We start from the raw sequence: 115,343 nt of genomic DNA on the forward strand, positions 1-115,343 counted from the left end.
TTTCCTCTTTTTATGTGATATACTGTGATAAGCTTTTAAAAACTGGAGGATCGAATGTCAGAAAATTTGGGGAATCAAACAAATCAATTTCATAATGTCGTTTCGTTCTCGTTACCGAAAGATTATTTCTATGAAAAAGGGATGAAAGCTTATAATAGTAACGATTCTGAGCAAGCGATTTATTATTTAAAAAAAGCTGCTGAAAATGAAGAAAATCAAACAGTTCTTATTGATATTTCTAGAAAGCTTTTATCATTACATCAATATCAAACTACAATTACAATTTTAGAATATATTTTAGATAAATATCCAACAAATGAGGATGTATACTATTTATTAGCATTTGCATTTTTTGAATTAGGATTGTTCCAAAAAGCGAATTTGTATGCTCAAAAGTATTTAGAAATTGGTACGGATGAAGAGCAAATAGAAGAACTAGAAGACTATTTAGATATTATCCATAGTGAAGAAGATGATGATTTAAGTATTAATGATGATTTATTAGTGCTTCAAGAGCGTGTTACAAGCTATTTGGCAAATCATGATTGGAAATCAGCTAAAACAACTTTACTTACTATTGTTGATAAGTATCAAGAATTTTGGCCAGCTTATAATAACCTAGCTTTAGTAGAGCTTCATTTAGGTAATCCTGAAGAAGCTGAGAGAATATTACAATATGTTTTAGAGGAAAACCCAGGTAATTTATCGGCTCTCATTCATTTAACAATGTTAAAAAGAATATTAAATGAACAAGAAGTTGCTCTACAATATCTAGAGGGCTTATCAAATATTATTCCAATCTCTGAAGAACACCGCCACAAGCTTGGTGTACTTTTCTACCAATTTAAAAAGTATGATGAAGCTTATAAGTTATTTAATTTACTTTACATGGAACGACCAGACCGTGAAATACAGTTTTATTATATGTTCTGTGATGCAGCTTATCAATCTGGAAGAATTGAAACGGCAGAGCGTATTTGGAATTTTGAAATGACTAGTGAATTTGATGATCATGAAGAATTGGCTCCTTGGGCTGAAAAAAAACATTCATCAAATGAAATCGAACAATTAATGGCTGAAACAGAGTACCAAGCGAAATACTCCAATTCGAATAGTGAGAGATGGGGATTAATCTTTTTCATGAAGGAATATTATTATGAACAAAAGTTTAGTTCAATCCTTCAAGATTTAAATCCGCTAGAAAATATTGGTCTCGATGAACAATTAGAACAAGTTCTTCTAAATAATATGTGTTATCTAGAGCCTCATCCATCATTAAATATTGCGATTAACGGGGCAAAGAAAGTACAGACAACTTGGGAAGAAGATTATATTATACTACGAAATCATCTTCAATTATGGTTCTTCGCTGTTTGTGAACTAACATTAAAATATAAAGAATTACCTGTAGACGAAGATGTTTTATTAGCTGCTACACATTATCTTGTTGAAAATGAAGCAAAACGTGTATCACAAAAGAAAATTGCAGCAAACTATAATATCTCTACCTATTTATTAAATAAAGGCATTAACGCCATTCGAAGCTTGTTTTAATACCAGATGGTGTTAATGCAAGCTTTCTTTATTTTACATTAAGGTGAGTACAGATCGGCAGCAAGGATTCGTAATCGACGTGGGGTATTATAGGAATTAAGTAAAGAGAAACTATACCTCTGACTTTTCCTAAAAGGCTCGTTTTGTCGACGAGTTTTCTTTATCATGAGCATATGATTTGTTGTTTTATGTCGTCACGTATTAGGATAGTGATAGATAATGAAGTTGGGCAAATTAGCCATTTAAGTACAAGGAGTGATTAAGTAATGGAAGAAAAAATTTATGATGTTATTATCATTGGAGCAGGTCCTGCAGGAATGACTGCAGCTGTATATACATCTCGTGCAAACCTTTCTACATTAATGATGGAACGTGGTATTCCAGGTGGACAGATGGCAAATACTGAAGAAATTGAAAACTACCCAGGTTTTGATAGTATTTTAGGTCCAGATTTATCAAATAAAATGTTTGATCATGCGAAAAAATTTGGTGCTGAATACGCTTATGGGGACATTAAAGAAATTATCGACGGTAAAGAATATAAAACAATTATTGCTGGTAAAAAAGAATACAAAGCACGTGCAATTATTATCGCAACAGGTGCAGAATACAAAAAAATTGGTGTTCCAGGTGAGCAAGAGCTTGGAGGACGTGGTGTTTCTTACTGTGCAGTTTGTGATGGAGCATTCTTTAAAGATAAAGAATTAGTAGTAGTAGGTGGCGGAGATTCAGCAGTAGAAGAAGGCGTATATTTAACTCGATATGCTTCTAAAGTTACAATCGTTCACCGTAGAGATCAATTACGTGCTCAAAAAATTCTTCAAGACCGTGCATTTGCAAATGAAAAGATTTCATTTATTTGGAATTCAACAATTAAAGAAATAAACGGTACTGATGGTAAAGTAAGTAGTGTAACACTTGTAGATACTCAAAATGGTGAAGAATCTGATTTTAAAACGGATGGCGTATTTATCTATATTGGAATGCTGCCATTAACGAAACCATTCGTAAGTTTAGGGATTACAAATGAAAATGGATATATCGAAACAAATGATGTAATGGAAACAAAAGTACCAGGTATTTTTGCTGCTGGTGACGTTCGTGAAAAAACTTTACGTCAAGTTGTAACAGCTACTGGAGACGGAAGTATTGCTGCTCAAGCAGTACAACATTATATCGAAGAATTAAAAGAAGAATTATCTAAAACTAACTAATCTATATAAAAGTAAACTGACAGATCACAGTAAGTTTTAGAATTGTGAACGAAATTGTAATATTCTGAAACTTATATGTAATTAGGATGTAACTCTCCTGAAATATAGTTGCTGTAATATAGACAATAACCAGAGAGCCCCCTAATATATAGGAACATGGATATGCGCTTGTCCATGTTCCCTTTTTTTGTGCATTGAATGATTGAAGTGCATCGACGAAGAATTAATAAAATGTACACTACGCCTTAAGTCTTCGCTAAAAAAGCTCGTCAATCATCGGTGAGTTTTCTTTATTTATCTTCGAATGTAATCGATTTTCTTCTTAAAACCATAGTTGCAATCCACAAAATCTTTTCCTATTGCCTAGACCTTTCTAACCTAATTCCTACTCTTAACAAGTTGTTGTCTGACTAGTTTAACGGTATAATATAGATTGGGCAGTTTCAACCAACTGCAAGTCCAAATTGTAAGTGAGGTATAAGAAATGCAAAGAGTTACACATTGTGTTTTGGCAAATGAAAATAATATCCTCCTGCTACAAAAACCTAGAAGAAACTGGTGGGTTGCACCCGGCGGTAAGATGGAGCCAGGTGAAAACATTAGGGAAGCAGTTGTTCGTGAATATCGTGAAGAAACAGGTGTTTACTTAAAAAACCCAAAATTAAAAGGTGTTTTTACGATTATTATAGAAGAAGATGCTAAGGTAGTGAATGAATGGATGATGTTTTCATTTTTGGCTACCGAGTTTGACGGAGAAAATCAAGATGAGTGTGAAGAAGGAATTCTTCGCTGGCATGCAATAGATGATGTGAAAAATCTTCCTATGGCAGCAGGTGACTATCATATTATCGATTATTTATTAAAAGGTACAGAAATTTTACATGGTACCTTTGTCTATACTCCAGATTTTGAATTATTAAGATATCGGTTGAATCCATCCTAATTAACCTAATTTATAGAAAGGGTTGAATTAAATGCCTACAAGATCACATGTAAAAATGGTTATTATAACTGGAATGTCAGGTGCTGGAAAGACTGTTGTTGTTCAAGCATTAGAGGATATCGGTTATTTCTGTGTTGACAATCTTCCTCCTGCTCTACTTCCAAAATTTGTAGAGCTATTAAAGGACCCGGATCACAATACAACAGATAAAGTTGCTCTAGTTATGGATTTACGAGGAAGAGAATTTTTTGATCAGTTAGGAAGTTCGTTAGATCAATTAATGTCTACTCCTTCAATCATCCCTCAAATTTTATTTTTAGATGCAACGAATGCCGCACTTGTCACTCGCTACAAAGAAACTCGTCGTTCACATCCACTTTCTCCAACGGGATCGCCATTAAAAGGAATTGAGATCGAACGTGCACTTTTAGCTGATGTAAAAGGTCGTGCGCAATTAATTTATGATACTTCAGATTTAAAGCCTAAAATTTTACGAGAAAAAATAATTGAACAATTTAGAGATAATGAACAAGAAGGTTTTTCAGTAAATATTATGTCATTCGGTTTTAAGTACGGAATACCAATTGATGCTGATTTAGTATTTGACGTACGATTTTTACCAAACCCATTTTATATAGAATCAATGCGTCCTTTAACTGGCTTAGATGAAGAAGTTTCTACTTATGTTCTTAAATTTAATGAGACAACCGAATTTATGTTGAAATTAATTGATTTAATTAGTTTTATGTTACCTCAATATAAAAGAGAGGGTAAAAGACAACTAATCATAGCGATTGGATGTACGGGTGGACAGCATCGTTCTGTTACCTTAGCAGAGTATTTAGCTAATTACTATAAGGATCAATATGATACGAATATTAGCCATAGGGACGTTGAAAAAAGGAGTCATAAGTAATGGTCAGTCAGCGTTCGAAAATCGTAATAATTGGAGGCGGAACGGGACTATCTGTTTTAGTCCGTGGGTTGAAAAAACATCCCGTTGATATAACCGCTATCGTTACAGTCGCAGATGATGGTGGTAGCTCTGGACGATTACGTGATGAGTTGAAAATTCCACCGCCTGGTGATGTACGAAATGTACTGGCCGCGTTATCAGATGTAGAACCGATGTTGGAAGAATTATTCCAGCATCGATTCGCAACAACTGGGGACCTTTCTGGACATTCTCTAGGTAATTTAATGCTAAGTGCAATGACTGCGATTACAGGTGATTTTTATCGTGCAATCATTGAAATGAGAAGAGTATTAAATGTTAGAGGGAAAGTTATACCAGCGGCTAATCAAAGTGTCGTCTTAAAAGCTGAATTAGAAGACGGTACAATTGTTTCAGGGGAATCGAAAATTCCTTATTCTGGTAAGAAGATTAAAAGAGTATTTTTAGCACCAGGAAATGTGGAACCTTTAAAAGAGGCGCTTGATGAAATTAAACGAGCTGACTTAATTGTAATTGGACCGGGTAGCCTATATACGAGTATCCTTCCTAATCTATTAGTAACTAAAATTGGGAATGCTGTTGTCGATTCAAAAGCTAAAAAAGTATATGTATGTAATGTAATGACCCAAGCTGGAGAAACTTTACATTATACAGCTAGTGATCATGTAAAAGCTCTATACAAACATTTAGACTCAAGTTTTATCGATACAATTATTGTTAATGAAGGCACAATGCCTAAAAATATTTTAGAACTTTATAAGGAAGAACATGCTCAACAAGTAATACTAGATCTAGATGAGCTTGAATCTTTAAATCTAGAAATTGTTCATAAATCGATCGTTAAATATGATGATAATGTGATTAGGCATGATACAGTAAAATTAGCTGAAATCTTGTGTGATCTAATCCCGACAAAAATAAAAGAATAGTGAAAAAATCTATAGAGCTAGAAGGAGGGGGTGATTCAAATGTCCTTTGCATCAGAAACGAAAAAAGAATTAACAACGATTGAGATCAAAGATTGTTGTTCAAAATCTGAGCTATCCTCTTTAATTCGAATGAATGGTTCATTATCAATTGCGAATCGCCAAATTATTGTAGATATAGTAACTGAAAATGCAGCTATTGCTAGAAGAATATATGTATTAATTAAACGTGTTTATGATGTGGACGTTGAATTGCTCGTTCGTAAAAAAATGCGTCTTAAAAAGAACAATGTATATATTGTTCGAATAAAAGAAGAAGCAAAACATATTTTAAATGATCTTTATATAACTGGTGAAGGATTTACCTTCACGAATGAAATAGCGAAAGAGCTAATTGCTAAGAAATGTTGTAAACGCTCCTATTTAAGAGGTGCTTTTCTAGCTGGTGGTTCGGTAAATAATCCAGAGACATCTTCATATCATTTAGAAATTTTTTCACTATATAAAGAGCATACAGAAGAGATTTGTCGATTAATGAATGAATTCGGTTTAAATGCTAAAACACTTGAGAGACGTAAGGGCTATATTACGTACTTAAAAGAAGCAGAAAAAATTACAGAGTTTTTAAACGTTGTTGGTGCACACTCAGCCCTTTTAAGGTTTGAAGATATCCGCATTGTAAGAGATATGAGAAACAGTGTTAATCGTCTAGTAAATTGTGAAACTGCGAACTTAAATAAAACAATCAGTGCAGCCTTCAGACAAATTGAAAATATACGTTATATTCAAAACTCAGTTGGTTTAGATATATTACCGCCAAAGCTACGTGAAATTGCAGAACTTCGAGTAGCGTACGAGGATGTAACATTAAAAGAGTTAGGTGAAATGGTATCTAGCGGTGCAATTAGTAAATCAGGAATCAATCATCGATTACGTAAAATTGATGAAATAGCTGATAAACTTAGAGCAGGAGAACCAATTAAAATAAAATAAAAGTTAAGAGGGAAGAAAAAAATGATTGAGAAAAAAGGGAGAGTACTATTAGAAACTGGAATACAGGCTCGTCCAGCAGCACAATTTGTTCAAGTTGCTACGAGGTTTCGTTCAGAAGTATTATTAGCTTACAAAGGTAAACAAGTAAACGTTAAGAGTATTATGGGTGTTATGAGTCTTGCAGTACCACACGGGGAAGAGGTTGTAATTACTGTAACTGGCGACGATGAGGTTGAAGCAATGGAAGCAGTAATGGCCTTTATTGGAGAAGAAATAATATAATTCCAATTTTTTTCTAAAAAAAAACTAGCCGAAAAATTACGGCTAGTTTTTTATTATTATTTAATAGCTGCAGTATTAGAAATTACTTTATCAATTAATCCGTATTCTAATGCACGGTCTGCAGTCATAAAGTTATCACGCTCTGTATCACGCTCGATCGTATCTAATGGTTGACCAGTACGTTCTGCAAGAATTTTGTTTAATTTATCGCGTAAGAACAAGATTCGCTTAGCTGCAATTTCAATTTCGGTAGCTTGACCTTGAGCACCACCTAATGGTTGGTGAATCATAACTTCTGCATTTGGAAGAGCATATCTCTTACCTTTTTCCCCAGCAGCTAATAAGAAAGCACCCATTGAAGCCGCCATACCAATACAAATTGTAGATACTTGAGGCTTAATAAAGTTCATCGTATCATAAATAGCCATACCAGCAGTAATACTTCCTCCTGGACTATTAATGTATAATGAAATATCCTTATCTGGATCTTCTGCTGCTAAAAATAAAAGTTGTGAAACAATTGAGTTAGCTACATTATCATCGATTGCGCTACCTAACATGATGATGCGGTCTTTTAATAGACGCGAATAGATATCATACGCACGCTCACCACGACTTGTTTGTTCAATAACTGTAGGAATTAAATTCATTTTTTCTCCTCCTTGTTTAAAACAAATGAATGATTAATACAATAATACCTTTAAGGTCAGAAAAGGTCAAATAAAAGAGATGCTATTTTAATGTTTATTTTAACGAATAAATATTGACCTTTAATAACATATTTATTTATCTAATACTTCAACATCATTAACGACTTTTCCTATTATTAAACGTAACTTTATGTAGTTTTTCTTTTGATCAGATAAAAAGCTAAGAACTAAATGATTGCAGCTTATTTTATATGGTCAGAAAGTAGAGCTTACTTATAAGATGAGAACGATAGAAAGATAGAAGTAATCAATAAAAAAGTCCTCATAAAAAGAGGACGTCATGAATTTATATTTTCTTGTTTAGATTAAGTTTTTGCTTAATTTTTCTTATTAATAACACACAAAAATAAACTATACCACTTAAAATACCAAGTATTATTAGTAAATTTAATAAATTTATAGATCCCAATTTTTTTCTCCTTTAGTTTTTTCAGAAAATTTCCTATTCAATTATTTTGGAAAAGCTCCCTAATATAACTTTAGCAAAATTTAATAAATAAAATGGAGATCATTGTGACAATAAATCAAATACTAAACTATTCGTTATTAATGAATAAGCTAGTGGTAATGAAAAAGTGATTCTAAAATATTTACTAGACAACGATAACGAAGGAAAAGGCAGACTAAAAAGCCTCAAGAAAAAAGCTTTTACTGGTACCAACAAGTCACTCAAAAAAGGAAAAAAACTATAAAATCATGATCATAAAAGAATATTTTCCTACTCAAAAAGAAACCTAAATCATTGCGGTCAGAACATTCTAACGATATAATAAAACATAAGACCTATATGCATTCGTAGCCCAGGGGATAAAGCACGAATGAATAAGCACCCATGCAACAACATCGAGCGCACTTGCCGAGCCACACCTTGCATAAGCTTACTGAGATTGGGGCGACAGAAAGAAAATCCTTATTTTAAACCACATATTAAAAAATATGCGTTCGTAGCTCAGGGGATAGAGCACGACCGAATAAGCATCGTAGCGAAACATCAGCACACCAATCGAGCTGCTCCTTGAGGTTAACATGCTGAGATTGGGGTGACAAAAAGAAGATCCTTATTTATCCCACATATTAAAAAATGCGTTCGTAGCTCAGGGGATAGAGCAACGGTTTCCGGTACCGTGTGTCGCAGGTTCGAATCCTGTCGAGCGCGCTAAAAGAATAAACCGAGTGATTAGATCTGTAAAATAACAGACCGATCACTCGGTTTTTACTTTCTTAAAATTAGAATCTCAGTCTTAAACCCTACCAATGCTCTACAACTAAAGATGTAATAAAACTCCATCCAATGAAGAATGGGTTCCTTTAACTTAAAGTCATATATTTAAAGTAAATAAGGGAGGGCATTTAAATGGATATGAATTCTTGGTTTCTTGAAGAAATGGCACAAATCAATAAGGATGAAATAGGAAGAGAATTAAAATTTATAGAGACTTATAAACTGTACGCAACATCTAAAAAGAAGAAACACTGCATCGACTTAATAATCATTAAATTCTGTTTCTAAAGTCATGTTTAAAATCATTTTAAATTTATTAAAAAAAGAGCCGAGTAATTTTATATTTATAAAAATTATTCGGTTCTTTTCGTACCTTCTATTTTTTACCTCTATCCTTTTCCCTAACTATATGTTATATTATTCTTTGCGATGAGCTTATTTGAGTAAGACGAGAGATATGCGCAAGCTAAACGCGCGGATGTGGCCGCCCGGTTTCTCGCCTCAAACGCATCAAGACGTCTGCTGCGGCAGGCGTCTTTCTTTTTGTCCATTCATTTGTGTATAATAGTACATATTAATATTGAAGGGAATGTTTTTGTGTTAACGATTGCAGAATACACTGTAGAAGAAATAAAGGATCCTTTTGGTATCATTGAAGGTGATCGATATGAGTTCATTCTTTATATTGATGTACCAGAGGATGATGAATTATTTAATGAAAAAGGTATATACATAAAAGTGTTGTTTGGAGTAAATGGTGATGAGTCAAAATTAATTAAATATGACTTGTATGAAGCTGAGTCGAATCAATATTTAGACTTTGATTTAGAAGAGGATGAAGAAAAAGAAGTATTCGAATTTTGTAAAACTCATTTAACAGTTGAAGATTAATTTTAATGTGTTATCGAATGACACACTTCAGCTTAGAGAATCGTTTAGATTGTGTAATTTGATAACACACTATTGTGTCGTTGTAAACACAGTACTAATTGTACCTACACACTTATAAAACACTAATATTTTAACTAAATATTACGTTTTGAAAACCTTGAATTATCAAGGTTTTTTTGTTGTTATTGCAAATAGATAGATTTTTTAGAAAATTGGCACAGAATTTGCAATAGTTAAATTGATTAACTAACTTGTCTTTGAAACGCGTAATTCTTTTGTCATTATTTGTAAAAATGTAAGCGTTTCAACGACAGGGAAAAATTGAGGAGGTGTAGGATGAATATCTTATTGGTATGTTCTGCGGGAATGTCGACTAGTCTACTAGTTACAAAGATGGAACAAGCAGCTAAGGAAAAAGGAATTCAGGCAAGAATATGGGCTGTTGCTGGTGATGAGGCAAAAGAAAATCTAGACAAAGCGGATGTATTACTACTTGGTCCGCAAGTTCGTTATCTAGTTTCAGAAATGAAGAAGCTAGCTGAGCCTAAAGGGATACCAGTAGATACGATTAATCCAGTGCATTATGGATTGATGAATGGTGAGGCTGTATTAGAAATGGCTTTAAAGTTAAAAAAATAAAACGGGGAATTAAAAATCTAGAGAGAAAAGAAGGTGTATTAGAATGATGCGTTTTGCTGAGAAGTATATAATGCCTGCCGCAGCGAAGTTTGGGAATCAACGTCATTTGTTAGCGATCCGTGATGCGCTAATTGGAATGATTGCCATTACGATGATTGGAGCTTTTGCTGTCCTTATTAATAACTTAGGTGGCGCAATCCATGGCTACGATAAAATGATGGAAACAGTCTTTGGTGCAAACTGGAAAACACTAGGTGGAGATATTTGGTGGGGAACATTTGCATTTATGACAGTATTTGCCGTAGTAGGAATCGCGCATAGATTAGCACGTTCTTACGGTGATGAAGGTTTTGAAGCAATGCTTGTTGCATTAGCATGTTATTTTGTACTTGTTCCTCAATCATTGGCTGCAGTATCTGTTACATTACAAGATGGTAAGACAGCTACGGGTGGAACATGGGGGTTTATTAGTTGGAATTCATTAAACTCAACGGCTTTATTCACAGGTATTATCGTTGCGATTATTGCGACTGAAATTTTTGTACGCTTAGCTAGAGTGAAACAATTGGTCATTAAATTACCAGATGGTGTTCCTCCTGCAGTATCAAAAGCATTTGCTAAGTTATTACCAGGTATGTTAACAATTTTTATCGTTGCATTAGTTGGCTTATTGTTCAGATTATATATTTCAGATGGCGTATTCTTTAATGATTGGTTAAATTCAGTTCTTGTAAAACCATTAACTGATGCAGCAGATTCATTAGGGTTTGCAGTTGCGATTGCATTTTTTGTACATTTCTTCTGGGCGCTTGGTCTACACGGTCCAAATATTTTAGGTGGTATTACAACACCATTATTAACAAGTTTAGGTAACCAAAACGTTGATTTATATGCAAAAGGTGTGACAGATTTAGATAAGTATGCAGTATTAGCTGGTCCATTCTTAGATGCTTTCGTATATATGGGTGGATCTGGTACTACAATCGGTTTAATCATTGCAATGTTCTTGGTCAATCGAAGACGTCATAAGCAAATGATTGCTTTAGGGACGCCTCCAAGTTTATTTAATATTAACGAACCAATTATATTCGGTTTACCAATCGTATTAAACCCAGTTTGGTTAGTACCATTTATCTGTACGCCAATTGTTTTAACCATAATTTCTTATTTAGCTGTTAAATCGCATCTTGTTTTCCCTGTTGTCTCTACAATCCCTTGGGTAACACCACCGGTTATAGGTGGCTATTTAGCAACTGGTGGTCACTGGAGCGGTGCAGTATTATCGCTTATTAACGTAGTGATTTCAATCGTTATTTACTTACCATTCGTTGTAGTAGCAGAAAGAATGGAAGCTAGAAAGACAACAGAAACGACTAGTAGTAATTCATTAAATGTATAAATGTGAAGGAGAAGAGTGCAAATGCCTACCGACACAAATAATGAACAAATTGCATTTATGCTTATTTTACATTCCGGTAATGCTAAGAGTTTATTAATGGAAGCAATGTATAAGGCTCGTGATGGAGAGTTGGAGGAAGCTCGTAGGAAAGTAGACGAGGCGAATGTGGAACTAAGGCTGGCACATCATTCACAAACTTCACTGATACAAAGTGAAGCAGGCGGACAACAATACAAAATTAATATTCTATTAGTACATGCACAGGATCATTTAATGAACACACTTACAACAAGAGATTTAGTAGAGGAAATAATTTACTTGCATGAACAAATTTCGCTTAAATAATTGGTAAAAAAAGTGGTGTAGACTAAGTCTACATCACTTTTTTTATGGTTCACATAGAACAAAATGTATAATTTAAGGTAGAGTCGTAAAAGTGTTTTAAAACACAATAATAAATTGTATGTAATTTACAACACACTAACAAGATAACAACACACTAAGGTGCTATAAGAAGATTAACAAACTAGATTTAACACACTAGCATTTTTATGTCCTATCCCTTTTAAGCAAAGAAAAAAGATTTTATAACGATGATACCTTATGGGACAAGGTTTCAATGAGTAAATTAATTGTTTTTCAAGATGTTAGAAAAAGTTGGCACGCCATTTGCTATATAAAGAGTGTAAAAATAAATTAATCTGTAGTTGCCTTATAACAAACTTTCAACCAAAACTGTAAGCGCTACACTAATTCTAAAACTGGAGGAATAAAAATGAATATTTTATTAGCATGTTCAGCAGGAATGTCTACTAGTTTACTAGTAACTAAAATGGAGGATGCAGCAAAAGCAAAAGGGATTGATGTTAAGATTTGGGCAGTTTCAGGTGATGCTGCAAAAGAAAATTTAGATAAAGCAGATGTTCTTTTATTAGGACCACAAGTACGTTATTTAGCTTCTGAAATGAAAAAAGTTGCCGAACCAAAAGGGATACCAGTTGATGTCATCAATCCAGTACATTATGGACTTATGAATGGTGAAGCGGTATTAGAATTAGCACTTAGTTTAAAAAAGTAGTCACGTACGTTGCATAAATTTTAAACAAAAGGGAGTCTTAAAAAAATGATGAATTTTGTAGATCGATATATAATGCCTGCTGCAGCAAAGTTCGGAAACCAACGTCATTTACTTGCAATACGCGATGCGTTAATCGGGATGATTGCCATTACAATGGTCGGTTCATTTGCAGTTTTATTTAATAATTTAGGTGGAGCAATCAAAGGTTACGACAAAATGATGGAAGCTCTTTTTGGAGTAAACTGGAAGACTTTAGGTGGAGACATTTGGTGGGGAACATTCGCATTTATGACTGTTTTTGCAGTTGTTGGGATTGCGTACAAATTGGCTCGTTCATATGGTGATGAAGGATTTGAAGCAATGCTTGTCGCATTAGCATCATATTTTGTATTAGTGCCACAATCATTAAATACTGTAACGGTTACATTAGAAAATGGAAAACCAGCAACTGGTAGTGTTTGGGGGCTAGTGAATTCTACTTATACTAATTCAACTGCCCTTTTTACCGGTATAATCGTTGCCATCATTGCAACTGAAATTTTTGTTCGTTTATCAAGAGTAAAGCAACTAGTTATTAAATTACCAGATGGTGTACCACCGGCAGTTTCAAAAGCATTTGCGAAGCTATTACCAGGTATGCTAACAATCTTTGTGATTGCGATTGTCGGATTGCTATTCAGATTATATTTATCGGATGGAGTCTATTTTAATGATTGGTTAAGCTCAGTACTTGTTAAGCCATTGACGAATGCTGCAGACTCATTACCGTTTGCCATTGGTATAGCATTCTTTATTCATTTCTTCTGGATGCTTGGTTTACATGGACCAAATATACTAGGTGGAATTACGACTCCTTTATTTACAGCTTTAGGAAATGAGAATATTGATTTAGCTGCAAAAGGTGTTAAAAAGTGGAGCGAATACAATGTAATGGCAGGACAGTTCTTTGATGCATTTGTATTCTTAGGTGGATCGGGTGCTACATTAGGGTTAATTATTTCAATGATATTAATTAATCGAAAACGTAATAAACAAATGATTGGATTAGGTGGAGCACCAGGTTTATTCCAAATTAATGAACCAGTACTTTTCGGTTTACCAATCGTGTTAAATCCGATGTGGTTAATTCCATTCATTGGTACACCGATTATCTTAACAGTTATTTCATATTTAGCGATCTCTTTAGGTATGGTTCACCCAGTAACGACAAATATTCCATGGGTAACACCACCAATTTTAGGTGGGTGGTTAATCACAGGGGGACATTGGACAGGTGCAGCCTTAGCAGCATTTAACTTAGTGATCTCAGTGGTCATCTATTTACCTTTCGTTGCATTACAAAGACGAATGGAATCTAAAAAAATGAGAGAAGCAGCAAGTAATCAAAGCGCTGCTATGTAATGCAGTTTGAGGAGGATACGAAATGAGTACATTAATGACAATCGAGCAAACGGCATTCCAATTAATCTTACACGCAGGAAACGCAAAAAGCTCTTTAATGGAAGGGATGCAGGCTGCTCGAGCGGGGAATATAGAAGAGGCAAATAGTAAGATAGAAGAAGCGAAGAAAGAATTAAATCTTGCACACCATGCACAAACTTCATTAATTCAAGGTGAAGCACGTGGAGAAAATGTTGAATTAAGCATCTTATTAATTCATGCTCAAGATCATTTAATGAATGCATTAACGATGAGGGATTTAGTAACAGAAATAATTTTCCTACATGAAAAATTAAATAAATAAGAGAAAATAGAAAAGTAGTTTCCTAGATGGACCGAGCTACTTTTCTCCTATCATATAAAAGGAGTGAAGAAAATGAGAAACGGTATTAAAATAGCAACTATTGGTGGCGGTTCTAGTTATACTCCAGAATTAGTAGAAGGGTTTATAAAACGTTATGATGAACTACCTGTAAGAGAGTTATGGCTAGTGGACATTGAAGAAGGTAGAGAAAAACTTGAAATCGTTGGAAATCTTGCGAAAAGAATGGTGGAAAAAGCAGGTGTTCCAATGGAAATTCATTTAACACTGGATCGACGTGCTGCTCTTAAAGATGCTGATTTTGTTACAACGCAATTTCGTGTAGGTCTACTTGAAGCTCGTATGAAGGATGAACGAATTCCTTTAAAATATGGCGTAATTGGTCAAGAAACTAATGGTCCTGGTGGACTGTTTAAAGCACTTCGTACGATTCCAGTTATTTTAGAAATCGTTAAGGATATTGAAGAGCTTTGTCCAAATGCTTGGCTAGTAAACTTTACGAATCCTACAGGTATTTTAACAGAAGCAATTTTAAGATACACAAATTTCCGTAAAGTAGTTGGGTTATGTAATGTACCAATTCATATCCACATGAACATTGCAAAAGGCCTAGGAGTAGAAGCTGAGCGTGTGCATATTGATTTTATGGGATTAAATCATATGGTTTACGGAACGAAAGTATTATTAGATGGTGAAGACGTAACAAGTCGTGTTGTAAGTGAGTTTGCCCGTCCTGCTGAAAGTATGACGATGCAAAATATTAAGGCGATGGATTGGAATCCTGATTTTATTGAAGCACTTGGAGCAATTCCATGTCCGTATCATCGCTACTACTATCAAACGAAAGTAATGCTAGAGGAAGAGCTTGAAGCAGCGAAAAATGATGGTACGCGTGCTGAGGTTGTGAAAAAATTAGAAGAATCATTATTCGAATTATATAAAGATCCTAATTTAAATATTAAGCCACCACAATTAGAAAAACGCGGTGGAGCTTATTATAGTGATGCTGCATGCCGACTAATTTCATCTTTATATAATAATAAAGGTGATATCCAACCTGTGAACACGATGAATAATGGTGCTATTGCATCAATTCCAGATGATTGTGCTGTTGAAGTAAGTGCCGTTATTACAAAAGATGGTCCAAAACCACTTACAATGGGTGACTTGCCGGTTGCAGTACGTGGTCTAGTTCAACAAATTAAATCATTCGAACGCGTTGCTGCGGAAGCTGGAGTAACTGGTGATTATAAAACAGCATTGCTTGCTATGTGTATTAATCCACTAGTTGGATCGGATAATTTAGCAAAACAAATACTAGATGAAATGCTAGAGGCTCACAAAGAGCATTTACCTCAATTCTTCAAAAACGAAAAAGTAGCAGCAAATTAACGACTTAAAAGAGGGATGTAGCTCGAATGAAAGAGTGCATCCCTTTTTATCATACGAAAAAGGGGAATGAAAAATGACGAAGCTTATTGTAAATGCAGATGATTTCGGCTACTCAAAAGGTGTAAACTATGGCATTATCGAAGCACACTTGAATGGAATAGTGAACTCCGCAACTATGATGATGAATATGTATGCAGTAGAGCATGGAGTAGAATTAGCAAAATTACATCCTACATTAGGATTAGGGGTACATCTTGTATTAACTGCGGGCAAACCTTTATTAACGAATCTACAAACAATCGTAGATCAAAGTGGGGATTTCCTTAAAAATAGTTATTGGTATAATAATCCAGTTATTAAAGTTGAAGAAGTTGAAAAGGAATGGGATGCTCAAATTCAAAAGTTTCTTTCCTATGGCTTGAATCCTTCACATCTAGATAGTCATCACCATGTACACATGATCCCAATTCTGCACCCAGTAATTGCAAAATTATCCCAAAAGTATGATCTTCCAGTCCGAATTTCTCCAAAAAATCGAATAAACGGAATCACACCTTTTACAGATCAATTGTTAACCGATTTTTATGGTAGTGACATACCAATAAACTATTTTGAGACAATAGAAAACAGAATAAGTAATGGCGCAAAGTCTGTAGAGGTTATGGTTCATCCTGCATTAATCGATAATCATTTAAAAAATGGTACTTCTTATTGCTTTGAGAGATTAACAGAACTAGATATCTTAACGAATTCAAAACTTCCTGATGTAGTAGAGTTAGTAAAATATTAATATAGATTTCAATGTGTAGACAAAGTCCAAAATTTGATTTTCAGTCAAAAAGCCAGTTTCTTCATGGAAACTGGCTTTCACGTTGTTGAAAAAAGAATTTGTCAATTGAATTCTTGGAAGATCATTGATAGGTAAGATGTATCCTATTGATTTCCACTACAGTGTGCTCGCTTTCCATGGGGCGAGACCTGAGCCTCCTCGGCACCGCCTGTGGGGTCTCAGCCTTCCCGCATCTCCCATAGGAGCCCGGCACCCTTTCGTTCCAATCATTTTCTTTATGAAAAAGAATAATCATAAAATAGTCAATTAAAGAATGAATTACCATTATTCATTAATATCAAAATGAAACTAATGATGATCCTTACACATCTTTAAAATCTTGATTGTTAAAAAGAAGATATTTTAATTTTTAGAGGTTAGTTAAACATTTTTATTTCAAACAATAAACGTACTCATCAAAAAAACAATAATAAATAGATATACTATTTTTCAATTCAAATACGTTTAATGTTCTTATTTTTCAATATTGACTATATTATATTTCAACACGCTAAAAGCCAGTTTCTTCATGGAAACTGGCTTTTTCTAATTAAATTATTTAATATAAATTTCTTCATCTAACTTATTTAATTCATTTCTAGAATAAAATTCCATTAGGTAACATATTTCATCATCAGGTATGATAATGTCACATGCCTCCTCAATTTGTTGCAAGATTTTTTTTATTTTTAAATACAGCATATAGTCACTATTAATTTTATCTTCTTTATCTTTAAATGGGATTAAGGGCTGAGAGTTTTGAAGTCGATCAATCATGCAACTCATATGAATAACAATTCCCATTAGATCCTCATTTTTGAAAAATTTATCTGTTTGGATTTGTATATCATTCAAAGCACGCCTAATTACACTAATTACTTTTTTAGCATCTTTTAAAGAAATAGTCTCTTGCAATGTTTCGGCCATCTTTAAATACGTTTCTTCATAAGTTATCAATTCTTGTATTGTCTTTGTAGCCTTCATATTTAATACATCCTGTAAATGAAACGTATTGAATGGAACATTTATATCAAAATTTGAAACTATACAAACAATACTTCGTTCTTTAGATATATCGTTTAACATTTTTTGTAATTCGTCTTTATTTAAAAGGCTAATTGGCACGATTTCTAGCATCTCTTTATCATAGACCAAGTTATTCGCTAGTATATTTTTAATGGCTATTGCACTTCCCTGACCAGTCAGACATGCAGTTAAAATGACAGAACGATTAAATTCAAGTTGTTTCGTTTTATTCGAATGAGAATTGATGAAGAAAGTAGTTAAGTTTCGCACGTCCTGATAAAGCTCGTCTAAATTATATCCTAATGTTGCTTTTCTAGAAGCTTCGATTACATGTGCAGTACTTACCATTTGAATCACACGTACTGGAATTGAAAATTCTGCTTCAATTATGTCACCGATATAAGACAGCGACCCCATATCGATACAAAGTAGAATTCCATTTAATTTACCTAAAGATTTAATATAATCCTTTACTCGAATTAGAAATTCCTGTGGTGGTTCACTTAATGGCATATCGATTCCGATTACTTCCTCATTTTCCAACAATTCATTTGTTACATTTGCCATCTCTCTAGCAATGCCATTACCATGAGCTAACACAATTACTTTTACATTGGAGCTAGTCACCTTAAAATCTTCGTTTCCATATACAAAAAACATCGTTATAAATGCTACTTCATCAAAAGGGATTGAAACATTTGAAAAATCTTCAATCATTTTTACACATTCAATTGAAACGGAAAACTCTTTCTTATATTGATCTCGGATTTGCGTTATATTTGGATGATAAATTTTTTTGTTTGACTGTATACGTTGTAATAGCGTTTGTATGTGTAGGCTGAGTGCAACAAGTATTTTTTCATTAAAACTTTTACTTAATTTTTCTTCTGCTAGTTTTAGTACCTTTTCACTAAGTGTAACGATTTCAGGCTTGATTATTTTTTGGACATTTTCTTTACTAGATAGTTTGCGATTAATAGAAGTTAAATAATGTGTAAAATAACTTTCAATATCGTTTTCCATTAGTAGGGATAACTCGTCCTGAGCAACGCCACGTTGTTTTAGTTCTTCGTATTTGGTGTCAATTCGGTCATAAATTGTATCTGCTGTATGATCCAATTGTTGGTTACTCGTTATACCTTTTGTTGGTGAAAATTCAAATTGCTCGTTTAACAGAGTGACGGCATGCTTTACTTTTTTTTCAATAAATAAACCTTCCTTAACATACCAGTTCAAATCAGTACTATAAATTCGTATCTTGTCATGTTTGTGGGTAATAAAATCTGCGTAAGCCTTTGCGCAAGCTAATTGAATGTCAGCTTTAAGTTGTCCGATATTGTTTTGACATGGATAAAATAGAAAAGAACGAATCGTATTTGCACTTACTACGATCTCTTTTCCTAGGCGAACACTTTCTTCTGTGAAAAAGCGTTTGATAAGTGTCAATCTTTCTTCGTATGTACGATCACGAAGAGCTGGTAAAGTAATGACCATAGGAATTCGACGCGTAAATGTAGATAATAATGTGGACCCAGGATCCTCTGTTGTTGCGGAAATGATTAAAACATTCGATGTTCGTTCGTTTTCTGTCTCTCCTAGTCTTCTATACAACTTATAATCAATGAATGTAAATAACATTTCTTGACCTTCAGGGGTAAGACGATGAACCTCATCTAAAAATAATATTCCATTATTAGCTTTCTCAAGTAGACCCTTTTGTTCCGTTGCACCTGTATAAGCACCTTTTCTAACACCGAAAAGCTGGCCTAATAATAGTTGTGGATTATTTGCATAGTCTGCGCAATTAAAAATAATGAATGGAGAATCCTTTTCTAAAACATTCGAACGAATTGCGTAATCATGCATTCTTTTAGCAAAGGCAGATTTACCAACACCAGTCTCACCGAGTATTAAAGTATGCATACCATTTGGTGGATAGAGAATAGCTGATCTTGCTTTTTCGATAGCAGGTCTTAAGCTAATATTTTCTTCATAAAAATATTCATGTTTATTATCTAAACTTGTTATCTTAATTTGAGATTTATTCGCTTGTTGTAAAGTATGAGATAGAAGTTTAAATACGACCGGTCTAGAATTTGTTTTAATTAATAATTCTTCTTTAACTAATTTATTTAAATCACTGCTAACGTTTGCTCGATCTAAACCGAGCTTTTGAGCAATCTCATTAGCTGTAAAACCTTGCTCTTTATTTTGAAGAAAAACTTTATAAATTTGATTTTTTCTGTTCATAATGGCCCACCCATCATAAAGAGTTGTATACTTTTACTATACAGTAAAAAGTAAACGTTTTCACTATATTTAAATTAGTGTAACAATTCGTCAAGTACTATGAAAAAGTTAAATATCGAGTAAAATAGTAATAAGGGAGTGAAGTAGTATGGAAATGAATTTAATGCAAAAACAATCATTGAAACTTGCGATGACTCAGGAACTACGACAAGCCATTACAATGCTTCAATTTAATGCCCAAGAACTTACTGATTTTTTATTTGAGCAATCATTAGAAAATCCTTTAATTGAAGTTGAAACTCCTTATAACGATTACACTTCTTCAAAAATCAAACAACAAACAACTCCAGGCGGACAAGGAATGGAGTTATATACTCGAAGAACAGAAACATTACAAGAAGAACTTGTTAGTCAGTTAAATGAGTTGAAAATTGATAATGAGGAATATAAAATTATTAAATATTTAATTTATAACTTAGATAAAAATGGATTTTTGATGGAATCCGATGAAGAGCTTATACGTGAATTAAATATTTCTTTCGTTCAATTACAAATCTGCATTGATACACTTCAACGTTTTGAACCCTCTGGAGTTGGAGCAAGATCGGTTAAAGAGTGCTTATTGATTCAACTAAATAGCCTTGAAGTTGATACGGCAATTGCAAAACAGGTTATTAATGATTATTTTGAACTATTTGTTAATAAAAACTGGAAAGAAATAGCAAAGAAACTTAAGATTAGCTTACCTGATTTACAAAAAGAAATTGATTTAATTTTAACTCTTCAACCAAGGCCAGGTTTAAATTATTTCCAAGACCAAGTAAATTATGTGGCCCCTGATTTAACAGTTGAAAAAATAGGCGGGGAATTTGTTGTGCTAATTAATGATAAAATTATGCCGCGTTTAAAAGTACTTAATGAATATTCTTCTATTTTAAATGGTCAACATGAGAAAGAAGTTTCAACTTATTTAAAGGATAAAAATACACAAGTTAATTGGTTAATGAAAAGCTTGGAAGAACGAAAGTCAACGATGTTAGCAGTAATGAATTGTATTCTCCGAAAACAAATTGCCTTTTTTGAAAAAGGTCCTGCAAATTTAAAAACGCTTACTTTAAAAGAGATAGCGGAAGAACTTTCATTACATGAATCGACAATTAGCCGTACTTGTAAAAACAAATATGTACAGACACCGTTTGGTTTATATGAAATGAAAAAATTCTTCCACCAAGGTGTAAGTGTGGACGGCGAGGAGCTAGCATCAACGAGTGTTCAAGTATTCATCAAGCAGCTGGTAGATGGAGAAAACAAAGAAAAGCCATTATCGGATCAAAAACTAGTTGAATTATTAGCTGAGAAACATGGTGTGGAAATCTCTAGAAGAACTGTAGCTAAATATAGAGATATACTTAGAATTCCCGGTTCATCAAAACGAAAGCGCTTTAGTTAAAAAGGAGAATTAGATGTCGATTAAGTTAACTTTATTTACAAAAGAGAATTGTGGATTATGCAAAGAAGCAAAAGATGCAATACGTTTGGTACAATCTGAATATGAAATCGAAGTAGATGAAATTGATATTTATTCTGATGATGCATTATTAGAGCAATATCAAATAATGATCCCGGTTATTCAAATTAATGGGGAAACAGTTGCATACGGGAAAATTCATAAGATTGACATATTAAATGCCATAAATGGGTAGTTAATAGTTGAAAGAAATGAATGACCCTGTTACAATAATAAATGTAGCAGGGTTATTTCACTTCTGGAGTAAATCTTGTTCAAAAAAACAACGTTGCAAAACGCTGTAATTTTTTTAAAACAAGCGGGACATAATATGTCATAGTGGGACACATTTAGACCCAAGTGAATACTCTGTGAAAGAGGAGATGAAAATGAACCATATTTTAAAGCTACAACAAAAATTATTACCTGATCTAATACCTGTTATCCAAAAAAGATTTCAAATCCTACAATATATACGAATTATGCAGCCTATCGGTCGAAGGAACTTGTCTGCTAGCGTAGGATTAACAGAAAGAGTACTTAGATCAGAAGTTGCACTTTTAAAAGAGCAAAGATTGATTAATGTCGCATCTTCTGGAATGACATTAACAGATGAAGGACTAAACTTACTTCTAGATCTAGAAGAGCCAATGCGTGAACTATTCGGTTTGAAAAATATCGAAGACTTGCTTAAGGAAACATTCAACCTTAAAGAAGTAATCGTTGTTTCAGGCGATAGCGACGAGTTGGACTGGGTAAAAAAGGAGATGGGTCGAGCAGCAGTAGGTTGTATAAACCAAAGGCTAGAGACAAATAATATTGTTGCTGTTACTGGTGGTTCCACTTTAGCTGCCGTAGCTGAAATGATGAATGATGACTCTAAAGATCTTAATACCTTATTTGTACCAGCAAGAGGCGGTTTAGGCGAAGAAGTAAGAAATCAAGCAAATACGATTTGTGCAAAAATGGCTGAAATGGCAAAAGGTAATTATCGATTACTTCACTTGCCAGATGAACTTAGTGAAGAAGCCTATGTAACTATGATGGAAGAACCAAGAGTAAAAGAGGTTTTAAATTTAATTCGATCTTCTTCAATTGTCGTACACGGCATTGGAGATGCATTTACGATGGCTAAACGAAGACAATCTTCATCAGAGCAGTTAAAAATCTTAACTGAATCTGAGGCAGTAGGAGAGGCATTTGGATATTATTTTAATGAAAATGGTGAAGTTGTTTACAGAGTAAGAACAATCGGTTTACAACTGAATGAATTAGAAAATATACCTTATGTACTCGGAGTAGCAGGAGGATCTTCTAAAGCAAAAGCAATGGCTTCTTTCTTAAAGAAAGGTCATGTAAACATCCTCGTCACAGACGAAGGAGCAGCAAGAGAGTTAATTAAAGGATGTACCCTTTAAAATAAAAAAGCTTCTACCTATTAAAAGGAGGAAATTAAAAATGGCAACTAAAATTGGTATTAATGGATTTGGACGTATCGGACGTATGGTTTTCCGCGCAGCTTTAAACAACCCAAACGTAGAGGTTGTTGCAATTAATGACTTAACTGATGCTAAAACTTTAGCTCACTTATTAAAATATGATTCAGTACACGGTTCAGTAAACGCTGAAGTAGCAGTTAACGGTGATTCAATCGTTGTTAACGGTAGTGAAATTAAAGTAATTGCTGAGCGTGACCCAGCAGTTTTACCTTGGAGCGATTACGGAGTAGAAGTTGTAGTAGAATCTACTGGTCGTTTCACAGATAAAAAAGATGCTGAAAAACACTTAGGTGGATCAGTTAAAAAAGTAATCATCTCTGCACCAGCTTCTAATGAAGATATCACGATCGTAATGGGTGTAAATGATGACAAATACGATGCAGCTAGCCACAATGTAATTTCTAATGCTTCTTGTACAACTAACTGTTTAGCTCCATTTGCTAAAGTATTAGACGAAAAATTCGGTATCAAACGTGGTATGATGACAACTGTTCACTCATACACTAATGACCAACAAATTCTAGATTTACCACACAAAGATTTACGTCGTGCACGTGCTGCTGCAATGAGCATGATTCCAACAACTACTGGTGCTGCTAAAGCCGTTTCATTAGTATTACCTCAATTAAAAGGTAAATTAAACGGTGGTGCTGTTCGTGTACCAACTGCTAACGTATCTTTAGTTGACTTAGTAGTAGAATTAAATACTGAAGTTACTGCTGAAGAAGTAAATGCTGCATTTAAAGCTGCTTCTGAAGGCGAATTAAAAGGTATCTTAGGTTATTCTGAAGAGCCATTAGTATCAATCGATTATAACGGTTGCACAAACTCTTCTACAATCGATGCATTATCTACAATGACTATGGAAGGCAACATGGTTAAAATCCTTTCTTGGTACGATAATGAAACTGGTTACTCAACTCGTGTAGTTGACTTAGTAGCTCACATCGCTTCAAAAGGTCTATAATTTTAATAAAAATAAATATGAGGGCGAGGGGATTTTCCTCCCCTCTTTTGTTTGAAAAAATCCTCTTTTGTCACTAATCCAACACAATTATAAAAAATACTCTAGAAATAAATTCCAAATGATGTACATAATCTGTTAAAATTGCGGTGACAATATCACAGAATAGATACGACTTTGTATGAGACGGATCAATCGGTGGAATTGAACATGGATGAATTAAAACAGTATTGGAGGCACCTACTATGAACAAAAAGTCATTACATGACATTGATGTAAAAGGGAAACGCGTATTTTGCCGTGTAGATTTTAACGTACCAATGGCAAATGGTGAAGTAACAGATGATACTCGTATTCGTGCTGCTCTTCCTACGATTCAGTATTTAATTGAAAATGGAGCAAAAGTTATTTTAGCATCTCACTTAGGACGTCCAAAAGGACAAGTAAATGAAGACTTGCGTTTAAATGCTGTTGCTACACGTTTAAGTGAAAAATTAGGTAAAAACGTTATTAAATCTGATGAAGCATACGGTCCTAAAGTTCAAGAAGAAATTAGCAAAATGAACGAAGGCGATGTTTTATTATTAGAAAACGTTCGTTTCTACCCAGGCGAAGAGAAAAATGATGAAGCTTTAGCTAAAGAATTTGCTACATTAGCAGATGTTTATGTAAATGATGCTTTTGGTGCAGCACACCGTGCGCATGCTACAACTGCGGGTATTGCTAAACATATCCCAGCTGTTGCAGGCTTCTTAATGGAAAAAGAAATAAATGTTTTAGGTAAAGCACTTTCTAATCCAGAGCGTCCATTTACAGCTATTATCGGTGGAGCGAAAGTTCGAGATAAAATTGGTGTAATTGAAAACTTATTAGAAAAAGTAGACAATTTAATTATTGGTGGCGGACTAGCTTATACTTTCTTAAAAGCTAAAGGCTATGAAATCGGTAAATCTCTTTTAGAAGAAGATAAAATCGATTTAGCAAATGAATTTATGCAAAAAGCTGAAGCTAAAGGTGTTAAATTCTATATGCCGATTGATGCAATTGTTGCTGACAAATTCGGAGAAGATGCTAATACTCAAGAAGTAGATATCGATAGCATTCCTTCTGATTGGGAAGCTCTTGATATTGGGCCAAAAACAACTGCTCTTTATGCAGATGTAATTAAGAGTTCTAAATTAGTTATTTGGAATGGACCTATGGGTGTATTTGAAATCGATAAATTTGCACAAGGCACTAAAGGAGTAGCACAAGCATTAGCAGATTCTGATGCATACTCAATTATCGGTGGTGGAGATTCAGCTGCTGCTGCTGAAAAATTCGGCCTAGCAGAAAAAATGAGCCATATTTCTACTGGTGGTGGCGCTTCATTAGAATTTATGGAAGGTAAAGAACTTCCTGGTGTTGCATTATTAAACGATAAATAAGTCTAATAGCTTTACAATATTTAGTAATTGAAATAGAGTAAGATGTTATGTCTTACCAATTGTTAGGAAGGTGTTTCTCATGCGTAAACCAATTATCGCAGGTAACTGGAAAATGAATAAAACGCTTAACGAAGCGATGACATTCGTTGAAGAAGTAAAAAATAGCATTCCATCATCTGATAAAGTAGATTCAGCAATTTGTGCTCCTGCATTATTTATTGCACCTATGCTTTACGGTGTAAAAGGAACCGAATTAAAAATTGGTTCTCAAAATGTAAGTAATCAAGATAGTGGAGCTTATACTGGAGAAATTAGCCCAGTAGCACTTAAAGATTTAGGTGTAACTTATGCGATTATCGGACACTCAGAACGCCGTGAATATTATGGCGAAACAGATGAGTTCATTAATAGCAAAACAAAAAAAGCTTTCGAACATGGACTTACACCAATTCTTTGCTGTGGTGAAACACTTGAAGAACGTGAAGGTGGTAAATTTGAGGAAGTTATTCGTACTCAATTAACAGCTGATCTTGCAGGTCTTACTGATGAGCAAGTGAAGAATTTAGTAATTGCTTATGAACCGATTTGGGCAATTGGAACAGGAAAATCTGCTACAGAAAAAGATGCACAAGATTCATGTAAATTTGTTCGTGATGTAGTAGCAAGTCTTTATGATGAAACTGTTGCAGAATCTGTACGTGTACAATATGGCGGCAGTGTAAAACCTGAAAACATTAAAGAATATATGGCTCAACCTGATATTGACGGTGCGTTAGTAGGTGGAGCAAGTTTAGAACCAGCTTCGTTCCTTGCATTATTGGAGGCTGTTAAGTAATGAGTAAACAACCAGTAGCGTTAATTATCCTAGATGGATTTGGTTTGCGCGACGAAACATTTGGAAATGCTGTTGCACAAGCGAAGAAACCAAATTATGATAGATATTGGAATAAATATCCTCACGCGCAATTAACTGCTTGCGGTGAAGCAGTAGGTTTACCAGAAGGACAAATGGGTAATTCTGAAGTTGGTCATTTAAATATCGGCGCAGGACGAATTGTTTATCAAAGTTTAACGCGTGTAAATAAGGCAATTCGTGAAGGTGAATTCGAAAAAAATGACACGTTCATCGATGCAATTAAAAGTGCAAAAGAAAAAGATAAAGCATTACATATTTTCGGATTACTGTCTGATGGTGGTATTCACAGCCATATTAATCACATGTTTGCTTTATTAAAATTAGCTGCTGAAGAAGGCATGAAAAAGGTATATGTACATGCATTCCTAGATGGACGAGATGTTGGTCCAACTACTGCTAAAAAATATATTGATCAAACAGAAGCAAAGTTTAAAGAATATGGTGTCGGAGAATTTGCAACAATTTCTGGCCGTTATTATTCTATGGACCGTGACAAACGCTGGGATCGTGTAGAAAAATGCTATTGTGCAATGGTATATGGAGAAGGACCAACTTATACAAGTCCGAATGAATTGATTGAAGATTCGTATGCGAACGGTATCCATGATGAATTCGTTTTACCTTCTGTAATGGTAAAAGAAGATGGTACTCCAGTTGCAACAATAAGTGATGATGATTCAATCATCTTCTACAACTTCCGACCTGACCGTGCAATTCAAATTTCAAATGTATTTACAAACGATGATTTCCGTGACTTTGATCGTGGAAGTAAGTTCCCGAAAAATGTTCATTTCGTTTGCTTAACACATTTTAGTGAAACAGTACAAGGTTATGTTGCATTTAAACCAACAAACCTGGATAACACTTTAGGTGAAGTTCTGTCTCAAAATAACTTAAAACAATTACGAATTGCTGAAACGGAAAAGTATCCACATGTTACATTTTTCTTTAGTGGAGGCCGTGAAGCAGAGTTCCCAGGCGAAGAACGTATTTTAATTAACTCGCCAAAAGTTGCGACTTATGATTTGAAACCTGAAATGAGTGCTTATGAAGTAAAAGATGCATTACTTAAAGAAATTGCTGCAGACAAGCATGATGTAATCATTTTAAACTTTGCAAACCCAGATATGGTAGGACATTCAGGGAAACTTGAGCCGACAATTAAAGCGATTGAAGCAGTTGATGAATGTTTAGGTGAAGTAGTTGATGCAATTTTAGCTAAAGGCGGTAAAGCAATCATTACAGCTGACCATGGAAACGCTGATGAGGAAATTACCCCTGAAGGTGAACCTATGACAGCTCACACGACTAACCCTGTACCAGTTATAGTGACAAAAGAAGGTATTACGTTGCGTGAAGATGGTATTTTAGGTGATTTAGCTCCAACTGTTCTTGATTTATTAAAAGTAAATCAGCCAAAAGAAATGACTGGTAAATCACTTATTAAATAAGTGAACAGTTAATATAAAAAGTTAATAAATATGCGTAAAACGCAACAAAAGGAGAGATTTTATTATGTCAATGATTATTGATGTTTATGCTCGCGAAGTATTAGATTCTCGTGGTAACCCTACTGTTGAAGTAGAAGTTTATACAGAAGATGGTGGCTTTGGCCGTGCACTAGTACCAAGTGGAGCTTCAACTGGTGAATATGAAGCTGTTGAATTACGTGATGGAGACAAATCTCGTTACCTTGGTAAAGGTGTTGAGAAAGCAGTAGCTAACGTTAATGATATTTTAGCTGAAGAAATCGTTGGATTCGAAGTAACTGATCAAGTTTCAATCGACCGTCGTATGATTGAGCTAGATGGTACTGAAAATAAAGGTAAATTAGGTGCTAACGCAATCCTAGGTGTATCTATGGCAGTAGCTCGTGCAGCAGCTGATGAATTAGGTTTACCATTATACCAATACCTTGGTGGATTTAATGCAAAACAATTACCAGTTCCAATGATGAACATCATCAACGGTGGTTCTCATGCTGATAATAACGTAGACTTCCAAGAATTCATGATCTTACCAGTTGGTGCTGATAGCTTTAAAGAAGCAATTCGTATGGGTACTGAAATTTTCCATAACCTTAAAGCTGTATTACATGACAAAGGTTTAAACACAGCTGTAGGTGACGAAGGTGGATTCGCTCCAAACCTTGGTTCAAACCGTGAAGCTTTAGAAGTAATCATGGAAGCAATTGATAAAGCTGGTTACAAAGCTGGAGAGCAAGTATTCTTAGGAATGGACGTTGCTTCTTCTGAATTCTTTAACAAAGAAACTGGTAAATATGATCTTGCAGGTGAAGGACGCACTGGTGTATCTTCAGCTGAAATGGTTGATTTTTATGAGCAACTTTGCAATGATTTCCCAATCCTATCAATTGAAGATGGTTTAGATGAAAATGACTGGGATGGTCACAAATTATTAACAGAGCGTTTAGGTAGCCGAGTACAATTAGTAGGTGACGATTTATTCGTTACAAACACTAAAAAATTAGCTGAAGGAATTGAAAAAGGTATTTCAAATTCAATTCTTATCAAAGTTAACCAAATCGGTACATTAACTGAAACTTTCGATGCAATCGAAATGGCTAAACGTGCTGGTTACACAGCAGTAGTTTCTCACCGTTCTGGTGAAACTGAAGATAGCACAATCGCTGATATCGCAGTTGCTACAAATGCTGGTCAAATTAAAACAGGTTCTGCTTCTCGTACAGACCGTATTGCTAAATACAACCAATTATTACGTATTCAAGACGAGTTAGGCGAAAGCGCAGTATACCAAGGTTTAAAATCTTTCTACAACTTAAGAAAATAATTGAATCAAAACTAAGTGCATTAACAAAAAACATAATCCATTATAGACACGTTAAAAAGAGAAGGATCGTCACCTTCTCTTTTTTTATTGCTTTTAAAATTTTTTATAATCCTTGATTAATGAGTTGTATATATTGTTTCTATGAAATCTATTAAATCTTACTTAATAATTGTTTATGTAAGTGTTCATCAGCTATTTAATTGATCCGTTAGATATTTTTTGCATTTGTAACAAATAGGATTGATTATTAAATAATCCTAATGTTAATATAAAAATGAACGAACATTAGTTCTTATGTTAAATTGAGATGATTTCGGAATTATTTAAAATAAGAAAGGGGAAAAAATGACTAAAACTATTCCAACAGCTTCAAATCCTTCAATGGCTTCTTTGTTAAAAAATCCTTTTATCCAGACGATTCTTTCAGCAGGTTTATTTATTCAAGTAGGTATTTGGATTCGCAATTTTGCAATCTTATTATTTGTTGTGGAGAAGACAAATGGTGATGCAACAGCAGTATCATTGATTTCAGTAGCTGAATTTGCTCCAATTTTTATATTTTCTTTTATCGGTGGAACTTTTGCCGATCGTTGGAAACCAAAGCGTACAATGATTTGGTGTGATCTTTTAAGTGCTATATCGATTTTTGTTATTCTATTAGCACTATTATATGGAACTTGGAAATTTGTGTTTTTTGCTACATTAGTTTCAGCTATTTTGTCTCAGTTTTCTCAGCCTTCCAATATGAAATTATTTAAAGTTCATGTACCAGGTGAGCAAATGCAAGCAGGTATGTCTTTATTTCAAACAATGATGGCTGTGTTTATGATTTTAGGTCCAGTATTAGGTACATTCGTATTCCAACAAGCTGGAATGTATGTTTCGATGGGAATTGTAGGCATTGCATTTCTTATGTCAGCTTTAGTATTAACAAGGTTACCTAAAGATCAAGAAGAAGAAAAAGCAGAACATACAACATCAATATTGGAAGAAATGAAGTTAGGATTCCAATACGTTTGGTCTCGAAAAATTCTTGTCTATTTAGGTGGTCTATTTGCAGCAGCAGGATTAGGTATTGGCCTAATTCATCCTCTAGCTATCTTTTTAGTCACTGAACGTTTAGGATTAGATAAGGAATATTTGCAATGGATATTCGCTGCAAATGGAGCCGCTATGATTATTGGTGGTGGCCTAATAATGGTCATATCAAATAAGTTGGCACCGCATGTTTTATTATTGATCGGTATGGCAGTTAATGCGATCGGAATATTTGTAATAGGTTGGTCTCAGATGTTCTGGCTAACGCTTGTTGCTGAATTCTTTATCGGACTATTTATGCCTGCATTGCATATTGGTATTAATACAATCATCTTAAAAAATACTGATGAAAAGTTTGTAGGCAGGGTAAACGGTATATTAACACCATTATTTATGGGAGCTATGGTCATTACAATGAGCTTGGCAGGAGTTTTAAAGGAACATTTTTCTTTAATCTCTATTTATCAAGCTTCAGCATTTTTATTCGTTATTGGAATCCTCATTATGGTACCAATGTTCAAAATTATGAAGAATGTCGTAGTTGAGGCAAAATCATAATGCTACATTTAAAAAACCTGATTCTATATACAATCAGGTTTTTTTGTATGTAAAAGTCCATTTAACATTTTGTGTTTGTTTTCTATTTTATAAGGATTTTAGAAATTTGTACGACTTTCTCATGATGTTCCAACTTTGAATAGTGATCATATAATTCCTTAGCGTATTTGTTTATATAATACGTATGTTCATTTAATTGGAAGTATGGTAGCACATCCTTTTCTATGAAGCTAAAATACTGTTCGGATTTATTCTCTAAACGAAGGATCAGAAGTTTGAAAACTAGTTGATAAAAGCGATTTCTCAATTGTTTTGCTAATAAAACTCCTTCTTGTGCCTTTTTCAGCAATCCTTTTTTTGGCCGTAGCTTTCCTTCAAAGCTACTTTCCACGCAATTAAATAGGCGATTAAGATAGGAAAGTGAAGCCTTTTCTGACATTCGAAATGCTTCTTTATAGTATTTATACGCACTTGCGTAATTTTTTCTTTTAAAATGTTCAAAGCCTAAGTTGTTTAAAAGCATTCCTTTTTCTTCATGAGCATGAAGTAATTCACTTTGAAAAATTAGATTTTGGTAGGAATCCGTCAACTCTTCTAAATCTAAGTGCAGATCGTTTCCAATTTGTAAAAGTAATAGTGCTTCAGTTTTGATTGCCATTAACGAGTTATTCGTTTCCCTAAAATACCGAAGTGCTTTCTCTGCATACGCATAGGCCATTACTTTAGAATCGATACAGTAATATGCTAAAGCCAAGTCATAATGATATTCTAGATTACCATACTCATCCTTATTGATTTTACGCAAGATTTTAATAGCTTTTTGATGATTTTCATTCTTTAAGGTAATGCAATTGCATAAATAATAAATGCCCCATACATGATACAGTAAGTTTTTTTCGTAAGGACTAAGAATAGGATATTCTTTTTGAACTTGCTGTAAAATGGTAAATGTTTTTTCAAAATCTTCCTTTATAATAAAGTATCTTGCTTGAAGTAGCTTATAAAAGACAGCGTATTTAGAAAAGACAATCGTCGGGATTTTTTCCAGATCGTAATAAGTTTCCTCCATTTCTTTTATCTTTCTCATAATAATCGCCTTATGCCAACGGTGAAGGTGATTTTCCATATTCTCAAGGCGGCCGATTTCTTCTTTTATATTTATGTTCAAACGTTCTGATAATAATTCGATAATCTCCGAAGAGCAGGCCGTTTGACCTCGTTCAATTTTACTTACGTAAGAGAGGGTGCAAATGCCTTTGCCTAATTGTTCTTGCGTAAGGCCGATTTTTTGCCGATAAAATTTAATGATTTCTCCCTCTAACATTTAACTCGCTCCTTCTTCTCTAATAAAACTGATGATAAAGTTTAAAAATATAACAATGAAGTAAAGGTGAGTGGAAATAGTGCGTTCTATACTTCTGATTATTACGAATTTTTAATTATAATACAATTGGGTTAATTAATACCAATAAATTAAGGGTTTTCCTTTCTTGGATTAAAAATATATGATTTTTTATTACAAAATGTCCCAATTTTTTTGGAGAAAATGATAATTTCTGTAACTATATTGCTAGTCGGAAGTAAAAAGAGAGGGGAAATAGGTGATTAGATGAATCAAAAGTAGGATAAAAAATATTCTTATGAAATGCAAATAGGTTGTATTGGTGTTAAATGTATTTTGTAATGGTTCTCCTTTTGCAAAATGGAATAGCCATGAATGAATAGAATACACTCATGGCTTTAAAAAATTTAGAAGATTAGTAGACTCCTACAGAAGAGTATGCGTCCATGATCGCCTTTGTTTCCGCAGATGGTGAACCATTTTTATCTGGATACAAGTCACGGGACGCTTGGATTGCAGCCTCTCTCATATCTTTGAATCCAGAAGATGATGTTAAGTAAAATGTTAAAGCACGGTAATAGATTTTTTCTGCTTTACTTCTACCAATGGAGTTGATCGTATATCCGTTATTTGTGCCACCATTTGTAATTAAGTAAGCTGCTTTGTTATTAATGCCGCTGTTTATATGAACTCCACCATTATCTAAAGTACCCATGTAGCGGTCTTGATATGTATCAGGGTAATAACCTGATGGCATATATTTTGTACTAACTTTCTTAGAAGCCGGGTCACTCATCGAACGAAGACCACCATCATTTGGAATGTTAGGGGTAGTTATATCTTCACCTAGATCCCACTCATTTACACCAGTAGTGTATTGTTGCGTGAATTCGCCAAAGATGTCAGCTAATGACTCATTAATTGCACCGGATTCATCTTGATAATTTAAGTCCGCCGTATTTGTAATGATACCATGAGTCATCTCGTGACCAGTAACATCTAGCCCACCAGACATTGAACCATATTGAATACCATCGCCATCTCCGTATAGCATTTGAACTCCATTCCAAGCAGCATTATTCCACTTTTGTCCAACGTGAACAGAACTGATTAAAGTCATCCCTTTATTATCTAAACTATTGCGTTTATGAATATTTTGATAGTATTTGTTAACTTTATCAGAGTTTACGTGAGCTGAGACAGCTGCAGGATTAAGGAACATGTTATCTGTTCTGGTTGTTGTCACTTCCCAACCTGTAAATCCAAAAAGAGCTGAGAAGATATTGAAAAGAGTTTCATCTGTTCGATGAGCGTCAAAAGTAGCAATCGGTACAGCAGTAGGTGCAGCACTAGATCCAGTGACAGAAGCACCGTATAAATAGCTTGTTCCAGTTGAAAGGTCCTTTCCAACAGGGAAAGATTGCATTTTTCCATGTGCATCTAAGCCTCTTGCCATTACTGGTGAAAGCGAAGCTGGATCCACTAAATTATCAATCGCATCAAAGCTATTAATTACTTCTCCATTTGTAGCATCTACGAAATAAAAGAAGTAGCCAGGTGCAGGTTTGGAAGTGGATGCTTTTACTAAATAAGTTAAGTAATTTTTTCCTTCATAAGGATAAATCGTTAATTGCGTATTGATGCCGTCATAGTTTTTGACAGTGCCAATTTGTGATTCAATACTTTCTTTAGCAGTTGCTACAGCATCTTCTTCGGAAATAGTCGCTTCAGTCGGGATAATTGAGCGGGATAATTTTTGTGTAACGTTACCAAAAGAAGCATACACATTATTGTTTGCATCTAAAGCCACAGTTTGTCCTGATCCATAAATAGGAATACCCTTATACTGTTCTATGGTTCTTACATGATAAGTATTTGCCTCTCTGTCAGCTTCTGAACTAATAATTTTAAATTGTTCCCATGCAGACCCAGATCTAGCGAGACCGTCTACTTTCGAATTTAAATAAGCTTTTACAATTTCTTCCTTACTCAAAGATTGATTAACTGTTGCAGCGCTTGCTTTTACATTTACAAATGAAGGTAAAGTTGTTAACCCTCCACCAAAAGCCACCGTTAAAGCCATTACAGCAGGAATTGATGCTTTTTTACTTATTCTTTTCTGTTGCTTCTTTTTCAATAAACTCACTCCTTATGCGAAAGTAATGTTGAAACAATTTAAATTATTGGGAAAATTTTATGTAAAATCAATCGTTTTCAAGAAACTTCGGTTTGAGATAATTTTTGCCTGTTTTTTAAGGTTTTTTTTAAGTTTCGATTAAATTCACCAAATTTCTACACCGTTTTTAATTAAAAATTTCTCGATTTCAATTTTCTGATTATTCGGTAATAATGAATGCAAATAGATTTGTTTTGAAGAGGGGATTAAAAGTGAGGCGAACATTCCATAAAACCATCTTGTTTTCTAGTTTATGCTGCCTGTCATTTTACACAGGATCTCAAATAGTAGGTGAAACGAAAGCTTCATTTTCAAGTCAAATTTCTACAAAACCTATTACAGTAGCCGCAGCATTTGTTTTTCCAGCAACGATCGAAAAGTTGAATAAGCAAGCAGAGATTCTGGAAAAACAGATGTTTGGAAATTATGAATTGATTGTTGTAAGTGCACCAAAACAATCATTACAAAAATTGCATGACAGACTTACTGAAATGACTGAGATTGAACAAAGATTACACCAACAATTGAATAGTTTACAGCTTGTGTATGATGAATTGTCATCTTATCACAATAGGTTGCAGGATCAAAAAACTACTGGAAATCAAACGTTCAGTTACGTGCGTGAAGGATTTCAAAATGTAGAACGTATTAAAAAAAAGGTGCATGAAGAAATTGACTTTCAAAAAATATCTGTGATGCATTCTTCTGTTATGTTGCAAATAAAGGAGCTAGAAGAAAAGGAAAAAGGCTCTGGAGATGATCTACAAGGACATGGTGTAGCTGAGAATCCAGTAAGCAACAAAGAAACAGAAAAGAACTCAAATATGGACAAGCAGGTGAAAGAAATTGATAAAGAAAACATTGCGAATAGTAAATAGTCTAGTAGGAAGTATTTTCATCGTTTTTGTATGTATATTAGCATTTGTTGTTATTTCTTCTAGAATTGCTGGAGGAGAACCTACAATTTTAGGTTATCAAGTCAAAGTCGTTTTATCCGGATCAATGGAACCAACATTCCAAACAGGATCTATTATCTCTATTAAAGTACGAAATAACCATTCTACTTATCAAAAAGGAGATGTGATTACATTTCGCAAAGATAAGGAGTTAATTACTCATAGAATTATTGACATACAAAAGAAGAGTGGAAAAGTCCTATATAAAACAAAAGGGGATCATAATAACGCTCCTGATTTATGGGAGATTTCCACAGAGGATATAGTTGGTCAGTATACGGGCTTTACAATGCCATATATTGGCTATGCATTGGATTTTACTAAATCCAAAGAGGCAGGTGCTCTTTTATTGATTGTACCTGGCATACTCATGCTCATATCTGCAACTCGTTCAATTATTAGTGCAAAAAAAGAGTTGGAGATAAAAGAAGCGTAATAATCCTGGTTAAATCTCGTGCGTCACCTTACGAAACACGCACGAGTTTAATATATTTTTTACATAATAGAGGAGGATTTTATAATGGGTTTTACACAAAAGATTACTAAAGGTGTTATGACTGCAGCGCTAGGGATGTCATTAATCGGTGGAGGAACATTTGCATATTTTAATGACTCAGTTGATACACAAAATACATTTGCAGCAGGTACATTAGATTTAGGAATGAATCCAAATGCTGTTGTTAACATTAGTAATATCAAGCCAGGAGATGAAATTTATCGTGAATTTACATTAGAAAACAATGGAACATTACAAATAAGTAAAGTATTATTAGATACAAAATACAATGTTGAAGACGTCAAATCTGATAACACGGAAGATTTTGCAAAAAATATTAAAGTGACAATTATGTACAACACAAGTAGTGCGACTAACACTGTAGTTGAAACAACTTTATACGACCTTCAAAGCCAACAACCAGATATTACAGCAATAGATACTAGTATTGGAACAAAGCCAGACGGCATTGTACCTGGCGATAAGGAAAAAATCTTCGTATTATTCGAGTTCATTGATAATGGGAAAAATCAAAACCAGTTCCAAGGTGATAAGCTGCAAGTAAATTGGACATTTAATGCACAGACAGAAGGTTCAACTTATCATGATGACACGGATCCAGATAGCAACTAATAGGTAGAAAAAGCAGGGAATAAGATAATGAAAAGACCCACAAGGATACTTGTGGGTTCTTTAATGCTCTAAGATTTGAGTTATTGGTAGCCTGACCTAGCTTATCTATTCCTTTTCGTCCTTCTTGCATACCCAAACGCGATAATGAGTGCTCCAATTGAGTCTGCAATTAGATCTGTCATTGTATCAAAATTCCCTCCACCTTGAGTCCTAGTTCCAAAGAATTGATCCATACTAAATTCCCAAATTTCCCATATTGCTCCGCAAAATACACCAAAACAAAATACAAATAGGAAAACGAATCCGGTGGACATTTCACTCCGAGACTGATTGGTTGTCAATTTTCCCATCAAATCAATTGCTAAGAATGCGACTAGCGTGCCACTTAGAAAATGTAAAAACGTATCCCACCAGCCAAAACTATAAAATCTAAGCATTGAACCAAGACATAGGGACCCAATTAAAAAAGCAAAATAAGAAAAAATAAACATAAATGCAAATCGAATTTTTAAAAACTTATCTAATATGAGCGGCACAAGTGCACAAAAAAAGCCACCTAGTGCGATTGGATACCGATAAGAATCATCTTTCAAGAAGAAAATGACAAACAAGACAAGCATTACAATAGCAAAAACAACGCTTAAAATTGTTTGTATGCCTCTTTTCATTTCGAATCCCCCATTCATTCTGTTTTATCTTAATTCAAACATCAATATGAAACGTGTGAAGTTAAAAATCCCATTATCATAACTTTGACAAAAAAAGTTCATCGAATTGATGAAAAATTGTAAAAAATCAACCTATAGAATATGGAAATTTGAATTAGTATTGAATTAAGGATATAAGTAGCAATTAGTTGGGAGGATAATTATGAAATTTTTCGCATACTTAAAAGATTATATTTGGTATACTATTAAAACATATTTACTTCCATTTATTATTGTTATTCTTTCAATAGTAATTGTTTTTTGGAGATTATTAGGTGATGAATTTTCTTTTAAATACATACGATTAGAAATAATCTATTTCTCTTGTTTTTTCTTATTAGTATCTTTTACAACATATGAGATGAAGGGGCATAAAAATGAATAATTGGGAAGGATTAATTTCGGCGGAGGATCGAACAAAAATCTATTTGCGAAAATATATTCCTGCAAAACCAATTGCTGTGATTCAAATTGTTCATGGAATGGCAGAGCATGGTGGAGCTTACGATAAGTTTATAGAATATTTAGTTGATAATCAGTTTGCAGTCTTTATTCATGATCAAAGAGGTCACGGGAAAACAGCAGCGATTGAAGATGATCTAGGTTTTTTTGGTGAAGAAATTGGCTGGGATGAAGTTGCTAAAGATATCATATTTATCAGTAAGATGATCAGAAAAGAAATAAAAGATATCCCTTTAATTCTATTTGGACATAGTATGGGATCTTATTTAAGTAGACGAGTAGTTCAATTAAATGGAGAACTATATGATGGGCTAATAATTTCTGGTACCGGATGTGATCCAGGAATACTAAGAAAATTAGGGGTTTTTATTTCAAGTGCAGAGGCATTCTTGATTGGTGCCAATAAGAGAAGTAAAATTTTAGACTTTTTAACATTTGGAAACTTTAATAACCATTTTAAGTTTCCTAAAACAAAATATGATTGGTTAACAAGAGATGAAGCTGAGATTAATCGCTATATAAAAGATCCATATTGTGGTTTTATTTGTTCTTCAAGTTATTATCGTGAATTGTTGAAAGGGATCGGGATTATCCATCGTAAAGAGGAAATAAAGAAGACACCAACTTCTTTGCCAATTTATATTTTTTCTGGAGACAAAGATCCAGTTGGTCAAAAGGGTGAGGGTGTAAAGAAGGTTTTTGAGCGATACAAAGAGATTGGCTGTACAAATATAAAGTTGAAATTGTATGAAGAAGGTCGCCATGAGATGCTTCATGAAATCAATAAAGACGAAGTTCATAACGATATAAAAAATTGGATAGAAGAAACAATCTTAAATCATTAAATAAGTGTTGTACTCTCATATTGAAGTATAGTACTCTTCATAGTAGAATAGGAAGTAACAGTATTTTACTGTGGAGGTGAAGAAATGCATACGTTTTTATCTGTACTTTTAATAATTGTTTCAGTACTTATGATTGTTTTAGTTCTACTTCAATCTAGTAAAAGTAACGGCCTATCAGGTGCGATATCTGGTGGTGCTGAGCAACTGTTTGGTAAGCAAAAAGCTCGTGGTTTTGAATTAGTTTTACAAAGAATAACAGTTGTTGTAGCAGTTTTATTCTTCATTCTAACAATTGCTGTAACATATTTTAAACTGTAATAAACAAGCTGCCGAAATGGGTGGCTTTTTTATTTTGGTTAAGTAAAATCATTAGGATAAAAAAATACAGCCAGGTTTTTGGCTGTATTTTAGTATGTAGAGATCTAAATATTAACCTTTCATTGCAGCCCATTCTTCTTTACTTGGACCGTACATTCCTGGTATAACTAGTCCAGCTTGACGCATTAATACAGTCATTTGCCCACGGTGATGCGTTTGATGTGAAATTGCCATGCGAAGTAATGCATGGATCGGCATTTCAAGGAATCCAAATGCGTTAATGATTTGATTTAAATCTTTTTCTTTCCATTCTTTTTGTGCTGCTTCAGTCATAGCTTTACTAGCTTCTGCGTATTTTTCAGTAATTTCCTTTGCAGTTGCAGGCATTTCTTCTTTACTCATCGATGCCTCAAATTGTAGTCCTGATTGTGAAATGATCGCTTTAATTGCTGTAGTTATATGCCAAGCTAATTCACCTAAAGAGCTAAAATCCTCACCAATTGATTGATCAAGTGATTCATCTGTCATAGCATTTAGTAATTTGATTGTGCTAGCTTCTTCCATTTTCCATTCAGTAATAAATTCTTCAACATTATTAAACATAATGTATCCTCCTTTTATTGGTTAAATTACCAACATTATTATTACCACACCTTTCATTAAATCATAACTAGTTAATTAAAAAAACTGTTTATTGGTAAATTCTTCAATTGGAAGGTAAAATAAAAGGACAATTTCTTTACGTAAAATTAGGTAAATATGATGATTCAATATTTATACCAATTATTAATTTAAATAAACAAAGTATTTAAAGATAAGATAAGAGTAACGAAAGAAAAATGGATAGAAAAGTTTTGGAGTGAGTATATATGAGAGTAACAATGCCGAAGCCATTTACGTTTGAAGGTGGAGATCGAGCAGTTTTATTATTACATGGATTTACAGGACATTCTGCGGATGTTCGAATGCTTGGCCGTTTTTTAGAAAAGCAAGGTTATACTTGTCATGCACCGCACTATAAAGGACATGGTGTACCACCAGAAGAACTTGTTCATACTGGACCAGAGGACTGGTGGAAAGATGTAATGGAAGCTTATCAATTTCTAAAGGATAAAGGACATCAAAAAATCGCAGCGGTAGGTCTTTCTTTAGGAGGAGTATTTGCACTAAAGCTAGGTTACACTGTTCCATTGAATGGTATTGTCACGATGTGTTCGCCAATGTACATAAAAAGTGAAGAAATTATGTATGAAGGTGTCTTAGCTTACACAAGAGAGTTTAAAAAACGTGAAGGGAAATCACCTGAACAAATTGAAGTAGAAATGGAAGAGTTTAAAAAAACGCCAATGAATACATTAAAAGCTCTTCAAGGTTTAATTAAAGAAGTGCGTGAAAATGTAGATACAGTTTATGCACCAACGTTTGTCGTACAATCTACTGTAGACGAGATGATTAATACTGACAGCGCAAATATTATTTATAATGAAGTGCAATCTGATCAGAAAAAAATAAAGTGGTACGAAAATTCAACACATGTTATTACTCTTGGACAAGAAAAAGACTTACTACATGAAGATGTACTAGCATTTCTTAATGAATTGGAATGGTAGAATGAAATCTTTCTGGACAAACTTAAATTATATACCCTTAACAGTTAGAAAAAGGAGGGAAAAATATGAATCAACAATGGAAAGAAAAATTATTAGAATTGATGAAAAGTGAAGATTATAAGCCTTTAAATATACAAGGAATAGAAGAGGCTTTGGAGTTGACAGATGCAAGTGACTTTCGAGAAGTAGTAAAAACGCTCGTTATTTTAGAAGATGAGGGTTATATTGTACGTTCTCGAAATAATAAATATAGTTTACCTGATCAATCTAATTTAGTTAGAGGTAAATTAACTGGACATGCGAAAGGCTTTGCGTTTGTCATTCCAGAAGAAACAGGTGCAGAAGATGTATTTATTTCACCATCAGATTTAAATGGTGCCCTGCATGGCGACATCGTTTTAGCCCGTATTACAAAAGAAAAAAGTGATGCACGTAGAGAAGGGACAATTGTAAAAATTGTTGAACGTGGTCAAACGAAAATGGTAGGTACATACCAGGCTCAGAAAAGTTTCGGTTTCGTTATTCCGGATGATAAACGATTCGGAAGTGATATTTTTATAACAAAGAGTAATTCTCAAGGGGCAGTGGAAGGTCACAAAGTTGTTGTAGAGCTTACTCAGTTTCCTGAGAATGGGAAAAATGCAGAGGGTATAGTAGTCCAAGTACTTGGACATAAAAATGATCCTGGTGTAGATATTCTATCGGTTATTCATAAGTTTGATTTGCCTCAAGAATTCCCTAAGGAAGTAATGGATCAAGCGAATGCTGTACCGGATGAGATTGATGAATCAGCTATTGGCACTCGTCGCGATCTTCGTGATGAACAAATTGTAACGATAGATGGTGCAGATGCAAAGGATTTAGATGATGCCGTTACAGTAACAGCGCTTGAAAATGGCCATTACAAGTTAGGGGTACATATTGCAGACGTATCATACTACGTGACAGATAACTCACCGATAGATCAAGAAGCACATGATCGTGGAACAAGTATTTACTTAGTTGACCGAGTTATACCGATGATTCCACATCGTTTATCTAATGGAATTTGTTCATTAAACCCAAAAGTAAATCGATTTACACTTTCATGTGAGATGGAAATTGACCATAAAGGTGATGTTGTTAAGCATGAAATTTTTGAGAGTATCATTAAAACAACTGAACGAATGACATATAGCGATGTAAATAAAATACTAGATGAGCAAGATACCGAATTACGTGAACGGTACGAACCGTTAGTTCCAATGTTCGAGGAAATGGCTAAGTTAGCGAAAATTTTACGTAATAGACGGATGAATCGTGGAGCAATCGATTTTGATTTTAAAGAATCAAAAGTATTAGTTGATGAAGATGGACACCCAACTGATGTCGTCATTCGTGAGCGCTCAACTGCTGAAAAACTAATTGAAGAATTTATGCTAGTTGCGAATGAAACAGTTGCCGAGCATTTTCACTGGCTAAATGTACCATTCATGTATCGTGTACATGAAGATCCAAAAGAAGAAAAATTACAACGATTCTTTGAATTTATTGCATCATTTGGATACACAGTAAAAGGTGCTGGAAATGAAATTCACCCGAGAGCGTTGCAACAAGTTCTAGAAATGGTTCATGGGCAACCAGAAGAAACGGTCATTTCAACAGTAATGCTTCGTTCAATGAAACAAGCGAAATACGAGGCTGATAATCTTGGTCATTTTGGATTAGCAGCGGAGTATTATACTCATTTCACATCACCGATTCGACGATATCCGGATTTAATTGTCCACCGATTAATTCGTAAATATTTAATCGAAGGAAAAATGGATAATGAAACAAAACGTGAGTGGGATGATAAATTACCTGCTATCGCTGAACATGCATCCAATATGGAGCGTCGATCAGTTGAAGCAGAAAGAGAAACGGATGATTTGAAAAAAGCAGAGTACATGCTTGATAAAATTGGTGAAGAGTATGATGGTATTATTAGCTCTGTAACAAATTTCGGTATGTTTATTGAACTGCCAAATACAATTGAAGGATTGGTTCGAGTTGCTGATTTATCAGATGACTACTATAACTATGATGAGCGTTCTTACGCAATGATTGGTGAAAGAACAGGGAAAATCTTCAGAATTGGTGATGAAGTATCTGTTCGAGTAGTTAATGTTAATAAAGAAGAACGAGCAATCGATTTTGAAATTGTCGGTATGAAATCAAACAAACCTCGGAGAAGCGGCGGTAGAGGACCGGTTAATCTTGGTGGTGGCTCTGGTTCCGGTGGCGGTAGAGGCCGAGGAGGACGCGGCAGAGGTTCTTCAGATCGGAATGGAGAAAGCTCTCGCAGTGGCCGTTCTCGTGGAAGACGTGGTGGTGATAGTTCACCTCGAAATGATGAGAGAGAAAGCGGACGTGGTGGTAAATCATCAAGAAATAAACGCGATGATCGTTTTAATCCAACCAAAAGCAAAAGTAAGAGCAAAAAGAACAAACCTTTTTACGAAAAAGTAGCAAAAGGCAATAAGAAACGATAGTAAGTAACAAGCAGTGGACAAAATTGTCCACTGCTTTATGTATACAGGCATAATTTATGGTAAAATAAGTAAAGATAGAGAGGTGTTATTTATGCCAAAAGGTGAAGGGAAAGTAATTGCTCAAAATAAAAAAGCGTATCATGATTATTTTATCGAAGAAACGTATGAAACAGGTATCGTATTACAAGGTACTGAAATAAAATCATTACGTGCTGGAAAAGCTAATTTAAAGGATTCCTTTGCACGAGTTCAAGGTGGAGAAGTTTGGCTTCATAATATGCATATTAGTCCATATGAGCAAGGAAATCGATACAATCACGAGCCATTACGTACTAGAAAATTACTACTACATAATAGAGAAATCGTGAAATTAATTGGTTATACAAAGGAAACGGGTTATACATTAGTACCTTTAAAAATCTATTTAAAAAACGGCTACGCTAAGCTATTACTTGGATTAGGTAAAGGTAAGAAACAATACGATAAGCGTGATGATTTAAAGAAAAAAGAAGCAAAACGTGAAGTAGAGCGTGCATTCCGAGATCGTCAAAGAATCTAATTGGATAAATGTTGAAGGATTGGAATTCTGTTTTTCTTTTAGAAACAATTGTTAATTGCAACTTATGATGGATATGCTATAATAAGTTTGTAAGTTAATCAGCAACACCAATTGCACGATGTGCAGTTTTTATAAATTATGAAGCCTTTGCTTTATGCTTCGTAAGTCACTCATAGCGAACAGAACTGAAATATGTTTTGTGAGCATTTTATATGGGGACGTTACGGATTCGACAGGGGTAGTTCGAGCTTAAGTTGCGAGTCGAGGGGTCGGCCTCGTTAAAACGCAAAAGCCAATAACTGGCAAAAACAACAATTTCTCTTTAGCTGCTTAATTGCACTAAAGGCTCCTCCTATGTATCGCCCATGTGCATAGCTTAGAGGGGTTCACTCATTAGTGGGCTACGCCGGACCTCGCCGTCTGAGGGGAATGGAAGAGATTAATCAGACTAGCTATCAGGAAGCCTGTCATTGGGCCGAATGGTATGCGAAATTCTAATACAGTGACTACGCTCGTAGAAGCTTAAGTGCCGATATTCTTGGACGTGGGTTCGACTCCCACCGTCTCCACCAATACATATTGTTTGGTGGTTTTTTTATGCTTAAAATTATGAATTAGGAAAACAAACAGCGGGAACAAACCTTGCAGTAGCTTCAAAAGACAATACTGGAAATGAAAGTAAGGTTTTTCATACTGTATTATTGGACAAAACAGCTCCTAATGTCCTTTGATTAATCCAATTAGCGTTAAAGTAGCATTAACCGGTAAAACAGAAGTAAATGTAACAATTACAGTTAAGATTTGTACAAATGTAATTTGCTCAAGTAAGGCAGATTCAGCTGGAACATAAAAGACAAGAATACAAATCACGTATTCTTGTCTTCTTTTTTAGTACATATGAAAAAATAAAAGCTGGCTCCTATGATCGAACCAGCGACTAACTGTAATAGTAGTATAAATATGAAATATACAAGTTCTTATGCATTTAATATTAATTGCGCAATCTCCATTGCCTGTTCATTTAAATTCATCTTTTTATAATATTTAAATAATTCCTTTTTCGAGCGTTCTACTAAAAAGGTAAATCCGTTTTTTTCAAACATAGGTAGAGCTTTGCTGTTTAAATAATGATGGTATTCTTTCTCTTTTGATTTTAATAAATAAAGTAAAAGTTTAAATAGATGGATATATAAACTGTAATTATTCTTTTTCGCTATGAAAAGGCCGGCTTCAGCGTCATGCACAAGTTCCTCTACGTTAGAAGATCCACCATCAAAATTACTACGAAGAAAGCCTTCTAATGAAAGTAAATACGTTGAACACTCTGGATCTTTCAGCTTCATGGACTGTTTATAAAATTTACTTGCTTCCTTATAATTTTTACCTCTATAAAACGCATAGGCTAAATTATGCAAAGCTTTAGCTTTTCGTTCAGGTGCATTACACAACTCACAGCTTCTAATCAGATTTTTGAAACGATTAATAATTTCTTGATCTAAAGTGTCACCTTGAATTTGAATAATCATCAACATTTCAGCATCAATAACTCTAAGATAGTTATTAATTTGTTTGAAAAATTGATGAGATTTTTCGGCATAATAATAGGCCAACACAGGAGCATTTAAAGTATGGTAAGCACATGCCAGGTGGTAATAATATTCCGGATTTTTATAGACCGTATTATCGATCGACTTTAAAATTTCGATTACTTTACCATATTCTTGCTTCGCTAAAGAATAAATCCCTAAAATATGCTTTAATAAATTTCTTTCATAAGGTGCTAATTTGTCCTCTTTTTTTTGAAGCTTTTTAATGATTTTAAAAGCTTCATTGCCTTTGCTATGCGTAAGAAAATATTTCGCTCTTAGCAACTGGTACAGATCATTATATTCAGAGATTTGGATGAGTTCTTCCATTTCAAACTCATAGTAAATTTGATCCATCTCTTCAAATAACTGCATAATGATTACGTCATGCCAGTGGAGTAATCGTTGTTTAATATTCATAAAATTAGCTACTTCTAATTCCATATTAATTCCAAGTCTTTTGGATAATAAATTAATAATTTCAGGTGCATACTTTGTTTGTCCACATTCTATTTTACTGATATGGGTAACGGAGCATATGTTTTTTCCTAATTGTTCTTGTGTTAGTTTGTATTTTTCTCGATAAAATTTAATAATTTTTCCTTCATACATAACTAAGTCCTCCTCCCATTCCAGGATGTTAAAAATAGTACCTAATACTAAAATTCTACATTTAACAACAAAATTAGTATATTTAGAAAACCCGTGTAGTATGTGAAGTAACACTTAAAGATATGTTAAGGGTAAGTGAAATTAGGAAAATCAGGAAAATTAGAAGGGCATGGAATTCACTTCTATAATGAGGATGTTATTAGTCCAAAATACGAAAAAATACCATAACTTATGGTATTGAATACTACAAAATAGAGTAGCTTTTAAGAATATTGTAAAAGCATGGTATTAGAAGTACGGGAATTACTTCTTCATTGTGACAGAATTATGAAAAATGTGGAATATACTTAAAGTTTTCAAAATATTTGGGGAGAATGTGATGTTTGAAATGATACATTAAAAATATATTAATCTAGTAATCGTTTTGGACATTATATTGATACTAATACTAAATTAATATATCAAAAAAATGAAAAAGGAGTGTTAGATGAAAATCAAACTAAATAATCTATTTACATTTTTACTATCTTCACTATTTGTATTTTTTGTAATGAGAGCATTTCTAGGAGAATTTCTTTCAAGACTTATACCATATGCAAATGTGATATTTGGATATAGTCTATTTGTATGTTTAATATTTATTGTTAATACAATAGTTAATATGATTTTCTACTATGTAAAGTATAGGGAAATCCATATCAGTAAATCTGGTTTCGGAGTATTTACACTTACTTATTTAGTTATGTTGGTCTCAATACTATTTTCAAGAAACTCATTAGGAAATCATTATAGCAACAATTACATCCCATTTAAAACAATATGGGGTTATATAAGTGGTAAAGCGGATTTAATCTATATCATTTCGAATTTAGTTGGAAATATTATTATTTTTATTCCTCTTGGATGTATCGTTTATTATTACTTCCATAGAAAGATGAAAGTGTCTATTTGTATTTTAGTTTCAATCTTATTAATAGTACTTATAGAATTTTTACAAAAAAAGTATGTTGTAGGAAGTTTCGATATTGATGATATATTCTTAAATTCACTTGGGGTTTTATTAGGCATAAAAATATTAGTAGGAGAGGGTAACGAAATAGCTAAAAATCTTCTTGAGAAATCAGATTAGAACAGTTTATAAATTTAAGTGTAGATGAACCTACTCCACCAATAATACGTTGGTGTTTTTTTTTATAAAAAATAACCCTTCATCAAAGAATGAAGGGTAGTATTAAATCAGAATTTATTATCCAACGTTTTTCTTAACGTCTTTCTCATCAATCCAAGCCTCTAAATGCTCTCGACCTGGTAAGTTATCGATTTTATCTGCATTGAAAACAGGATCTAAACCTTGTTTCTTTTGAGCAATGTAATCTTTCAATAATGCTCTTGCTACTTTTGCTAAGCGCGTAATTGCGTAAAGGTTAACGATTACCATTAATCCCATGAAGATATCTGCTAAAGACCAAATTAATTCAGCGCTATATAATGCTCCGAATAATACCATTCCAATTACGGCAAAACGGTATAAGTAAATTGTTTTTTTCGAATGCTTCATGAAGCTAATATTTGATTCACCGTAGTAATAGTTCCCCATAATTGTACTTAAGGCAAATAAGAATACTGAAATTGAAACGAATGTTGCAGCAAAATCACCAACGCTTACACGTAAAGATTCTTGTGTTAGTGGAATACCTGATAGCTCAGATGTTTTGTAAACGCCAGAAACTAATACAATCATAGCTGTAGATGAACAGATGATAAATGTATCAACAATTACACCTAATGCTTGAATGAAACCTTGTTTTACTGGGTGAGTTACGTCAGCTGTTGCAGCTGCGTTTGGAGCAGAACCCATACCAGCTTCGTTTGAGAATAATCCACGACGAATACCATGAAGAACTGCAGCACCCATAACACCGCCAAACATTTGTTTAAATGTAAAAATACCCTCTGAGAAAATTGCACCAAAAACATCTGGTAAAATATCGAAATTTGCAATCATAACCCATAAAGCTAAAATAATATAAAAACCAGCTTTGATAGGTACTAAAACAGTTGAGAATTTAGCAACTGAATGTACGCCACCAAAAATAATTAGTGCCGTAATAATAGCTAGTACAATTGCAGATGTCTTTGTATTTACACCAAATTCATTATTAATAGAAGCAGCAATCGTGTTTGCTTGTACTGCATTAAATATAAGACCAAAAGATAAAGTAATTAAAATACTAAAAATTACACCAAGCTTTCGATTACCTAGAGCTTTTTCCATATAGTAAGCAGGTCCGCCACGCCATGAAGAACCGTCTTTCACTTTATAAAGCTGAGCTAACGTACTTTCTACAAATGCTGAAGCTGAACCAATTAATGCCATTAACCACATCCAAAATACTGCTCCTGGTCCCCCTAATGCCACTGCTGTTGCAACGCCGGCAATATTCCCGGTACCAATACGAGCAGCCATTCCGATCATAAATGCTTGTAATGAAGATACAGTTTTCTTGCTTTTGTCTCTGTTTCGACCATCACCTAATAATCGAACCATTTCAGGGAAGAATTTAAACTGAATAAATCCTAAATAAACTGTTAAAAATAGGCCGATTGCAACTAATAAGATAACAAGTAATTTAGCCCAAAGGTAGTCGTTGAGTACTGTAACCAATTCTGTCATGATTCCCTCTCCTTTTTAAGAATATTCGCAAAATTATCCGATAATTTTGACTACAAAATGTAATAATAATTTATTTTTTTATCAATGGCAACGTTTTTTTTATGATTAACCAATAAAAAGGATAATATTAAAAAAAGATTAAAAAAGTAAGTGTTCACTTACTTTTTGTTGACGAAATCCATTTCGGTTAATATACTAGAAAAGTGAATAAATACTTACTTTTTTGTACTAACTGCCTTTTTAACATCATTTTTTAAGGAGGTAAAAAATGAATAAAGGAGAAAGAACAAAACATCATATTCTAGAAAAGTCTATCCAACTATTTGCGAAAAATGGATATGATGGTACGACAATTAATCAAATTGCAAAGGATTGTAAAATTTCTGAAGCGACGATTTATAAGTATTTTAAAAGCAAACTGGATGTATTGATTAATTGTGTAAAACCAGATATTCATGACGTATGGACGGAAGAGGACTTTAGTAAACTTTCAATTGAAGAATTGCTTAGGTTATATGTTGAGAAAAGAATTAAATGGGTGGAAAAGAATCGAAATCAAATTGAGATCTTGATAAGTGAAACTTTACGACACCCTGAGTTATCAGAAATTTTCTTCCAACAGATCTATCGTAAAACACCAATTGAAGAAGAAATAGAAGCAAGAATGCTTGCAAAAGAAACCAATTTCCATTTAGAAATTCCTATACTGAGTTTAAGTATGATTACGACAATTATATCGATTCTTAATCTACAAAAAAGTATTCTGGAAAAAGATCCAATGCATATAACGGATGATGCTATAAATAAAATGGTGCAATTAATTTTATTTGGATTAATAGGAAATAAAAGTCCTGAATAAACATGAAAGTGTGTTTATTTGGAGAAAAGTTTAGTATTACCTTTTATTTTTTTTAAAGGAAGTATTAAACTATTTAATTGCAATAAAATGACCGGAATACGAATTTGGTCAATCGGTCTAAAAAGAGGAGTGAAAATGTGTTTAAACAAGAATGGAAAAATATTTTAAAGAAACCAATGACAATTGCAACAATCATTGCGATTGGTCTTGTACCTATGCTTTATTCATTAATTTTCTTATCAGCGTATTGGAATCCATATAATAAAACAGAAAAACTATCTGTCGCAATTGTAAACAATGACAAGGGTACGGAGTTTAATGATAAAAAGCTTAATGTAGGGAAAGATTTTGTAGAAGGACTGGAAGATAATAAGTCATTTAAATGGAAAGTTACAAGTAAAAAACAAGCTATGGAAGGATTAAATGATGAAAAATATTATTTAGTCATCGAATTGCCTTCTGATTTTTCAAAAAATGCGGCTACTTTATTGGATGAAAAACCAAAAAAAATGAAATTAAATTATTACACGAATGCAGGGAAGAACTATGTAGGCGCACAAATTGGTACAACTGCGATCAAAGAAGTAAATGCTAATATCTCAAAAGAAATTACTGAGCAATATGCTAAAACAGTTTTTGATAATTTCAAGGAAATTGGAGATGGCATGACAAAAGCATCTGATGGTGCAGGTAAAGTGAATGATGGTGCAGCAAAAATCACTGATGGAACAGATGTTTTAAATAAAAATTTAAAAAAATTAAATGACAGCATGATCACATTTGAAAGTGGAAGTACAAAACTGAAAAGTGGAGCAGAAAAATTATCAGATGGTATTAAAAAATCAAATGATGGTGCAAATCAATTAAATACTGGTTTAAATGCTCTATTAGAAGGAACTGGTACATTAAAAGCTGGTTCTAGTGATTTAAATAATGGACTATCGCAACTAGTTGAAGGCGGTAATAAAATCGAATCTGGTTCTTCTAAGCTAGAAGCTGGAAGTAATCAATTAAATGCTGGACTGAAACAATCTTATGCTGGTGCAACCGAACTGCAAAAAAATGAAGCAGGATTAAATGAAAATCTTGGCGCTACTAATGATGCTCTTAAATCAATTGTTAATGGATTGCAAGATGGTTCAATAAGTAAAGAAGATTTGCTGAAATTACAAGCAATCTCAAATAACTTAGATCAACTTTCAAAAGGAAGTAATCAAATTAAAAATGGAGTTGATCAAATTGCTGCAGCACAAGGTCAATTATATGAAGGTTCAAATAATCTCCTTGCTGGGCAAAAAGAATTAAATACAAATTTAAATTTATTTAATAGTAAATTGCAAGAAGCGTCGAATGGAGCAAATCAATTAGCTCAAGGAAGTAATGATTTATACATTGGTACAAAAAAATTAAGTGAAGGTAGTTCGCTACTTTCAATAGGCCTAGGAAAATTAAATACAGGTGGGGACGAATTAGTTCAAGGGATTAATCAATTAAATGCTGGTTCTAAACAACTATCTGATGGAACGAATAAGTTATATAGTGGGTCTGGAGATTTATTAAAGGGTGCAACTGATTTAACAAAAGGAACAACTGAACTTCATAAATCCCTTAAAGAAGGTGGAGATGAAGTAAACAAAGTTAAAACAAGTGATGAAACGGATCAGTTCTTTGCAGAACCAACAGAACTAGTTTCTCATAAATTAAATAATGTCAAAGAATATGGTGTAGGATTAACACCTTATATACTATCTATTGGACTATTTGCAGGTGGGTTAATGTTTACCTCAGTTTATCCAATGAGAAAGAACTCTATTGCTCCAACTACTGGTTTAGCTTGGTTCTTTAGTAAATATAGTGTTCTAATTTTCGTGGGAATCATGCAATCAATCGTAGCAGATATGGTATTAATTCACGGTATGGGTCTTGATGTGAAAAACGTGTGGTTATTCGTAGTGTTTACAATCATTACTAGCTTGACCTTCTATTCATTAATACAATTCTTAACTGTTACATTAGGAAATGTAGGACAATATTTAGTGTTTATCATTATGCTATTACAAATTGGTGGAACTTCAGGTACGTTCCCAATTTCATTAACACCAACATTTTTCCAAACGATTCATCCTTATTTACCGATGACATATGCTATAAAAGGATTCAGAGAATTAATTTCTAGTTCTGTAAATAAAGGACTTGTATGGGATCAAGTGTACTATCTATGTGGATTTGCAGTTTTATTCATCGTTTTAACAAATGTTACTTTTGCAGTTCGTGTTAAATTATCTAAGAAAAATCAATTAAGCGAAATCGAGGCTTAAAACGATAAAATAATAAAAAGGATTGAAATCAAATAAAAAAAGATTTCAATCCTTTTTACTATTAGTGAAATAAAAATCCAGTATCTTTAGAGCAATCTTTTATTGTAAAATTAGTAATGGAATATGGTAATAATGAAGGAAATTGTATAGAATCCCTTTACATTGTAAGGGAGTTATCGTTAAAATTTGAACGTAGTTAATCTGCTATTTGTACGTCAAAGCACTTAATTACTTTCTTTTAGAACATTAGATATAAAAAAATAAGAAAGCGTTTTCATTTAATAGAAAAGTGGTGAATAAATGAAACTAACTGAAATCGATAAAAAAATTCTAGAGATGCTCACTAAAAATGGACGGATGTCATACTCCGATATTGGAAAAGAACTTAATTTATCAAGAGTTTCAATCCGTGAACGTGTGAATCAATTAATAAAAAACGGGGTAATTGAGAGGTTCTCAGTCGTCATTAATTCAGAAAAAGTAGGAAAAGGAGTATCTGCATTCTTTGAAGTGGATTGTGAACCAGCTTATTTAGTAGTCGTAGCGGAAGCACTTGCAGATAATCCTGTTGTAGCGAGTTGTTATCAAATGACGGGTCCAAGCACTTTACATATGCATGTATTAGTAGATGATTTTGTCAGCTTAGAACAATTTATAAATAATGAATTATATGCTTTAGAAGGAATAACAAGAGTAGAAAGTCATATTTTATTACGAAGATTTAAGAGTAGAAATGGCTTAAAATTATAGTTGTCATGGCGAGAGATTGGAAAATCCTCGTCTTTTTTTACTGTTTTTTGTAAAAATACATAAAATTATAGAATATTCTGTCTACCAGAGGTATAATCGAGAATAATTAAATTTACATTGTTAGGTTATGTAGTGATTATGATTAACAAACGTATGTAATTTTAGTTAATATACTTACAAATGGAGTAGGTGGAAAGATGGCGTCACTCATATTAAGAAGGTTGTTTCAATTGTTTTTATTATTGCTAGGTATCTCCTTTTTAGTCTTTGCTTCTATGCATTTAGCACCTGGTGACCCAGCTGCAATAATTGGTGGACCTACAGCAACAAAAGCTGATTTAAATGCTATTCGAGAAAGTTTAGGATTGAACGACTCGTTTTTTGTCCAATATTGGCATTATTTATCAGGCGTATTTCATGGGGATTTAGGATATTCGTTTCAAACGAAACAGTCGGTTGCAGAGGCAATTTCAATCCGTTTTCCTAATACTTTAAGTTTAGCAATCGCGAGTATGATTGTTGCAGTAATAATCGGGGTAATAACAGGGATTGTTTCTGCACTTAAGCAAAACTCGTGGATGGATGTATCAAGTACAATAATTGCCCTTGCAGGTATTTCAGTACCGAATTTTTGGCTTGGTGCCATCCTTATTCTTATTTTTGGAGTTAATCTACAAATTCTGCCCGTTGGAGGACTCGACTCACCAATTTGGACGATTGAAGGATTTAAACAAATCATTTTACCTGCCATTGCATTGGGAACAGCCTCAGCTGCAATGATTGCCAGAATGAGCCGTTCATCTATGTTAGAGGTAATTCGAGCTGATTACATACGAACTGCAAGAGCGAAAGGTGTAAAAGAAAAATCGATTGTTTGGATTCATGCTTTAAAAAACTCGATGATTCCAGTCATAACTGTTATTGGTTTAAACTTTGGATTTCTTCTTGGAGGAACAATCATTACAGAACAAGTATTTGCGATTAACGGTGTCGGTAGATTAATGATCGATGCAATTGCAGCTAGAGATTTTCCGATGGTTCAAGGGGCAGTATTACTTGTAGCATCAATGTTTGTAATCGTGAATTTACTTGTTGATATTTTATACGTATTTATCGATCCAAGAATTAGCTACGATTAATTAGCTAGAAGGGAGGAAGGATTTTGTCTACAGAAGTAGTCCTTAATAACATAAGTGCAAAGCAAGCTAGTACAAAAAAGAAGGAAAAATTTATCGTTCAAACATTCAAACGTTTAATCAAAAATAGATTAGCAGTTTTTGGATTAATCATTATTGTTTTACAAGTTTTAATGGCAATATTTGCACCTCTTATTACGATACATGATCCGATTAAACAAAATTTAGCTTCAACAGAACTACCAATATTCTCAAGCGGACATTGGTTAGGTACAGATAATTATGGTCGGGATATGTGGAGCCGAATTGTATTCGGATCTAGAGTATCACTCGTTGTTGGATTCAGTGCAGTGATTCTTGGTTTAATTGGTGGTATTACAATAGGTATGCTAGCTGGTTATTTTTCTAAACTAGATGGCTTGCTTATGAGAATAGTAGATTTATTATTTGCTTTTCCAGGAATTCTCTTAGCCATGCTAATTATCGCAATTCTTGGGACAAGTTTAGTGAATGTAGCAGTTGCGATTAGTATTTGGTCCATTCCTTCATGTGCAAGAATTGTTCGAGGTTCGGTTTTATCGATTAAGAAGCAAGAATACATACATGCAATGAGGACTTTAGGTGCGAGTAATTTACGAATTATGGTGAAGCACATTTTACCAAACTGTATGGCACCAATCATTGTTTTTGCCACAATGAGAATGGCGACTGCTATTTTATCAACTGCATCACTAAGTTATTTAGGTCTTGGTGCACAACCTCCAACAGCCGAATGGGGGTCAATGATTTCTCAAGGGCAAGATTATATGTTTTCTTCCCCACATATGACAATCGTACCAGGGATCGCAATTATGCTGATTGTTTTCTCTTTTAATGTCGTAGGTGATGGATTAAGAGATGCTTTAGATCCAAATATGAATATTAATGATTGAGGAGATGGGTAAATGAAAAAATGGATGGTTATCGTACTTAGTGCAATTCTTCTTCTTGCTGGATGTTCTAGTAAAACAACTGGATCAAATAGCGCTAATGTTTCGCAAGAACTTACATATGCTTCAACATCAGATGCAGTAGGTTTATCACCAATCTTAACGAATGATTCTGTATCAGCTAATGTCATCATGCAAGTTTATGAAACTTTATTTAAAAGAAATCCTAAAACAATGAAAATCGAACCTTTATTAGCCGAATCTTATACGAATCCAGATAATAAGACTTGGGAAATTACATTAAAAAAAGGGGTTAAATTTCAAGACGGAACAGATTTTAACGCAGAAGCAGTAAAATACACATTTGATAAATTCCGTGATCCAAAAACTGCCGCTCCACGTGCTTCATTATTAGAACCAATTGAATCAGTTAATGTAATTGATGATTATAAAGTAGAAATTAAAACGAAATATCCATATGGACCACTTTTAGCTGCACTTGCTCATACCGCTGCTTCAATTGTAAGCCCTGAAGCAGATAAAAATAGTGATTTAATGAAAACGCCTGTAGGAACTGGGCCATTTAAGTTTGTTAGCTGGACACCTGGTGACCAAATCGTTCTTGAAGCAAACAAAGATTATTGGAATAGTGCACCTAAATTGAAAAAAGTTACTTTTAAAGTAGTACCTGAAGTTTCAACAGCTATTTCAATGTTACAAACAGGAAAAGTACAATTTATTGATGCTCTTCCAGCTGAACAAGTGAAACGTCTAGAAGCAATTAAAAATGTGAAAGTAACAAAGGAAGAGGGAACACCTGTTTATTATTTAGGATTTAACATGAAAAAGGCTCCAATGAATAAATTAGCATTCCGTCAAGCAGTTGCTTATGGATTAGATCGTAAAGCATATATTAATCAGTTAAACGGATTAGGTATTGAAGGTAATAGTGTAATTGGACCAAAAGTTTTCGGATATGATCAATCTGAAGAAAAGGCTGGTTATTCTTATGATTTGGAAAAAGCTAAAAAACTGATTAAAGATAACGGCTTTGAAGGAAAAGAAGTAAAAATGCTAGTACCAAATCGAGATATGTACATGAAAATGGCTGAAATTGCTCAATCTCAAATGACGGAAATTGGCCTAAAAGTTAAGCTTGAAACGATGGAATGGGGAACTTTCTTAGATGCAGCAACAAAAGGTCAATACGATGTAACATTCCTAGGATGGGCAAACAGTACAGCTGATGGTAGTGAATTATTGTATCCAAACTTCCACTCTGACAATGTTGGGTCGTCAAACCGAATTTCATATAGTAATAAGCAATTTGATCAGTTAGTTAATGAATCTCGTCAAACAATTGACCAAAATGCCCGAAAAGAAAAACTAAAACAAGCAAATGAATTATTAGTAAAAGATGCTCCTGTAATCGTTATGAATCAAGGTGTAGTAACATCTGCAGTTGATCAATCGGTGAAAGGCATTGAAATTGATCCTACTGGCCAATGGTCATTATACAACGTACACAGAGAGTAGGTAATAGTATGTCAACAGAGCTTCTATCTGTAAATAATTTAGTAACAACGTTTCAAACAGCTGATGGAGAAATCCCAGCTGTTCGAAACGTATCCTTTTCAGTTAATAAAAGTGAAACTTTATGTATAGTTGGCGAATCGGGTTGCGGAAAAAGTATTACTTCATTATCTATTATGGGATTATTGCCAAGTAATGGTTCAATAAAAAGCGGTTCAATTCAATTAGAAGGAACTGATTTAACTAAGTTAACAACTGATGAATTAAGAAAAATAAGAGGCAATAAAATATCGATGATTTTTCAAGAGCCGATGACTGCGTTAAACCCTGTAATCACAATTGGTTATCAGCTACGTGAGCCACTTATGATCCACCAGAAGCTTTCTAAACAAGAGGCAAATCAAAAGGGAATTGAACTCTTAAAACAAGTAGGAATACCATATCCAGAAAAAAGAATGACTCAATATCCCCATGAGTTAAGTGGTGGAATGAGGCAAAGGGTTATGATTGCTATTTCATTAGCCTGTACACCTGGACTCTTAATTGCAGATGAGCCGACGACCGCACTTGATGTTACGATACAATCTCAAATATTAGATTTAATCCATGATTTACAAGAACAGCTTGGAATGGGTGTCATTATGGTTACGCATGATATGGGGGTTGTAGCTGAAATTGCCGATAAAGTAATGGTCATGTATGCAGGAGAAAAAATTGAGGAAGGTCCAGTTGAAGAGATTTTCAATCGTCCAAGTCATCCATATACTAGAGGATTATTAAGCTCTGTACCAAATGTAGATGATACTGATTTTGAATTAGAAGCAATCCCAGGCTCGACACCGAGCTTAAACGAACAAATAACTGGCTGCCGTTTCCATCCACGTTGTCAACATGCATTAGCACGTTGCAAAGTGGAAGTTCCAAAGGAATTTACAATAATGGACGGTCACACAGTTAAATGTTGGCTGAGTGAGGAGGATTCTATATGACTCTAACAAAAAGTAAAACTTTATTAGAGCTTCGAAATGTTAAAAAATATTATCCGATTCGTGGAGGCTTACTAAAAAAAGTTCAAGGCCATGTAAAAGCAGTTGAAGAAGTAAGTTTAACATTATTAGAAGGTGAAAGCTTAGGAGTTGTAGGTGAATCAGGTTGCGGTAAATCTACATTGGGAAAAACGATTTTAGGTCTTGAAGATATTACTGACGGAAAAGTATTTTTTAAAGAGACAGAAATCCAACATTTATCGAATAAGAATCGAAATGATTTTAAGAAACAAATGCAAATGATTTTCCAGGACCCGTATGCATCATTAAATCCGAGACAACGAATTGGAGATGCGTTGGAAGAGGTATTTGTTATCCATACGAATCTATCAAAACAAGAGCGAAAAGAAAAGGTAATCGGCTTGCTTCGTGAGGTAGGCTTAAACGAAGATCACTATGATCGATATCCCCATGAATTTAGTGGTGGACAACGTCAACGGATCGGAATTGCACGAGCGATAGCCCTTAACCCATCGTTAATTATATGTGACGAGGCAGTGTCAGCACTAGATGTATCTGTACAAGCACAAGTACTTAAACTATTAAAATCATTACAAGCAAAATATAACTTAACTTATTTATTTATCTCTCATGATTTAGGAGTCGTACGATATTTCTGTGATCGAGTTTTAGTAATGTATTTAGGTAATACAGTTGAGTTAGCTCCTGCTGACAAGCTATATAATAACCCACTACATCCTTATACTAAGGCGCTACTATCTGCGATTCCTCGCCCAAAGGTAGGAAAGAGACCTGAGAAAATTCGTTTGACAGGTGAAATTCCAAATCCAGCTAACCCACCATCAGGTTGTACATTCCGTACACGTTGTCCACTAGCAACTGAACTTTGTGGACAAGTAAAACCTGAGTGGAAAGAAATTGAAGAAAATCATTTTGTTGCATGTCACCATGTAGATGCTTAAAGGAGAGGAAACAGATGCAGTTTGATCATTTAAATAATCCATATTCAGCACAACGCCATACGACATTTGGTAAAAATGGTATGGTAGCTACTTCACAACCTTTAGCGGCACAAGCGGGGTTAGATATATTAAAAAAAGGTGGTAACGCAATCGATGCTGCAATTGCCACAGCGGCTGCATTAACAGTAGTCGAACCTACTTCAAACGGTATTGGTGGAGACGCCTTTGCACTAGTTTGGGTAAATGGGGAACTACATGGTTTAAACGGTAGTGGTCCTGCTCCAAAATCAATATCGATTGAAAAGTTAAAGGAACAAGGACTAGAGAAAATGCCGACGCATGGGGTTATTCCAGTTACAGTGCCTGGAGTGCCTGCTGCATGGGCTGCATTATCAAAACGTTTTGGTAAATTACCATTACAAGAGGTTTTACAACCAGCTATTACGCTTGCAGAAGATGGCTTCCCACTCTCGCCAATTTTAGGGAAGTTTTGGAATATAGCATATGAAAAGTTTAAAAAACAATTTACATCACCAGAATTTGATGAGTGGTTTAAAACATTCGCTCCAAATGATCGTGCACCTGAGATTGGCGAATTATGGTCATCTAAAGCACATGCAGAAACGTTACGTGAAATCGGTGCAACAAATGCTGAGAGTTTTTATCGTGGTAGATTAGCAGAAAAAATTGTTTCCTTTATGAAAGAACATAACGGATACCTTAGTTCAGAGGACTTAAGTGAATATAAAGTAGAATGGGTTAACCCAATCTCGACAAATTATCGTGGATACGATGTTTGGGAAATTCCACCTAATGGGCAAGGTTTGGTAGCATTAATGGCATTAAACATTGCTAAAGGTTTTAATTTTTCTACAAAAGATGATGTCGATACATATCATAAGCAAATAGAGGCTATGAAACTAGCATTTACTGATGGAAAAGCTTTTATTACGGATTCTGAGCATATGGATATGAATGTAGATGAGCTACTATCAGAAGAATATGCCGCGTCACGTCGAGAATTAATTTGTGAAAAAGCAATAGAACCAGAAAACTATACACCTCCAAAAGGTGGCACAGTTTATTTAGCGACTGCTGATGGTGAAGGGAATATGGTTTCCTTTATTCAAAGTAACTATATGGGATTTGGTTCTGGGATTGTCATTCCTGATACAGGAATAGCTCTTCAAAATAGAGGACATGACTTTACTTTAAATCCGGAGCATCCTAATGCACTTAAGCCTGGTAAAAGAACATATCACACAATAATCCCAGGGTTTTTAACAAAAGATGGTGAAGCAGTAGGTCCATTTGGCGTAATGGGAGGATATATGCAGCCACAAGGTCATGCACAAGTTGTCATGAATACAGTGGATTTTCACTTAAATCCTCAAAGTGCATTAGATGCACCTAGATGGCAGTGGATGGAAGGTAAAAAAGTGGTCGTGGAACCTCATTTTCCAAATCACCTTGCCCAAGCACTTGCGAGAAAAGGCCATCAAATTCAAGTGGCTACAGATTGTGGCAGTTTCGGAAGGGGCCAAATTATATGGCGTGATCCTAGAACCGGAGTACTAATGGGAGGAACTGAATCTAGAACAGATGGCGCAATTGCAGTTTGGTAAAGGGATGATTCGATGATAAATCAATGGAAACTTTTTTTAGCTTTTTTTAGAGTAGGAATGCTAGGATACGGAGGAGGTCCTTCTTCTATACCACTAATCCATACAGAAGTTGTGGACAAGTATAAATGGTTAAGTAAAGATGACTTTTCAGATGTACTAGCAATCGCAAATGCTCTTCCAGGACCAATTGCAACAAAGCTTGCAGGATATGTAGGATGGAGAACAGGTGGCGTAGTAGGTATGCTAAATGCCATTATCGCAACAACACTACCGACTGTATTCCTACTTTTACTTCTATTATCAACACTAAATCACTTTAAAGGTGTTGCTTGGGTACAAGGCATGTCGAATGCAGTTGTGCCAGTAGTAGGAGTAATGTTAGCAACTTTAACATGGGAGTTTATTGAGAAATCGAAGGAATCTCTTGGCTGGAAAATCACTAGCTTGATCGTGGTTGCTAGTTTTATCCTTTTATATTTATTAAATATACATCCTGCTATCTTAATTGGATGCTTAGTCGGATATGCCTTTTTCTCAAAAAGTAAAAACGAAAAGAAGAAGAAGGTGAAGGCTTCATGATTTATTGGAAAATATTTTTAGCATTTTTCTTACCAGGCATTTTCGGATACGGAGGAGGACCAGCTTCGATTCCTCTTATTGAGAATGAAGTCGTTGATAAATACGGATGGTTAACTTCAGTTGAATTTAGTAACGTACTTGCATTAGGAAATGCGCTTCCGGGTCCGATTGCAACAAAGATGGCCGGATATATCGGATATGTTGAGGGAGGTGTATTTGGTTCCTTTGTAGGACTATTCGCTTCAATCGCACCCTCTCTAATCTTGATGATTGCTTTATTAAGTATATTAATGAAGCATAAAAATTCACCAAAAGTCAAAAAGATGACATCATTAGTTAGGCCTTTAATCGCCGTTTTACTCGGCATTATGGCCTTTGACTTTTTTAACGATTCATATAATGGGGTAGGTGTAACGCAAACAATTATTATTAGCGTCCTTTCTTTATTATTTCTAGAACGTTGGAAAATTCATCCCGCATATGTAATTGGTGGGGCTCTTGTTTACGGTGCAGTATTTTTATCTTAAATAATGAACAACTGATTGTTTTATTCGAACATTATTGAAGCAATGCCAATATAGGGTTGCTTCAATAATGTTTTTTTAAAGCTCAAAGTTAAGGAGTAAAAAAGTGGCGGCTTTTTTATCATAAAAAAGCACTTTTAACAGTGAATGTGAATTCTGTCACAAAATAGACAATTTATAGACACGATTTAGACAAAAAAGATGAAGTCAAAAACCCCTTTGGAAAAGTAAACTAGAAGTAACAAGAGATACCACTGAATGGTTCTCTGAAATTTACTTAATGAATTATTTGTGAAAAAATATTCAAAGTTTTGCTCGAGCTTAATGGAATTTTTTTTGAAATGATTTTTATCCTAAGGGGGATGTACTGTGAGTGTGTTAGAGCTTGCAAGAATACAGTTTGGTTCTACTACAATTTTCCATTTTTTATTTGTTCCACTTTCAATAGGTTTAGTATTTATGGTAGCAATGATGGAAACGTTGTATGTTTTTCGAAACAAAGAGGAATATAAAAAGTTAACAAAATTCTTTGGGCACTTATTTTTAATTAATTTTGCAGTTGGTGTTGTGACAGGTATTATTCAAGAGTTTCAATTTGGGATGAACTGGTCTGAATATTCCCGTTTTGTAGGGGATGTATTTGGTGCGCCGCTTGCAATTGAGGCACTTTTAGCATTTTTTATGGAATCTACATTTTTAGGAATTTGGATATTTGGTTGGGAAAGACTTAATAAAAAAATTCATTTAATGTGTATTTGGTTAGTTGCTTTCGGTACGTTAATGTCTGCGTTTTGGATTTTAGCAGCGAATTCTTTTATGCAGGAGCCAGTAGGATTTGCGATTAAAAATGGTCGTGCAGAAATGACCGACTTCTTAGCAATCATAACAAATCCACAACTTAAAGTTGAGTTTCCTCACACAATTGCTGGAGCATTAGCAACAGGAGCATTATTTGTTGCTGGTGTAAGTGCGTATAAAATCTTAAAAAAACAAGAAATAGAATTATTTAAAAAAGCATTTAATCTCGCAATGGTGTTCGCGCTAATTGCAGGAATTGGTATTGCATTTAGCGGACATTCTCAAGCGAAGCATTTAATGAAAACACAGCCTATGAAAATGGCTGCAAGTGAAGGGTTATGGGATGATAGCGGAGACCCTGCAAGCTGGATGGTCTTTGGTCTGATTGATTCGAAAAAGAAAGAAAATAAATACGAGGTAGAAGTACCATATTTATTAAGTTATCTAGCTTATGAGAAGTTTGAAGGTAAAGTACCAGGAATGAATACATTACAAAAACAATATGAAAAATTATATGGTCCCGGAAATTATATTCCACCAGTTAATACAACGTTCTGGAGCTTTAGAATTATGGCAGGAGCAGGAATGGTTATGATTTTAATGTCGATGCTAGGTTTATATTTTAGTTATCGAAAAAAATTAGAATCAAAAAACCTATTCTTAAAGGCATCAATTTTACTAATTTCTTTACCATTTATTGCAAATACAGCTGGATGGGTTATGACGGAAATAGGTCGCCAACCATGGACAGTATTCGGTTTAATGACTACTGCTGCATCTGTATCACCAAATGTTTCAAAAGGATCACTCATTTTTTCAATCACAACTTTTACAACAATGTATGCCATTTTAGCAGTTGTTTTAGTTTACTTGTTTGTGAAAGAAATTAAAAAAGGAACACACCATGTTGAGACAAAAGAAGTTCCTACGGTCGATCCGTTTGAAAGGGAGGCTACTATCGTATGATTGAGTTAAATGAATTATGGTTTTTACTTGTAGCAGTTTTATTTATCGGATTCTTCTTCTTAGAAGGCTTTGACTTTGGTGTAGGTATATCTACAAAGCTACTAGCTAAGAATGATACCGAAAGAAGAATTTTAATAAACACAATTGGACCGTTTTGGGATGCTAATGAAGTGTGGTTATTAACAGCAGGTGGTGCAATTTTTGCAGCCTTTCCAAATTGGTATGCAACGATGTTTAGCGGATACTATATTCCATTTGTATTTGTATTAATGGCTTTAATCGGCCGTGGTGTAGCTTTTGAGTTTAGAGGAAAAGTTGAAAAAGCTAAATGGGCAAAAGCTTGGGATTGGGTCATTTTCTTCGGAAGTTTATTACCACCATTTTTATTCGGTGTACTATTCTCAAGTATTCTTAGAGGAATGCCAATTGATCAAAATATGAATATTTCTGCTGGTTTTACAGATTACGTCAATTTGTTTACAGTAGTTGGGGGCGTAACAGTGACATTACTGTGTCTCTTACACGGATTAATGTTTTTAACATTAAAAACGGTTGGAGAATTAAGAAACCGTGCACGTTCTCTAGCACGTATGGTAATCATGCCAGTATTCTTATTCTTAGTGGCCTTCACTGGTATGGCTTATTTTGAAACAGATATGTTTAAAGTAAAAGCACAAATAACAATTCCACTAATTTTATTAATCGTAGTAAGTTATGTTCTCGCTACAATATTCATTTTTAAGAAAAAAGATGGCTGGTCATTTACTATGACAGGCCTAGGTATTGTACTAACAGTCGGGACAATGTTTACTTCACTGTTCCCAAGAGTCATGATTAGTTCAATCAAAAGTACGTATGACCTAACTGTTTATAATGCTTCATCTGGTCCTTATTCGTTAAAAATAATGACAATCGTTGCATGTACATTATTACCATTCGTACTAGGTTACCAAATTTGGAGTTATTATGTATTTAGAAAAAGAGTGGATGAGAAGGATTTGACTTATTAATGGGAAAAGATCTTATTAAATATAAAGGGATAAATCGTTTATTAATGATCCTATCTTTTTTAACAATTATACAAGTAACGGCAATTATTATTCAGGCATATATGCTTTCACAAGCTATTGTCAGATTGTTCAATGGAAAAAATAGTAGCGATATTTTATACGCTACTATTTTCTTCATCACAGCGTTTATTTGTCGTTATCTTATATCAACTATAAAGCAGAAATGTTCAGAGCATTTTGCAGACATTGCTTCATCCGAAATGAAAATGAAAGTTTTAGAAAAGCTTTTTAAACTAGGACCTAGATTTGCGAGGAAATCAGGAACAGGAAATATTGTAACGCTTATTATGGAAGGAACTACACAACTAAGAAATTATTTAGAAATCGTTCCATTGAAAATGATTAACTTAGCAATTGTCTCACCAGTAATCGTGATTTATCTATTCTTTATTGATAAAGTTTCTGCACTTATACTAATCGTAACATTTCCAATCATTATTATTTTTATGATTTTACTAGGTTTGGCAGCTAAAAAGAAATCAAATAAACAATGGAAGGTTTACCGTATATTATCGAACCATTTTACTGATTCATTACGGGGTCTAGAAACATTAAAATTCCTTGGGTTAAGTAGAAAACATATAAAAAAAATAGAAAGTGTAAGTGAAAGATACAGAGAAGCAACGATGGGCACATTAAAAGTAGCTTTTTTATCATCATTTGCACTCGATTTATTCACAATGCTATCAATCGCTACAGTTGCCGTCTTTTTAGGACTTCGTTTGATTGATGGAGTAATTTTATTAGGCCCAGCATTAACAATTTTAATTTTAGCTCCTGAATATTTTTTACCAGTTCGTGAAGTTGGAGCTGATTATCATGCTACATTAAACGGTCAAGAAGCCGGAAAAGCAATGCAAGATATTTTAGATCAGCAAGAATTTAAGGTTCAAAGTGCTCCTATATCAGATTGGAATCATGATAGCGAAATTCATTTAAAAAATGTATCAGTAAAACCCGAAAAAGACGGTCAAATGATACTAAAAAATATAAATATGAATATAAAAGGGTTTCAAAAAATTGGGATTGTTGGAGAAAGTGGATCTGGTAAGTCGACGCTTATTGATTTATTAGGTGGATTTTTAGAGCCAGCAAATGGTACTATTCAAATTTCTGGTGAAGAGATATCACATTTGCAAATAGAAGATTGGCATAAACAGTTAATCTATATTCCACAAAGTCCTTATATTTTCTCAAAATCATTAAACGATAATATAAGCTTCTATAAACCGAATGCTACTACAGAAGAAATTGAAAATGCAGCTGTTAAAGCTGGGTTAACTTCTTTGATCGAAGAATTACCAAAAGGATTAAATGAAAAAATAGGTGAAGGTGGCAGGGCTTTAAGTGGCGGGCAAAGTCAACGTGTCGCTCTTGCTAGAGCATATCTTGAAAATCGTCCGATTCTTTTGTTAGACGAACCTACTAGTCATCTTGATATTGAAACTGAGTTTGAATTAAAACAAACAATGCTTCAGCTATTTTCTGGTAAATTAGTATTTTTGGCTACTCATCGCTTACATTGGATGAAAGAAATGGACCAGATTATTGTAATGAATGAAGGTAGCATCATTGAAGTTGGTACCCATGAAGAATTATTAATGAAAAAAGGTCATTATTATCGATTAATTCACAGTTAGAAGGTTAATATATGTTGAATAAAAATGGATGGATTTTACCATATATAAAAGAAAATCGTCGTTTGTTTCTAGTCGTGATTTTTTTAAGTTCATTGACTATATTTGCAGCGGCTTCTCTTATGTACACTTCCGGCTACTTAATCTCTAAAGCAGCAACAAGACCTGAAAATATTTTAATGATTTATGTACCAATCGTTGCTGTACGTACTTTTGGTATTTTAAGGTCAGCTTCTAAGTATGTTGAAAGATTAGTCGGTCACAACACAATATTAAAAATCTTATCTAAAATGAGAACCAGATTATTTAGTAATCTAGAACCGTATGCACTTACGATCAATTCGAAATTTAAAACAGGAGATATTCTAGGTCTTTTAGCAAATGACATTGAATATTTACAGGATATTTATTTAAAAACTATTTTCCCTGGAATTGCGGCATTGTTTATCTATTTTATATCAGTAGTAGCACTTGGATTCTTTTCCATTCCATTTGCAATACTAACAGCAGTCATTTCCTTTGTTTTAATAGGCGTTCTACCGTATGTTTCATTATTAGTTGAAAAAGCGCGTACTTACCAAATAAAAAAGGAAAAAAGTCATTTATATGAAAATTTAACTGATGCTGTTATGGGTATTAGTGATTGGCTGTTTAGTGGTAAACAAAATAGTTTTATTGAAAATTACCGAGAAATGGATGAATCGCTAAGAAACATACAAAACAAGGAAAAAAGATTTAGAAGACGTCGTGATTTAATTGCTCAATGTATTGTAGCAATTTTAGTTTTAATGATGCTATATTGGACAGGGAATGAAAGTATAGCTGGAGAAATTCCAAGAACATTTATCGCAGCATTTGTTTTAGTTTTATTTCCTTTAACTGAAGCTTTCATTCCACTTTCAAATTCACTTGGAAGTGTTCCTTTATATACTGATTCAATCAATCGTTTAGAAGGAATTAAAGAAGTGAGTCGTGATCAGCAAACACCTATTATTGAAGGAGATATTGAAGATTATCGACAAATCGAGTTTGAAAATGTATCTTTCCATTACTCGGAAAACGAAACGATCTTAAATAATGTTTCTTTTACAATTAAAGAAAACAAAAAAACTGCTTTATTAGGACCGAGTGGATCAGGAAAATCGACTATTCTTAAGCTAATTGAAGGTGTAGAAACTCCTACAAATGGAAATGTTAAAATAAATAAAATTGAGAGTATTGCTTTTGGGGACAATATTTCGAAAGTTGTATCAGTCCTAAATCAAAAGCCATATTTATTTGATACAACGGTTATAAATAATATTCGTTTAGGAAATCCAAAAGCAAGTGATGAAGAGGTAATAGAGGTTACAAAGATGGTAGAAATGCATGACTATATCTCCTCACTTCCAGAAGGCTATCATACACCTATGCAAGAAACCGGTGTAAGATTCTCTGGTGGTGAACGACAAAGAATTGCTTTAGCTAGAATACTTCTTCAAAACACACCAATTGTTATACTAGATGAACCCACTGTCGGATTAGACTCAATAACAGAACGAAAACTACTTCATACGATCTTTAAAGTATTAGAAGGAAAGACAGTATTATGGATCACACACCATTTAATTGGCGCTGAAATGGCGGATCAAATTCTCTTCTTAGACAAAGGAAAAATTGCTATGAAAGGCACACATGAAGAACTGTTCAAAAACGAGGGCAGATATCGCAATCTTTTTGAATTAGATCGACCATTTAGAGTAAATGAATAGATGTTAAACAGAAAGACTCTGGCTAATTTGCTAGAGTCTTTTTACTTATAAAATTCAATTTGACGGAATATGATTTACATGATATATTTATCTCGAATTCGAGATATATTGAATTCAAAATAAATTTTTTCAGTATTCTTAAGCAAAAGATTCACAAAATATAAAAGCGTATATAGATAAATAAATGATATGGAGGAATTAATATGAACGGCTTAAAGGGGATCCATCATGTAACAGCAATAACTAGTAGTGCAGAAAAAAACTATGAATTTTTCACATATGTTTTAGGGATGCGTTTAGTAAAGAAAACGGTCAATCAAGATGATATTCAAACTTACCATTTATTCTTTGCGGACGATAAGGGAAGTGCCGGAACGGACATGACATTTTTCGATTTCCCTGGAATTCCAAAAGGAGTACATGGAACAAATGAAATTTCAAAAACATCCTTCCGTGTACCAACTGATGCAGCATTAGACTATTGGGTGAAGCGTTTTGACAGATTAGAAGTAAAGCACACAGGAATAAAAACACAATTTGGTAAAAAAACATTATCATTTGTTGATTTCGACGACCAGCAATATCAATTAATTTCAGATGAGCATAATAAAGGAATTGCTTCAGGTACACCATGGCAAAAAGGACCAATCCCATTAGAATACGCAATTACAGGATTAGGACCAATATTTATTCGCGTAGCTAATTTCGAATTTTTTAAAGAAGTAATTGAAAAAGTACTTTTATTTAAAGAGATTGATAAAGAAGGTTCATTCCACTTATTCGAAGTCGGCGAAGGTGGAAACGGAGCTCAAATCATTGCGGAGCATAATGAAATATTACCTCAAAGCTTCCAAGGATTTGGTACAGTTCACCACGTTGCTTTCCGAGTAGAAGATACTTCTGTATTAAAAGAATGGATTAAACGACTAGACTCGTTCCGTTTACCAAACTCTGGCTATGTAGATCGTCATTTCTTTGAATCGTTATATGCAAGAGTTGCTCCACAAATCTTATTCGAATTTGCGACTGATGGACCTGGATTTATGGGTGACGAACCTTATGAAACACTTGGTGAAAAACTATCATTACCACCGTTCTTAGAACCAAAACGTGATGAAATTGAAGGCATGGTTCGTCACATTGATACTGTTAGAAGTACGAAGGAATTTATAAAAGAATAGAACTTTATTGAAAGACAACACTCACGATTTTAGTGAGTGTTGTTTTGTTTCTTCCTCGCCTACTGGAAGCTCTAAAAAAGAAGTGAATTCACCACTTACTGGTAGTGAGTTTTATTAACTAATCATTAAACAAACTGATAAAAATTACCTAAAAAATTTAATGCATAAAACAATTTGTTATTCTAATGAAATATTTCACTGAATAAAAATCTTATGAACTAAAATAACTTTTTAGGAGAGAGAGCATGAGTAGTACATCTAGTAGGCATTTATCGAAGGATGAAATGGTTACTTTAATACAAAATGGACTAGAGAGGACAAATAATTCGAAAAAGATTGTTATAGTAGGAGCGGGAATTTCGGGATTAGTGGCAGGTTCTTTATTAAAGGAAGCTGGACATGAGGTGACGATTTTAGAAGCAAATGGTCGTGTAGGTGGACGAATTTTTACGAAAAGAGCACCTTTTATTAATGAACAATACTTGGAATTGGGAGCAATGCGTATTGCTTCTGATCACAAGCTGGTACTTGAATATATTCGAAAATTTAATTTAAAGATCAACGAATTTATAAATGGGAAGTCAGAGGATCTTATTTTTGTTAACGGGGTAAAGACAACACAAAAGCAATATGAACAAAACCCTGATATATTAGGTTATCGTGTAGCAGAAAATGAAAAAGGGGTGAATGTCGATCAGTTAATTGAAAGGTCGCTAAAGTCCACAATGGATTTTATTAAACAAGACCCTTATGAAAATTGGAAAACCGTTATTAAAAATTATGATCATCATTCAATGGATTCATTCTTAAGATACAACCCAATCGGTACACCTTTATCACCTGGTGCGATAGAGGAAGTAAAAGTACTTCAAGGGATGGAAGGATTTCCTGAACTTGCCTTTACTGCAATATTAAGAGAGTTCATTGTGTTATTTTCAAAAGAAATTAAGTTTTATGAGATTACCGGTGGGAATGATCAACTACCTAAAAAGTTTTTGGCACAATTGAAGGATAATTTATTCTTTGGACAAAAAATGAATAAAATCGTCCAAGAAAATAATCAAGTAACGATTCACTCAGATCATTATACAAGCCATCTGCCTTATCAAACGACTGCAGACTATGCCATTATTACTATCCCGTTTTCGTTATTAAACTTCATAGAAGTGGTTCCACGAAATTCATTTTCTTATGATAAATGGAAAGCTATACGAGAATTACACTATGTTCCTTCTACTAAAATTGGACTTCAGTTTAAAACTAGATTTTGGGAGAAAGATGGTACATTAGGTGGGAAATTAACCACAGATTTACCAATCCGGTTTGCATATTATCCTAGTAATCATAATGGTAAAAATGGATCGGGAATTGTTTTAGCTAGTTATACTTGGGAAGATGATGCATTGATTTGGGATAGTATGTCTGAAAATGATCGGATAATGAATGCATTAAGTAATTTGGCCATAATCCATGGTAATCAAGTTTATACAGAATTTATTACTGGTTACACACATAGTTGGGCTCTTTATCCATACTCTGGAGGTGCATTTTCTATGTTCAAACCAGAACAAAATAGAGAGTTGACACCTTATATTTCCACTCCTGAGGGGCGAGTGCATTTTGCCGGTGAACATACATCAACTGCACCTGCATGGATTGAAGGCGCAATCGAATCTGGCATTCGATCAGCATTTGAAGTAAATAACCGAACCATCGTAGAACGATAAAAATTCATTTTTTAAATTTCCGTTGAATATAGTGAAAATAGTGGATGTCTTTTTATTTGAGGGAGTGATCAGTTTGAACGAAAATAATCAAGGACTACAATTTACCCCTGTGAAAACATGGAATGTTTTTCATGGCCCAAATGACCCTTGTCCACCAATTGGTACAAAATATTACTCTACACCACCACATTTGTATTTAGGATTTCAGCCACCAGGACTAGAGCAATTTTCTTACAAAGAGGCATTGAAAAAAGGTACTTTATGGAAAGTGTTTTATGACTATTACGAGAATCCATATAAACCAAGGAGGGATTAAAAATGCCTGAGCAACTTCCTCCAGAATATTATCAAGATTTAGAGGAACTGCAAGCTGTTGATTTTGTACTAGTAGAACTAACTTTATATTTAGATACTCATCCAAGTGATCAAAATGCAATTCACCAATTTAATCAATACGCCCAATATAAAAAACAAATCGAAGCTAATTTTGAATCAAAATATGGACCATTATATCAATTTGGTGGCAGTTATTCAGATCAAAACTGGAACTGGCATAAAGGCCCATGGCCATGGCAGGTTTAGAAGGAGGGAATATTCATGTGGGTTTATCAAAAAAAACTACAATATCCAGTTAAAGTGAGTACCTGTAACCCTATGCTTGCCAAATTTTTAGTTGAACAATATGGGGGAGCAGACGGAGAGTTGGCTGCTGCTTTAAGATACTTAAATCAGCGATATTCTATTCCGGATAAAGTTATTGGACTTTTAACGGATATTGGAACAGAAGAATTTGCTCATTTAGAAATGATTGCTACGATGATCTATAAGCTAACAAAAGACGCGACTCCAGACCAAATGAAAGCTGCCGGACTAGATGCTCATTATGCCTCTCATGATAGTGCATTGTTCTACCATAATGCAGACGGTGTGCCGTTTACTGCTGCCTATATTCAAGCAAAAGGTGATCCAATTGCCGATTTATATGAAGATATTGCAGCTGAAGAAAAGGCTAGGGCAACGTATCAATGGATCATTGATCTATCTGATGACCCTGATTTAAATGATAGTTTAAGATTTTTAAGAGAGCGTGAAATTGTTCATTCACAGAGATTTAGAGAAGCTGTAGAAATTCTGAAAGAGGATCGACAACAGCGGAAGATTTTTTAAGTTGGTTTAACTTGAATGATAATTTTTTAAAACCTGTTCCTTCTATAGTATAGGGAACAGGTTTTTATTTTAGTAACAGCTAATTAATTGGAAAAATTATTATTATATTAGAAGTTGATTTTTGTGAAGTAAATATTCAAAAGCCTACATTAGAAGAAATATTTATGGATAAAAGTATTCATATGAATCAACAGGAGGTAATTTACTTGAAATTTTTTATTACATTACTTGAAATAATATTTGTAGCAAGTGTAGTTGGTATTGTTGCAAGTAATTTTGGAGTGGAATGGTTAAAAGAACTAAAAGTGTTTCTATATATATTAGTTGGATTAAGTTTGGTACTTAGTTATCTCCTAAAAAACAATATAAAAAGTAACACAAAAAGTACACTATAGCGATGGGCACATAAGTGTCTACCGCTATAGTGTACTTTTATTTCTATATAAAAACTGATACAGGTAAGTTTTTTCCGGTGTTGTCGATCTTCTTTCCAGAGTTTGCGGCTTTCAGAATTTATATGCAGGTCACTCAAAACAAGCTCGCCAAATTTTGTTATGACATGAAATTGTAACAAATTTCACAAAACTCTATGATGTTAATAGTATTTCCAAAATTTATATGATAATATTAAACTATAAGTCACGCAAACGTGATTAATACATGGTAAGGAGTGTTAAAAGCATATGGCAATTTCTTTACAAAAAGGTCAAAAAGTCGACCTTACAAAAGGAAGAGCGGGACTTTCCTCTTTAATTGTAGGTTTAGGTTGGGATCCGGTTAAAAAAAGTGGCGGATTTTTCGGATTTGGTAAACAAGAAAACATTGATTGTGACGCTTCTGTTTTAATGTTAGATGAAAATGATAAGTTAAGAAGTGCAAGTGATGTAATCTATTTTGGAAACAAAAAAAGTTTATGCGGTAGCGTAGTTCATTCTGGAGATAATCTAACGGGTGATGGAAACGGTGACGATGAGCAAATATTTGTTAATTTAAATAAGGTTCCATCTTATGTACATAAACTTGTATTTGTTGTAAATATCTATGCTTGTGTTCAACGTAAGCAAGATTTCGGTATGATTAAAAACGCATTTATTCGTGTAGTAGATAAGTCGGCAAACTCTGAGTTAGTAAACTACAATATTACTGAAAATTATTTAGGTTTAACTGCGTTATTCCCTGGTGAGATTTATCGCCATAATGGGGAGTGGAAGTTCTCTGCGGTTGGAGAGGGAACAAAAGATATAGCTTTAGATAAAATAGTTCAACGTTTTCAATAAATAATTTACATAAAGGACAAGGAGTGTATTTAAAATGACAGTAAATTTATTAAAAGGACAAAAAGTAGATTTAACGAAAACAAATCCTGGTTTAACGAATATTGTTGTTGGATTAGGTTGGGATACTAACAAGTACAGTGGCGGTAATGACTTTGACTTAGACTCATCAGTATTCTTATTAAATGGAGCTAGCAAATGTGCTTCTGAAAAAGATTTCGTATTTTATAACAATACAGTAGGTGGAAATGGATCAGTTAAACATCACGGTGATAACAGAACTGGCGCTGGTGATGGTGACGATGAGCAAATTACAGTTAACCTAACAAACGTTCCTGCTTCAGTAGAAAGAATCGCATTTGCTATTACGATTCATGAAGCTGATGCACGTAACCAAAATTTCGGACAAGTTAGCAACTCTTATGTTCGTATTTTAAATGAAACGAATGGTGAAGAATTAATTCGCTATGATTTAGGTGAAGATTTCTCAATTGAAACTTCAGTAGTAGTTGGTGAGTTATATCGTCATAATGGCGAATGGAAATTCAATGCAATTGGTAGCGGCTACCAAGGTGGTTTAATCTCACTAGTTAGAGATTACGGCTTAGACGCTTAATTTTATTTTAAAAAAAGTTTGTGGATAGTCAAAAGGGGAAAGCTTATGTATTTCCCCTTTCTATTTGGATATAGTCCGAAAAGTTGATTTGGCGGGCGGTCTAAACCTACTTTATTATCGTTTAGTACATCTTTAGAAAATGGTTTCTAAGTATGTACTAGATGATAATTTTAGTTTAAGATGTTTTCCTAATGTAATGTTGCATTATTTAGAAGTTCGGGGTGGGATTTTGGATAAACAAAGTAATACGATAAATTTAAATGATCCAAGTTTACTTAGTTCTCGTCAAGCATGTGAAGAGTGGGGGATCAATGATTCAACATTACGGAAACGAATAAATGATTTTCCAGACGGTTCGATACGTAAATTTGGTTCCTCTTGGGTAGTAACTCGTGAAGGTATGTTAGCAGTTTTTGGACAACCAAAAATGAAATAATCACATCAGAAAGGAGTATCTATTATGTCTGCGATCAACCCAGTAGCCATGGATATTAATCAACATGAGTGGTTGAGTATTTTGAAACAACCTTCTAAATTAAGACAATCTTATCAAGTAGAAGGGGAAACTATACAGTTTAATCAAATTGCATGGCGAATTTTAGGAACAAGCTTCGATGAAGACGAGTATTTTGAAAATTTATATGAACTAGTACATGACGAGGCTTTAAATGTCATTCTACTAAGCGAAGATTTAGACAAGACAATTTCGAATGATATGTTACAAGCAGTTCAAAGAGTAGTCACAATTAACAATGCTGAAAACGGATTATCAGTGAACAGACTAATTGCATTCCTTGAAGGTGAGCGATTAATTCCGAAGCACGAAAATCAGAGCATCCACAGACATATTCGGGAACAAATTAAATCTGTTTTATCTACTTTTAAAGATTCACATAAAAATGGATTCCTAGATAGTAATTTTAGAAGGATCTTAGTTGATCTCGTTAAATGGTTACATAACCATGTAAATAAATGGATTGAGACATTTCCTACTAGTTCTCCACTTATTTTGTGGTATGGTGATGCAACGATAAGTGAAAGTTATTTTCTTTACTTACTAATCCTTTTAGGTTTTGATGTTGCTATATTTCATCCTGAAGGAAAAGATTCATTATCTCATTTAGTAGGTACAAAGAACGAAGGAATTAAGCGATTACCTTCAAAGACATCTTTAGTACCTTTTCCAACAGAAAAACCAGTTAGGAAAAGTACAGTTGCCCATCGAGCGACGAAGGAAATTGAGCAATTATTGCATACTGAGGATTCATTATTATTTAAACCATGGCAATTTAGAAATTATATTCCTCGATCAATTACGTTAAAAACAACCTTTGATGAATTATTCATTTTACATAAAGAAAGAGCAATGTTACGTCCTAATTTTCAAGTAAAGGACAATAGTGTTGAAATACCTGTTTTCTTTATGAAGGTTCTAGGTGTGACGAAAAATCACCGTGACTATTGGGAAAAAATTGGCCAACTAACTGAAAGTAATTTGACACTTAAAATAGATAAATTTCCATTTACACAATTAGTTAAAGGAAACCAACAATATCATTACCAAAATGCTTTAGGGCGTGACGGGCTACTAGACCCAGAAAAGATGGTGGAAAGTAACTGGTGGAGATATAAAGAACTTCCAAGTGGATTACAGTTTGGTTTAGCCTCTGCTATATCTAGATATGTTGACCGAGCAAATATTAAACCGTTACCAAATGAAACAAAAGATCAGACCCAGTTATTTTTATTTAGCCAATCGATGAATATACCAAATGAAATATTAAGATTACTACAACAGTTTGATTACACACAGCAAGTTCCGAAATTAATTATTTATAATACAGAAAGAGATGGTGAACTAAATAGAAATGACGCAGCACTGCTTCTATTATTAAATGAGTTTGGCGTGGATTTAATTTTACTTAATCCAACGGGTCAGAATGATATCGAATTATTCGTAGATGAAAAATTTTTCGATTCTCATTGGTTAGATGAGGTTACTTTCGATACTGAATTTCAAGTGTTGCGACCATCAGGACAGTCACTAATTAAAAATCTATTTAGAAAAATAGTTAAATAAAAGGGGAACTAAAAATGTCTATAAATACACTGACTAGTTTAGAAAAGCAAGATGAAATTTTGAATGCAAATGATATGAAATTGCAATTAAGAAATGAACCTGAGGTACATCGTTTAGCAAGTTCAATTGACCATAAAAATCAAATCGCATTATTGGAGTATGGGAAAGAACCTGCAACTGAAATTTCTACCTTTTCAGGTAAAATTTTAAATACAATTAAGGCTTCAAGTATGGAAGAATCTAGTGTTTTATTAAAACAATTAGGTAAAATTATGGACCGCTTTGATGCAAAAGATTTTGCTGAAGAAAAAGGTTTTCTTTCTAAAATTTTTAATCGTGGTCAAAAGTTAATTGATAAATTATTTGATAAATATCAGTCAATGGGTACTGAAATTGATAAAGTGTATGTAGAAATTACAAAATATGAACACGAAATGAAAACATCTACAAATACATTAGAACAACTTTATGAGCAAAACGTAGCCTATTATCTGGAGTTAGAAAAATATATTGTAGCTGCAGAAATGAAAGTAGAAGAGTTGAAAACACAGCTTCCTGCTTTAACTGAAAGAGCTGGATCAGGTAATCAACTTGCCATGATGGAGTTAGATTCCTTAAAAAATGCAATCGAGTTACTTGAGCAACGTACTTATGATTTAGAAATGGCAAAACAAGTTGCTTATCAATCAGCTCCGCAAATTCGTTTATTACAACGTGGTAATACGAAATTAATTGGTAAAATTAACTCTGCATTTGTAACAACTATTCCAATTTTTAAAACTGCATTAATTAATGCGATAGCAGCTAAAAGACAAAATTTAGTAGCTCAATCAATGAATGAATTAGATAAGAGAACAAACGAATTATTATTACGTAATGCCAATACCATTTCACAGCAAAGTGTGGATATTGCTAGATTATCAGGATCACCTAGTATTAAGATTGAGACGATGGAAGAAACTTGGAATATCATTATGAAGGGTATGCAAGAAACGAAAGCGATTGAAGAAGAAAATAAAATTCAACGTGAACAAGGTAAACTTCGTTTAGAGCAGCTGCAAGAAAACTTCATTAAACTTAAGCAAGGGAAGTAATGATATAGGTTAAAGTCAGTGGCTTAAACAATGCTACTGACTTTTGTTTATATTTAATGATAGTTTAGATAATCGGGGAGTAGTTTTAGCAAATTTTGATTCTTTTATTTTCAAAAAATGTTATTATAATATAATGAGATAAATTAAAAAGTTAATGCTATAGTACATAGTGTTGTAAAGAATTGGAAGATTCGATTTGCGACACTATTTAAGCTGATAAGTGAATAATTCTGAAAGTTCTGTAACAATGATGGAATTCTATTGAACATTAAATGTCGCTTTAGTATAATTAATGATTGAAAATGATTATCAACTTCAGTGTTAATTAAGGAGAGAACGAAATGATTAAAAATATCAAAATACCCAAATTACTTGGGATTATCATGTCTTTATTTTTATTGATTGGTCTAGTTGGCTGTTCATCAGATTCAGGTAAAAAGTCTGGTGAAAAGTCTTCAAGTGAATCTGGTGTAACAGTTGATACTAAATTCGGAAAAGTGGAGATCATAGGGCATCCGAAACGTGTTGTTGCTCTAGGTTGGGGCGATGCAGAGACGGCCCTAAGTCTTGGGGTTGAACCAATTGGTGCAAGTGATTGGCTTGCTTTTGGTGGTGACGGTGTAGGACCTTGGTTAAAAGGTGCATATAAAAAATCACCAACTATTCTAGGGACAATGGAACTTGATTATGAGAAAATTGCTTCTCTTAAACCAGATTTAATTCTCGATGTAAAATCTTCAGGAGATGAAGAACGATACAAACGCCTTTCAGAAATCGCTCCAACTGTCGGGGTTCCTGAAGGTGGAGATAATTATTTAACGACTACTACAGACCAAGTGCGAATGATTGCACAAGCCCTTGGTAAAGTTGATAAAGGTGAAGAATTACTTAAGGATGTAGATGTGGCATTTGATAAAGCGGCTAAGGCAAATCCTGAATTTGCAGGTAAAACGGTTGCTGTTGGTGCTTATGATTCTTCAGGTTTTGGTGCTTACGTAAAAGGCGATTCTCGTGTTGATTTTGTAACGCGACTTGGATTCAAAAACAAGGAAGAGATTGAAAAATTAGCTAAAGGTAATTTCTATATTAAAGTTGCTGATGAAAAGTTAGATCTATTAAATGCTGATTTAACGATTATTTTACCTATTTTTGTTGATCCAAAAGAGATAACAAACAATAAACTTTATCAGAAAATCCCATCTGTAGCTGATGGAAGATCAATTATTCTTGATACAAATTCATCAAACGCATTCTCAACAGGAACGGTACCTGCATTATTATGGGCAATCGATAATTTACCACAACAGTTTAAAAAAGCATTAGAAAGCGGGGAGTAAGACGGTGACAGCGATGAAGCAACCAAAAAACAAAACGACTCAAGTAGTTGGGGAAAATACAAAGACAATTACTTCGATGCGATTGCAACGATTTTTTGGCTTCATCGTAGCACTATTACTTTTGATAGCTGTAGTGTTCATGAGTTTGATGATCGGTGCAAAATCCATACCTTTTGGTGAAGTATGGGATGCGTTGTTTTCACCAAACAATAGCTATGACCACACAATCATTCATAATACAAGGATACCAAGAACAATTATTGCACTAATTGTTGGTCCTGCATTCGGACTAGCTGGAGCTTTAATCCAAGTACTGACTAGAAATCCATTAGCCGACCCCGGTATTTTAGGCGTAAATGCTGGAGCAGCCTTCGCAGTTGCGATAGGAGTTGGTGTATTTTCTGTTACATCGATGTCTGATTATATGTGGTTTGCACTTATTGGTGCATTAATTGCGACAATTGCAGTATATGTTATAAGTGGAGGAGCTGGTAAAAAGGCTCCTACACCTGTACAAATTACACTTGCTGGGGTAGCACTTGGTGCCACTTTGAGTGGGATTACGACTTCATTGACATTAATAAATAGTAAGGCCTTTGCACGAATGTTGAACTGGAGTGTTGGGACATTAGCTAGGAGAAGTCTTGATGACCTTTGGCTTGTTCTACCCATTTTAATCATTGGTGCATTATTAGCATTTGTCATTACTCCTGCATTAAACGCGATTGCCTTCGGAGATGATCGTGCATCTTCTTTAGGAGTAAATGTTGGTGTGACTCGCGCAATAGGTTTGATTGCAATCACACTATTAGCTGGCGGGGCAACTGCGATAGCTGGACCAATTGGTTTTATTGGTTTAATGGTGCCACATTGTGTACGATGGTTTGTCGGCCCAGACCAATTTTGGATTTTTCTATACTCAATAGTAGCAGCACCAATCATCCTCATCCTTTCAGATATTATTGGTAGAGTTGTATTGTTGCCTTCGGAAGTTCCAGTAGGGATTATCACGGGACTAGTTGGTGCACCGATTCTACTAATTCTTGTTCGTAGACGTAAAGCGAGTGGATTATAAAATGATTTGTGGCATAGGTTTGAATGTAAGAAGGAGTGAATAATATGCGCCCCATTAATTATGGTAGGCACTATCTACAACTGAAATGGCCAGTAAAGGCGCGAATTGATGTGAGGAGCATGATTGTTGTGGCAATCCTTCTTATGGCCACGATTGCAATTGCAATGTTTGCATTAATGGTAGGCACACTGAAATTAAGTGTTCACGAAGTTTTTTCTGCTTTAATTGGCCAAGCGACAGGGATGACGAGAACTGTTGTGGTCGAATGGCGTTTACCACGAGTGGTAGCTGCGATTATATTTGGAGCAGGTTTAGCAATAAGTGGAATGATCTTTCAATCAATAACTCGGAATCCATTAGGGTCTCCTGATATCATTGGTTTTACTTCAGGCTCTTATACTGGAGCACTTATTGTGCTTCTTGTCGCTAAGTCGACTTCTTACATTAATATAGCTGGTGGAGCTTTGATCGGTGGATTCACAACGGCTCTCCTTATTTATTTGCTTGCTTTCCGAAAAGGAACGCAGAATTTTCGCCTAATTATCGTTGGAATAGCCGTTTCAGCAATCTTAGGCAGTATCAATTCGATGCTTCTTATTAAAAGTGATGCAGAGGTTGCGTTAACTGCGGCAGCTTGGGGAGTTGGATCACTAAATGGGATTGATTGGAAACAAGTAGTTCTTCCCGCAATTGCCGTCATTATTCTCATTATTTGTGCTGGAATAATGAACAGACCATTGCGTGAAATGGAGTTCGGCATGGACACGGCAAAATCTCATGGTGTTCGGATTGAACGTTCTCAACTATTACTGATTCTTATTGCAGTTGCATTGACGGCTGCTCCTACAGCAGTAATAGGTCCAGTTAGTTTTGTAGCACTTGTTGCACCGCAAATCGCTAAACGTATTACTAAATCAGAAGAGAGTATTTTACCTGCAGCGATGATGGGAGCGTTTCTTTTACTAGGGGCGGATGTTCTTGCACAAAGAGTAATTCCAGGAACAATTTTTCCAGTAGGTGTGGTAACTTTATCATTAGGTGGAATATACCTAGTCTGGCTATTATTCCGTCAAGCTCGATCAGCAGCTTAAATGAAATAAAAATGTACAAGCTTTAGGACCTTTCTCACGAGAAGGTTTCATGTATTACGATATTCTGATTGAAAGAAGTTGAAAATGAATTATGAAGTTAACAGCGGCAGACATTCAAAGCCAAAAGACCATTCAAACAGAGTCTAGGCTTTGGACAGAAAATATTACAATCAAATATGATAATCGGGTAATATCGAGAAACCTTTCAGTACAAATTCCAGATGGATCATTTACAGTCATTGTTGGTCCAAATGGATGTGGGAAATCAACCTTACTTCGAACACTTTCAAATCTGTTAAAGCCATCAAAAGGGCAAATATTACTAGATGGAAAAGCTATTACATCTTATAAGTCAAAGGAAGTAGCTCGTAAACTAGGACTGTTACCACAATCTTCAACCGCACCAGACGGTATAACGGTAGCGAATTTGATCGCACATGGCCGATATCCGTATCAGAGTCTTATAAGACAATGGACTGATGAAGATGAAAAAGCAGTAATGTCTGCGATGGAGCTTACAAATACGAGCGATTTGTCACATCGATACGTAGACGAACTATCTGGTGGACAAAGACAAAGAGTTTGGGTTGCAATGGTACTTGCTCAACAAACACCAATGCTCCTTCTTGATGAACCAACGACTTACCTTGATATTGCTCATCAAATTGATTTATTAGAGCTATTTAAAGATCTAAATATACAAGGGAATACATTAGTTGCTGTTTTACATGATTTGAATCATGCTGCGAGATATGCAGATAATATTATCGCTATGAAGGATGGCCAGGTGATTGCACAAGGAGACCCTCGCGAGATTATCACTGCTAAACTAGTTGAAGAAGTCTTCGGTTTAAAGTGCATAATCATAGATGATCCGATTGCCAATACACCACTGGTCGTTCCATTAGGTAAGAATAGCTAACTTGTGATTTTCGTTTAATATCACTAATAAAAAAATAAGTGAAAATAAAAACATCACTTATTTTTTTGTTAGTGATTTTTTGTTTAGATAATTTATCTAGTTAACTTCATCCTATTGAGTTATCGCTCATTAAGTCATCGAATCTTTTAACCATGTTTTTTATTAAAAAATTCTTATTTGAACAAATTGTATTTGTTTGAAATAATAATGTGGGATGAGAAAGTATTTTATACAATTGTTCTAGTAAATGGCAAAGTGGAGAATTCATATGAAAAAAGAAATGGAAGTAGTCGATCATCTTGAGGAACTGCGTAAAAGAATTATCATTACAGCAGTTACTTTTATTGTTCTATTTATAATTGGGCTCGTTTATGTAGAACCAATTTATAAATTCTTAACAAGGGATTTAACATATAAACTAGTTGTACTTAGTCCTGGGGATATATTATGGGTCTATTTTTCGATTTCTGCCGTTTTTGCTGCTGTTTTTACGATCCCAATTGCAACTTGGCAAACTTGGTTATTTGTTAGACCGGGTTTACATCCTTCCGAACAAAAAGGGATTGGATTTTATATACCCGCATTATTTTTGCTGTTTGTTTTAGGATTAGTGATTGGCTATTACTTTGTTTTTCCTAATATCCTTAGATTCCTAACAATTATGGGACAAGGATTGCTTGAACAAAACTACACAGTTGAAAAGTATTTCTCTTTTCTTTTTAATCTAGTTGTTCCCTTTGCTGCATTTTTTGATATGCCAGTTGTAATCATGTTCTTAACAAAAATCGGCGTAGTGAAGCCTAGATATTTACAGAAAGTGAGAAAGTATGCATATTTTATCTTAGTAATCGTTGCGTGTTGTATTTCACCACCAGACTTTATTTCACATATTTCTGTCTCGATTCCGTTAATATTATTATATGAACTAAGTATATTAACATCTAAATCAGTATATAGAAAAAAGGGGTAAATGAGTAAAAGCTCATTTACCTATTTTGGTTTCAAAGCATTTGTATGAAGTTTATTAAAATATCTATACTCTCCAAAACTTTTTATTAGTAAATTTTTAAACTTTGAACAAGTTGAATAATCATAGATTCTTCATAGGTTATAAAAAGCTAGACAAAAAACTTTTGTCGGAAAAAGATGAAGTAAGGAGCATATACTATGCATTATTCAATTTGGATTACTGTTTTATTTCTTGCCTTTTCATCTAGTATTGATAATTTTGGAGTAGGAATAACTTATGGAATTCGAGGAATAAAGGTTGGTTTATTAGCGAATTTAATAATTTCAATCATAGCGTTTATTTTCAGTGAAGTAGGTATTGTTTCAGGGCAATTTATTTCAAAAGTATTCCCGGGAACACTGTCCAATGTAATCGGTGCATTTTTTTTACTAGTAATTGGACTTAGAATCGTTCTGCTTACTTTTCCAAGAAAGGATAAACAGAACATAATAAATAATGATGGAGAAGAATCAGTTTCAAATAATATTACAATTTATTTAAGTTCACCGGAGAAAGCCGATGTTGACCATTCAGGAGACATAAGTAGTTTTGAAGCAATCATTTTAGGGACTGCTGTTTCAATGAATGCACTAACGAACGGCTTAGGTGTTGGATTAATTGGACTTTCACCATTTGCAATATCGATAGCAGCCAGTATTTTTAGCTTTTTAGCGATTTGGTTAGGCGTCCTTTTAGGAAAGAAAGTCGCCAATGTGAAAATCGGTGGATGGTCGCTTGGACAATTTAGCTCTATTATTAGTGGAATTATATTGGTCTTGATTGCGATCCACAATCTAGTTTGATAAATTAATTTAGATCATGAAAAAAGCTGATGTAAATAGTTCAACATCAGCTTTTTACTTTTAGTAAAATATTATGCGATTGTAGATTTTGATGCATCAACATCATTTTCATTTTGCACATCTTTTTTTGAAATTGAAAGATATCCAACTAGAATGATAATGATAATTGAAAGTACTAGTGTAACAGGCCCACCACCATATCCAAGTCCTCCGTGCTTTTGAGATACAGAGCTCCAATCCGAAAATGATGCTCCAACTGGTCTTGTCATAATATAAGCAAACCAAAATGAGAAAATTTCATTTAGCTTGAAGAACTTTCTTCCAATAACCGGTATTGCTAATAAAGCCGTGAACAGAATACCTGATGAAAAATAGCCTAAATGCATTGTTGATGCAGTCATGTCACCAGCAGCAGTTCCTAAAGCGAATGTTCCCATAACAACTGACCAATATAAAATCTCTCGGTGTCGTGTGTAAATGCTGTGGATAGAAAGAGTTTTCTCCATCTTATACCAAATCATAAAAATAATTGCCAACGAGACTGCAAAAAATACCGTTGATATCACATATGGAATACCAAGACCAACGTGTACAACGTCAGCTGCTACGGTACCAAATACACTAATCATTACAACAACTAACCAATAAATACTAGGTACGTATTTACGAACTTTAAACTGTAATATTAAAGACAGAATTAGGACAATTAATGCTACTGCAACACCTATTACTGGCGTTAAAGTTTTCACGATATAATCGGAAAACACTTCACCCATACCAGTTGTCAATAACTTAGTAATCCAGAAAAATATTGTAACTTCTGGAACTTTTTTTAACATATTTTCTATTGGTGGACTTATTTTCTTATTTATATGTTTTTGTTCAATTGATTCCACTTCATAATCCTCCTTACTGAATTTAAATATAATGTAAACAAGGTTTATGAAAGTAAAATGAAAAATGACATGTAATTTAGCAAAATCCATAATTTAGAAATTCTTGTTGTATATCCCATCGTAATCTATTAGAATCAATTAAAAGAAAATGGGTGATAAAATGATTAAGTATCCAGTTTTAAAAAGTGGTGCAACGATCGGAGTGACTGCACCATCATCAGGCCTAAAAGAGCAGTACCATGAATTGTTGAAGCAGTCCATAAACCGCATGGAAAGAGACGGATATAAAGTAGAGTGTGGAGAAGTTGTTTGGACACAGGAGAAAGCAAAATCAGCAAATGCTAACAAACGTGCAAATGAGTTAAATCAAATGATGAAAGATGAGAAAATAGATTTCATTTTTCCGCCGTGGGGTGGGGAGCTTGCTATCGAGATTCTTGATCAATTAGTATTTGAAAATTATAAAGAGAAATGGATTTTAGGCTATTCTGATACAAGTATTATATTATTAGCATTTACATTAACAACCGGAATTGCTACTGCACATGGATCGAATTTAATCGATTTAAGAGGAGAATATTCCGATGACACAACAGCTATGTGGCAGAAGGTGTTAGCAACTAAATCCGGTGACTCGATCACTCAAACCTCTTCCGAATTGTTCCAAGCAAAATGGCAACACGGAAATCCAACACCATATGTATTTCATTTATCCGAAAAAACAAAATGGAAAACTACTTCGAATAAAGATGAGAAAATCAAAGGTAGATTGCTAGGTGGATGTATTGATGTAATTAGACATCTTGTCGGAACACCTTATGGAGATGTACGCTCATTTAAAAGTAAATACATTAAAGAAGATCCAATCATTTGGTATTTCGAGAATTGTGAATTGAATACAACAGATTTAAGAAGATCGCTAGTGCAGATGAAACTAGCAGGATGGTTTGAAAATTGCTCAGGAATATTATTTGGACGTAGTGCAGCAAATCAAGCTGTAGATAATTATACAATTGAAGATGTATATAATGAGCTATATGAAGAATTAGAAATACCAGTTATATACGATATTGATTGTGGGCATGTACCACCTCAAATTACTTTAATTAATGGTGCATTTGCAGAAGTAGAAGTAAATAGTGGAAAAGGTAAGATTGTAGAGACTTTTATATAATTCAAGACAAAAAGCGTTTTTTATAAAAGAACGCTTTTTAATGTGGTCTAGAAGAAAGAAGTGTGTGAATACGAAAATGACAACTTGTACTTTCCTCAATCCAAGAGATTCTTAGTGCAAATGAAATTAGCAGTCCGGTTTGAAAATTGCTCAGGAATATTGGACGAGCGCTGTAAAAATAGAAGATGTATAGTATGAGTTAAATAAAGAAATGGAATATACTACATTACACAAAGCGTTTTTTATAGAAGAAAACTTATCTTTTATTAAAAATTTAAAAAAAGAAAACAAGTGCCATTATTGTAACAACCACTATGAATATACCTACCATGACTTTTGTGTAAAGGACATACCCATCAGAAAGTTCCGGTTCTTCTTTATACATAAAAAATTAGTGATAGAGGAAGATTTATCCGTTTTTTAAATGATACGAATCATATTAAGGAAGTAGAGGTGCCAAATTGAAAAAAGTTAATGTGGTTTATACGCTGATCTATGATGAAGTAACTAAAAATGTCTTAATGGTACAAAATGAAAATGAAGTTTGGACATTGCCTGGTGGTGCTGTTGAAGAAAATGAAACGTTAAAACAAGCAGCGGTAAGAGAGGCGTTTGAGGAAACTGGATTAGTAGTGGAAATAGGGAATATTATCGCGATTAATGAAGCTTTTTTTCCTGAAAGAGGACATCATGCCATTTTATTTACATTTAGTGCAAAAATAATCGGTGGCGATTTAGTCATTTCACATGAAGAGGAAATTCTACAAGTTAAATGGATTGATCTTCAAACAGCAAATGAATTAATGCCATATCATAAAGCTGGTATCGAAAAATTATTAGCTTCATCTGTTCCTTATACATTTCAAGGATAATTTTTAGAAACTAGAGTGATTACAAAGTGCCTTACTCCCTTAAAATTGTTATAGTCCCATTATCCCCTGCCTTTAATCCCACCTTTTTTGTCTTGTATAAGTGCTTAAAAGACTATAACATAGTAATATTATGGCATAATAAAAGAAAGACAAATTATTAAATAGAATCAGGAGCAATAAAATGATTATCAAGAATGAACAAGAATTAGAAGCTTTAAGAAAGATAGGCCGTATCGTAGCGTTAGCAAGAGAAGAAATGAAGGCAAGAGCTGTCGTTGGAATGACAACAAAAGAATTAGATGAAATCGGTAGACAAGTTTTAGAGGAGCATGGTGCAACTTCTGCCCCACAAAAAGAGTATGATTTTCCTGGCACAACTTGTATTAGTGTTAATGAAGAAGTGGCTCATGGAATTCCAGGTGACAGAGTACTTCAAGATGGCGATTTAGTGAATGTCGATGTATCAGCAGCATTAGATGGATATTATGCAGACACTGGAATCTCTTTCGTAGTTGGGAAAGGTGATCTATTAAAAGAGAAGCTTTGCAAAGTTGCAGAAGATGCATTTTGGGCTGCAATGAAAAAAACAAAAGCAGGTTCAAAACAAAACCAGATTGGCAGAGCAGTATATAATGAAGCAAGTAAAAACGGTTTAAATGTCATTGAAAACCTAACTGGCCACGGTATTGGAAGAAGCCTTCACGAAAGCCCACAACATATATTAAGCTATTTTGATCCAATGGATAAAGCCTTATTAAAGGACGGTCTTGTTTTAGCAGTAGAGCCATTTATCTCTGCAAATGCAGACCACATTATCGAGTCAGGCGATGGCTGGACATTTGTGACGCCAGATAAGAGTTTAGTTGCCCAATGCGAACATACAATTGTTGTAACAAAAGGTGAACCAATCATTTTAACTCAGATTTAAGAAATTGGAAAAGCGAAGAATTTTAGTTCTTCGCTTTTTATTTTCCAGTTACACTTGCTTAGAATAATTTAATTCCCAAATAAATCCATTTCTATCTTTTACAACAGCAAATCTAGCATTCCAAAATGTGTCTTGAAGTTCCATATGAATTTCTCCATCTTTAGATAACTTTTCATAAATTGTTTTAATTTCCTCTTCAGAACTCATGTCTAGCATTGTCCAAATATTGTCACCTTTTATTAATGGTCTAAAAGCATCTGCGAAATATATGACACAGTTTTCATTGATATGTAATTCTGCGTGTATGTATTTTCCTTCTTGCCCTTTAAACATTTCCATACCATCGCCGGTTTGTGTGTTTTTTATTTCTCCTCCAAAGATTTGTTTATAATACTCCAGTTCTTCTTTACAGTTTTCAACGTAAATATGAGGTAAAATTTTTTTCACTTTTTTTCCTCTTTTCTTTGAATATTTATGTATGAATTGCGAACAATAACTCACAGTTTTAAGTATAGCCAAATAGAATAGGTATTGTGCTAAAAGTTAAAATATTTTATAATTTAAATAAATTTAAGTTCGAAAAGGAGGTGTAGAAAAGATGTTACGTTTTCAAATGGTTTGCGCACAAATGATAGAGTTCTTATATTATTGTCGTGCAAAATTTGCGTTTTTAGTTGTTAACGGGATAGGTCTGTCCATTTTTAACAATTTAACAACACAAAATAAAACGAAAACGTACTCTTTCCTACGACTTCATTTGATAAAATAATCGTGTGATTGCACACTTCTATTTAAGTCATTATTTAAGCCATGGATGGGTTCTTTAGTCTATGGCTTTTTTGTATGGATTGGTACGGAAAATAGAAGGAGAATGTATCATGATCGCATGTAGTATAGATAAAATTTCAAAAATGTTTGGTGGAAATTCACTTTTTACGGATTTAACATTTCAAATACATCAAGGTAGCCGTGTAGGTTTAGTTGGAGCAAACGGAAGCGGTAAAACTAGTATTTTTAAACTTTTGACGGGTATAGAATCACCTGATTCTGGTTCAATTCATTTTAAAAAAGGATTAAAAACAGGGTACTTGGCTCAAATTCCTGTTTTTCCAGATGAGATGACTAGTAGGGATGTTTTATTAACTGTTTTTGAAGAATTACGAAAAATAGAAAATGAAATGAAGCAATTAGAAATAAAAATGTCTAATACGGAAGATGAACGGACTTTAGAACAATTGCTAGTAAGTTATGGATCATTACAAGAGAAGTTTAGTAATAACGGTGGTTACGAGATGGAGGCTTCGCTTGCGAAAATTGCTAATGGATTAGGTATCACTGATTTACTTACTAAACAATTTTCTTCTTTAAGCGGGGGAGAAAAAACAAAAATTGGCTTAGGAATCGTCCTTTTACAACAACCTGATTTATTATTACTTGATGAACCAACGAATCACCTAGATTTATCTGCTATTGAATGGTTAGGTTCATACTTAAGGGAATATGAAGGAACGATCATTGTTATTTCGCACGATCGTTATTTTTTAGATGAGGTAGTTAATCATATTTTAGAATTAGAAGATGGAGAAATTAACGTCTATCATACGAATTATTCACAATATGTTATTCATAAAGAAGAAAGATTACTAAAAGAATTCCAGGCTTATGAAGAGCAGCAAAAGAAAATACAAAAAATGAAAGAAACGATTAAGCGCTTAAGAGAATGGGCTAATCAAGCAAATCCACCGAATGCTGGATTGCATAGAAGAGCTAGAAGTATGGAAAAAGCGTTAGAGAGAATTGAGAGACTAAAACGTCCGGTATTACAAAAAAAGAAAATGGCATTTCAGTTAGAGGAATCCAGTCGTAGTGGAAAAGATGTAATTGTTGCAGAAAATCTTTCAAAATCCTTTGCGGACAAAGTTTTATTTAATCAACTTAACTTCTCGTTATACTATGGCGAAAGAGCAGTTATAGTAGGTGACAACGGAACAGGTAAATCAACTTTGTTAAAGATGATTTTAGGTCAGTCATCTATCGAGGGAGGAAAAATTAAGCTAGGTAGTAATGTTAAGATTGGATATTTATCACAACATTACGAACCAGCCCATTCAGATCACACCGTACTTCAAGAATTCAGAGAGGAAGTACATGTTACAGAAGGTGAAGCTCGTAATATTTTAGCTGGCTTTTTATTTTATGGCTATATGGTTTATCGCAAAGTAAGTCAACTTAGTGGTGGAGAGAGAATGAGATTACGATTGGCTCAACTCATGTATCAAGATATTAATTTATTAATCGTAGATGAGCCTACTAACCATTTAGATATTGAATCTAGAGAAGTATTAGAAGATGCTCTTGAAAAATTCAAAGGAACGATTCTTGCTGTCTCGCATGACCGTTATTTTATTAATAAGCTATTTTCAAAAATTTATTGGTTGGAAAATGGTGGGCTTTTCGAATTTATTGATGAATACCAAATTGCGAAAGAAAAAATGACGGTCTATCGAAATAATCGTGAAAAAGAAAAAGTAATCAAAACAAATTCGTACGCTAAACCGATAAAATTAAAAACAAAAATGCGAAAGATAGAAGATATTGAAAATGAAATTTACTCACTAGAAGAAACAATCAGCGAAATTAATAAACAAATGTTGCTTGAAAATGATCTAAACATTTTACAGGATTATCATCGAGAACTTGAAGAATTAGAGTTAAAAAGTATTAGTTTATATAAAGAACTTGAAGAATGTGTTGAATAAAAGAATTGGTCGTATTTAACATAGGGTTAAAGTAAACTTGTAGGCAAAAGCATCAATTTTCTAAATAATGTTAGTTAAATGTCTTAGTACTTGCTCATGTCTTTATTAGGATTAATAAGTTATAAGGATATGATTCTATTTAGGTGGTGAGTGCATGATGTTTGATGAACTATATAGTCGATATCCTGGACCAGGGTATGCTCAACCGGGACACGGACCAGGCCAAGGACACGGACCAGGCCAAGGACACGGACCAGGACATGGGCCAGGACACGGACCAGGTCACGGACCAGGACATGGGCCAGGCCACGGACCAGGACATGGACCAGGACACGGACCAGGACACGGACCAGGACATGGACCAGGACACGGACCAGGACATGGACCAGGACATGGTTTTCCTGGGCCGGGAGGTTATTGGCAAGGAGGGTATTATATTCTGCATGGTAGAAGATGGTACTTTGTGCCGGGGATTGGATGGATTGTTGTATATTAAAAAATAATAAAGCTGATTAATCTTTTTAATCAGCTTTTACATAAAAAGAAAAAAATACCAGTATCCATCTGATTGGATTACTGGTATTTTTATTAATTTTACTAGAAAGTATAAATTGGCAACGCAGAAGAAAACTCGACGTTAGATGCCAATTTTAGGAATTAAGTATAAGTGCAACTAAGCCTCTAGCTTCACCTAAGGCGGCTCGCTAATTGGCTAGTTTTCTTTATTTTCAACTCCGAAAACTATTCCGCCTTGCTTTCTTGCAGTTTCAGTTACTGTTAAAACTAGTTTGCTAAGTTCTTTTAAGTTTTCATATTCTGTTTGATTTGATTCTTTTATGATGCTAGTAATATTTTGGATTTCATATAGCATATCATTTGGTACTTGACTAACTTCCAATGACTCACGTTGCTTTGATTTATGGTTAATCAAAGTAATTTTTGATATTGGAGATGGTTTATCAAGAACTAAAGATCCAATTTCACCAGTAATTTCACTTTCAATATATGATTGAGAGACTTTAGAGCATTGAATGCTGCAAGTGAAGTTTTTATAATTTAGCACTAATGTACCACTGCCATCAATACCAGTACGTAATTTAACAGGTGTATAATTTAAGGAGGTTGGTTTTCCAAATAAACCAATCGCTACATAAATTGGATAAACACCTAAATCGACTAATGCCCCACCAGAAAATTCGGGAGAGAAAACATTCGGATTCTCACCTCTTAGGAATGCATCATATTTAGAAGAATATTGTAAATAATGCAGATTGGCACTTCTAATTTGGCCGATTTTTTCTAGACCTTTTTTTAAAGCTATAAAGTTTGGTGAGTGGAAGTTACGAATTGCTTCAAATAAATAAACTCCATTTTCTTCTGCAACTTTAAAGGCATGATCTAATTCATTAATTGTTGAGAAAATTGGTTTTTCACAAATGACATGCTTTTTATTTTTTAATAATAAAATGCTTTGTTCATAGTGCAAAGAGTTTGGTGATGCTATGTATACTATGTCGATATCAGGGCTTGTTGCTAACTCTTCGATATTAGTAAAAAACTTAGGAGCGTTATGCTTTGTAGCAAATGCTCTTGCTGTTTCTTCATTTCTAGAATAGATCGCCGTTAAATTAAGCAATTTACTGTCCTTTGAAGCTTCGATAAAACTTTCTGTAATCCAACTTGTTCCAATGGTACCTAAATTCATTTTTTCAACCCCTAAAAAAAATTAGTTAACTTTATCTTTACAATCCTAATCGAAAGATATGTTAAAATAAAGAAAAATACATCGAAGGAAGTGACATTTTATGAAGAAAATTTGTGTTTATGCTGGTTCAAATCTTGGGAATAGAGAGTCATTTAGTCTTCAAGCCAAAAAACTAGGTGCCTTATTTGCTAGTAATAATATAGATTTGATATATGGTGGATCAAGACTAGGGATTATGGCAGAAATCGCAAATGAAGCTTTAAAACAAGGTGGAAATGTCATTGGCATTATGCCTGGTGGATTATTTCGTGGAGAGGTTGCTCATAAAGGGCTAACGCAATTCATTGAGACAGATTCAATGCATGAGCGTAAAGCTTTAATGAACGAAATGTCTGATGGGTTTATTGCATTGCCGGGTGGGATTGGTACTTTCGATGAATTATTTGAAATTATTTGTTGGGCACAAATTGGAATCCACAATAAGCCAATCGGTTTATTAAATGTTGATAACTTCTTTAGTCCTGTATTAGATTTGCTTAAACATGCTGTAAAAGAAGGATTTATGAACGAAAATACACTTTCATTATTTGTTGTTGCAGAAAACGCAGACGAACTACTAAAACGAATGCAAAACTATGAGCCACCTGTTATGCAAAATAAATGGAAGCAATTAGAAGGCAAATAAGTTTTTGTAATTTGTCTACCCACAATTTTGTGGGTTTTTTGCGTTTTATTATGAAATTCTTACAGATTTAGGGGGGCTAGAGCAAGGAAGTTCACAACTTTATCCACAATTTTCCGCATAAGTCGAACTTTTCAATCTGTTTTTACTAGTTATCAACACACGACATCCATCTGAATTTGAATTTTATGACTTTATGGATAAAAAATTACTACTTTATAAACATTGCTCACAACTTTATTAACAAATTAACATTATACCCGTATTCTATCCACATCCACATTTTGCATAAAAAAAAAGGCTCTTATGAGAGCATCCCTTTATTCATCAATTTTCTTGCTTTCTTTTATTTTTAAACCATTTTGCCGGGCTCAATTTTTTACGATAGTTTGTCATAACATCTTTACCTACAAATACTCCGCCAATCCAAAACATTCCTTCGCCAAGTATAACTAATAAAGCGATCAGACCAGCTTTTAAGCTACCAGAAACAGGCAAAAAAGGTAAAGCAAAGATTAATAAATATGGGATAAATGAGCCAAATACTAAGTAATATGGTATTCTTTTCATAAAGTTCTCCTTTCAATTCCTTCCATGAGAATAGCATTAATTATTAAGAAAAGGAAGGGGAAAACTTTAAAGTTAGTAAGAGGAGGCTTCAAGATGAATCGAGATATTGTTCTTGAGCTAAAAAGTGTAAATAAGACGATTAGCAATAAGAAGATTATTAAAGATATTAGTTTTGAGTTATATAAAGGTGAAGTTTTAGGTTTACTTGGGCCTAATGGTTCAGGAAAAACGACAACAATGCGAATGATTGTTGGGCTTATTAGTATCACAAGTGGTGAGATTTATATCCAAGGTAATTCGATTAAAGAAGACTTTAAAGAATCAATCAGACATATTGGAGCAATGATTGAAACTCCAGCATTTTATCCTTTTTATAGTGGGTATAAAAATCTAATGTATTTTGCTCGAATGTTAGAGGGTGTTACAAAGGAGAGAGTGCTAGAGGTAATTGATTTACTTGGACTTTCGAATGCCATACATAAAAAGTTTTCAACTTATTCTCTAGGGATGAAGCAAAGATTAGGAATTGCTCAAGCGTTATTACATAATCCCTCCATTTTAATTTTAGATGAGCCAACAAATGGATTGGACCCGGCTGGAGTAAGGGAAATCCGTGATTATTTAAAACAGATTGCTGAGGTTGAACAAACAGCAATTCTACTATCTAGTCATTTATTATCTGAAATAGAACTGATTTGTGATCGCTCAATTATTATTCAAAATGGTCAATTTGTTGAATCAATTGAGCTGAATGATCAAAGTGGTGAGAAGTTATTTATAGAAATAGTTGTAAAAAGTACGAAAGCTTTTGAAAGTCGTTTTACAAACGAAGATAACAAGTACAAAATTGACATTATTGATGATCGCTCAATGTTTGTTGAAATTGATGAGGAAGAAATTCCTTCATTAATGAAAGAGTTAGTACTTTCTGGAGTTGAGATTTATTATGTAACTCGCAAAAAAGAAAGGCTAGAAGATTTGTTCATTCAATTGACAGGAGGAAATGTCATTGAGTAATTTTATTCGCTTAATAGAAAACGAATTACGTAAAATATTTGTCCAAAAATCATTTATCATAACGTTAATTTTACTATTTATCCCAATTATTGTTCTTGGAAGATGGGATTATGTAGAAAAGGAAAGCGGAGCAGCAAAAGCAAAAAACTGGAGGACAGAATTAAAAATAGAAAATAAAAAAATAGAAGAAGTATTAAAAGAGCAAAACTCTTCAGACATACCAGCATTTGCAAAAGAGCAAAAGGAGATATATGAGATTAATAAGTATCGTCTCGCACATAATATTTCACCGATTCAACAACACACTTTGTTGGACTTTATGAAAAAAGGTGCAGTCGTAACGAATTTTATCGGAATCCTCCTTTTATATTTTGCAAGTAATATGATGTCAAAAGAACATCAATGGAAAACGATTAATTTCTTGCTCGTTAAACCATCAACAAGACGGATGATCTATTATGCGAAATTTTTAAGTTTGGTGATCTTATATTTCATCTTTTCTTTTGCAATCATAATCTACTCATTTATTATAGGTAGTGTATTAAATGGTTTAAATTTTAGTACTCAACCGATATTACAATATGTCAATAACCATGTAGTAGAGCAAGGAATTTTACCAAGCTTACTAAAAGATTACTTAATTAATCTACTACCATACTTGTTCTTTGTTGCCGTTGCTTATTTTTTATCAACAGTTTTAAGGACAAGCAGTATTTCTTTGTTAATCAGCATAATCCTACTTGCAACTTCAGATGTAATAGGAACTTTATTAAGAACAAAAAGCTGGTCAAAATTCTTACCGTTTATGCACACTGATTTAACAGTTTACGCAAAGGGGATCAATTTTGAAAACGGCATGAGAATTGAATTTTCTATAGCAGTATTGGTTATATATATTTTGATATTTCTTGTTACTGCTGGTGAACTCTTTAAGAAGAGAGACGTTGCGGGGCAATAGAAAGAAGGATAAGGAAATAACTTATCCTTTTTCTATTCTTATCACTGCTTCAGCATTGATCCGTATGGAATCGTATTAGTTGTAGATGTTTTATAAATCGAGCAGACGTTGATTTGTGCAGAGTTGTTATACTCCCATTTTAAACATGCGCTTTGGTTGTATTGTTCAGATGAATCTGTTGTAAAAAAAATAGTTGCTAGACAAAAAATTGTAAATCCACCAATTAAGCCTCTTTTAATTTCATCGCAATTTTCCTTAAGCCATCGAATCGTTTTGCGCATATACTCCTCCAAGAGTTTAGAATAAATAGTAGTAATCCATTCTATGAACAAAAAGGGTAAGTTAATACAAATATATGGATAAGTTTACCTAGAAGAATATTCCAAATAAAAAAGCATTTTTGCCGAAGCAAAGATGCTTTTTTTATTAGTCTTCTTGTTTCAGAAGTCCATATAAGAATAAATTCATAATTTCATCTATTACTTCTTTTTGTTGGAGATATTGTGAAGTTGTTTGGTCCATATTTAAAAAAGCTTGGCTCAAGACTTGGATATAGATTAATAATGTTTGGTTTTGAACCTCACTTCGAACTAATCCTAGTGAACGTCCTTCATCGATTATCGAGGTCAGCAATTTGAATGATTTGTTCATTGTAAAATCTAAAACTAACTCTTGAAGTTCAGGGTCTTTTTTCATTAATGCTGTAAACATGCCTAGATTCACAATATCAAGACCGTTTTTCTTTCGTATAAATAACTCCTTAATTTTTTCATTAAAAGGAATATCACTTGAAAGCATTTGTTTTGTTTCTTCGTATTGATGATCCATTAATCGAATTATTGTCGCCTTTAGTAGGGCTTCTTTACTACCATAATAATTGTAAATTGATACTTGTGATACATTTGCTAACTTTGCAATATCAGCTATTTTTATATCATTTAATGGTAGTGACAATAGTTTGGTTGTACTTTTTTCAATGCTCTCCATCTTCTGCAGAGTTCGTTTTTTATACCCGTCCAATTTTGATACCTCCGTGATTATCTATACAATAGTATATCATGTTTTGAAATATTTTATTAAAATTATTTCAAAACATATTCTCTTTTTTAGGATTGAGGTATATACTAGTTTTGTAATATTCACAATGAAATATTTCAAAACAAAGCGGGAGGTTCATTTATGTACGCGATTGAAATTAAGAATTTAACGAAGACCTATGGCAATTCAAGGGGAATCAAGGATATAAGCTTCAATATAGAAGAGGGAGAAATATTCGGATTCATTGGTCCAAATGGTGCAGGTAAATCAACTACAATTCGAACGTTACTTTCGTTAATTTATCCTACAAGCGGCAGTGCTAAAATATTTGGAAAGGACTGTGTACAGTTTGCTCCAGAAATAAAAAAAGAAATTGGTTATTTGCCTTCTGAAGTTTTTTACTATGACAATATGAAAGTGATGGATTTGTTAAAGTACTCAGCTAGTTTTTATAAAAAAGATTGCATGAAACGAATGAAAGAATTAGCTGAAGTAATGGACCTCGATTTAACGAAGAAAATTGATGATTTATCTTTAGGGAATAAAAAGAAGGTAGGGATTGTACAAGGATTACTTCATGAACCGAAGTTAATCATATTGGATGAACCGACAAGTGGTCTCGATCCTTTAATGCAACAAAGATTTTTTGACTTATTAGAAGAAGAAAACAAAAAAGGGGCAACGATTTTATTTTCATCTCATATTTTAAGCGAAGTTCAGCGATTATGTGATCGAGTTGCAATTATTAAAGAAGGTGAAATTGTTACAGTAGAAAAAATAAGCACATTACAAGATAACAATTACAAACGATTTAAAATAGATAGTCAAAACGGAGTAGATGCAAATTTCTTTAATATGCCAGGTGTAAATAATATCTCGGTCAAAGGTAAAACGATTAGCTTTATCTATAAAGGCAATATAAATATTGTATTAAAGAAAATAGCGGAAATCGAAATTGGAAATTTATGGATAGAAGAGCCTGACCTGGAGGAAATTTTCTTACATTATTATGAAAAGGAGGCCTAATAAGCAATGAATATTTTTTTACACGAATTAAAAGCTTATCGGAAATCCACTTTCATTTGGACGGCTTCTTTAATGGCAATTGTTGTTTTTTTCTTATCTCTATTCCCAGCTATTGCAAAGGACTATGTAGAATTCTCAAAAGTGTTGGAGGGTTATCCAGAAGGGGTAAGAAAAGCACTTGGACTTGAGATTGAGAGTTTTGGGAATGTTTTAGGGTTTTACTCCTATGTATTTATTTATATTTCTCTTTGTGGTGCGATTCAAGCGATGGTTTTAGGTACTTCAATTATTTCAAAAGAAGTACGTGAAAAAACAGCAGATTTTCTTTTAACAAAGCCAGTTACTAGAACAAAGATTATGACTTCAAAGATTTTTGCAGGTGTTGTTTCTTTAGCGATTACAAATGTATTTTATTTAGTAACATCTATTATGATGGCTCAGCATGTAAAAACGGATGCTTTTAGTAGTAAGTCAATGATTTTACTCTCTGTGTCGTTGTTTATTATGCAGCTACTATTTTTGGGAATAGGCATTTTCATATCAGTTGTATTTCAAAAGATCAAAGCAGTACTATCCATTTCACTTGCTATTGTTTTCGGATTTTTTGTAGTTGGAATGATAGTGGCTACTGATGAAAGTAATGCCAAACGTTTTCTATCACCTTTTAAATATTTTGAACCGAAATATATAATTGCTCATTCAAAATTTGAATCACAATTTTTAATTGTATCGATTGGAATTATTATTCTATCAATCTTTTTAAGCTATGTGATTTATAAGAAAAAGGATGTTCACGCGGTATAGGAGGGAGGATGAATATGAATCTATTTTTAAGAGAAATGAAGACATATCGCAAATCGATTATATTTTGGTGTATTGGAATCGTCTTTTTAGTAGGTAGTGGAATGGCAAAATATAAAGCTACAGCTTCCAATGGACAAATAACCGACCTTTTTAATCAAATGCCGAAATCACTTCAAGCGATAATGGGCTCAGGAGCACTTGATTTATCAAAGGCAAGCGGCTATTTTGGCATTTTAGTTTTATATTTATATTTAACGGGAACAATTCATGCGGCAATGCTGGGCGCTAATATATTTGCTAAAGAAGAGCGAGATAAAACGGCAGAGTTTTTATTTGTAAAACCAATTTCTAGAATGAAGATCATAACTTCTAAATTATTGAGTGCTTTAGTAAACATCCTTATTTTTAACGGTATTACGTGGATATCCAGTGTACTAATCGTAGGAAAGTATAGTAAAGGTGAGGATGTAAATGGTGATATAGCAGTGGTAATGATCGGGATGTTTATTTTACAACTATTATTTTTAGTAATTGGTTCGGCTATAGCTGCAGTTTGTAAAAATTCCAAAAAGGCTGCTTCTTATGCAACTGGTATTCTATTAATCACATTTATACTATCTATTGCAATTGATTTGAATGATCGGATTAGGGGGTTAAAATTTTTTACACCGTTTAAGTATTTTGAAGCGAAAGATATGATGTATGGTGGAGGATTTGATGGGATTTATCTAACTATTTCGATCGGATTAATTTTAATATTAATCATAGTCACATATGTTTCCTATAAGAAACGGGACTTACATTTGTAAGGAAAAAAAATTAAATGAAGAAAAAATTGTGTCAGAATCTAAGATAGGGATATTTAGGATTTGTTGACACTTTTTTTATTAAAAATTATATTCAGAAAATATTGACATATATTATTAATCGCAATACCTTTAATATAGTAGGTTATTTCTTGCAAGGGGGTAAAACGAGGGGATGTTTCAACCAACAAAAGAATTTGCAGAATTTCTAGATCAAAAAGATACATTATCAAAATATCGTAATGAGTTCTATTTACAACCTAATACAATTTATTTAGATGGAAATTCGCTAGGACTTCTTTCTAAAAGAGCAGAACAAAGTTTACTAGATTTATTAGATTCATGGAAGACACTTGCAATCGATGGATGGATGCAGGGTGATCATCCATGGTATTATTTTGCAGAAAAATTGGGAGCATTAAGTGCACCGCTAGTTGGGGCAAAAGAGAATGAAGTAATTGTAACCGGTTCAACGACTACAAATCTTCATCAATTAATTGCTTCTTTTTATCACCCTAATGGTCAAAAAACGAAAATATTAGCGGATGAATTAAATTTTCCGTCAGATATTTATGCTATTCAAAGTCAATTAAAATTAAAAGGCTTCGATCCAGAAACTCATTTAATTCAAGTGAAAAGCCGAGATGGTCGAACGATTAGAGAAGAAGATATTATTGGAGCGATGACTGATGAAATTGCCTTAATTATACTTCCTACAGTTTTATACCGTAGCGGACAATTATTAGATATAGAGAGATTAACAAAAGCTGCACATGAGCGTGGAATCATAATCGGTTTTGATGGATGCCATTCTGTTGGCGCAATCCCTCATCAGTTCCATGAATGGGACGTGGATTTTGCTTATTGGTGTAATTATAAGTATTTAAATAGTGGACCAGGTGGAGTGGGAAGCTTATTCGTTCACGAAAAACATTTTGGTACTATGCCTGGTTTAGCTGGTTGGTTCGGTTCAAATAAAGAAAAGCAGTTCGATATGAAGCATGAATTTGTTCCGTCTGATACAACTGGTGCTTATCAAATCGGTACCCCGCATATTTTAAGCATGGCACCGCTTGTTGGCTCACTTGAAATGTATAAAGAAGCTACAATTGAGAAAATTCGTGAAAAGTCTTTACACAGTACAGCTTATTTAATGAACTTAATCAATGAAGAATTAAGCGAATTCGATTTTACAATTGGTAATCCACTCGAGGATACAAAACGTGGTGGACATGTTTGTCTTGAACATGATGATGCAGCAAGGATTTGTAAAGCATTAAAGTTAAATGGGATTGTACCTGACTTTAGAGCACCAAACGTAATCAGACTAGCACCGATTGCATTTTATACTTCTTATGTAGATGTTTGGAATAGTGTACAAATCTTAAAGAAAATCATGGTTGAGAAACAATATGAACAATTTAAGAATGAACGAGAAATCATCGCTTAGGAGGTGTATGTGAATGACATTAATTGATATTTCAAGAAGGCTGGAAGATGGTATGCCTGTATGGCCAGGTGATACGAATTTTTCATTCCAATTAAGTTGGACAAAAGAGGAAAGTGGCTCTGTTAATGTTGGGAAGTTAACTTTCAGTACCCACACAGGAACGCATATAGATGCGCCATTTCATTTTGATGAAAATGGTAAGAGAGTCATAGATTTAGATCCTAATTTATATGTAGGGAATGCAAAAGTAATCGAGCTAATTGAAGTAGATTGTATTAAAAAGTCAGATTTAGAAGCTTTTCAATTCGATGGTGTTGAACGTTTATTAATTAAAACAAATTCATGGAAAAATGATAGCGTTTTCCCAGAAAGAATTCCACATATTGAAAAGGATGCAGCAGAGTTTTTACATGAAAAAGGCGTTAAGTTAGTTGGAGTAGATGTACCTTCAGTAGATCCACTTGATAGTAAAGAACTAAAAGCACATCATGCTCTTCATCATGCCGGTATTCATATTCTCGAATCGATTGATTTAAGGAATGTAACGCCAGGTGAGTATGAACTTATTGCATTACCGCTACCATTAACAGATGCAGATGGTAGTCCAGTAAGAGCAGTTTTACGTAAATTAGTTTAGGGGGAAAAGGGAAATGACACAAGAGCAAAAAAAACTGACAGATTATGAGAAGTATATTCGAACAGAAGAATTATTAAGTTTACAAAAATCTGAGGAAGAATTATTTTGCCCAGATGAATTAACTTTTCAAACGGTTCACCAAATTGCTGAGTTACATTTTAAATTAATCATTCAATCTATTCATTTTGCAGATAAACATATGCGTGCTAAAGAGATTACGAAAGCAACACATCACTTACAACGAATTAATAATCACCTAGTACATTTACCAGCAGTTTTTGATATGGTAAAACTAGTGAGCCCAAGTGATTATCATATTATTCGTTTAGCTCTAGGAAGAGGTAGCGGTCAAGATTCTCCAGGTTTTAATGAAATCTTAAGATTAGGTCCAACACTTTGGCAGCCTTTTAAAGATTTATTAGATGAAAATTTACTTACACCTGTTCAATTACATCAAGATGCGGCTAAAAACTTTGAGTTATTCCAATTAATGCAAGAATTAACTTGCTTCGATGAAAGATTCCAATCATTCCGCAGACTGCATATTCAACTTGTTCGTCGCATGATTGGGATGAATACTAAGAGCTTAAAAGGAGTACCAGCAGAAGCATTAGAGCGTGCTGTACGATTTGAATTTTATCCAGAATTATGGCAAACTGTTTGTGACTTAACAGATTTAACAGGATCAAGTTATAATCCAAAGCCACTATAATTATATAGGTAAAATAGGAAAAACAGATTCGAGTATTCGATTCTGTTTTTTTTTACTTAAAATGGAAAATTTGCATTATGGGTATGATAAGCCCATAAGATTTTTTATTAGGGCGGGGTGATTTCATGGAGAAAAATCTTCAAAAGCAATTAGACTTTGCTGCTTTTTTAAGTGTTATTTCCTACTTAGTTCTCGCAAGTTTAAAAGTACTTATTAGTTTTTATACAAATTCTAGTGCTCTTTTAGCTGATGGACTTAACAATGTGACTGATATTGGTGCAACATTGGCTGTATTGATTGGAATAAGAATCGCAAGAAAACCGAGAGATTTAGACCATCCATATGGACATTCAAGAGCAGAGCAAATAGCTACTTTAATTGCATCTTTTATTATGGTGTCAGTTGGTTTACAGGTTATTATTGAAAATATGCGTTCACTTTTCGTTGGAGAATATGAGACACCAAATAGACTAGCAGCTGTAGTGGCATTTGCTTCTGGGATTTTTATGTTTGGCATTTACTTTTATAACAGTAAAGTTGCCAAGAGAACGAATAGTAAAGGGCTCGAGGCATCAGCAAAAGATAATTTTTCCGATGCATTAGTTAGCTTCGGTACAACGATTGGTGTACTAGGTGCTTCAATTGGTTATCCGATTATCGATCCAATCGCGGCCATTTTAGTAGGTGTGATCATTTGCAAAACAGCATGGGAGATTTTTTATGAAGCAAGCCTCCTACTAACGGATGGATTCGATCCAGAAGAAATGAATCTCTTTACTGAAACCGTGGATAAAGTACCAGGTGTACATAAAGTTGTAGACTTAAGAGCTAGAATGTACGGAAATACAACAATCGCAGATGTAGTCATTGAAGTAGATGGCGGAATAGATGTGAGTAAAAGTCACGGTATTACAGATCAAATTGAAAGAATCTTAAACGAACAACATGGTATCAAATATACTCATATCCATGTTGAACCATTAAGGTCTGGGAGTGTAGGTAAGGAATAAAAAAACGGGAAGGGGAACGGAAAAGAAATTAAACTTTTTCGATCCCCTTTTCTATTTAATTCATGTCTTGCTTAATAAATACGATGAAAGAGATTAGTAATGCTGATAGTCCCCATATTGATAAATTCATAAGAGAGAATTGCATGTTTAATCCCTCGATGGAAGGGAGTTGGCCGGCTAAGTAGTCAGTAAGGCCAAGGTTTACACTAAAAAAGTATTTTGCCCCTGACCATGATGTAGCAAGTCCGCTTAAAACGCTTCCTGTTATTAAAGCGGCTAGCATAATGCCCATTGCAGCGGGAGTAGTCCGAACTAGTACGGATACCATAAATGAAAGAGTTCCAATGATCATACAAACAAACCATGCTAGTCCAAAGGCCATTATGATGTATTGCCATTGGGGAATTAGCTGAACTGAGTCAGTTAATAACTGGTTATTTTTGATGACAAATCCTGTTAACACAGGTACTGTCCATCCTTTAAAACTGAAAACAAATCCTGAAATGACATATGCTAAAACGCCATATAGAACGAGAAGAAATGAGATTAATAAACAAATTGATATGTATTTACTTAGTAAGACCTTCCATCTTTTAATCGGACGGGTTAGTAGTATTTTGATCGTACCGTCGCTTCGTTCACCAGATATCATATCGATCGTGATGACCATGACCAATAATGGTAACAGTAGCCATCCAATACTTTGTTCAATTAATTTTCGGATAAATGTAGGTGCACCAGGTGTAGTAGGATTGATGTCGTTATCCAAATAATATTGCTCTTGATCGATTTGAACCTTTAACCAACTTTTCCATTCTTCAGGTATTCCTGATGAGTTCAATCTATTTTGTTGGTCGACTATTTTTTGTTGAAGAGCTACTTTCCAATTATCAGTACCAAGTCTTTTAATTGTTTCTTCGGTTTGCTGCAGTTGAGCATAAACAAAAATAGGGATTAACACTGCTAAAATAAAAAAGATAACAAGTATTCTTCTTTTCCTTACCATTTTTTCAATTTCGTTAAAGACGAGTCTAATTAGTTCAGCCACGAACTTCGCCCCCAGTCATTTCCATGAATAAATCTTCCAATGTTTCAGACATTGTTTTAACGCCATTCACTTGAATATCACCTGCTACAAATTGTTGAATGACCTCATTAATTTTGAGAGGCGACATTCGGCACAGTATAAGCTCATCTTTTACTAATATATCTTGAATCGTAGAATCTTTTTTTAATAAATCTAGCGCTTTTTGAATTGGAGAAACACGCCATTCAACTCTTTCAGCAGCTTCTTGTACTAATTCTTTTACTGTTGAAACTCTAACCATTTTCCCTTTATTTATAATACCTACTCGATCACAAATCATTTCGATTTCACTTAATAAATGACTTGAAATAAATACACTTATATTTTGCTCTTTTACAAGCATATGAATAAATTCACGTAATTCACGTATACCGGCTGGATCTAATCCATTAGTTGGTTCATCTAAAATAAGAAGTTTTGGGCTACCAAGTAATGCTTGAGCAATCCCCAATCTTTGTTTCATTCCAAGTGAATACGTTTTTACTTTTTCATGAATTCGATCAGTTAGTTTTACTAAATTAACGACATCGCTTATTTTTTTATCATCTTTAATTCCTAACATTCTCGCAAATTGATTTAGATTTTCCCATCCGGTTAAATAACCGTATAATTCTGGATTCTCTACAATACATCCAATTTGTCGCATCGATTCTTTGAAATGAGTTTTAATTGGATAACCAGCGATTTCAATTGTGCCTTTTGTTGGTTTGATTAATCCAACTAACATTCGAATAGTTGTTGTTTTTCCAGCTCCATTTGGGCCTAGAAAACCAAACACTTCCCCTTCATACACTTCAAATGAAATTTGATCGACTAGTACTTTTCCTTTAATTCTTTTTGTAACACCTTCTAATTTTAGAACTTTATTCATTCGTCTCACCTCGAAAGCTGACTTCCTATTTTACTACTTAGGCGATTTGCCATTTCAATATATCCATCTTTGTTCGGATGGAAATGATCGGTGTATAAATATTTCTTTTCCTCATTAAAAAATAAATCGAATGTAGGAATGACGTATGCATTATTCGTTTGAAGCACCGATAATTCGAGTAAATTATTCCATCTCGATACAAAGCTTGACGATGTATCTAAACCTTGTACATTATGAAATGGATTATAATAACCAAACGCGTAAATAGATGCTGAAGGATTTTTTTGACGTATTCCTTTAATAATGGATTGTAGATTATTTTTAAACGTTTTTTCATCTGGTCGATATGTCTTTAAAAATTGTTCGTTTAGTTGATTAGCGCCAGGAAATAAATCATTACTTCCAATGGAAAGAACGATTATGTCGGCAGAACCAATCGTTTCTTGTATATTTTTTTTCTTAAAATCGTTAAGTAAATTTGCTGTTTTCGCACCGCTAACCGCTAAATTAGTAATCGTTGTTGATTGTTTATATTCTTTTTGAAGAATGGTTTTTAATCTTCCTACATAACCTGTACCTTCGTCATCACCGACACCACGCGTAAGTGAATCTCCTAATGCAACAATTTTCAGTGTATTGTTTTTATGAACACTGTCATTTTGATTATTTTTTTGTGGATTATTATTTACGATTAGTTTGCTTTTTTGAGGATTTAAAACTGTATAAGCACCTTTTACGAAGCCATATGATAATAAAAGAAAACATAGTAATGAAATGAACATGATAAATCGAACAAAATGATTGTATTTCAAATTTTACACCACCAAAAAAGGAAAAATTTTCATTATAAAATCATTATTACCATAATAAAATTAGTTTTGCACGAAAAAACCTGTCCACAAAAAAATGAGGACAGGAGATTAGGGTTACGAGACCCGTTTTAATTCTTTTACTTCTAATTTTTGTTCATTATTCAAGAAGTAATATGCCACTCCAACACCAACTGAACCACCAATAATATTTCCTAATGTAACAGGAAGTAAATTATGGTATACATCACCAAACGTAAAAGGCACATCGTGAGGCAGAATAAATGATAATGTAAAGACAGCAATATTTGCGATACTATGTTCATAACCAGAGAAGAAGAAAGCAAAAACTAATAAAAAGATCAGGAGCATTTTTGCGAAATCATCTTTGAATCTTGTAGGTAAAAAACAAGCAAGACAAACAAGCCAATTACATAGAACACCTTTAAAAAATAAGGTTGAAAATGATGCGTGAATTTTATGGTCAACTACACTTGTTAAAAAATGATTAGCAGGAAAATCTTTTGCTAAACCTGTAAAAAAATAAATAATCGCAAAAATAAATGCACCAATGATATTACCGGCGTAACATGCAATCCAGTTTTTCACTAAATCTTGTTTTGTAGTTTTTTTAGCTAATGTAGAGAAGGTAAAATACATCGTATTACTTGTAAATAATTCACCACCACCATAAATAATCATAATTAAAGCTGTAGAGAAAGCGAGTGGATAAGCGACTGTTGAAAATGGTGAATTTTGCAATCTAAATAATTCAGCTAATTTTAAACAAACGATCAGAATAAAGCTTATATAAATAGAAGCTAAGGCAGCACGAGTTAAATATTTAATTAAGCTTTGGTCCAGTATTTTCTTTTTTTTAAGAGCTAAATCAATACAGTATTTTATACTAACTTGTTCCAAATTGTTTCACTCCCTATGTACTTTTTGTTTCACACAAACATAGTATACAAACAAAAAATGATCGTAAGTTTGTGAAAATATGAACAAATTATGAAAATGCACAGATAGATACGCTTTATTATTTATACTTTACATTTTTTAATAATCATCTAAATAGTGGTTGAAGATATAATATAATCTCATAGTAAACAGTTTTAGGTAAAAAAAGGAAGATTCAACTTAACAATAATATGGAGAGGTGATTTCGTTTGGAAAATGAATTTGAAGGAAAATTTGATGCGTTACTAAAAAAATATACGGAATTGTTATTAGGAGATTGGTCTGAGGAAAAACAGGCAAAAGTGGAAAAGTGGGTTATGTATACATACATATCAAAATCAATGCCCGCATTAGTAAAACATTGGAATGATACATATCCGCAAGCTAAAGATGAAGTTGTTCATTTAATAAAAGAAATAAAAACGCTAAATGACCAGCATAGAGAAGCTTTAGCGAATAAAAATAAACAATAAATTTTATCCATAATTTTCAAAGATGACGGCACCTATTAATTATGATAATATAATATCAAGTAAGGGCATACATTTTTCAATAAACAAAATTCGACAAATTATTAAAAAATTGTTTTAACAAATTTCATTAGATGATACATTAGTAATAGATAGAGAGAAAAGAATAGTTAAATTTTTGGGGGTAGAGTAATGGAACAAGTTATGAAGAATGCTTTTTTATTTATGTCTAAAAATAAGTTTTTAACTAAAATGGCTAAAAAGTATGGCCTAAGATTTGGTGCAGCTCGTTTTGTTGCAGGCGAAACAATCGATTTAGCTACAAAAGTTATTAAGGATTTAAATAAAAAGAATTTAAAAGTAACAATTGATTATCTTGGAGAGTTCGTAGATACAGTTGAAGAAGCAAATGAAATGGCTGATCACTGTATCGAAGCAATTGAGGCGATTGGAAAAGAAAAATTAGATTCACAATGTTCTCTTAAAATGACTTCAATGGGACTTGATATTTCTGACGAGCTAGTTTTAGCAAATATGCGTCGTATTTTAGAAGCAGCTAAGAAAAGTGGCGTATTCGTTACAATCGATATGGAAGATTTCTCTCGCTGTGAAAAAACAATTCGTATCTTTAAGCAATTAAAATCAGAGTACGATAATATTGGAACTGTTATTCAAGCTTATTTATACAGAACTGAAAACGATATTAAAGATTTAAACAGTTTAAAACCAAACTTACGTCTAGTAAAAGGTGCTTATAAAGAGCCTGCAGAAGTAGCATTCCCAGACAAAAAAGATGTGGATGAAAACTTCAAAAAAATCATTAAAATGCACCTATTAAACGGTAACTTTACTGCAATTGCTTCACACGATGAAGCAATGATTGAGTATACAAAACAATTAGTAAAAGAGCATAATATTCCTAACGATCAATTTGAGTTCCAAATGTTATACGGAATTCGTACAGAGCGTCAATTAGAACTTGTTAAAGAAGGATATAATATGCGAGTTTATGTTCCTTATGGTACTGACTGGTACGGTTACTTCATGCGTCGTCTAGCAGAACGTCCTGCAAACGTTGCATTCGTATTAAAAGGTATGTTCAGTAAATAATTATTAAAATTAAAGAGGCTAACTAAAAAGGATTGAGTGAGGATCCTTTTTAGTCAGCCTTTTTCTCTTTATACAGGATTTTCTTGTGATAAGTAGTTAGTAGTAAAACAACATTATTCATATAAATGATTGAATATGTAAGGTCCTAGTTTTGCTATTAAATTTGAGTGAAAATTGCTTAATGACCCATATTTTTTTTACCGTACTGCTGATTGTTACTTTGTCTACCTTTTTCTTCTCTTTGATCTCCATGACTTGCATTACCTTGAACACTTGCTGCACTAACTCCACCCTTTGATGGATTTCTTTCACGTTTCATATCTTATCACCTCCATTTCTTAGACTAACCTATTTAAATAAACTTATTAGTAAAAAAATGGAGTGTAATAAAAAAAGCAGAGGAAGAATATTAATCGTAATAAAATTTTTTGTTAATTCGAACTTTTTGTTTATTGCGAAAAATAAGAATTTATCATATAGTGGAAGTAGAGGGCTCATTGATAATGGATTGTTTTATCCAGAAAGTGAATGAGTATTCATTCAAAGATATGAGGAGGAGAAATGCATATGATCCAAAAAATTAAAAAAGCCGCTGTACTCGGCTCAGGTGTGATGGGATCTGGTATCGCTGCACACTTGGCAAACATTGGAATTCCAACATTATTACTTGATATTGTCCCAAGAGAACTATCTGAGGAAGATGCTGCAAAAGGTCTAACTACCGACTCCAAAGAATTTCGTAATCGATTTAGTCAAACGGCTATTCAGAAATTATTAAAACAAAAGCCAGCTCCTCTTGCATCTAAGAAAAACTTAACGTTAATTCAAGCAGGTAACTTTGAAGATGACATGAGTCGTTTAAGCGAAGTTGACTGGATTATTGAAGTAGTTGTTGAAAATTTAGCAATTAAAAAACAAGTATTAGCTAGTGTTGATGCGTACCGCAAACCAGGCTCAATCGTGAGCTCAAATACATCAGGTATTTCAATTGAAGCTATGTCTGAGGACTGTTCGGATGACTTCAAGAAACATTTCTTAGGCACTCACTTTTTTAACCCACCACGTTATTTAAAATTATTAGAAGTTATTCCTACTAAACATACATCTGAAGAAGTACTTACATTTATGAAAAGTTTTGGAGAAGACGTTTTAGGCAAAGGCGTTGTATTAGCAAAAGATACTCCAAACTTTATTGGAAATCGGATCGGAACTTATGGATTACTTGTAACTGTACAAGAAATGCTAAAAGGCGGATACAGTGTTGGAGAAGTTGATTCAATTACTGGTCCAATGATTGGGCGCCCTTCTAGTGCTACATTCCGTACATTAGACGTTGTTGGATTAGATACATTTATCCATGTTGCAAATAATGTTTATGAGCTTGTAGAAGGTGAAGAAAAAGAAGTATTTAAAGTTCCAGAATTTATGAAGGAAATGGCAAAGCGTAATTGGCTTGGTAGTAAGTCTGGGCAAGGATTCTTCTTAAAACAAGGTAAAGAAATCTTAGAATTAGATCCAAGCACATTTGAATATGGAGAAAGAAAAAGCTTGAAAACAGCTTCAACTGAAAGCATTAAGCAAGTTAAAGGCTTAGCGAATAAATTGAAAGCGCTTGTATACGCTGATGATCGTGCAGGTAATTTCTTATGGAGCATTATTAGCCCAGTATTAGTGTATTCAGCTGAATTGTCTGGTGAAATTTCTGATAACATCGTCGGAATTGACCAAGCAATGAAGTGGGGATTTGGCTGGGATTTAGGACCATTTGAAATTTGGGATGCTATTGGTGTATCTAAATCGGTCGTACGAATGGAAAGCGAAGGCCTAACTGTACCAAATTGGGTTAAGAATATGATCGATAGTGGAAACGAAACATTTTATAAAAAAGACAATGGAGTTACTAGATTCTATCATAATGGTCAATATGAAGAGCTAGTAAGAAATGAAAAAGAAGTTAAGTTAAGTGTTTTAAAAGAGCAAGGTCGAATTATTAAACAAAATTCAGGTGCAAGTTTAATTGATCTTGGAGATGGAGTTGCATGTTTAGAATTCCATACAAAAAGCAATGCAATAGGTATGGATATTACACAAATGATTAACTTCGCAGTAGATGAAGTTTCAAAAAATTATAAAGGCTTAGTTATTGGTAACCAAGCTAAAAACTTCTGCGTTGGTGCTAATTTAGCAATGATATTAATGGAAGCGCAAGATGACAACTATTTTGAAATTGAAATGGTTGTTAAAGGATTCCAACAAGCAATGATGAAAATTAAGTATTCAGATAAACCAGTAGTTGTAGCTCCTTACGGTATGACACTAGGTGGTGGTACTGAAATTTGTTTACCAGCAGCTAGCGTAGTTGCTTCTTCTGAAACTTATATGGGCCTAGTTGAAGTTGGAGTGGGCTTAATCCCAGGTGGGGGCGGTAGTAAAGAGCTTTACATTAAACAATTAAAACAGTTTCCAGAAGGTGTTGAGTTTGACCTACAAGCTCTTGCAAATCGTGTATTTGAGACAGTTGCAATGGCAAAAGTATCGACTTCAGCTCAAGAAGCATTTGAAAATGGTTTCTTAAATCATGATGATCGCAAAGTATTTAATGCAGATCACTTAATTTATGAAGCAAAACAACGAGTACTTGAGTTATATGAAGCAGGTTATAGCGCTCCGATTCGTGAAAAAGTACCGGTAGTAGGTGAGTCTGGTTATGCAACTTTATTAGCTGGTGCAAACTCAATGTACTATTCTGGCTATATTAGTGAACATGATTTAACAATCGCTAAAAAATTAGCGTATGTAATTGCAGGTGGAAAAGTGCCATTTGGAACGTTAGTTGACGAAGAGTATTTATTAAATATTGAACGTGAAGCATTTATAAGTTTAATTTCTGAAATGAAATCTCAAGCGCGTATGCAACACATGCTTGTAAAAGGAAAACCGTTACGTAATTAATCGAAAGATGGAGGGAAGAACATGAGAGAAGCTGTTATTGTAGCGGGTGCGAGAACACCTGTAGGTAAAGCGAAAAAAGGATCACTAGCAACAGTTCGCCCAGATGATCTAGGGGCATTGGTTGTAAAGGAAACATTAAAGCGTGCGGGTAATTATGATGGTCCAATCGATGATATTATTTTTGGTTGCTCATCCCCAGAAGCTGAACAAGGATTCAATATGGCACGTAATATTGGAGCGTTAGCTGGATTACCTCATTCAGTTCCAGGAATTACGGTGAACCGTTATTGTTCTTCAGGTCTACAAAGTATTGCTTATGCAAGTGAACGAATTATGTTAGGTCATTCTGAAGCTATTATTGCGGGCGGAGCAGAGTCAATGAGTTTACTTCCAATGGGAGGACATGTTGCTCGTTTAAATAGTAGATTAGTAGAAAATGCTCCAGAGTACTATATGGGGATGGGGCATACTGCTGAACAAGTTGCCAATCGCTATGGCATTTCAAGGGAAGACCAAGATGCTTTTGCAGTACGTAGTCATCAGCGCGCAGCAGCGGCTATTAAAGAAGGGCGTTTTGTTGATGAAATCGTACCAGTGGATGTAACGCTACGTACAGTTAACGCAAACAATAAATTAGAAGAAAAGAATTTTACGTTCTCTCAAGATGAGGGTGTTCGTGAAGGTACATCTTCTGAAGTATTAGCTAAATTAAGACCAGCATTTAATGTGAGAGGTTCAGTAACGGCTGGAAACTCTTCGCAAACAAGTGATGGGGCAGCAGCAGTATTAGTAATGGATCGCGAAAAAGCTGAAGCCCAAGGACTAAGTCCATTATTAAAATTCCGTTCTTTTGCAGTTGCTGGAGTAGCTCCAGAGGTTATGGGGATTGGACCAGTTGAAGCAATTCCAAAGGCTCTTAAATTAGCAGGATTAAGCTTATCTGACATCGGAATATTTGAATTAAATGAAGCCTTTGCTTCTCAATCAATTCAAATTATTCGTCATCTAGGTCTTGATGAGGACCGTGTAAATGTAAACGGTGGGGCGATTGCATTAGGGCATCCACTTGGTTGTACTGGTACTAAACTAACTTTATCTCTATTACATGAGATGAAACGTCGCGGGGAACAGTTCGGAATTGTAACGATGTGCGTTGGTGGCGGAATGGGTGCTGCCGGAGTATTTGAATTAGTTTAATAGTTGTACGAAATAGATTGTTAGAATCATGTCTTCAAACTAGTAAATAGATAATAGGAGGAATTAACGATGGAAAAAACAATCGGTAACTTACTTAAAGGCGGCAGCTTTTTAACAACAGAAGTGACTTTTGATAAAGTTTTTACACCAGAGGATTTTACAGATGAACATAAATTAATTGCAAAAACAACTGAAGATTTTGTAATTAATGAAGTTTTACCTGAACTAGAATATTTAGAGCAACACGAATTTGACCGGACTGTAAGATTATTAAAACAAGCTGGTGAGCTTGGTTTATTAGCTGCAGATGTGCCAGAAGAGTATGGTGGAATTGCTCTAGATAAAATTAGCTCAGCATTAATTACTGAAAAAATTTCACGTGGTGGTGGATTTTCACTTTCTCAAGGCGCACACGTAGGAATCGGTACACTTCCAATCGTATTATTTGGAAATCATGATCAAAAGCAACGTTATTTACCAGGTTTAGCATCAGGTGAGAAATTTGCAGCATATGCATTAACTGAACCAGGTTCAGGATCAGATGCATTAGGAGCAAAAACTGTTGCTAAATTAAATGCTGAAGGAACTCACTACATTTTAAATGGTGAGAAACAATGGATTACAAACTCTGCTTTTGCAGATGTATTTATTGTATATGCAAAAATTGATGGCGAGCACTTCTCAGCATTTATCGTTGAAAGAGATTATGAAGGTGTTTCGACTGGTCCAGAAGAAAAGAAAATGGGTATTAAATCATCTTCAACTCGTACTTTGATTTTAGAAGATGTAAAAGTTCCAGTAGAAAACTTATTAGGTGAAATTGGTAAAGGTCATGTTATTGCATTTAATATTTTAAATATTGGTCGCTATAAATTAGCTGTAGGTACAGTTGGTGGATCAAAACGTGCTTTAGAATTATCTGCAACATATGCTAATCAACGCCAACAATTTAAAACACCAATTGCTAAATTTAGTTTAATTCAAGAAAAATTAGCGAATATGGCTACTAAAATTTATGCAAGTGAAAGTTCAGCGTATCGTACAGTAGGACTTTTTGAGGATCGCTTTAGTCAATTAACGGAAGAGCAAGCAAAAGATCCAAAAGCAGTAGCAGCTGCTGTAGCAGAATATGCGATTGAATGTTCATTAAATAAATTCTTCTGTTCAGAAGTATTAGACTATGTAGCTGATGAAGGAGTGCAAATCCACGGTGGATATGGCTTCATGGCTGAATATGAAATTGAGCGTATTTACCGTGATTCTCGTATTAACCGAATCTTTGAAGGTACAAACGAAATTAACCGATTAATTGTACCAAGCACTTACCTTCGAAAAGCAATGAGCAAAGAATTGCCATTACTTCAACAAGCTCAACAAATTCAAGAAGAATTAATGATGTTAATGCCTGAAGAAGTTGGCGATGCTCCTTTAGAACAAGAGAAATATTTAGTTCGCAATGCGAAGAAAATCGCAATCATGATTGCAGGTTTAGCAGTTCAAAAATTCGGTAAAGGATTAAGTAATGAACAAGAAATTCTAGTAAATATTGCAGATATCGTAAGTAATCTTTACGCAATGGAATCGACAGTTCTACGTACTGAAAAAGCAATTAATAAAGTAGGCTTAGAAAAATCTAACCAAAAGTTACTTTATACTCAGGTATTCTGCCAAGAAGCATTTAATGAAATCGAAGCTCACGCAAAGGAAACACTTGTTGCTGTAGAGTCTGGTGATACTTTAAGAATGATGACTTCAGCACTTCGTAAATTTACACGTCATACACCTGTTAATGTCATTGCGAAGAAGCGTGAAATTGCAGCAAATGTTTTAAGTGAAGAACGCTATACTGTATAATTTTAAACACTGCCAATCAATTGATTGGCAGCTTTTTTTGTAACAAAAAATGTCGAAATTCATACAAAAAAAATAAAAAAATTTCTAAAAAATTAGTAATAGCTTATAAGTTATTAATTAAATGTAATTAAATTCCCCAAATTCCACCTGATATAAGTAGTCAAATTAATTCAAATTTCTACAAAAAACATAAAAATTTTACCTCATATTCGATTTGAACTTATGAACTGAACCTTTGAAATTACTATTCTTGTAGATTTATGTTAAGAAAAATTTATAAATTTTAGAAAGTTTTACCCCAATTTACTCGCTAGTAGGCCTATTTTATAATTCTAAATAATACATATTTCTGAATATTCTAATTTGTTTTTAACCTGCTAAGTAATACAAATTCAATTGAGAAAATTATTGAAATTCGATTCAGTGTATTAAATGTAAAGTCGAGACATGAGGATGAAGTTTTTACATTTTTACAAATAAATTAACTTACAGTTGGTTGGAAAAAGGAGAGTCTAAATGGGGAAAAAAGAAAACAAGAAACTGATTAATGTAATGACAGCAGGCTTAGCCTCTGTAGTCCTTTTGGGGACGAGTACTAGTAATTCATATGCCAATGATGAAACATCTATGGAAAATCCTACTGTTACTGTTCAGGCGTCTCAGTTGAAGGAGAATTCTAAGACGGTTGAGCAGCACAAGATTACGCTGGTTACTGGTGACGTTGTAACAGTCGAAAAGCACAGTGATGGAACTTTGATTGGGACACTTGTACCAAGTGAAGACGGTAAACAAGTCTCTTTTACTGAGAAAACGATTGACGGTGATTATTATCTGATTCCAGATTCAGTGATCCGATTTTTGGCAGCTAATGAAATGGATGAGGACTTGTTTAATATAACGAAATTGATTGAGTATGGTTATGATGATGCTCACCAAACAAGTATTCCGTTAATTGTCACTGAAGAATCAGGAAATGATTCGGCTGTTAGTAAATCAGCTGAGGAAGCTGTGACGACAGGAGCGACAAAAACTTTAGATCTAACTAGTGTTAATGCAGTTGCAGTAAAAGCAGATAAAAAACATGCTAAGAAATTCTGGAATGCTGTTGATGGAGAGGATATTACAAAGCAATCTAAACCTGAACTTACAGAAGGTTTAAAAAAGATTTGGTTGGACAAGCCAGTACATGCAGCACTCGACACGAGTGTTCCTCGTATTGGTGCACCTACAGCATGGGGTGCAGGCTACGATGGCAAGGGCGTTAAAGTAGCCATATTAGACACTGGGGTTGATCCGACTCATCCAGATGTTAAAAATTCCATTAAAGAAACAAAGAGCTTTATTGAAGGTGAAGACTTTGTGGATCACCACGGACACGGTACGCACGTCGCTTCAACGATTGCGGGTTCAGGTGCAGCTTCTGGTGGTAAGCAAAAGGGCGTTGCTCCAGGTGCAGACCTTTTAATTGGAAAGGTACTTAGTAATGAAGGTTCAGGTTCTGATTCTCAAGTTATCGCTGGGATGCAATGGGCTGTGCAAGAAAAAGCTGATATTGTCAGTATGAGCTTAGGTGGTGCTGATCCGAGTGATGGTACGGATCCAATAAGCCAAGCAGTAAATAATTTAAGTGAATCTAGCAACACATTATTTGTAATTGCTGCCGGGAATAATGGCTCTAAAAAGAACACAGTATCTTCTCCAGGGGCTGCTGAAAAAGCATTAACGGTTGGAGCAGTTGACAAATCTGAAACTGGATTTTTGGCGAGCTTCTCAAGCCGTGGTCCGCTGATCAACAATTTCAATGTGAAACCTGAAGTTACTGCACCAGGAGTAGATATTGTGGCTGCACGTGCTGCAGGTACTACGATGGGTACACCAGTTGACGCAAATTATACAAAAGCCAGCGGTACCTCAATGGCTACACCACACGTAGCGGGTGCTGCAGCAATTCTAAAACAAAGACATCCAGATTGGACTGGAGATCATATTAAGCAAGTTTTAGCTGATACAGGTACATTGAATTTCCGCTACACACCATACCAACAAGGAGGTGGACGGGTTAATATTGTGAATGCCTTAGATGCTAACGTTTATAGTAGCCCTGCAGTTGTCAGTTTGGGAGCTGTTATGGCAAAAGATCAGCCAAAAGTAAAAACGTATAAATATGTTAACCCATCTGATAAAGAGGTGATATTGAATCTTTCCTTGGTCGCCAATGGTGAAAACTTAACAACAGCACCTGCTGGAATGTTTACATTAAATCAGACAACAGTAACTGTTCCAGCCCATGGAAGCAGTGAGGTGAATGTGACAGTTAATCCATCACTTGGCATTGTTCAAGATTATAAAGCTATAGTTACGGCTACTTCAAGTGACAATAAAATAATCAATACGATTATAGGTGCAACGAAGGCTGAACCATCAGTTAGGGTAACCCTTCAAACGATTGATCGAAACGGTAAGAAAGGAGTAGCTGAAATTATTGCATCTAACCTCGACACGGGCAAAGTCACGCAGATTTACCCTGCAGCAGGGCAGGATACGAGTGTTTTACTGCCGCCAGGGCGTTATTCGTTTATGGGAACTATATACACAAAAGATGATGAGTCCGGTTGGACTGAGAACTATACTCTTGCAGGTGATCCATTGGTAGAGTTGAAGCTTGATGAGAATAAATCAATTACACTGGATGCTAGGATAGGTAAAGAGGTCAAAATCTCCACACCAAAGGAATCCGAGCAGGGTGCATTCAAAATCGGCTATCGTCAAAAGTTTATAGGCGTTCAGCAGGGAGTTGACTACATGAAAACCGCGAGCGGTCCGATTTGGGATCACATTTACGTAGTTCCGACTAAGCCATTGCCAGATGGTGCAGGGACATTTGAGTATTCCTTC

Annotated in this window: 109 protein-coding genes, 1 tRNA gene and 1 other RNA gene (1 of these 111 running past the window's edge); 91 read left to right on the forward strand and 20 right to left on the reverse strand. The window is 34.0% G+C overall.

Annotated features, from left to right (window positions below):
* The first annotated feature begins 54 nt into the window (after window positions 1-54).
* The 7 genes from CN925_RS07280 to CN925_RS07310 all read left to right on the forward strand — a co-directional run bounded on the left by CN925_RS07280 (window position 55) and on the right by CN925_RS07310 (window position 6,867).
* A complete protein-coding gene (locus CN925_RS07280; protein WP_098845592.1) occupies window positions 55-1,554 on the forward strand; it encodes a tetratricopeptide repeat protein in 1,500 nt (499 codons plus the stop codon).
* Window positions 1,555-1,820: 266 nt separating this feature from the next.
* Window positions 1,821-2,768, forward strand: a complete 948-nt coding sequence (trxB, locus tag CN925_RS07285) for a thioredoxin-disulfide reductase (RefSeq protein WP_098845593.1) — start codon at window positions 1,821-1,823, stop codon at window positions 2,766-2,768.
* Window positions 2,769-3,252: 484 nt separating this feature from the next.
* Entirely contained in the window at window positions 3,253-3,711 is a 459-nt protein-coding gene (locus tag CN925_RS07290; protein WP_098845594.1) for an NUDIX hydrolase, read from the forward strand.
* 31 nt (window positions 3,712-3,742) lie between these two features.
* Window positions 3,743-4,627 carry an RNase adapter RapZ gene (gene rapZ, locus CN925_RS07295; RefSeq protein WP_098845595.1) on the forward strand — a complete coding sequence of 295 codons (885 nt, stop codon included), beginning with the start codon at window positions 3,743-3,745 and terminating at the stop codon, window positions 4,625-4,627.
* The gene (locus tag CN925_RS07300; protein WP_098845596.1) at window positions 4,627-5,595 is read left to right on the forward strand and encodes a gluconeogenesis factor YvcK family protein; all 969 of its coding nucleotides are present in this window, start codon (window positions 4,627-4,629) and stop codon (window positions 5,593-5,595) included. The genes rapZ and CN925_RS07300 overlap by 1 nt, the downstream gene beginning before the upstream one ends.
* A gap of 39 nt (window positions 5,596-5,634) precedes the next feature.
* On the forward strand, window positions 5,635-6,585 hold the full coding sequence (whiA, locus tag CN925_RS07305; RefSeq protein WP_098845597.1) for a DNA-binding protein WhiA: 951 nt from the start codon (window positions 5,635-5,637) through the stop codon (window positions 6,583-6,585).
* Window positions 6,586-6,606: 21 nt separating this feature from the next.
* Entirely contained in the window at window positions 6,607-6,867 is a 261-nt protein-coding gene (locus CN925_RS07310; protein WP_098845598.1) for an HPr family phosphocarrier protein, read from the forward strand.
* A 56-nt stretch (window positions 6,868-6,923) separates the two neighbouring features.
* On the opposite strand, the gene clpP is transcribed toward CN925_RS07310, so the two are convergent.
* Complete coding sequence (gene clpP / locus CN925_RS07315; RefSeq protein WP_098845599.1) at window positions 6,924-7,517, reverse strand: ATP-dependent Clp endopeptidase proteolytic subunit ClpP; 594 nt, start codon at window positions 7,515-7,517, stop codon at window positions 6,924-6,926.
* A 1,143-nt stretch (window positions 7,518-8,660) separates the two neighbouring features.
* Between clpP and CN925_RS07320 the strand changes: the two genes are divergently transcribed.
* The 11 genes from CN925_RS07320 to chbG all read left to right on the forward strand — a co-directional run bounded on the left by CN925_RS07320 (window position 8,661) and on the right by chbG (window position 16,750).
* Window positions 8,661-8,733, forward strand: a tRNA-Arg gene (locus CN925_RS07320).
* Between the two features lie 198 nt (window positions 8,734-8,931).
* On the forward strand, window positions 8,932-9,087 hold the full coding sequence (locus CN925_RS21235) for a hypothetical protein (protein ID WP_180232886.1): 156 nt from the start codon (window positions 8,932-8,934) through the stop codon (window positions 9,085-9,087).
* A 309-nt stretch (window positions 9,088-9,396) separates the two neighbouring features.
* Complete coding sequence (locus CN925_RS07325; RefSeq protein WP_098845600.1) at window positions 9,397-9,690, forward strand: DUF6509 family protein; 294 nt, start codon at window positions 9,397-9,399, stop codon at window positions 9,688-9,690.
* Between the two features lie 336 nt (window positions 9,691-10,026).
* Window positions 10,027-10,329 (forward strand): PTS sugar transporter subunit IIB, encoded by a 303-nt coding sequence (locus tag CN925_RS07330; protein ID WP_098845601.1) that lies wholly within the window; start codon window positions 10,027-10,029, stop codon window positions 10,327-10,329.
* Window positions 10,330-10,372: 43 nt separating this feature from the next.
* Complete coding sequence (locus tag CN925_RS07335) at window positions 10,373-11,728, forward strand: PTS sugar transporter subunit IIC (RefSeq protein ID WP_098845602.1); 1,356 nt, start codon at window positions 10,373-10,375, stop codon at window positions 11,726-11,728.
* Window positions 11,729-11,749: 21 nt separating this feature from the next.
* Entirely contained in the window at window positions 11,750-12,073 is a 324-nt protein-coding gene (locus CN925_RS07340) for a PTS sugar transporter subunit IIA (protein ID WP_098845603.1), read from the forward strand.
* 430 nt (window positions 12,074-12,503) lie between these two features.
* Window positions 12,504-12,806: a PTS sugar transporter subunit IIB gene (locus tag CN925_RS07345; RefSeq protein WP_088014865.1), complete on the forward strand. Its 303-nt coding sequence runs from the start codon at window positions 12,504-12,506 to the stop codon at window positions 12,804-12,806.
* Between the two features lie 45 nt (window positions 12,807-12,851).
* The gene (locus tag CN925_RS07350) at window positions 12,852-14,207 is read left to right on the forward strand and encodes a PTS sugar transporter subunit IIC (protein ID WP_098845604.1); all 1,356 of its coding nucleotides are present in this window, start codon (window positions 12,852-12,854) and stop codon (window positions 14,205-14,207) included.
* A 34-nt stretch (window positions 14,208-14,241) separates the two neighbouring features.
* Window positions 14,242-14,550 carry a PTS lactose/cellobiose transporter subunit IIA gene (locus tag CN925_RS07355; protein ID WP_098845699.1) on the forward strand — a complete coding sequence of 103 codons (309 nt, stop codon included), beginning with the start codon at window positions 14,242-14,244 and terminating at the stop codon, window positions 14,548-14,550.
* A gap of 72 nt (window positions 14,551-14,622) precedes the next feature.
* Window positions 14,623-15,960 (forward strand): 6-phospho-beta-glucosidase, encoded by a 1,338-nt coding sequence (locus CN925_RS07360; RefSeq protein ID WP_098845605.1) that lies wholly within the window; start codon window positions 14,623-14,625, stop codon window positions 15,958-15,960.
* Between the two features lie 73 nt (window positions 15,961-16,033).
* A complete protein-coding gene (chbG, locus tag CN925_RS07365) occupies window positions 16,034-16,750 on the forward strand; it encodes a chitin disaccharide deacetylase (RefSeq protein ID WP_098845606.1) in 717 nt (238 codons plus the stop codon).
* 594 nt (window positions 16,751-17,344) lie between these two features.
* On the opposite strand, the gene CN925_RS07370 is transcribed toward chbG, so the two are convergent.
* The gene (locus tag CN925_RS07370) at window positions 17,345-20,065 is read right to left on the reverse strand and encodes a sigma-54-dependent transcriptional regulator (protein WP_098845607.1); all 2,721 of its coding nucleotides are present in this window, start codon (window positions 20,063-20,065) and stop codon (window positions 17,345-17,347) included.
* A gap of 148 nt (window positions 20,066-20,213) precedes the next feature.
* Here CN925_RS07370 and rpoN point away from each other — a divergent pair, with 148 nt between their 5' ends.
* The 9 genes from rpoN to CN925_RS07415 all read left to right on the forward strand — a co-directional run bounded on the left by rpoN (window position 20,214) and on the right by CN925_RS07415 (window position 30,785).
* A complete protein-coding gene (gene rpoN / locus CN925_RS07375; RefSeq protein ID WP_098845608.1) occupies window positions 20,214-21,515 on the forward strand; it encodes an RNA polymerase factor sigma-54 in 1,302 nt (433 codons plus the stop codon).
* Window positions 21,516-21,534: 19 nt separating this feature from the next.
* A complete protein-coding gene (locus CN925_RS07380; protein ID WP_098845700.1) occupies window positions 21,535-21,768 on the forward strand; it encodes a glutaredoxin family protein in 234 nt (77 codons plus the stop codon).
* 193 nt (window positions 21,769-21,961) lie between these two features.
* Complete coding sequence (locus CN925_RS07385; RefSeq protein WP_098845609.1) at window positions 21,962-22,990, forward strand: sugar-binding transcriptional regulator; 1,029 nt, start codon at window positions 21,962-21,964, stop codon at window positions 22,988-22,990.
* A 40-nt stretch (window positions 22,991-23,030) separates the two neighbouring features.
* A complete protein-coding gene (gap, locus tag CN925_RS07390) occupies window positions 23,031-24,038 on the forward strand; it encodes a type I glyceraldehyde-3-phosphate dehydrogenase (protein ID WP_098845610.1) in 1,008 nt (335 codons plus the stop codon).
* A gap of 242 nt (window positions 24,039-24,280) precedes the next feature.
* Window positions 24,281-25,462 (forward strand): phosphoglycerate kinase, encoded by a 1,182-nt coding sequence (locus CN925_RS07395; protein ID WP_098845611.1) that lies wholly within the window; start codon window positions 24,281-24,283, stop codon window positions 25,460-25,462.
* Between the two features lie 79 nt (window positions 25,463-25,541).
* Window positions 25,542-26,297, forward strand: a complete 756-nt coding sequence (gene tpiA / locus CN925_RS07400; RefSeq protein ID WP_098845612.1) for a triose-phosphate isomerase — start codon at window positions 25,542-25,544, stop codon at window positions 26,295-26,297.
* Window positions 26,297-27,829: a 2,3-bisphosphoglycerate-independent phosphoglycerate mutase gene (gene gpmI, locus CN925_RS07405; RefSeq protein ID WP_098845613.1), complete on the forward strand. Its 1,533-nt coding sequence runs from the start codon at window positions 26,297-26,299 to the stop codon at window positions 27,827-27,829. The genes tpiA and gpmI overlap by 1 nt, the downstream gene beginning before the upstream one ends.
* Window positions 27,830-27,893: 64 nt before the next feature.
* The gene (gene eno, locus CN925_RS07410; RefSeq protein ID WP_098845614.1) at window positions 27,894-29,189 is read left to right on the forward strand and encodes a phosphopyruvate hydratase; all 1,296 of its coding nucleotides are present in this window, start codon (window positions 27,894-27,896) and stop codon (window positions 29,187-29,189) included.
* A 345-nt stretch (window positions 29,190-29,534) separates the two neighbouring features.
* A complete protein-coding gene (locus tag CN925_RS07415) occupies window positions 29,535-30,785 on the forward strand; it encodes an MFS transporter (RefSeq protein WP_098845615.1) in 1,251 nt (416 codons plus the stop codon).
* 82 nt (window positions 30,786-30,867) lie between these two features.
* On the opposite strand, the gene CN925_RS07420 is transcribed toward CN925_RS07415, so the two are convergent.
* A complete protein-coding gene (locus CN925_RS07420) occupies window positions 30,868-32,109 on the reverse strand; it encodes a helix-turn-helix domain-containing protein (protein WP_098845616.1) in 1,242 nt (413 codons plus the stop codon).
* Window positions 32,110-32,542: 433 nt separating this feature from the next.
* The gene (locus CN925_RS07425; protein WP_098845701.1) at window positions 32,543-34,210 is read right to left on the reverse strand and encodes a M4 family metallopeptidase; all 1,668 of its coding nucleotides are present in this window, start codon (window positions 34,208-34,210) and stop codon (window positions 32,543-32,545) included.
* A 305-nt stretch (window positions 34,211-34,515) separates the two neighbouring features.
* Between CN925_RS07425 and CN925_RS07430 the strand changes: the two genes are divergently transcribed.
* The 3 genes from CN925_RS07430 (at window position 34,516) to CN925_RS07440 (ending at window position 36,388) form a co-directional block, all read left to right on the forward strand.
* Window positions 34,516-35,181: a DUF4047 domain-containing protein gene (locus tag CN925_RS07430; RefSeq protein ID WP_180232888.1), complete on the forward strand. Its 666-nt coding sequence runs from the start codon at window positions 34,516-34,518 to the stop codon at window positions 35,179-35,181.
* Complete coding sequence (gene sipW / locus CN925_RS07435; protein ID WP_483295175.1) at window positions 35,153-35,695, forward strand: signal peptidase I SipW; 543 nt, start codon at window positions 35,153-35,155, stop codon at window positions 35,693-35,695. Before CN925_RS07430 ends, sipW begins: the two co-directional genes overlap by 29 nt.
* A gap of 84 nt (window positions 35,696-35,779) precedes the next feature.
* On the forward strand, window positions 35,780-36,388 hold the full coding sequence (locus CN925_RS07440; protein ID WP_098845619.1) for a TasA family protein: 609 nt from the start codon (window positions 35,780-35,782) through the stop codon (window positions 36,386-36,388).
* A 101-nt stretch (window positions 36,389-36,489) separates the two neighbouring features.
* Here the strand turns inward: CN925_RS07440 and CN925_RS07445 are convergent, their stop codons facing one another.
* Window positions 36,490-37,056 carry a DUF2238 domain-containing protein gene (locus tag CN925_RS07445; protein ID WP_098845620.1) on the reverse strand — a complete coding sequence of 189 codons (567 nt, stop codon included), beginning with the start codon at window positions 37,054-37,056 and terminating at the stop codon, window positions 36,490-36,492.
* 202 nt (window positions 37,057-37,258) lie between these two features.
* Here CN925_RS07445 and CN925_RS07450 point away from each other — a divergent pair, with 202 nt between their 5' ends.
* The 3 genes from CN925_RS07450 (at window position 37,259) to secG (ending at window position 38,720) form a co-directional block, all read left to right on the forward strand.
* A complete protein-coding gene (locus tag CN925_RS07450) occupies window positions 37,259-37,480 on the forward strand; it encodes a hypothetical protein (protein ID WP_098845621.1) in 222 nt (73 codons plus the stop codon).
* Complete coding sequence (locus CN925_RS07455; RefSeq protein ID WP_098845622.1) at window positions 37,473-38,402, forward strand: alpha/beta fold hydrolase; 930 nt, start codon at window positions 37,473-37,475, stop codon at window positions 38,400-38,402. The genes CN925_RS07450 and CN925_RS07455 overlap by 8 nt, the downstream gene beginning before the upstream one ends.
* 84 nt (window positions 38,403-38,486) lie before the next feature.
* The gene (gene secG, locus CN925_RS07460; protein WP_025569105.1) at window positions 38,487-38,720 is read left to right on the forward strand and encodes a preprotein translocase subunit SecG; all 234 of its coding nucleotides are present in this window, start codon (window positions 38,487-38,489) and stop codon (window positions 38,718-38,720) included.
* Between the two features lie 111 nt (window positions 38,721-38,831).
* Here secG and CN925_RS07465 read toward each other — a convergent pair whose 3' ends face one another.
* Window positions 38,832-39,323 carry a DinB family protein gene (locus tag CN925_RS07465; RefSeq protein ID WP_098845623.1) on the reverse strand — a complete coding sequence of 164 codons (492 nt, stop codon included), beginning with the start codon at window positions 39,321-39,323 and terminating at the stop codon, window positions 38,832-38,834.
* 266 nt (window positions 39,324-39,589) lie between these two features.
* On the opposite strand from CN925_RS07465, the gene CN925_RS07470 reads away from it, so the two are divergent.
* The 4 genes from CN925_RS07470 to ssrA all read left to right on the forward strand — a co-directional run bounded on the left by CN925_RS07470 (window position 39,590) and on the right by ssrA (window position 43,974).
* Complete coding sequence (locus CN925_RS07470) at window positions 39,590-40,330, forward strand: alpha/beta hydrolase (RefSeq protein ID WP_098845624.1); 741 nt, start codon at window positions 39,590-39,592, stop codon at window positions 40,328-40,330.
* A 65-nt stretch (window positions 40,331-40,395) separates the two neighbouring features.
* A complete protein-coding gene (gene rnr, locus CN925_RS07475) occupies window positions 40,396-42,843 on the forward strand; it encodes a ribonuclease R (RefSeq protein WP_098845625.1) in 2,448 nt (815 codons plus the stop codon).
* A 91-nt stretch (window positions 42,844-42,934) separates the two neighbouring features.
* Window positions 42,935-43,402 (forward strand): SsrA-binding protein SmpB, encoded by a 468-nt coding sequence (gene smpB / locus CN925_RS07480; RefSeq protein ID WP_056469927.1) that lies wholly within the window; start codon window positions 42,935-42,937, stop codon window positions 43,400-43,402.
* Window positions 43,403-43,616: 214 nt separating this feature from the next.
* Window positions 43,617-43,974: a transfer-messenger RNA gene (gene ssrA / locus CN925_RS07485) on the forward strand.
* 145 nt (window positions 43,975-44,119) lie between these two features.
* Here the strand turns inward: ssrA and CN925_RS21240 are convergent.
* Both CN925_RS21240 and CN925_RS07490 read right to left on the reverse strand, forming a co-directional pair.
* Window positions 44,120-44,272, reverse strand: a complete 153-nt coding sequence (locus CN925_RS21240; protein WP_180232889.1) for a hypothetical protein — start codon at window positions 44,270-44,272, stop codon at window positions 44,120-44,122.
* 107 nt (window positions 44,273-44,379) lie between these two features.
* Window positions 44,380-45,600 (reverse strand): helix-turn-helix domain-containing protein, encoded by a 1,221-nt coding sequence (locus CN925_RS07490; protein ID WP_098845626.1) that lies wholly within the window; start codon window positions 45,598-45,600, stop codon window positions 44,380-44,382.
* A 487-nt stretch (window positions 45,601-46,087) separates the two neighbouring features.
* On the opposite strand from CN925_RS07490, the gene CN925_RS07495 reads away from it, so the two are divergent.
* Entirely contained in the window at window positions 46,088-46,729 is a 642-nt protein-coding gene (locus CN925_RS07495; protein ID WP_098845627.1) for a VanZ family protein, read from the forward strand.
* 117 nt (window positions 46,730-46,846) lie between these two features.
* Here the strand turns inward: CN925_RS07495 and CN925_RS07500 are convergent, their stop codons facing one another.
* Window positions 46,847-48,274, reverse strand: coding sequence for an alanine/glycine:cation symporter family protein (locus CN925_RS07500; RefSeq protein WP_098845628.1), 1,428 nt, complete (start codon window positions 48,272-48,274; stop codon window positions 46,847-46,849).
* Window positions 48,275-48,542: 268 nt separating this feature from the next.
* On the opposite strand from CN925_RS07500, the gene CN925_RS07505 reads away from it, so the two are divergent.
* The 31 genes from CN925_RS07505 (at window position 48,543) to ytaF (ending at window position 82,094) form a co-directional block, all read left to right on the forward strand.
* Window positions 48,543-49,133, forward strand: coding sequence for a TetR/AcrR family transcriptional regulator (locus CN925_RS07505; RefSeq protein WP_098845629.1), 591 nt, complete (start codon window positions 48,543-48,545; stop codon window positions 49,131-49,133).
* Window positions 49,134-49,270: 137 nt separating this feature from the next.
* Window positions 49,271-51,451: a YhgE/Pip domain-containing protein gene (locus CN925_RS07510; protein ID WP_098845630.1), complete on the forward strand. Its 2,181-nt coding sequence runs from the start codon at window positions 49,271-49,273 to the stop codon at window positions 51,449-51,451.
* A 300-nt stretch (window positions 51,452-51,751) separates the two neighbouring features.
* The gene (locus tag CN925_RS07515; protein ID WP_098845631.1) at window positions 51,752-52,201 is read left to right on the forward strand and encodes an Lrp/AsnC family transcriptional regulator; all 450 of its coding nucleotides are present in this window, start codon (window positions 51,752-51,754) and stop codon (window positions 52,199-52,201) included.
* Between the two features lie 197 nt (window positions 52,202-52,398).
* Window positions 52,399-53,340 carry a nickel ABC transporter permease gene (nikB, locus tag CN925_RS07520; protein WP_098845632.1) on the forward strand — a complete coding sequence of 314 codons (942 nt, stop codon included), beginning with the start codon at window positions 52,399-52,401 and terminating at the stop codon, window positions 53,338-53,340.
* A gap of 23 nt (window positions 53,341-53,363) precedes the next feature.
* The gene (locus tag CN925_RS07525; protein WP_286138285.1) at window positions 53,364-54,269 is read left to right on the forward strand and encodes an ABC transporter permease; all 906 of its coding nucleotides are present in this window, start codon (window positions 53,364-53,366) and stop codon (window positions 54,267-54,269) included.
* A gap of 12 nt (window positions 54,270-54,281) precedes the next feature.
* Window positions 54,282-55,802 carry a glutathione ABC transporter substrate-binding protein gene (locus tag CN925_RS07530; RefSeq protein WP_098845633.1) on the forward strand — a complete coding sequence of 507 codons (1,521 nt, stop codon included), beginning with the start codon at window positions 54,282-54,284 and terminating at the stop codon, window positions 55,800-55,802.
* An 8-nt stretch (window positions 55,803-55,810) separates the two neighbouring features.
* Entirely contained in the window at window positions 55,811-56,788 is a 978-nt protein-coding gene (locus tag CN925_RS07535) for an ABC transporter ATP-binding protein (protein WP_098845634.1), read from the forward strand.
* On the forward strand, window positions 56,785-57,768 hold the full coding sequence (locus CN925_RS07540) for an ABC transporter ATP-binding protein (RefSeq protein WP_098845635.1): 984 nt from the start codon (window positions 56,785-56,787) through the stop codon (window positions 57,766-57,768). Before CN925_RS07535 ends, CN925_RS07540 begins: the two co-directional genes overlap by 4 nt.
* Window positions 57,769-57,782: 14 nt before the next feature.
* Window positions 57,783-59,393, forward strand: coding sequence for a gamma-glutamyltransferase (gene ggt / locus CN925_RS07545; RefSeq protein WP_098845636.1), 1,611 nt, complete (start codon window positions 57,783-57,785; stop codon window positions 59,391-59,393).
* A gap of 15 nt (window positions 59,394-59,408) precedes the next feature.
* Window positions 59,409-59,972, forward strand: coding sequence for a chromate transporter (locus CN925_RS07550; protein ID WP_098845703.1), 564 nt, complete (start codon window positions 59,409-59,411; stop codon window positions 59,970-59,972).
* A complete protein-coding gene (locus CN925_RS07555) occupies window positions 59,969-60,499 on the forward strand; it encodes a chromate transporter (protein ID WP_069034898.1) in 531 nt (176 codons plus the stop codon). The genes CN925_RS07550 and CN925_RS07555 overlap by 4 nt, the downstream gene beginning before the upstream one ends.
* A gap of 366 nt (window positions 60,500-60,865) precedes the next feature.
* Window positions 60,866-62,260, forward strand: coding sequence for a cytochrome ubiquinol oxidase subunit I (locus CN925_RS07560; RefSeq protein ID WP_098845637.1), 1,395 nt, complete (start codon window positions 60,866-60,868; stop codon window positions 62,258-62,260).
* Window positions 62,257-63,270, forward strand: coding sequence for a cytochrome d ubiquinol oxidase subunit II (cydB, locus tag CN925_RS07565; protein ID WP_098845638.1), 1,014 nt, complete (start codon window positions 62,257-62,259; stop codon window positions 63,268-63,270). Before CN925_RS07560 ends, cydB begins: the two co-directional genes overlap by 4 nt.
* On the forward strand, window positions 63,270-64,970 hold the full coding sequence (gene cydD, locus CN925_RS07570) for a thiol reductant ABC exporter subunit CydD (RefSeq protein WP_098845639.1): 1,701 nt from the start codon (window positions 63,270-63,272) through the stop codon (window positions 64,968-64,970). Before cydB ends, cydD begins: the two co-directional genes overlap by 1 nt.
* Window positions 64,971-64,984: 14 nt before the next feature.
* A complete protein-coding gene (gene cydC / locus CN925_RS07575) occupies window positions 64,985-66,718 on the forward strand; it encodes a thiol reductant ABC exporter subunit CydC (protein ID WP_286138291.1) in 1,734 nt (577 codons plus the stop codon).
* Window positions 66,719-66,921: 203 nt separating this feature from the next.
* The gene (locus CN925_RS07580; protein ID WP_098845641.1) at window positions 66,922-67,899 is read left to right on the forward strand and encodes a ring-cleaving dioxygenase; all 978 of its coding nucleotides are present in this window, start codon (window positions 66,922-66,924) and stop codon (window positions 67,897-67,899) included.
* 245 nt (window positions 67,900-68,144) lie between these two features.
* Complete coding sequence (locus CN925_RS07585; protein WP_098845642.1) at window positions 68,145-69,626, forward strand: flavin monoamine oxidase family protein; 1,482 nt, start codon at window positions 68,145-68,147, stop codon at window positions 69,624-69,626.
* A 109-nt stretch (window positions 69,627-69,735) separates the two neighbouring features.
* Window positions 69,736-69,942: a spore coat associated protein CotJA gene (locus CN925_RS07590; protein WP_098845704.1), complete on the forward strand. Its 207-nt coding sequence runs from the start codon at window positions 69,736-69,738 to the stop codon at window positions 69,940-69,942.
* Window positions 69,943-69,944: 2 nt separating this feature from the next.
* Window positions 69,945-70,208 (forward strand): spore coat protein CotJB, encoded by a 264-nt coding sequence (locus tag CN925_RS07595; protein ID WP_098845643.1) that lies wholly within the window; start codon window positions 69,945-69,947, stop codon window positions 70,206-70,208.
* A 15-nt stretch (window positions 70,209-70,223) separates the two neighbouring features.
* Window positions 70,224-70,793 (forward strand): manganese catalase family protein, encoded by a 570-nt coding sequence (locus CN925_RS07600; protein ID WP_098845644.1) that lies wholly within the window; start codon window positions 70,224-70,226, stop codon window positions 70,791-70,793.
* Between the two features lie 683 nt (window positions 70,794-71,476).
* On the forward strand, window positions 71,477-72,070 hold the full coding sequence (locus CN925_RS07610; RefSeq protein WP_098845646.1) for a TerD family protein: 594 nt from the start codon (window positions 71,477-71,479) through the stop codon (window positions 72,068-72,070).
* A gap of 34 nt (window positions 72,071-72,104) precedes the next feature.
* Window positions 72,105-72,683, forward strand: a complete 579-nt coding sequence (locus CN925_RS07615; RefSeq protein ID WP_098845647.1) for a TerD family protein — start codon at window positions 72,105-72,107, stop codon at window positions 72,681-72,683.
* Window positions 72,684-72,912: 229 nt separating this feature from the next.
* The gene (locus CN925_RS07620; protein ID WP_286138286.1) at window positions 72,913-73,119 is read left to right on the forward strand and encodes a helix-turn-helix domain-containing protein; all 207 of its coding nucleotides are present in this window, start codon (window positions 72,913-72,915) and stop codon (window positions 73,117-73,119) included.
* A gap of 24 nt (window positions 73,120-73,143) precedes the next feature.
* Window positions 73,144-74,763: a YceG family protein gene (locus CN925_RS07625; protein WP_098845648.1), complete on the forward strand. Its 1,620-nt coding sequence runs from the start codon at window positions 73,144-73,146 to the stop codon at window positions 74,761-74,763.
* 14 nt (window positions 74,764-74,777) lie between these two features.
* Window positions 74,778-75,857, forward strand: coding sequence for a toxic anion resistance protein (locus CN925_RS07630; RefSeq protein ID WP_098845649.1), 1,080 nt, complete (start codon window positions 74,778-74,780; stop codon window positions 75,855-75,857).
* A 341-nt stretch (window positions 75,858-76,198) separates the two neighbouring features.
* Window positions 76,199-77,194, forward strand: a complete 996-nt coding sequence (locus tag CN925_RS07635; protein ID WP_098845650.1) for an iron-siderophore ABC transporter substrate-binding protein — start codon at window positions 76,199-76,201, stop codon at window positions 77,192-77,194.
* Window positions 77,195-77,207: 13 nt separating this feature from the next.
* Window positions 77,208-78,269: a FecCD family ABC transporter permease gene (locus CN925_RS07640; RefSeq protein ID WP_286138292.1), complete on the forward strand. Its 1,062-nt coding sequence runs from the start codon at window positions 77,208-77,210 to the stop codon at window positions 78,267-78,269.
* Between the two features lie 44 nt (window positions 78,270-78,313).
* Entirely contained in the window at window positions 78,314-79,360 is a 1,047-nt protein-coding gene (locus CN925_RS07645; RefSeq protein WP_098845652.1) for a FecCD family ABC transporter permease, read from the forward strand.
* Between the two features lie 91 nt (window positions 79,361-79,451).
* Window positions 79,452-80,282 carry an ABC transporter ATP-binding protein gene (locus CN925_RS07650; RefSeq protein ID WP_098845653.1) on the forward strand — a complete coding sequence of 277 codons (831 nt, stop codon included), beginning with the start codon at window positions 79,452-79,454 and terminating at the stop codon, window positions 80,280-80,282.
* A 268-nt stretch (window positions 80,283-80,550) separates the two neighbouring features.
* On the forward strand, window positions 80,551-81,252 hold the full coding sequence (gene tatC, locus CN925_RS07655) for a twin-arginine translocase subunit TatC (RefSeq protein WP_286138287.1): 702 nt from the start codon (window positions 80,551-80,553) through the stop codon (window positions 81,250-81,252).
* A gap of 197 nt (window positions 81,253-81,449) precedes the next feature.
* Window positions 81,450-82,094 (forward strand): sporulation membrane protein YtaF, encoded by a 645-nt coding sequence (gene ytaF / locus CN925_RS07660; protein ID WP_098845654.1) that lies wholly within the window; start codon window positions 81,450-81,452, stop codon window positions 82,092-82,094.
* Window positions 82,095-82,165: 71 nt separating this feature from the next.
* Here ytaF and CN925_RS07665 read toward each other — a convergent pair whose 3' ends face one another.
* Window positions 82,166-82,990: a COG4705 family protein gene (locus CN925_RS07665; protein WP_286138288.1), complete on the reverse strand. Its 825-nt coding sequence runs from the start codon at window positions 82,988-82,990 to the stop codon at window positions 82,166-82,168.
* A 160-nt stretch (window positions 82,991-83,150) separates the two neighbouring features.
* Between CN925_RS07665 and CN925_RS07670 the strand changes: the two genes are divergently transcribed.
* The 3 genes from CN925_RS07670 to map all read left to right on the forward strand — a co-directional run bounded on the left by CN925_RS07670 (window position 83,151) and on the right by map (window position 85,964).
* Window positions 83,151-84,164, forward strand: a complete 1,014-nt coding sequence (locus tag CN925_RS07670; RefSeq protein WP_098845655.1) for a S66 family peptidase — start codon at window positions 83,151-83,153, stop codon at window positions 84,162-84,164.
* Window positions 84,165-84,625: 461 nt separating this feature from the next.
* Window positions 84,626-85,036 (forward strand): NUDIX hydrolase, encoded by a 411-nt coding sequence (locus CN925_RS07675; protein WP_098845656.1) that lies wholly within the window; start codon window positions 84,626-84,628, stop codon window positions 85,034-85,036.
* Window positions 85,037-85,217: 181 nt separating this feature from the next.
* On the forward strand, window positions 85,218-85,964 hold the full coding sequence (map, locus tag CN925_RS07680; protein WP_098845657.1) for a type I methionyl aminopeptidase: 747 nt from the start codon (window positions 85,218-85,220) through the stop codon (window positions 85,962-85,964).
* Between the two features lie 48 nt (window positions 85,965-86,012).
* On the opposite strand, the gene CN925_RS07685 is transcribed toward map, so the two are convergent.
* Window positions 86,013-86,411 (reverse strand): VOC family protein, encoded by a 399-nt coding sequence (locus CN925_RS07685; protein ID WP_098845658.1) that lies wholly within the window; start codon window positions 86,409-86,411, stop codon window positions 86,013-86,015.
* A gap of 181 nt (window positions 86,412-86,592) precedes the next feature.
* On the opposite strand from CN925_RS07685, the gene CN925_RS21535 reads away from it, so the two are divergent.
* From CN925_RS21535 to CN925_RS21245, 3 genes are all read left to right on the forward strand, one after another.
* Window positions 86,593-86,733 carry an RAxF-45 family protein gene (locus CN925_RS21535; RefSeq protein WP_286138293.1) on the forward strand — a complete coding sequence of 47 codons (141 nt, stop codon included), beginning with the start codon at window positions 86,593-86,595 and terminating at the stop codon, window positions 86,731-86,733.
* A gap of 109 nt (window positions 86,734-86,842) precedes the next feature.
* Entirely contained in the window at window positions 86,843-88,723 is a 1,881-nt protein-coding gene (abc-f, locus tag CN925_RS07690) for a ribosomal protection-like ABC-F family protein (RefSeq protein ID WP_098845659.1), read from the forward strand.
* Window positions 88,724-88,877: 154 nt separating this feature from the next.
* Window positions 88,878-89,219: a hypothetical protein gene (locus CN925_RS21245; RefSeq protein WP_098845660.1), complete on the forward strand. Its 342-nt coding sequence runs from the start codon at window positions 88,878-88,880 to the stop codon at window positions 89,217-89,219.
* A gap of 216 nt (window positions 89,220-89,435) precedes the next feature.
* Here CN925_RS21245 and CN925_RS07700 read toward each other — a convergent pair whose 3' ends face one another.
* A complete protein-coding gene (locus tag CN925_RS07700) occupies window positions 89,436-90,428 on the reverse strand; it encodes a Gfo/Idh/MocA family protein (protein ID WP_098845661.1) in 993 nt (330 codons plus the stop codon).
* Between the two features lie 100 nt (window positions 90,429-90,528).
* On the opposite strand from CN925_RS07700, the gene CN925_RS07705 reads away from it, so the two are divergent.
* Complete coding sequence (locus tag CN925_RS07705; protein WP_098845662.1) at window positions 90,529-91,113, forward strand: LOG family protein; 585 nt, start codon at window positions 90,529-90,531, stop codon at window positions 91,111-91,113.
* A 324-nt stretch (window positions 91,114-91,437) separates the two neighbouring features.
* On the opposite strand, the gene CN925_RS07710 is transcribed toward CN925_RS07705, so the two are convergent.
* Window positions 91,438-91,680, reverse strand: a complete 243-nt coding sequence (locus CN925_RS07710) for a transporter suffix domain-containing protein (protein ID WP_098845663.1) — start codon at window positions 91,678-91,680, stop codon at window positions 91,438-91,440.
* 93 nt (window positions 91,681-91,773) lie between these two features.
* On the opposite strand from CN925_RS07710, the gene CN925_RS07715 reads away from it, so the two are divergent.
* Window positions 91,774-92,697 (forward strand): ABC transporter ATP-binding protein, encoded by a 924-nt coding sequence (locus CN925_RS07715; protein ID WP_098845664.1) that lies wholly within the window; start codon window positions 91,774-91,776, stop codon window positions 92,695-92,697.
* On the forward strand, window positions 92,690-93,655 hold the full coding sequence (locus tag CN925_RS07720) for an ABC transporter permease (protein WP_180232890.1): 966 nt from the start codon (window positions 92,690-92,692) through the stop codon (window positions 93,653-93,655). Before CN925_RS07715 ends, CN925_RS07720 begins: the two co-directional genes overlap by 8 nt.
* A 41-nt stretch (window positions 93,656-93,696) precedes the next feature.
* Here CN925_RS07720 and CN925_RS07725 read toward each other — a convergent pair whose 3' ends face one another.
* Together CN925_RS07725 and CN925_RS07730 are read right to left on the reverse strand one after the other, a co-directional pair.
* A complete protein-coding gene (locus tag CN925_RS07725) occupies window positions 93,697-93,936 on the reverse strand; it encodes a hypothetical protein (protein ID WP_098845666.1) in 240 nt (79 codons plus the stop codon).
* A 145-nt stretch (window positions 93,937-94,081) separates the two neighbouring features.
* Entirely contained in the window at window positions 94,082-94,675 is a 594-nt protein-coding gene (locus tag CN925_RS07730; RefSeq protein ID WP_098845667.1) for a TetR/AcrR family transcriptional regulator, read from the reverse strand.
* 159 nt (window positions 94,676-94,834) lie between these two features.
* Here CN925_RS07730 and CN925_RS07735 point away from each other — a divergent pair, with 159 nt between their 5' ends.
* From CN925_RS07735 to CN925_RS07765, 7 genes are all read left to right on the forward strand, one after another.
* Window positions 94,835-95,719, forward strand: coding sequence for an ABC transporter ATP-binding protein (locus CN925_RS07735; RefSeq protein WP_098845668.1), 885 nt, complete (start codon window positions 94,835-94,837; stop codon window positions 95,717-95,719).
* 6 nt (window positions 95,720-95,725) lie between these two features.
* Window positions 95,726-96,523: an ABC transporter permease subunit gene (locus tag CN925_RS07740; RefSeq protein ID WP_098845669.1), complete on the forward strand. Its 798-nt coding sequence runs from the start codon at window positions 95,726-95,728 to the stop codon at window positions 96,521-96,523.
* Window positions 96,524-96,537: 14 nt separating this feature from the next.
* On the forward strand, window positions 96,538-97,332 hold the full coding sequence (locus tag CN925_RS07745) for an ABC transporter permease subunit (protein ID WP_098845670.1): 795 nt from the start codon (window positions 96,538-96,540) through the stop codon (window positions 97,330-97,332).
* Between the two features lie 172 nt (window positions 97,333-97,504).
* Window positions 97,505-98,779 carry a kynureninase gene (gene kynU / locus CN925_RS07750; protein WP_098845671.1) on the forward strand — a complete coding sequence of 425 codons (1,275 nt, stop codon included), beginning with the start codon at window positions 97,505-97,507 and terminating at the stop codon, window positions 98,777-98,779.
* 13 nt (window positions 98,780-98,792) lie between these two features.
* Window positions 98,793-99,416, forward strand: coding sequence for an arylformamidase (gene kynB / locus CN925_RS07755; protein ID WP_098845672.1), 624 nt, complete (start codon window positions 98,793-98,795; stop codon window positions 99,414-99,416).
* Between the two features lie 13 nt (window positions 99,417-99,429).
* Complete coding sequence (locus CN925_RS07760) at window positions 99,430-100,128, forward strand: tryptophan 2,3-dioxygenase family protein (RefSeq protein ID WP_098845673.1); 699 nt, start codon at window positions 99,430-99,432, stop codon at window positions 100,126-100,128.
* A 125-nt stretch (window positions 100,129-100,253) separates the two neighbouring features.
* Entirely contained in the window at window positions 100,254-101,138 is an 885-nt protein-coding gene (locus CN925_RS07765) for a cation diffusion facilitator family transporter (protein ID WP_098845674.1), read from the forward strand.
* Between the two features lie 55 nt (window positions 101,139-101,193).
* Here the strand turns inward: CN925_RS07765 and CN925_RS07770 are convergent, their stop codons facing one another.
* The 4 genes from CN925_RS07770 to CN925_RS07785 form a co-directional block, all read right to left on the reverse strand.
* Window positions 101,194-102,153 (reverse strand): ABC transporter permease, encoded by a 960-nt coding sequence (locus CN925_RS07770; protein ID WP_286138294.1) that lies wholly within the window; start codon window positions 102,151-102,153, stop codon window positions 101,194-101,196.
* A 25-nt stretch (window positions 102,154-102,178) separates the two neighbouring features.
* On the reverse strand, window positions 102,179-103,096 hold the full coding sequence (locus tag CN925_RS07775) for an ABC transporter ATP-binding protein (protein WP_098845676.1): 918 nt from the start codon (window positions 103,094-103,096) through the stop codon (window positions 102,179-102,181).
* Window positions 103,097-103,101: 5 nt separating this feature from the next.
* Window positions 103,102-103,908 carry a GDSL-type esterase/lipase family protein gene (locus tag CN925_RS07780; RefSeq protein ID WP_286138289.1) on the reverse strand — a complete coding sequence of 269 codons (807 nt, stop codon included), beginning with the start codon at window positions 103,906-103,908 and terminating at the stop codon, window positions 103,102-103,104.
* Between the two features lie 114 nt (window positions 103,909-104,022).
* A complete protein-coding gene (locus tag CN925_RS07785) occupies window positions 104,023-104,826 on the reverse strand; it encodes a formate/nitrite transporter family protein (RefSeq protein ID WP_098845677.1) in 804 nt (267 codons plus the stop codon).
* Between the two features lie 248 nt (window positions 104,827-105,074).
* Between CN925_RS07785 and CN925_RS07790 the strand changes: the two genes are divergently transcribed.
* Together CN925_RS07790 and CN925_RS07795 are read left to right on the forward strand one after the other, a co-directional pair.
* Window positions 105,075-105,338, forward strand: coding sequence for a DUF2573 family protein (locus CN925_RS07790; protein ID WP_098845678.1), 264 nt, complete (start codon window positions 105,075-105,077; stop codon window positions 105,336-105,338).
* Between the two features lie 189 nt (window positions 105,339-105,527).
* Entirely contained in the window at window positions 105,528-106,445 is a 918-nt protein-coding gene (locus CN925_RS07795; RefSeq protein WP_098845679.1) for a proline dehydrogenase family protein, read from the forward strand.
* Between the two features lie 178 nt (window positions 106,446-106,623).
* On the opposite strand, the gene CN925_RS07800 is transcribed toward CN925_RS07795, so the two are convergent.
* Window positions 106,624-106,764, reverse strand: a complete 141-nt coding sequence (locus CN925_RS07800) for a YuzL family protein (RefSeq protein WP_098845680.1) — start codon at window positions 106,762-106,764, stop codon at window positions 106,624-106,626.
* 251 nt (window positions 106,765-107,015) lie between these two features.
* Here CN925_RS07800 and CN925_RS07805 point away from each other — a divergent pair, with 251 nt between their 5' ends.
* From CN925_RS07805 to CN925_RS07820, 4 genes are all read left to right on the forward strand, one after another.
* Complete coding sequence (locus CN925_RS07805; protein WP_098845709.1) at window positions 107,016-109,397, forward strand: 3-hydroxyacyl-CoA dehydrogenase/enoyl-CoA hydratase family protein; 2,382 nt, start codon at window positions 107,016-107,018, stop codon at window positions 109,395-109,397.
* A gap of 21 nt (window positions 109,398-109,418) precedes the next feature.
* Window positions 109,419-110,594 (forward strand): acetyl-CoA C-acetyltransferase, encoded by a 1,176-nt coding sequence (locus CN925_RS07810; protein ID WP_098845681.1) that lies wholly within the window; start codon window positions 109,419-109,421, stop codon window positions 110,592-110,594.
* A 69-nt stretch (window positions 110,595-110,663) separates the two neighbouring features.
* Complete coding sequence (locus CN925_RS07815; protein WP_098845682.1) at window positions 110,664-112,448, forward strand: acyl-CoA dehydrogenase family protein; 1,785 nt, start codon at window positions 110,664-110,666, stop codon at window positions 112,446-112,448.
* Between the two features lie 516 nt (window positions 112,449-112,964).
* Window positions 112,965-115,343: the 5' portion of a S8 family serine peptidase gene (locus tag CN925_RS07820; RefSeq protein ID WP_098845683.1), read on the forward strand. 1,425 nt of this gene lie beyond the right edge of the window; the window shows 2,379 of its 3,804 coding nt (coding positions 1-2,379); its start codon is at window positions 112,965-112,967; its stop codon lies beyond the right edge, outside the window.

It is taken from the genome of Bacillus sp. AFS055030 (genome assembly GCF_002574545.1).
Lineage (GTDB): Bacteria > Bacillota > Bacilli > Bacillales > Bacillaceae_G > Gottfriedia.

Bases quoted from the DNA above. Each gene is read 5' to 3' on its own strand.
- CN925_RS07640 (WP_286138292.1), top strand. From the start codon at position 77,208: ATGAAGCAACCAAAAAACAAAACGACTCAAGTAGTTGGGGAAAATACA.
- CN925_RS07310 (WP_098845598.1), top strand. From the start codon at position 6,607: ATGATTGAGAAAAAAGGGAGAGTACTATTAGAAACTGGAATACAGGCT.
- CN925_RS07450 (WP_098845621.1), top strand. From the start codon at position 37,259: ATGAAATTTTTCGCATACTTAAAAGATTATATTTGGTATACTATTAAA.
- CN925_RS07300 (WP_098845596.1), top strand. From the start codon at position 4,627: ATGGTCAGTCAGCGTTCGAAAATCGTAATAATTGGAGGCGGAACGGGA.
- CN925_RS07395 (WP_098845611.1), top strand. From the start codon at position 24,281: ATGAACAAAAAGTCATTACATGACATTGATGTAAAAGGGAAACGCGTA.
- tatC (WP_286138287.1), top strand. From the start codon at position 80,551: ATGAAAAAAGAAATGGAAGTAGTCGATCATCTTGAGGAACTGCGTAAA.
- CN925_RS07280 (WP_098845592.1), top strand. From the start codon at position 55: ATGTCAGAAAATTTGGGGAATCAAACAAATCAATTTCATAATGTCGTT.
- CN925_RS07715 (WP_098845664.1), top strand. From the start codon at position 91,774: ATGAATCGAGATATTGTTCTTGAGCTAAAAAGTGTAAATAAGACGATT.
- map (WP_098845657.1), top strand. From the start codon at position 85,218: ATGATTATCAAGAATGAACAAGAATTAGAAGCTTTAAGAAAGATAGGC.
- CN925_RS07420 (WP_098845616.1), bottom strand. From the start codon at position 32,109: ATGTTAGAGGGAGAAATCATTAAATTTTATCGGCAAAAAATCGGCCTT.
- CN925_RS07810 (WP_098845681.1), top strand. From the start codon at position 109,419: ATGAGAGAAGCTGTTATTGTAGCGGGTGCGAGAACACCTGTAGGTAAA.
- cydB (WP_098845638.1), top strand. From the start codon at position 62,257: ATGATTGAGTTAAATGAATTATGGTTTTTACTTGTAGCAGTTTTATTT.
- CN925_RS07635 (WP_098845650.1), top strand. From the start codon at position 76,199: ATGATTAAAAATATCAAAATACCCAAATTACTTGGGATTATCATGTCT.
- kynU (WP_098845671.1), top strand. From the start codon at position 97,505: ATGTTTCAACCAACAAAAGAATTTGCAGAATTTCTAGATCAAAAAGAT.
- CN925_RS21245 (WP_098845660.1), top strand. From the start codon at position 88,878: ATGATGTTTGATGAACTATATAGTCGATATCCTGGACCAGGGTATGCT.
- CN925_RS07530 (WP_098845633.1), top strand. From the start codon at position 54,282: ATGAAAAAATGGATGGTTATCGTACTTAGTGCAATTCTTCTTCTTGCT.
- gap (WP_098845610.1), top strand. From the start codon at position 23,031: ATGGCAACTAAAATTGGTATTAATGGATTTGGACGTATCGGACGTATG.
- CN925_RS07490 (WP_098845626.1), bottom strand. From the start codon at position 45,600: ATGTATGAAGGAAAAATTATTAAATTTTATCGAGAAAAATACAAACTA.
- CN925_RS07630 (WP_098845649.1), top strand. From the start codon at position 74,778: ATGTCTATAAATACACTGACTAGTTTAGAAAAGCAAGATGAAATTTTG.
- tpiA (WP_098845612.1), top strand. From the start codon at position 25,542: ATGCGTAAACCAATTATCGCAGGTAACTGGAAAATGAATAAAACGCTT.
- CN925_RS21235 (WP_180232886.1), top strand. From the start codon at position 8,932: ATGGATATGAATTCTTGGTTTCTTGAAGAAATGGCACAAATCAATAAG.
- CN925_RS07535 (WP_098845634.1), top strand. From the start codon at position 55,811: ATGTCAACAGAGCTTCTATCTGTAAATAATTTAGTAACAACGTTTCAA.
- CN925_RS07500 (WP_098845628.1), bottom strand. From the start codon at position 48,274: ATGACAGAATTGGTTACAGTACTCAACGACTACCTTTGGGCTAAATTA.
- smpB (WP_056469927.1), top strand. From the start codon at position 42,935: ATGCCAAAAGGTGAAGGGAAAGTAATTGCTCAAAATAAAAAAGCGTAT.
- CN925_RS07725 (WP_098845666.1), bottom strand. From the start codon at position 93,936: ATGCGCAAAACGATTCGATGGCTTAAGGAAAATTGCGATGAAATTAAA.
- CN925_RS07760 (WP_098845673.1), top strand. From the start codon at position 99,430: ATGACACAAGAGCAAAAAAAACTGACAGATTATGAGAAGTATATTCGA.
- secG (WP_025569105.1), top strand. From the start codon at position 38,487: ATGCATACGTTTTTATCTGTACTTTTAATAATTGTTTCAGTACTTATG.
- rpoN (WP_098845608.1), top strand. From the start codon at position 20,214: ATGGAAATGAATTTAATGCAAAAACAATCATTGAAACTTGCGATGACT.
- CN925_RS07345 (WP_088014865.1), top strand. From the start codon at position 12,504: ATGAATATTTTATTAGCATGTTCAGCAGGAATGTCTACTAGTTTACTA.
- kynB (WP_098845672.1), top strand. From the start codon at position 98,793: ATGACATTAATTGATATTTCAAGAAGGCTGGAAGATGGTATGCCTGTA.
- gpmI (WP_098845613.1), top strand. From the start codon at position 26,297: ATGAGTAAACAACCAGTAGCGTTAATTATCCTAGATGGATTTGGTTTG.
- CN925_RS07765 (WP_098845674.1), top strand. From the start codon at position 100,254: ATGGAGAAAAATCTTCAAAAGCAATTAGACTTTGCTGCTTTTTTAAGT.
- CN925_RS07415 (WP_098845615.1), top strand. From the start codon at position 29,535: ATGACTAAAACTATTCCAACAGCTTCAAATCCTTCAATGGCTTCTTTG.
- CN925_RS07795 (WP_098845679.1), top strand. From the start codon at position 105,528: ATGGAACAAGTTATGAAGAATGCTTTTTTATTTATGTCTAAAAATAAG.
- CN925_RS07425 (WP_098845701.1), bottom strand. From the start codon at position 34,210: ATGGCTTTAACGGTGGCTTTTGGTGGAGGGTTAACAACTTTACCTTCA.
- CN925_RS07505 (WP_098845629.1), top strand. From the start codon at position 48,543: ATGAATAAAGGAGAAAGAACAAAACATCATATTCTAGAAAAGTCTATC.
- CN925_RS07555 (WP_069034898.1), top strand. From the start codon at position 59,969: ATGATTTATTGGAAAATATTTTTAGCATTTTTCTTACCAGGCATTTTC.
- CN925_RS07740 (WP_098845669.1), top strand. From the start codon at position 95,726: ATGAATATTTTTTTACACGAATTAAAAGCTTATCGGAAATCCACTTTC.
- CN925_RS07735 (WP_098845668.1), top strand. From the start codon at position 94,835: ATGTACGCGATTGAAATTAAGAATTTAACGAAGACCTATGGCAATTCA.
- CN925_RS07815 (WP_098845682.1), top strand. From the start codon at position 110,664: ATGGAAAAAACAATCGGTAACTTACTTAAAGGCGGCAGCTTTTTAACA.
- CN925_RS07445 (WP_098845620.1), bottom strand. From the start codon at position 37,056: ATGAAAAGAGGCATACAAACAATTTTAAGCGTTGTTTTTGCTATTGTA.
- rapZ (WP_098845595.1), top strand. From the start codon at position 3,743: ATGCCTACAAGATCACATGTAAAAATGGTTATTATAACTGGAATGTCA.
- trxB (WP_098845593.1), top strand. From the start codon at position 1,821: ATGGAAGAAAAAATTTATGATGTTATTATCATTGGAGCAGGTCCTGCA.
- CN925_RS07705 (WP_098845662.1), top strand. From the start codon at position 90,529: ATGAAGAAAATTTGTGTTTATGCTGGTTCAAATCTTGGGAATAGAGAG.
- CN925_RS07670 (WP_098845655.1), top strand. From the start codon at position 83,151: ATGATTAAGTATCCAGTTTTAAAAAGTGGTGCAACGATCGGAGTGACT.
- chbG (WP_098845606.1), top strand. From the start codon at position 16,034: ATGACGAAGCTTATTGTAAATGCAGATGATTTCGGCTACTCAAAAGGT.
- ytaF (WP_098845654.1), top strand. From the start codon at position 81,450: ATGCATTATTCAATTTGGATTACTGTTTTATTTCTTGCCTTTTCATCT.
- CN925_RS07585 (WP_098845642.1), top strand. From the start codon at position 68,145: ATGAGTAGTACATCTAGTAGGCATTTATCGAAGGATGAAATGGTTACT.
- CN925_RS07610 (WP_098845646.1), top strand. From the start codon at position 71,477: ATGGCAATTTCTTTACAAAAAGGTCAAAAAGTCGACCTTACAAAAGGA.
- CN925_RS07625 (WP_098845648.1), top strand. From the start codon at position 73,144: ATGTCTGCGATCAACCCAGTAGCCATGGATATTAATCAACATGAGTGG.
- CN925_RS07355 (WP_098845699.1), top strand. From the start codon at position 14,242: ATGACAATCGAGCAAACGGCATTCCAATTAATCTTACACGCAGGAAAC.
- CN925_RS07650 (WP_098845653.1), top strand. From the start codon at position 79,452: ATGAAGTTAACAGCGGCAGACATTCAAAGCCAAAAGACCATTCAAACA.
- cydD (WP_098845639.1), top strand. From the start codon at position 63,270: ATGGGAAAAGATCTTATTAAATATAAAGGGATAAATCGTTTATTAATG.
- CN925_RS07470 (WP_098845624.1), top strand. From the start codon at position 39,590: ATGAGAGTAACAATGCCGAAGCCATTTACGTTTGAAGGTGGAGATCGA.
- CN925_RS07700 (WP_098845661.1), bottom strand. From the start codon at position 90,428: ATGAATTTAGGTACCATTGGAACAAGTTGGATTACAGAAAGTTTTATC.
- clpP (WP_098845599.1), bottom strand. From the start codon at position 7,517: ATGAATTTAATTCCTACAGTTATTGAACAAACAAGTCGTGGTGAGCGT.
- CN925_RS07335 (WP_098845602.1), top strand. From the start codon at position 10,373: ATGATGCGTTTTGCTGAGAAGTATATAATGCCTGCCGCAGCGAAGTTT.
- whiA (WP_098845597.1), top strand. From the start codon at position 5,635: ATGTCCTTTGCATCAGAAACGAAAAAAGAATTAACAACGATTGAGATC.
- CN925_RS07495 (WP_098845627.1), top strand. From the start codon at position 46,088: ATGAAAATCAAACTAAATAATCTATTTACATTTTTACTATCTTCACTA.
- rnr (WP_098845625.1), top strand. From the start codon at position 40,396: ATGAATCAACAATGGAAAGAAAAATTATTAGAATTGATGAAAAGTGAA.
- abc-f (WP_098845659.1), top strand. From the start codon at position 86,843: ATGATCGCATGTAGTATAGATAAAATTTCAAAAATGTTTGGTGGAAAT.
- CN925_RS07615 (WP_098845647.1), top strand. From the start codon at position 72,105: ATGACAGTAAATTTATTAAAAGGACAAAAAGTAGATTTAACGAAAACA.
- CN925_RS07385 (WP_098845609.1), top strand. From the start codon at position 21,962: ATGAACCATATTTTAAAGCTACAACAAAAATTATTACCTGATCTAATA.
- eno (WP_098845614.1), top strand. From the start codon at position 27,894: ATGTCAATGATTATTGATGTTTATGCTCGCGAAGTATTAGATTCTCGT.
- CN925_RS07710 (WP_098845663.1), bottom strand. From the start codon at position 91,680: ATGAAAAGAATACCATATTACTTAGTATTTGGCTCATTTATCCCATAT.
- CN925_RS07360 (WP_098845605.1), top strand. From the start codon at position 14,623: ATGAGAAACGGTATTAAAATAGCAACTATTGGTGGCGGTTCTAGTTAT.
- ggt (WP_098845636.1), top strand. From the start codon at position 57,783: ATGCAGTTTGATCATTTAAATAATCCATATTCAGCACAACGCCATACG.
- CN925_RS07515 (WP_098845631.1), top strand. From the start codon at position 51,752: ATGAAACTAACTGAAATCGATAAAAAAATTCTAGAGATGCTCACTAAA.
- nikB (WP_098845632.1), top strand. From the start codon at position 52,399: ATGGCGTCACTCATATTAAGAAGGTTGTTTCAATTGTTTTTATTATTG.
- CN925_RS07600 (WP_098845644.1), top strand. From the start codon at position 70,224: ATGTGGGTTTATCAAAAAAAACTACAATATCCAGTTAAAGTGAGTACC.
- CN925_RS07540 (WP_098845635.1), top strand. From the start codon at position 56,785: ATGACTCTAACAAAAAGTAAAACTTTATTAGAGCTTCGAAATGTTAAA.
- CN925_RS07455 (WP_098845622.1), top strand. From the start codon at position 37,473: ATGAATAATTGGGAAGGATTAATTTCGGCGGAGGATCGAACAAAAATC.
- CN925_RS07465 (WP_098845623.1), bottom strand. From the start codon at position 39,323: ATGTTTAATAATGTTGAAGAATTTATTACTGAATGGAAAATGGAAGAA.
- CN925_RS21535 (WP_286138293.1), top strand. From the start codon at position 86,593: ATGATAGAGTTCTTATATTATTGTCGTGCAAAATTTGCGTTTTTAGTT.
- CN925_RS07645 (WP_098845652.1), top strand. From the start codon at position 78,314: ATGCGCCCCATTAATTATGGTAGGCACTATCTACAACTGAAATGGCCA.
- CN925_RS07580 (WP_098845641.1), top strand. From the start codon at position 66,922: ATGAACGGCTTAAAGGGGATCCATCATGTAACAGCAATAACTAGTAGT.
- CN925_RS07340 (WP_098845603.1), top strand. From the start codon at position 11,750: ATGCCTACCGACACAAATAATGAACAAATTGCATTTATGCTTATTTTA.
- CN925_RS07775 (WP_098845676.1), bottom strand. From the start codon at position 103,096: ATGAATAAAGTTCTAAAATTAGAAGGTGTTACAAAAAGAATTAAAGGA.
- CN925_RS07350 (WP_098845604.1), top strand. From the start codon at position 12,852: ATGATGAATTTTGTAGATCGATATATAATGCCTGCTGCAGCAAAGTTC.
- CN925_RS07370 (WP_098845607.1), bottom strand. From the start codon at position 20,065: ATGAACAGAAAAAATCAAATTTATAAAGTTTTTCTTCAAAATAAAGAG.
- CN925_RS07330 (WP_098845601.1), top strand. From the start codon at position 10,027: ATGAATATCTTATTGGTATGTTCTGCGGGAATGTCGACTAGTCTACTA.
- CN925_RS07745 (WP_098845670.1), top strand. From the start codon at position 96,538: ATGAATCTATTTTTAAGAGAAATGAAGACATATCGCAAATCGATTATA.
- CN925_RS07595 (WP_098845643.1), top strand. From the start codon at position 69,945: ATGCCTGAGCAACTTCCTCCAGAATATTATCAAGATTTAGAGGAACTG.
- CN925_RS07800 (WP_098845680.1), bottom strand. From the start codon at position 106,764: ATGAAACGTGAAAGAAATCCATCAAAGGGTGGAGTTAGTGCAGCAAGT.
- CN925_RS07290 (WP_098845594.1), top strand. From the start codon at position 3,253: ATGCAAAGAGTTACACATTGTGTTTTGGCAAATGAAAATAATATCCTC.
- CN925_RS07440 (WP_098845619.1), top strand. From the start codon at position 35,780: ATGGGTTTTACACAAAAGATTACTAAAGGTGTTATGACTGCAGCGCTA.